The 111,929-nt window shown below is 60.8% G+C and carries 100 protein-coding genes, 3 pseudogenes and 1 riboswitch; of the genes and pseudogenes, 54 read left to right on the top strand and 49 right to left on the bottom strand.

Going from position 1 to position 111,929, the window contains the following annotated elements; all coding sequences use genetic code 11:
* The first annotated feature begins 142 nt into the window (after positions 1-142).
* The gene (locus B3397_RS08800) at positions 143-451 is read left to right on the top strand and encodes a hypothetical protein (RefSeq protein WP_296249151.1); all 309 of its coding nucleotides are present in this window, start codon (positions 143-145) and stop codon (positions 449-451) included.
* Between the two features lie 161 nt (positions 452-612).
* On the opposite strand, the gene B3397_RS08795 is transcribed toward B3397_RS08800, so the two are convergent.
* A complete protein-coding gene (locus B3397_RS08795; protein ID WP_296249150.1) occupies positions 613-1,206 on the bottom strand; it encodes a LysE family translocator in 594 nt (197 codons plus the stop codon).
* 92 nt (positions 1,207-1,298) lie between these two features.
* Here B3397_RS08795 and B3397_RS08790 point away from each other — a divergent pair, with 92 nt between their 5' ends.
* The gene (locus B3397_RS08790; RefSeq protein ID WP_296249148.1) at positions 1,299-2,165 is read left to right on the top strand and encodes a LysR family transcriptional regulator; all 867 of its coding nucleotides are present in this window, start codon (positions 1,299-1,301) and stop codon (positions 2,163-2,165) included.
* A 185-nt stretch (positions 2,166-2,350) separates the two neighbouring features.
* Here the strand turns inward: B3397_RS08790 and B3397_RS08785 are convergent, their stop codons facing one another.
* The 4 genes from B3397_RS08785 to B3397_RS08770 form a co-directional block, all read right to left on the bottom strand.
* The gene (locus B3397_RS08785) at positions 2,351-2,905 is read right to left on the bottom strand and encodes a GNAT family N-acetyltransferase (RefSeq protein ID WP_296249147.1); all 555 of its coding nucleotides are present in this window, start codon (positions 2,903-2,905) and stop codon (positions 2,351-2,353) included.
* Between the two features lie 117 nt (positions 2,906-3,022).
* Complete coding sequence (locus B3397_RS08780; RefSeq protein ID WP_296249145.1) at positions 3,023-3,751, bottom strand: SDR family oxidoreductase; 729 nt, start codon at positions 3,749-3,751, stop codon at positions 3,023-3,025.
* Between the two features lie 112 nt (positions 3,752-3,863).
* On the bottom strand, positions 3,864-4,349 hold the full coding sequence (locus B3397_RS08775; RefSeq protein WP_296249142.1) for a nuclear transport factor 2 family protein: 486 nt from the start codon (positions 4,347-4,349) through the stop codon (positions 3,864-3,866).
* 131 nt (positions 4,350-4,480) lie between these two features.
* Complete coding sequence (locus tag B3397_RS08770) at positions 4,481-5,221, bottom strand: SDR family NAD(P)-dependent oxidoreductase (protein ID WP_296249140.1); 741 nt, start codon at positions 5,219-5,221, stop codon at positions 4,481-4,483.
* 173 nt (positions 5,222-5,394) lie between these two features.
* Here B3397_RS08770 and B3397_RS08765 point away from each other — a divergent pair, with 173 nt between their 5' ends.
* Positions 5,395-5,994: a TetR/AcrR family transcriptional regulator gene (locus tag B3397_RS08765; RefSeq protein WP_296249137.1), complete on the top strand. Its 600-nt coding sequence runs from the start codon at positions 5,395-5,397 to the stop codon at positions 5,992-5,994.
* Between the two features lie 35 nt (positions 5,995-6,029).
* On the opposite strand, the gene B3397_RS08760 is transcribed toward B3397_RS08765, so the two are convergent.
* Positions 6,030-6,779 (bottom strand): SDR family NAD(P)-dependent oxidoreductase, encoded by a 750-nt coding sequence (locus B3397_RS08760; RefSeq protein WP_296249135.1) that lies wholly within the window; start codon positions 6,777-6,779, stop codon positions 6,030-6,032.
* A 149-nt stretch (positions 6,780-6,928) separates the two neighbouring features.
* Between B3397_RS08760 and B3397_RS08755 the strand changes: the two genes are divergently transcribed.
* Positions 6,929-7,840 (top strand): LysR family transcriptional regulator, encoded by a 912-nt coding sequence (locus B3397_RS08755; protein WP_296249132.1) that lies wholly within the window; start codon positions 6,929-6,931, stop codon positions 7,838-7,840.
* A gap of 49 nt (positions 7,841-7,889) precedes the next feature.
* Here B3397_RS08755 and B3397_RS08750 read toward each other — a convergent pair whose 3' ends face one another.
* Positions 7,890-8,639: an SDR family NAD(P)-dependent oxidoreductase gene (locus B3397_RS08750; protein WP_296249131.1), complete on the bottom strand. Its 750-nt coding sequence runs from the start codon at positions 8,637-8,639 to the stop codon at positions 7,890-7,892.
* A 199-nt stretch (positions 8,640-8,838) separates the two neighbouring features.
* Between B3397_RS08750 and B3397_RS08745 the strand changes: the two genes are divergently transcribed.
* A complete protein-coding gene (locus B3397_RS08745) occupies positions 8,839-9,732 on the top strand; it encodes an AraC family transcriptional regulator (RefSeq protein WP_296249129.1) in 894 nt (297 codons plus the stop codon).
* Positions 9,733-9,758: 26 nt separating this feature from the next.
* Here the strand turns inward: B3397_RS08745 and B3397_RS08740 are convergent, their stop codons facing one another.
* Positions 9,759-10,157, bottom strand: a complete 399-nt coding sequence (locus B3397_RS08740; protein ID WP_296249126.1) for a VOC family protein — start codon at positions 10,155-10,157, stop codon at positions 9,759-9,761.
* 146 nt (positions 10,158-10,303) lie between these two features.
* Here B3397_RS08740 and B3397_RS08735 point away from each other — a divergent pair, with 146 nt between their 5' ends.
* Complete coding sequence (locus tag B3397_RS08735) at positions 10,304-11,188, top strand: AraC family transcriptional regulator (RefSeq protein ID WP_296249123.1); 885 nt, start codon at positions 10,304-10,306, stop codon at positions 11,186-11,188.
* A gap of 81 nt (positions 11,189-11,269) precedes the next feature.
* On the opposite strand, the gene B3397_RS08730 is transcribed toward B3397_RS08735, so the two are convergent.
* Positions 11,270-11,677, bottom strand: coding sequence for a winged helix-turn-helix transcriptional regulator (locus B3397_RS08730; RefSeq protein WP_296249121.1), 408 nt, complete (start codon positions 11,675-11,677; stop codon positions 11,270-11,272).
* Between the two features lie 144 nt (positions 11,678-11,821).
* Here B3397_RS08730 and B3397_RS08725 point away from each other — a divergent pair, with 144 nt between their 5' ends.
* The 4 genes from B3397_RS08725 to B3397_RS08710 all read left to right on the top strand — a co-directional run bounded on the left by B3397_RS08725 (position 11,822) and on the right by B3397_RS08710 (position 16,551).
* The gene (locus tag B3397_RS08725; protein WP_296249120.1) at positions 11,822-12,589 is read left to right on the top strand and encodes an SDR family oxidoreductase; all 768 of its coding nucleotides are present in this window, start codon (positions 11,822-11,824) and stop codon (positions 12,587-12,589) included.
* A gap of 117 nt (positions 12,590-12,706) precedes the next feature.
* Positions 12,707-13,603: a LysR family transcriptional regulator gene (locus B3397_RS08720; RefSeq protein WP_296249119.1), complete on the top strand. Its 897-nt coding sequence runs from the start codon at positions 12,707-12,709 to the stop codon at positions 13,601-13,603.
* A gap of 236 nt (positions 13,604-13,839) precedes the next feature.
* On the top strand, positions 13,840-14,466 hold the full coding sequence (locus tag B3397_RS08715) for a glutathione S-transferase (protein WP_296249116.1): 627 nt from the start codon (positions 13,840-13,842) through the stop codon (positions 14,464-14,466).
* A 27-nt stretch (positions 14,467-14,493) separates the two neighbouring features.
* Positions 14,494-16,551, top strand: coding sequence for a pyridoxamine 5'-phosphate oxidase family protein (locus B3397_RS08710; RefSeq protein WP_296249114.1), 2,058 nt, complete (start codon positions 14,494-14,496; stop codon positions 16,549-16,551).
* Between the two features lie 12 nt (positions 16,552-16,563).
* Here B3397_RS08710 and B3397_RS08705 read toward each other — a convergent pair whose 3' ends face one another.
* A complete protein-coding gene (locus tag B3397_RS08705) occupies positions 16,564-18,519 on the bottom strand; it encodes an alkyl/aryl-sulfatase (protein WP_296249112.1) in 1,956 nt (651 codons plus the stop codon).
* A 537-nt stretch (positions 18,520-19,056) separates the two neighbouring features.
* On the opposite strand from B3397_RS08705, the gene B3397_RS08700 reads away from it, so the two are divergent.
* From B3397_RS08700 to B3397_RS08680, 5 genes are all read left to right on the top strand, one after another.
* Positions 19,057-19,848, top strand: a complete 792-nt coding sequence (locus B3397_RS08700) for a hypothetical protein (protein ID WP_296249110.1) — start codon at positions 19,057-19,059, stop codon at positions 19,846-19,848.
* Between the two features lie 10 nt (positions 19,849-19,858).
* On the top strand, positions 19,859-21,316 hold the full coding sequence (locus tag B3397_RS08695; RefSeq protein WP_296249107.1) for a DUF1254 domain-containing protein: 1,458 nt from the start codon (positions 19,859-19,861) through the stop codon (positions 21,314-21,316).
* 82 nt (positions 21,317-21,398) lie between these two features.
* Complete coding sequence (locus B3397_RS08690) at positions 21,399-22,304, top strand: transporter (RefSeq protein ID WP_414704364.1); 906 nt, start codon at positions 21,399-21,401, stop codon at positions 22,302-22,304.
* A 36-nt stretch (positions 22,305-22,340) separates the two neighbouring features.
* Entirely contained in the window at positions 22,341-23,015 is a 675-nt protein-coding gene (locus tag B3397_RS08685) for a DUF3313 domain-containing protein (RefSeq protein WP_296249105.1), read from the top strand.
* A gap of 96 nt (positions 23,016-23,111) precedes the next feature.
* Positions 23,112-24,116 carry a 2-hydroxyacid dehydrogenase gene (locus B3397_RS08680; protein ID WP_296249103.1) on the top strand — a complete coding sequence of 335 codons (1,005 nt, stop codon included), beginning with the start codon at positions 23,112-23,114 and terminating at the stop codon, positions 24,114-24,116.
* Positions 24,117-24,133: 17 nt separating this feature from the next.
* Here B3397_RS08680 and B3397_RS08675 read toward each other — a convergent pair whose 3' ends face one another.
* Positions 24,134-24,649, bottom strand: a complete 516-nt coding sequence (locus B3397_RS08675; RefSeq protein WP_296249101.1) for an SRPBCC domain-containing protein — start codon at positions 24,647-24,649, stop codon at positions 24,134-24,136.
* Positions 24,650-24,733: 84 nt separating this feature from the next.
* Here B3397_RS08675 and B3397_RS08670 point away from each other — a divergent pair, with 84 nt between their 5' ends.
* A complete protein-coding gene (locus tag B3397_RS08670; protein WP_296249099.1) occupies positions 24,734-25,642 on the top strand; it encodes a LysR family transcriptional regulator in 909 nt (302 codons plus the stop codon).
* A 139-nt stretch (positions 25,643-25,781) separates the two neighbouring features.
* Here B3397_RS08670 and B3397_RS08665 read toward each other — a convergent pair whose 3' ends face one another.
* From B3397_RS08665 to B3397_RS08625, 9 genes are read right to left on the bottom strand one after another with little or no spacing between them, the layout of a single operon-like run.
* Complete coding sequence (locus B3397_RS08665) at positions 25,782-26,498, bottom strand: SDR family NAD(P)-dependent oxidoreductase (protein ID WP_296249096.1); 717 nt, start codon at positions 26,496-26,498, stop codon at positions 25,782-25,784.
* A complete protein-coding gene (locus B3397_RS08660; protein ID WP_296249094.1) occupies positions 26,495-27,883 on the bottom strand; it encodes an MmgE/PrpD family protein in 1,389 nt (462 codons plus the stop codon). Before B3397_RS08660 ends, B3397_RS08665 begins: the two co-directional genes overlap by 4 nt.
* Positions 27,837-29,165: an LLM class flavin-dependent oxidoreductase gene (locus B3397_RS08655; RefSeq protein WP_296249093.1), complete on the bottom strand. Its 1,329-nt coding sequence runs from the start codon at positions 29,163-29,165 to the stop codon at positions 27,837-27,839. The genes B3397_RS08660 and B3397_RS08655 overlap by 47 nt, the downstream gene beginning before the upstream one ends.
* 9 nt (positions 29,166-29,174) lie before the next feature.
* On the bottom strand, positions 29,175-30,329 hold the full coding sequence (locus B3397_RS08650; protein WP_296249091.1) for an acyl-CoA dehydrogenase family protein: 1,155 nt from the start codon (positions 30,327-30,329) through the stop codon (positions 29,175-29,177).
* A gap of 29 nt (positions 30,330-30,358) precedes the next feature.
* The gene (locus B3397_RS08645) at positions 30,359-31,339 is read right to left on the bottom strand and encodes an ABC transporter substrate-binding protein (RefSeq protein ID WP_296249090.1); all 981 of its coding nucleotides are present in this window, start codon (positions 31,337-31,339) and stop codon (positions 30,359-30,361) included.
* Positions 31,340-31,373: 34 nt separating this feature from the next.
* On the bottom strand, positions 31,374-32,462 hold the full coding sequence (locus B3397_RS08640) for an ABC transporter substrate-binding protein (RefSeq protein ID WP_296249088.1): 1,089 nt from the start codon (positions 32,460-32,462) through the stop codon (positions 31,374-31,376).
* The gene (locus B3397_RS08635; protein ID WP_296249086.1) at positions 32,462-33,541 is read right to left on the bottom strand and encodes an ABC transporter ATP-binding protein; all 1,080 of its coding nucleotides are present in this window, start codon (positions 33,539-33,541) and stop codon (positions 32,462-32,464) included. The genes B3397_RS08640 and B3397_RS08635 overlap by 1 nt, the downstream gene beginning before the upstream one ends.
* Before the next feature lie 2 nt (positions 33,542-33,543).
* Positions 33,544-35,274 carry an ABC transporter permease gene (locus tag B3397_RS08630; protein ID WP_296249084.1) on the bottom strand — a complete coding sequence of 577 codons (1,731 nt, stop codon included), beginning with the start codon at positions 35,272-35,274 and terminating at the stop codon, positions 33,544-33,546.
* Positions 35,275-35,315: 41 nt separating this feature from the next.
* Positions 35,316-36,602 carry an OprD family porin gene (locus B3397_RS08625; RefSeq protein WP_296249156.1) on the bottom strand — a complete coding sequence of 429 codons (1,287 nt, stop codon included), beginning with the start codon at positions 36,600-36,602 and terminating at the stop codon, positions 35,316-35,318.
* Between the two features lie 294 nt (positions 36,603-36,896).
* On the opposite strand from B3397_RS08625, the gene B3397_RS08620 reads away from it, so the two are divergent.
* Complete coding sequence (locus tag B3397_RS08620) at positions 36,897-37,586, top strand: GntR family transcriptional regulator (protein ID WP_296249082.1); 690 nt, start codon at positions 36,897-36,899, stop codon at positions 37,584-37,586.
* The gene (locus tag B3397_RS08615) at positions 37,583-38,947 is read left to right on the top strand and encodes an MFS transporter (protein WP_296249080.1); all 1,365 of its coding nucleotides are present in this window, start codon (positions 37,583-37,585) and stop codon (positions 38,945-38,947) included. The genes B3397_RS08620 and B3397_RS08615 overlap by 4 nt, the downstream gene beginning before the upstream one ends.
* A 121-nt stretch (positions 38,948-39,068) precedes the next feature.
* On the opposite strand, the gene B3397_RS08610 is transcribed toward B3397_RS08615, so the two are convergent.
* The 3 genes from B3397_RS08610 to B3397_RS08600 are packed head-to-tail and all read right to left on the bottom strand — an operon-like array spanning position 39,069 to position 42,073.
* On the bottom strand, positions 39,069-39,707 hold the full coding sequence (locus tag B3397_RS08610) for an RraA family protein (protein WP_296249078.1): 639 nt from the start codon (positions 39,705-39,707) through the stop codon (positions 39,069-39,071).
* 34 nt (positions 39,708-39,741) lie between these two features.
* Complete coding sequence (locus tag B3397_RS08605) at positions 39,742-40,716, bottom strand: hydroxyacid dehydrogenase (RefSeq protein ID WP_296249077.1); 975 nt, start codon at positions 40,714-40,716, stop codon at positions 39,742-39,744.
* Positions 40,717-40,726: 10 nt separating this feature from the next.
* A complete protein-coding gene (locus tag B3397_RS08600; RefSeq protein WP_296249075.1) occupies positions 40,727-42,073 on the bottom strand; it encodes an MFS transporter in 1,347 nt (448 codons plus the stop codon).
* A 232-nt stretch (positions 42,074-42,305) separates the two neighbouring features.
* On the opposite strand from B3397_RS08600, the gene B3397_RS08595 reads away from it, so the two are divergent.
* The 3 genes from B3397_RS08595 (at position 42,306) to B3397_RS08585 (ending at position 45,533) form a co-directional block, all read left to right on the top strand.
* Positions 42,306-43,760 (top strand): IclR family transcriptional regulator domain-containing protein, encoded by a 1,455-nt coding sequence (locus B3397_RS08595; protein WP_296249072.1) that lies wholly within the window; start codon positions 42,306-42,308, stop codon positions 43,758-43,760.
* Positions 43,761-43,859: 99 nt separating this feature from the next.
* Positions 43,860-44,936, top strand: a complete 1,077-nt coding sequence (locus tag B3397_RS08590; protein WP_296249071.1) for an aldo/keto reductase — start codon at positions 43,860-43,862, stop codon at positions 44,934-44,936.
* A 138-nt stretch (positions 44,937-45,074) separates the two neighbouring features.
* The gene (locus tag B3397_RS08585; RefSeq protein ID WP_296249068.1) at positions 45,075-45,533 is read left to right on the top strand and encodes an Hsp20 family protein; all 459 of its coding nucleotides are present in this window, start codon (positions 45,075-45,077) and stop codon (positions 45,531-45,533) included.
* 72 nt (positions 45,534-45,605) lie between these two features.
* Here the strand turns inward: B3397_RS08585 and B3397_RS08580 are convergent, their stop codons facing one another.
* Positions 45,606-47,129, bottom strand: coding sequence for a nucleobase:cation symporter-2 family protein (locus tag B3397_RS08580; protein WP_296249066.1), 1,524 nt, complete (start codon positions 47,127-47,129; stop codon positions 45,606-45,608).
* Between the two features lie 300 nt (positions 47,130-47,429).
* Between B3397_RS08580 and B3397_RS08575 the strand changes: the two genes are divergently transcribed.
* Positions 47,430-48,656 (top strand): MFS transporter, encoded by a 1,227-nt coding sequence (locus B3397_RS08575; protein WP_296249064.1) that lies wholly within the window; start codon positions 47,430-47,432, stop codon positions 48,654-48,656.
* A 359-nt stretch (positions 48,657-49,015) separates the two neighbouring features.
* Here B3397_RS08575 and B3397_RS08570 read toward each other — a convergent pair whose 3' ends face one another.
* Positions 49,016-49,900 (bottom strand): pyridoxal-phosphate dependent enzyme, encoded by an 885-nt coding sequence (locus B3397_RS08570; RefSeq protein ID WP_296249062.1) that lies wholly within the window; start codon positions 49,898-49,900, stop codon positions 49,016-49,018.
* 17 nt (positions 49,901-49,917) lie between these two features.
* The gene (locus tag B3397_RS08565) at positions 49,918-51,114 is read right to left on the bottom strand and encodes an MFS transporter (RefSeq protein WP_296249061.1); all 1,197 of its coding nucleotides are present in this window, start codon (positions 51,112-51,114) and stop codon (positions 49,918-49,920) included.
* A gap of 473 nt (positions 51,115-51,587) precedes the next feature.
* Here B3397_RS08565 and B3397_RS22540 point away from each other — a divergent pair.
* From B3397_RS22540 to B3397_RS08520, 10 genes and pseudogenes are all read left to right on the top strand, one after another.
* A pseudogene (locus tag B3397_RS22540) lies at positions 51,588-52,349 on the top strand (MCP four helix bundle domain-containing protein); the annotation flags it as partial.
* The gene (locus B3397_RS22535) at positions 52,344-53,207 is read left to right on the top strand and encodes a methyl-accepting chemotaxis protein (protein WP_414704363.1); all 864 of its coding nucleotides are present in this window, start codon (positions 52,344-52,346) and stop codon (positions 53,205-53,207) included. The pseudogene B3397_RS22540 and the gene B3397_RS22535, both read left to right, overlap by 6 nt.
* Positions 53,208-53,296: 89 nt before the next feature.
* Entirely contained in the window at positions 53,297-53,770 is a 474-nt protein-coding gene (locus B3397_RS08555; protein ID WP_296249057.1) for a MarR family winged helix-turn-helix transcriptional regulator, read from the top strand.
* A 154-nt stretch (positions 53,771-53,924) separates the two neighbouring features.
* Positions 53,925-54,344, top strand: coding sequence for an organic hydroperoxide resistance protein (locus B3397_RS08550; RefSeq protein ID WP_296249055.1), 420 nt, complete (start codon positions 53,925-53,927; stop codon positions 54,342-54,344).
* Positions 54,345-54,451: 107 nt separating this feature from the next.
* A riboswitch (cobalamin riboswitch) is annotated at positions 54,452-54,643 on the top strand.
* 137 nt (positions 54,644-54,780) lie between these two features.
* The gene (locus B3397_RS08545) at positions 54,781-55,794 is read left to right on the top strand and encodes an ABC transporter substrate-binding protein (RefSeq protein WP_296249054.1); all 1,014 of its coding nucleotides are present in this window, start codon (positions 54,781-54,783) and stop codon (positions 55,792-55,794) included.
* A gap of 101 nt (positions 55,795-55,895) precedes the next feature.
* Complete coding sequence (locus B3397_RS08540; RefSeq protein ID WP_296249053.1) at positions 55,896-56,336, top strand: pseudoazurin; 441 nt, start codon at positions 55,896-55,898, stop codon at positions 56,334-56,336.
* Positions 56,333-57,676 (top strand): OprD family porin, encoded by a 1,344-nt coding sequence (locus B3397_RS08535; protein WP_296249051.1) that lies wholly within the window; start codon positions 56,333-56,335, stop codon positions 57,674-57,676. Before B3397_RS08540 ends, B3397_RS08535 begins: the two co-directional genes overlap by 4 nt.
* A 258-nt stretch (positions 57,677-57,934) precedes the next feature.
* Entirely contained in the window at positions 57,935-59,071 is a 1,137-nt protein-coding gene (locus B3397_RS08530; protein WP_296249049.1) for an acyltransferase family protein, read from the top strand.
* A gap of 150 nt (positions 59,072-59,221) precedes the next feature.
* Entirely contained in the window at positions 59,222-59,662 is a 441-nt protein-coding gene (tspO, locus tag B3397_RS08525) for a tryptophan-rich sensory protein TspO (RefSeq protein ID WP_296249047.1), read from the top strand.
* Positions 59,662-60,651, top strand: a complete 990-nt coding sequence (locus B3397_RS08520) for an alpha/beta hydrolase fold domain-containing protein (RefSeq protein ID WP_296249045.1) — start codon at positions 59,662-59,664, stop codon at positions 60,649-60,651. Before tspO ends, B3397_RS08520 begins: the two co-directional genes overlap by 1 nt.
* A 61-nt stretch (positions 60,652-60,712) precedes the next feature.
* Here the strand turns inward: B3397_RS08520 and B3397_RS08515 are convergent, their stop codons facing one another.
* Entirely contained in the window at positions 60,713-61,396 is a 684-nt protein-coding gene (locus tag B3397_RS08515) for a tRNA (adenine(22)-N(1))-methyltransferase (RefSeq protein WP_296249043.1), read from the bottom strand.
* 252 nt (positions 61,397-61,648) lie between these two features.
* Here B3397_RS08515 and B3397_RS08510 point away from each other — a divergent pair, with 252 nt between their 5' ends.
* The 4 genes from B3397_RS08510 to B3397_RS08495 all read left to right on the top strand — a co-directional run bounded on the left by B3397_RS08510 (position 61,649) and on the right by B3397_RS08495 (position 66,089).
* A complete protein-coding gene (locus B3397_RS08510; RefSeq protein ID WP_296249041.1) occupies positions 61,649-63,076 on the top strand; it encodes an amino acid permease in 1,428 nt (475 codons plus the stop codon).
* A gap of 145 nt (positions 63,077-63,221) precedes the next feature.
* A complete protein-coding gene (locus tag B3397_RS08505) occupies positions 63,222-63,758 on the top strand; it encodes a 2,4'-dihydroxyacetophenone dioxygenase family protein (protein WP_296249039.1) in 537 nt (178 codons plus the stop codon).
* Positions 63,759-63,843: 85 nt separating this feature from the next.
* Entirely contained in the window at positions 63,844-64,749 is a 906-nt protein-coding gene (locus tag B3397_RS08500) for a LysR family transcriptional regulator (protein WP_296249038.1), read from the top strand.
* 74 nt (positions 64,750-64,823) lie between these two features.
* Positions 64,824-66,089, top strand: a complete 1,266-nt coding sequence (locus B3397_RS08495) for an aspartate aminotransferase family protein (protein WP_296249036.1) — start codon at positions 64,824-64,826, stop codon at positions 66,087-66,089.
* Positions 66,090-66,092: 3 nt separating this feature from the next.
* On the opposite strand, the gene B3397_RS08490 is transcribed toward B3397_RS08495, so the two are convergent.
* Complete coding sequence (locus B3397_RS08490; protein ID WP_296249034.1) at positions 66,093-67,511, bottom strand: FAD-binding oxidoreductase; 1,419 nt, start codon at positions 67,509-67,511, stop codon at positions 66,093-66,095.
* Between the two features lie 165 nt (positions 67,512-67,676).
* Here B3397_RS08490 and B3397_RS08485 point away from each other — a divergent pair, with 165 nt between their 5' ends.
* From B3397_RS08485 to B3397_RS08470, 4 genes are read left to right on the top strand one after another with little or no spacing between them, the layout of a single operon-like run.
* A complete protein-coding gene (locus B3397_RS08485; protein ID WP_296249032.1) occupies positions 67,677-68,738 on the top strand; it encodes an extracellular solute-binding protein in 1,062 nt (353 codons plus the stop codon).
* 20 nt (positions 68,739-68,758) lie between these two features.
* Complete coding sequence (locus B3397_RS08480) at positions 68,759-69,853, top strand: ABC transporter ATP-binding protein (protein WP_296249031.1); 1,095 nt, start codon at positions 68,759-68,761, stop codon at positions 69,851-69,853.
* Entirely contained in the window at positions 69,850-71,658 is a 1,809-nt protein-coding gene (locus B3397_RS08475; RefSeq protein WP_296249029.1) for an ABC transporter permease subunit, read from the top strand. Before B3397_RS08480 ends, B3397_RS08475 begins: the two co-directional genes overlap by 4 nt.
* Before the next feature lie 24 nt (positions 71,659-71,682).
* Positions 71,683-72,597: a dihydrodipicolinate synthase family protein gene (locus tag B3397_RS08470; protein ID WP_296249026.1), complete on the top strand. Its 915-nt coding sequence runs from the start codon at positions 71,683-71,685 to the stop codon at positions 72,595-72,597.
* A gap of 11 nt (positions 72,598-72,608) precedes the next feature.
* Here B3397_RS08470 and B3397_RS08465 read toward each other — a convergent pair whose 3' ends face one another.
* On the bottom strand, positions 72,609-73,226 hold the full coding sequence (locus tag B3397_RS08465; RefSeq protein ID WP_296249025.1) for a helix-turn-helix domain-containing protein: 618 nt from the start codon (positions 73,224-73,226) through the stop codon (positions 72,609-72,611).
* Positions 73,227-73,376: 150 nt separating this feature from the next.
* Here B3397_RS08465 and B3397_RS08460 point away from each other — a divergent pair, with 150 nt between their 5' ends.
* The 4 genes from B3397_RS08460 to B3397_RS08445 all read left to right on the top strand — a co-directional run bounded on the left by B3397_RS08460 (position 73,377) and on the right by B3397_RS08445 (position 78,525).
* Positions 73,377-74,522 carry an alpha-hydroxy acid oxidase gene (locus B3397_RS08460; RefSeq protein ID WP_296249024.1) on the top strand — a complete coding sequence of 382 codons (1,146 nt, stop codon included), beginning with the start codon at positions 73,377-73,379 and terminating at the stop codon, positions 74,520-74,522.
* Between the two features lie 119 nt (positions 74,523-74,641).
* Positions 74,642-75,421 carry a substrate-binding periplasmic protein gene (locus B3397_RS08455; protein ID WP_296249022.1) on the top strand — a complete coding sequence of 260 codons (780 nt, stop codon included), beginning with the start codon at positions 74,642-74,644 and terminating at the stop codon, positions 75,419-75,421.
* Between the two features lie 108 nt (positions 75,422-75,529).
* Positions 75,530-76,708, top strand: coding sequence for an MFS transporter (locus B3397_RS08450; RefSeq protein WP_296249019.1), 1,179 nt, complete (start codon positions 75,530-75,532; stop codon positions 76,706-76,708).
* Between the two features lie 89 nt (positions 76,709-76,797).
* On the top strand, positions 76,798-78,525 hold the full coding sequence (locus B3397_RS08445) for a PAS domain-containing hybrid sensor histidine kinase/response regulator (RefSeq protein WP_296249017.1): 1,728 nt from the start codon (positions 76,798-76,800) through the stop codon (positions 78,523-78,525).
* Between the two features lie 9 nt (positions 78,526-78,534).
* Here B3397_RS08445 and B3397_RS08440 read toward each other — a convergent pair whose 3' ends face one another.
* Positions 78,535-79,122: a glutathione S-transferase family protein gene (locus B3397_RS08440; protein ID WP_296249015.1), complete on the bottom strand. Its 588-nt coding sequence runs from the start codon at positions 79,120-79,122 to the stop codon at positions 78,535-78,537.
* Positions 79,122-79,550, bottom strand: coding sequence for a VOC family protein (locus tag B3397_RS08435; RefSeq protein WP_296249012.1), 429 nt, complete (start codon positions 79,548-79,550; stop codon positions 79,122-79,124). The genes B3397_RS08440 and B3397_RS08435 overlap by 1 nt, the downstream gene beginning before the upstream one ends.
* A gap of 117 nt (positions 79,551-79,667) precedes the next feature.
* On the opposite strand from B3397_RS08435, the gene B3397_RS08430 reads away from it, so the two are divergent.
* Positions 79,668-80,567: a LysR family transcriptional regulator gene (locus B3397_RS08430; protein ID WP_296249009.1), complete on the top strand. Its 900-nt coding sequence runs from the start codon at positions 79,668-79,670 to the stop codon at positions 80,565-80,567.
* Positions 80,568-80,569: 2 nt separating this feature from the next.
* On the opposite strand, the gene B3397_RS08425 is transcribed toward B3397_RS08430, so the two are convergent.
* The 11 genes from B3397_RS08425 to B3397_RS08375 all read right to left on the bottom strand — a co-directional run bounded on the left by B3397_RS08425 (position 80,570) and on the right by B3397_RS08375 (position 94,863).
* Positions 80,570-80,959: an NUDIX hydrolase gene (locus B3397_RS08425; RefSeq protein WP_296249006.1), complete on the bottom strand. Its 390-nt coding sequence runs from the start codon at positions 80,957-80,959 to the stop codon at positions 80,570-80,572.
* Positions 80,960-81,303: 344 nt separating this feature from the next.
* Positions 81,304-82,254 carry a D-isomer specific 2-hydroxyacid dehydrogenase family protein gene (locus tag B3397_RS08420; RefSeq protein ID WP_296249004.1) on the bottom strand — a complete coding sequence of 317 codons (951 nt, stop codon included), beginning with the start codon at positions 82,252-82,254 and terminating at the stop codon, positions 81,304-81,306.
* Between the two features lie 76 nt (positions 82,255-82,330).
* Positions 82,331-83,965: a dipeptide ABC transporter ATP-binding protein gene (locus B3397_RS08415; RefSeq protein WP_296249002.1), complete on the bottom strand. Its 1,635-nt coding sequence runs from the start codon at positions 83,963-83,965 to the stop codon at positions 82,331-82,333.
* Positions 83,962-84,837 (bottom strand): ABC transporter permease, encoded by an 876-nt coding sequence (locus B3397_RS08410; protein ID WP_296249000.1) that lies wholly within the window; start codon positions 84,835-84,837, stop codon positions 83,962-83,964. The genes B3397_RS08415 and B3397_RS08410 overlap by 4 nt, the downstream gene beginning before the upstream one ends.
* On the bottom strand, positions 84,834-85,853 hold the full coding sequence (locus B3397_RS08405; protein WP_296248998.1) for an ABC transporter permease: 1,020 nt from the start codon (positions 85,851-85,853) through the stop codon (positions 84,834-84,836). The genes B3397_RS08410 and B3397_RS08405 overlap by 4 nt, the downstream gene beginning before the upstream one ends.
* Before the next feature lie 40 nt (positions 85,854-85,893).
* A complete protein-coding gene (locus B3397_RS08400; protein ID WP_296248996.1) occupies positions 85,894-87,498 on the bottom strand; it encodes an ABC transporter substrate-binding protein in 1,605 nt (534 codons plus the stop codon).
* Positions 87,495-88,841: an LLM class flavin-dependent oxidoreductase gene (locus B3397_RS08395; RefSeq protein WP_296248995.1), complete on the bottom strand. Its 1,347-nt coding sequence runs from the start codon at positions 88,839-88,841 to the stop codon at positions 87,495-87,497. Before B3397_RS08395 ends, B3397_RS08400 begins: the two co-directional genes overlap by 4 nt.
* Before the next feature lie 12 nt (positions 88,842-88,853).
* Positions 88,854-91,277, bottom strand: coding sequence for a TonB-dependent receptor plug domain-containing protein (locus B3397_RS08390; protein ID WP_296248992.1), 2,424 nt, complete (start codon positions 91,275-91,277; stop codon positions 88,854-88,856).
* Between the two features lie 6 nt (positions 91,278-91,283).
* Entirely contained in the window at positions 91,284-92,243 is a 960-nt protein-coding gene (locus tag B3397_RS08385) for an ABC transporter substrate-binding protein (protein WP_296248990.1), read from the bottom strand.
* A gap of 4 nt (positions 92,244-92,247) precedes the next feature.
* Positions 92,248-93,078 carry a class II aldolase/adducin family protein gene (locus tag B3397_RS08380; RefSeq protein WP_296248988.1) on the bottom strand — a complete coding sequence of 277 codons (831 nt, stop codon included), beginning with the start codon at positions 93,076-93,078 and terminating at the stop codon, positions 92,248-92,250.
* Positions 93,079-93,492: 414 nt separating this feature from the next.
* Positions 93,493-94,863 carry a PLP-dependent aminotransferase family protein gene (locus B3397_RS08375; protein ID WP_296248986.1) on the bottom strand — a complete coding sequence of 457 codons (1,371 nt, stop codon included), beginning with the start codon at positions 94,861-94,863 and terminating at the stop codon, positions 93,493-93,495.
* Between the two features lie 133 nt (positions 94,864-94,996).
* Between B3397_RS08375 and B3397_RS08370 the strand changes: the two genes are divergently transcribed.
* From B3397_RS08370 to B3397_RS08355, 4 genes are all read left to right on the top strand, one after another.
* Complete coding sequence (locus B3397_RS08370) at positions 94,997-96,283, top strand: hydroxymethylglutaryl-CoA reductase, degradative (RefSeq protein WP_296248985.1); 1,287 nt, start codon at positions 94,997-94,999, stop codon at positions 96,281-96,283.
* Positions 96,283-97,197 (top strand): hydroxymethylglutaryl-CoA lyase, encoded by a 915-nt coding sequence (locus tag B3397_RS08365; protein WP_296248983.1) that lies wholly within the window; start codon positions 96,283-96,285, stop codon positions 97,195-97,197. The genes B3397_RS08370 and B3397_RS08365 overlap by 1 nt, the downstream gene beginning before the upstream one ends.
* 63 nt (positions 97,198-97,260) lie before the next feature.
* Entirely contained in the window at positions 97,261-97,728 is a 468-nt protein-coding gene (locus B3397_RS08360) for a hypothetical protein (RefSeq protein ID WP_296248982.1), read from the top strand.
* Positions 97,725-99,113, top strand: coding sequence for a tripartite tricarboxylate transporter permease (locus B3397_RS08355; RefSeq protein WP_296248980.1), 1,389 nt, complete (start codon positions 97,725-97,727; stop codon positions 99,111-99,113). The genes B3397_RS08360 and B3397_RS08355 overlap by 4 nt, the downstream gene beginning before the upstream one ends.
* 233 nt (positions 99,114-99,346) lie before the next feature.
* Here the strand turns inward: B3397_RS08355 and B3397_RS08350 are convergent, their stop codons facing one another.
* Positions 99,347-101,542, bottom strand: a complete 2,196-nt coding sequence (locus B3397_RS08350) for an OsmC domain/YcaO domain-containing protein (RefSeq protein WP_296248977.1) — start codon at positions 101,540-101,542, stop codon at positions 99,347-99,349.
* A gap of 222 nt (positions 101,543-101,764) precedes the next feature.
* Here B3397_RS08350 and B3397_RS08345 point away from each other — a divergent pair.
* From B3397_RS08345 to B3397_RS08330, 4 genes and pseudogenes are all read left to right on the top strand, one after another.
* Positions 101,765-101,929, top strand: a pseudogene (locus B3397_RS08345) (short-chain dehydrogenase/reductase); the annotation flags it as partial.
* Between the two features lie 92 nt (positions 101,930-102,021).
* A pseudogene (locus tag B3397_RS08340) lies at positions 102,022-103,461 on the top strand (MFS transporter).
* Positions 103,462-103,512: 51 nt separating this feature from the next.
* A complete protein-coding gene (locus B3397_RS08335) occupies positions 103,513-104,244 on the top strand; it encodes a carbon-nitrogen hydrolase family protein (RefSeq protein ID WP_296248975.1) in 732 nt (243 codons plus the stop codon).
* Between the two features lie 139 nt (positions 104,245-104,383).
* Positions 104,384-105,004 (top strand): LysE family translocator, encoded by a 621-nt coding sequence (locus tag B3397_RS08330; protein ID WP_296249153.1) that lies wholly within the window; start codon positions 104,384-104,386, stop codon positions 105,002-105,004.
* Positions 105,005-105,138: 134 nt separating this feature from the next.
* Here the strand turns inward: B3397_RS08330 and B3397_RS08325 are convergent, their stop codons facing one another.
* The 3 genes from B3397_RS08325 to B3397_RS08315 all read right to left on the bottom strand — a co-directional run bounded on the left by B3397_RS08325 (position 105,139) and on the right by B3397_RS08315 (position 107,551).
* Complete coding sequence (locus B3397_RS08325; protein WP_296248973.1) at positions 105,139-105,465, bottom strand: AzlD domain-containing protein; 327 nt, start codon at positions 105,463-105,465, stop codon at positions 105,139-105,141.
* Positions 105,462-106,202, bottom strand: a complete 741-nt coding sequence (locus tag B3397_RS08320) for an AzlC family ABC transporter permease (RefSeq protein ID WP_296248971.1) — start codon at positions 106,200-106,202, stop codon at positions 105,462-105,464. Before B3397_RS08320 ends, B3397_RS08325 begins: the two co-directional genes overlap by 4 nt.
* A 278-nt stretch (positions 106,203-106,480) precedes the next feature.
* Positions 106,481-107,551 (bottom strand): isocitrate/isopropylmalate dehydrogenase family protein, encoded by a 1,071-nt coding sequence (locus B3397_RS08315; protein ID WP_296248969.1) that lies wholly within the window; start codon positions 107,549-107,551, stop codon positions 106,481-106,483.
* Positions 107,552-107,782: 231 nt separating this feature from the next.
* On the opposite strand from B3397_RS08315, the gene B3397_RS08310 reads away from it, so the two are divergent.
* Positions 107,783-108,442, top strand: a complete 660-nt coding sequence (locus tag B3397_RS08310; RefSeq protein WP_296248966.1) for an aspartate/glutamate racemase family protein — start codon at positions 107,783-107,785, stop codon at positions 108,440-108,442.
* A 13-nt stretch (positions 108,443-108,455) separates the two neighbouring features.
* Here B3397_RS08310 and B3397_RS08305 read toward each other — a convergent pair whose 3' ends face one another.
* From B3397_RS08305 to phbB, 3 genes are all read right to left on the bottom strand, one after another.
* Complete coding sequence (locus tag B3397_RS08305) at positions 108,456-109,430, bottom strand: GntR family transcriptional regulator (protein WP_296248964.1); 975 nt, start codon at positions 109,428-109,430, stop codon at positions 108,456-108,458.
* Between the two features lie 114 nt (positions 109,431-109,544).
* On the bottom strand, positions 109,545-110,876 hold the full coding sequence (locus B3397_RS08300; RefSeq protein WP_296248961.1) for a CitMHS family transporter: 1,332 nt from the start codon (positions 110,874-110,876) through the stop codon (positions 109,545-109,547).
* A 117-nt stretch (positions 110,877-110,993) separates the two neighbouring features.
* Positions 110,994-111,737 carry an acetoacetyl-CoA reductase gene (phbB, locus tag B3397_RS08295; protein ID WP_296248960.1) on the bottom strand — a complete coding sequence of 248 codons (744 nt, stop codon included), beginning with the start codon at positions 111,735-111,737 and terminating at the stop codon, positions 110,994-110,996.
* Positions 111,738-111,929: the final 192 nt, after the last annotated feature.

Here is a 111,929-nt window from a genome sequence, read left to right as displayed (position 1 = left end):
ATATAGCGCACGCCATGCTAAACGTCCAGTCAGCACATCAACGTCGAAATAACGACGAACTTACCCATACATACATCACTTCACGTATCGTAGCAGAGGCGAGTTTGAGGCCATGCCAATCAAGAAGAAGTAGGAGACAATGATGAAAAGCAACGAGTTACCAACAGAAATGTCTTGCGAGGTCGACCTTACGCTGACCTATGGTATTGCCCCTGGTCTCGGCCGTCAGGCAAGGTACTCGGCCCAGCCGATTATGATCTGTCGAGAACTAGCCAAAAAAACGAGCGTCCAGGTGGCTAACTTAGGTGTGGATTTGCTGAAATCACCTGCTATCAGTCATGCGCGAATTATTCTACCAGACGGAACATTGCTGTCTGGAGCTGTAACCAAAGTCAGCCCCTGCGGCACCTACTTTGAGGTGATTGAGAATAAGGGTGTGAATCGCCCCTAGTTTCGTAGACGCCATCAAGCTTCAAGGAAGGGTTGCTGACTTTGCGTAACTGTCCGCTTTTGGCCGCTTGCGGCCAGCCATGGAGGGTAGCAAACAACCAAACCTGGGCAGTTGAGTTAAAGAAACGAATCTGTGCTCTTCTCTCGCTCCCAGCCTAATTTTCACAGCCACAGCGGCACAATCGAAGCGATTAGCAGAGCCCCCAGAAACCTATTCAACAGTCGCCACTGACGTTCGGTTTTCAGTACACCCGCCAGTAATACCCCGGCCACGCACCAGAGCGCGAGCGAGGCCATCGACAACACGGCGAATACGAGGCCGAGCAATACAGCCAGGCTTTCTGCGCCTTGGGTTATTGATGCAAATGAGGCAGCGGCACTCAGGGTCATCGCCCAGGCCTTCGGGTTCTGCCAGAGCAAGGCGACCCCAGCGATAAACCGCGATGGTTTCTGCGTTACGGCCGCTTTGCCGGGCTGGCCGCGCAGCGCGATCTGCATGGCAAGCCAGAACAGATAGAGCGAGCCCAGCAGCTTCATAGCCAGTTGCAGCTCCGGCACCGCTAGAATAAGCCCGCCCAGGCCAAACGCAGCCGCAACAGCCATGCTGGCCAGGCCAAACGAGATACCGGACAACAACGGCAACGAGCGCCACCAACCGAAGTTGGCGCCAGAAGCGGTTGCCAAGGTCGTGGCACCGCCGGGACTGATGGTGGCGACCAGCACAAAAAGAAGAAGCGGCAGAAAGGTGTCGAGCATGCTGAAGATTTCCTTGGGCGAGATCGACTAGATAGCCAATCTGCCGCTAGCATGGAAACTAATATTCATCATGCTCAAGATTACAGACCCTAATGGCTAGAGCTTTACGCACCTTCGATCTGGTATTGCTGCGCACCTTTGTCATCGTTGCCGAACACCGCAGCATGACCGCCGCCGCCAACGCTCTGCACCTCACCCAGGGCGCCGTCAGCCAGCAGATTCGCAAGCTGGAAGAACTGCTGGGCGAGCCACTATTCATTCGCCAGCGGCCCGGCATCCGGCTATCGCCACTGGGCGAGCGGCTGATCGCCAAGGCGCGCCAGATGCTTGCACTCAACGACCAGCTTTGGACGCAGCTGCACGGCAATCCTGTGCAAGGCATCGTGCGCCTCGGCGTGCCCTATGACCTGGCCGGCGCTTGGATAACGCCGGCGCTCAGAGCGTTTACGGCCACCTATCCGCAGGTCGAACTGTCAATGAAATGCGGCGCTTCGCCCGAGCTAATACAAGCCACTGCCAACGGTGAACTGGATGTGGCAATTGCTGAAGAAGTGGTCGAGCAAGCAAGCGGCGAGTGCCTGTCCATCGAGCGCCTGGTCTGGGCCGGTGCCGAGGGCGGCGCGGCGTATCTGAAGTCGCCGTTGCCCGTCTCGATGGTCGCCGAGACATGCGTATTTCGCTCGCCCGTTCTTGCCGCGTTGCAGGCTCTGGACCGGCCCTGGAACACTCTGTTCGAAAACGGCAGCCTGGAAGCCACAATCACGATGGTCCGCAGCGACCTTGCGGTGTCCGTCTGGTTGCAGTCCACCCTGCCCAGCGGCCTCGACATCCTGCCACCAGACGCCACGCTACCCCAACTAGCCCCGATAGCAATTACGTTGCATCGCGCCAAGGCATCGCAAAGTGCCGCGAGTGAGGAGCTGATTCGGCATATTCGAGCGCATCGTGCGGGAGCTTGATGCGTAGGAGAGCTCATGCGATTGGTAGCGGGTTTATTTTCCAGCCTGAATGTTCGTTGTTGGCCGATTGCTGTACTTCGGATGATGATGTAACGACAACGTCCGCGATGATTCGAATGCCGCCGATCCCCATCATCTGAATCCACTTCCACAAGCGGTCATTGGATGTCGCTGCCCATTTCACATCAGGCCGTATTCTGTCTGGCCAGCCATTCGCTGCGAGTAATCTCCCAAACTTCCAGTTCCATGGGACCGGACACGAAGTGCCCGTCCCGCGTTCCTATCAGGCGCATGCCTTCATGTTGGGATACTTTGCGCGAGGCATGGTTGGCAACGGCTTTGGGTACATGCATGACTGGGCGCGACAATGTTTCAAACCAGTAGGAGTTGATGATTTCGCAGGCTTCGCGCATGTAGCCATTGCCCTGATACTGCGGGGCGAGCCAGAAGCCTCTGTGGTTGCCAGGCTGGTCATACAGGCTGATGCTGCCGATGATGTGCTCAGGCTGCAGTCGCGTGCGAATCATCCAATGCCACTCCCGTCCCGCAGCCATGGCAGGTAAGGCGACATCCCGTACGTAAGCCAAGCCGCCGTCCTCGGGATAGGGCCAGGGGACGCGTTTATCCAGATAGCGCACAACCTCCCAATGGGGGAAAAGCCGCTGCACCGCCTCTGCATCAGTCAATTGCAGCGGGGTGAGGATCAGGCGGGAAGTAAAGAGTGTGGGCTGGCATTCCATTGCATGCGTCCTATGCAAGTGTTGTCCGGGGTGACGGCACTCTGTCAGACCATAAGCCAGGTGTCGACTGGTTGGTTCTAGCAAAACATCGTACAAGTCAGGCCGGACTCCAAGTGACTACCAAGGTTGCCGACCATGACTTCCAAAGAACCCACCGGTAGGTCCATCCGAACCCAGCAGCGCCATCTTCAGCGCTGTTGCCGCCCCTTCCTCAGGCGTCAATACGCCCGAGTTGCCATTGAGATCGGTCCGCACATGCCCCGGCTCGACAGCGTTCACTTTGATTCCGAGCGGCTCCAGCTCTTTCGCAAACGAGACTGTCACGGCATTCAGCGCAACCTTTGACGAGGTGTAGTCGAGAAAGTTGACGGTCGAATAGATCGATGTTGGATCGGTTATCAACGCCAGCGAACCGACGCCGCTGCTCATCATCACGATCCGGCCCTGGTCGGCTTTTTTCAGCAAGGGCAGGAAGGCTTGGGTGACGCGCACCGGGCCAAACAGATTGACCTCGTAAACAGCTTTCATGTCCTGCATTCGCACCTCACTCGGTGCCTTGCTCATGTCAATCGCGATGCCGGCGTTGTTGATCAGAACGTCAAGTGCCGCTACTTGCTCGGACAGCATCGCCGCCGCTCGATACACACTGTCTTCGTCAGCCACATCGAGTTCCAGCAGGCTTGCATCGAGCCCGTCATCACGCAATTGGGCGACGGCCTGCTCGCCGCGGCTGCTATCGCGAGCGCCGATCCAGACGAAGAATCCGGCCTCGGCAAGTCCTTTGGCAATCGCCAGTCCGATGCCTTTGTTTGCGCCGGTGACGAGCGCTTGTCGTTTGATAGTCATCGTGGAAATCCTCGGAATTCGAAGGTGCTCTTTCTTTTGAGCTGGGAACGTGAAAGATCCGTGCCCCATCCCCCGTTCGGGTGGCGAGCCGGGGATGGGACTTGGCGTCTTGTCAGGCGATTTGCGCTACGGCATCGCTTTGCGCACCTTTGACGTGGTGGCTCAGGTCTCCAGCAAAACGCAAGGTCACTTCACGCCGCGTGAACCGCCATTCCCCATCCTGCAGTTCGAACTGGTCGAGGTATTTGCCGGCGCAAATAGGCTGCAAGGGGAAGCCGTCAAGCTGTTGATGCACCGTGTAGTAGCTTTCCGAACGGGCGTTATCGCCTGAAGGGGCGACATCAATCAGCACGTTAGTGATCGAATGCCACGTGCGCGGCGTACCATCGGCATGTGTCTGAAGGCCAGCTTCGAAGAAACCCAACAGCCCCTCTACCGACGAGGCCTCGTTGCCCAGCACATGAATGACCGCATGCTGAAGCACCTCGGCCACACCCGTGAAATCTCCACTATCAAGACGGTGGATGTAGGTGGCGTGAAGGCGGTGAATGGCACTCTCGGCGGCAAGGCGTGTGAGTATGTCTGGTGAGGGAGTCATGGCGTTCTCCTGGGCCTGGGCCCACAAATGAATGGTGTACAGCGGTGGCCATACGTTTGATGCGCTCGGCAGGCGACCTTGGCGGCAATCCAATAGGGCGTCGGACGGAGGAGGAGCAGCGACACAGCGATCTAGGACTGCGAGGCTCCGCCATCTGCGAACAGCTCGACACCGTTGATATAGCTGGCGGCGTCACTGGCCAGGAAAGCCACGGCAGCGCCAATCTCATGGGCTTGGCCGATACGCCCGATGGTGCTTTTCTCACCCAAGGACTCGATCACCGCTTCAGCGTGTTCCGCGAGCATACGGCGCAGTGACGAGGTATCCACGGGGCCCGGGCTCAAGAGGTTGATGCGCACCCCGCTGCCTTTGATATCGAGCGTCCAGCTTCTGACCAGCGTGCGCAGTGCCGCTTTGGTTGCGCCGTAAACACTCAATCCTGGGCCGGGGTCGATGGAAGCAGTAGAGCCAATGATGACAATGCTGCCGCCCTTGCCCATGTGCGGCAGCGCGCCCTGAACGGTGAAGGTCACGCCCTTTACGTTAGTGCTGAACACGCGGTCGAAATAGGCTTCGGTGATGCTGCCAAGCGGAGCGATCTCGCCCATACCGGCATTGGCAACGAGCACATCGATTCGGCCATGGCGGGTCTTGATTGCGTCAAACAGCGCAGCGAGATCGGCTATCACCGATACGTCCGCGACCACCGCGCTGGCCCGGTCTCCCAGCTTCGCCAGGGCCTCGTCCAGTTGTTCCTGGCGACGCCCGGTAATCACCACCGTGGCGCCCTGCCCCGCCAGCTCCTGGGCGATGGCAAGGCCTAATCCCGAGGATCCTCCGGTGACGAGAGCGACTTTGTCTTGAAACTGCATGCTGATGCTCCTGTGAGTACTGGTAGGGATGAATTTATATAGCGAACACTACATAGCTCTGATGAGCAGCGCAATACATTTAGTGATTGCTATATAAATCATTCATGCGGCACCGTGCAGTTGCCCTGCCATATAGCGGTCGCTACAATCATGACCCCACCATCGAGATCACCATGAACGACAAAATTCGCCAACGCCGCCCTGCTTTCGACAGAGAGGCTGGGGTCGCCATCGCTCAGGCCATGTTCCACCAGCGCGGCTTCGATGCCGTTAGCCTCACGGATCTGGTCGAAGCCATGGATATCAAGCCGCCCAGCTTCTACGCTGCGTATGGCAGCAAGGCTGAGTTGTTCGAGAAGGCCATGCTGCGCTATGCCAGCGAGAATGCGTTGCCGTTGGACAAGCTGCTCGCTCCGAATCGACCTGTACCTGAAGCCCTCGCCGCCCTGCTCGTCGCGGCGGCCAAGCAGTATGCAAAGGACAGCATTCTGCGAGGCTGCATGATCACTGAGGGTACGCGTGCGGACGACGAGGCGGCCCGCCAGATGGCTCAGGCTCTGGCGGACGGGGGCGTGAAGGTGATTCGGGATTATCTTGATCGAACATTGCCTGAAAAAGCCCAGTGCCTGACCGACTACCTTTCGATTACCCTGCGCGGGCTATCGTCCGCAGCGTGTAACGGCATGCCGCGCAAACGGCTGATCGAGGCCGCGCAGACGGCGGGCCGGTTCATTGCGCATGAGCTGGGGAAAGAGCAGCAAACGACCCGTTAGCGCATACGCCCGTCACCTAGCTCCACATTCCGAACTCAGCTGTTCTGTCCACCATCCACATTCAGCGTTGCTCCCGTGATGTAAGCGGCATCCGGGCCCACCAAGAACGCTACGGCTGCGGCGACTTCTTCGGGCTGGCCATATCGACCCAAAGCCGTCATCTGCTTGACCATCGACGCCATGTCACTGGTCTCAGGGTTCAGCTCGGTATTGATGGGACCGGGCTGGATGGTATTGACGGTGATATGACGCGGCCCCAGATCTCGAGCCCAAGCCCGGCCATATGCGGCAACTGCGGCTTTGCTGGCTGCGTAGCCGCCAATGCCGGGAAACGGCGCGCGGATGGCGAACATGGTGCCGATTGACACGATACGGCCGCCGTCTGTGAGCAAAGGCACGGCTGCGCGTACTGCTGCGACGACACCGCCGATATTGATGGCTTGCTGGCGATCCAGCTCGGCGATGTCCGCCTGGGGATCGCCGATAACGCCCGTTACGAAGACGCCTGCGTTGTTGACCAAAATGTCCAGCCGACCGAAGTGCTCGTGTGCTTTGCGGACAAACGAAGCGACTGCATCGCTATCCGCCTGATCGGCCGCAACCGCCAACACCTTCACGCCTAGGGCTTCAATCTCGCTGGCCACCGCCTTCGCACGCTCTGGCGAGCTGGCGTAGCTGAAAGCGATATCGGCTCCCTCCGCTGCCAGGCGCCTTGCAATAGCGGCACCGATGCCGCGTGATGCGCCGGTAATCAGCGCCACTTTACCTCTCAAAAACTGAGTCATGGGGTGTCCTTTATGAAACGTGAGCGCTGCGGGTCGCAGGCCAGAGCAATCACAGTAAGCGCCATCTCCGGCGGGATAAACTGACCAAAGAGGTATATAAAATCCCTGAACGGGTGATAATCGATGGCTCTCATCGCTGCGGATTTCCCATGGACTATTTTCTGGCCGTAAAAGCGTTCAATCGCATCGTGGAGACAGGAAGCTTCGTCAAGGCAGCCACGCAGCTCGACCTGCACCCCAACGTTGTGACCAAACTGGTCCAAAGCCTGGAATCGCACTTGCGGGTCAGGCTGCTTAACCGAACGACCCGCCGCGTGACGTTGACCCGCGAAGGCGATTTTTACTATGAACGGATGAACCGGGTACTCGACCAATGGCTGGAGGTCGAGTCGGAAATCGCCCTCACCCACGCCAATCCCAAAGGCCGTATACGGGTAGACATGGGCACGACCATTGCCACGCACCTGGTGATACCGGCCCTCGCAGCCTTCAACGCCCGCTACCCCAACATCCAGATCGAAATAGGTGCCAGCGACCGTACCGCAGACCTGGCAAGCGAAAACATCGACTGTGTCATTCGCGGCGGTGATCTTCGCGACTTCTCCCTGATCGCCCGTCGCTTGGGAAGCGTGGAATTCGTCACCTGTGCGACCCCTGCCTATCTCGCTGCGCGCGAACCGCTTTGCCATCCCTCGCAGTTGGAGAACACTCACCCGGTGGTGCGGTACGCATTCCCTTCCTCCGGCAAACACAACCGGGTCGAACTCGTGCGAGGTGACGAGCAGATAGTGATCGAAGGCAACTATGTGGTGGCCGTCAACGACAGCAACGGCTACCTGGCTGCCGGGCTAGCAGGGTTGGGCGTGCTCCATACGTTGCGCTTCATGGTGCAGCCTCATCTGGAATCAGGCGAACTGGTTCCCGTGCTGGAGGACTGGTCGGCGCGCGCCAACACCCTCTCGGTGGTGTACATGCCCAATCGGCATCTGAGCGTGCGAGTCCGAGCATTTGTCGATTGGCTGGTCGAATACTTTGCGACGCACCCGCACGTGATCGCTTGAATGACATCGGCAATACGTGACCCCACGTGTTGCCCTCTTATTACAACGGTCAATAGCCAACCCCACGCACGCCGCCCGAAGCGCGAATGGACTCTCCGGTGATCCAATGTGAATCCTCGGAGGCGAGGAAGACCGCCAGCGCAGCGATATCTTCTGGCTCACCAAAGCGCCCTAGCGGCGTTCCCGCCAGCAGCTTCTCGCCCAACTCTCCGGCAAAGTTGCCGTGAGTACCTGGTGTATTGGTATGCCCTGGCAAGATGGAATTGACTCGGATGCCCCGTACGCCCAGCTCTCGCGCCAAAGCAAAGGTCAAGGTATCGACAGCGCCCTTTGTGGCCGAGTACACGCTGGAGGCCAGGTAGGGGTCGGTGCTGAGGATGGAGCTGATATTGATGATGCTACCCTTGGCACCCAGCAGTTTGACCGCCTCGCGCACTGCAAGCAGGTAGCCCAGCACGTTGAGGTTGAACTGTTTATGGAAGGCCTCTTCGGTGAGGTCATCGATCATCTGGAACACCGCCACGCCCGCGTTGTTGACCAGGATATCCAGGGTTCCATGCTCAGCCTTTACGGTAGCGAACAGGCGCACGACATCGGCGCCGATACTCATGTCGGCCTGTAAGGCATAGGCGCTGCCTCCCAGCTCGATGATGTGTGCAACTACCGCGTCAGCCTCGATATGGCTGGATGCGTAATTGACGATTACTGTCGCGCCTTGCGCCCCAAGTGCCTTGGCAATGCCAGCGCCGATACCCTTGGAGGCGCCGGTGACTACCGCGATTTTTCCTTCGAGTTTCATATTCGATTTTCTCTGAGTGAGGGTTCTACTGAAGGCTCGTCGCCACCGGCCTCTGGCCGAAACGCAACGAGCCGCGTGCCCCAGTATTCGCCCCCTGCTGCTCCAGCGTGTGCCGATTTCTCGCACATTCCTGCCTATTCTTCTCACATGGCTTGCGCTGCCCCGGTAACAGGGCCATCGTCTCGCCATGGACAACGCGATGGCCGAACTGCGCAGCATCGTGATGCGCGCACACGACAAATGGACCGATACGGGATTGCCTCGCGTGCAAATGGTCCGCGCCGAGGCCTGCGCCGACCAGGTCTATCAGCCCATGCTGCATCTGGTGCTTCAGGGGCAAAAGACGCTGTCCATAGGGGATGCCGTGTCTCGATACATGGCGGGCAGCTATTTTCTGGTCCCCGTGGATGTACCTGCGACGGGTCAGATTCACAGTGCAGCCACTGACCAACCTTACCTTGCTGTGAGCCTCACCCTGGACCCCGTGGTGATCTCGACGCTGTTGTTTGAAGACCCCAGCACCGCCAAGCTCTCCAGCGGCTCCTGCTTTGAACCTGTGCAGGCACCGGCCGAGATGATCGATGCCTGGTTGCGGATGATGAGATTGATGGATCGCCCCCATGAGGCTGCGGTTCTGGGCCCCATGGTCGAGCGCGAGATCCTGTTCCGCGCATTGCAGGGTCCACTGGGCGGGGTGCTGCGAGACGTTGCGCGTCCGGAGGGTCGACTGGCGCAAATTCGACGGGCGACCCAGTGGATCCGCGAACACTACACCGAGCCGTTTCGCGTAGAGCCTCTGGCGATGATGGCGGATATGAGCGTGGCGGCCTTCTACCGCCATTTCAAGTCGGTGACCGCCATGACGCCCATCCAATACCAGAAGCGCCTGCGTTTGCTGAGGGCGCGCTGGCTGCTGCTGTTCGACACGCGAGATGCCACCTCGATTGCCTACACCGTGGGCTACGAGAGCGCCTCGCAATTCAGCCGCGAATACGCACGACTGTTCGGTCTGCCGCCGGCGCGCGACGCGGCGAGATTCAAACTGCCGCCCGCCATCGACGCAAAACCCGTACAACGAAGCTTCGGGCGGTGAAACCGGTCAAATCAGCAGCGTGCTCATTAACCGTGCTGCCAGTTCTTGAAGACGAATTCCAGGCTGTACCCGTCCGGGTCCAGCACATTGGCGGCGTAGTAATCGGGGTCGTAGTGCAAACGCGCGCCAGGTGCGCTGTTGTCACTACCGCCATTGGCTAGCGCCGCAGCATAGGCGGCTTCAACCTCGGCCTTGCTGCGTGCAACGAACCCCACATGCAGCGCCCGCGCTTCGACAACGCCCTTACGCAACCAGAAGAACATCCGCCCATTGGCGCCAAACCCTTTCAAGTCAGGATGCCCGGGTGGGCCATCCTTGCCGTCGTAGTCCAATCGTGCGGTGATGCCTAACGGCGCGAGCGCCGCTTCATAGAAAGCTATAGAGCGTGCAATGTCGCTGACCGACAGGAAAATATGATCCAGCATGGGTGACCCCCCTCAGATGATGTAGCCGCCAGGAGCCTTCACAGTAAGGGACTGGGGCTTCATGGGCGCGACGGTTCCTACTGCGAACCTGCCTGTTTCTGCTTTTTGCTTGCGCTGGGGGCCAAAGCCACGTCAGCATGCTCGGCATGAACAGCCAACTGAATGAACTGCGCAGCCTCGCCGCCAAGGCCGAAAACCGTCGCACCGAGACGGGCATCCCTCGTGTGGCGATGGTCCAGGGCAAGATCCCGGAGCACATGCTCGCCGCGGTCTACGACCCGATGATCAACCTGATTTTACAGGGCAGTAAAACCATGACGGTGGGCGACCGTACGTTGCAGTACGACCCAGCGACCTATTTCGTCATGTCCATCGAGCTGCCAGCCGTGGGCGCTGTCCACCCTGCCGCCACAGGGGAGCCATACCTGGCGGTCAGCTTGACGCTCGATCCCATGGTGCTGTCGACACTGCTGGCGGACCTGCCCAAACCTGCCGAGCGTCACGACAAGGATGCAGGCTTTTCAGTCGCCGCCACCACACCCGAATTGATGGACGCCTGGGTGCGGATGCTGCGCTTGATGGGCAAGCCAGATGACATCGCAGCACTCGCCCCTGCTTATGAGCGCGAAATTCTGTTCCGGGTTTTGCAAGGCCCCCATGGCTGGATGCTGCGAGAAATCGCTGCTCCCGACACCGCCATGGCCAGGGTCAACCAGGCGATACAATGGATTCGTCGTGACTACGCCGAACCCATCAGGATCGAGAGCCTGGCGCAGAAAGCAGCCATGAGCGTCTCGGCGTTTCATCGCCACTTCAAGGCAGTCACCACCCTGAGCCCCTTGCAATATCAGAAGCGTGTGCGCCTGCTGCAAGCGCGTATGCTGATGATCGCCAGTGCCAAAAGCGTCACCTCGGCGGCATTTGAGGTTGGCTATGAAAGCGCTACCCAATTCAGCCGGGATTACGCACGGGTGTTCGGATTACCCCCGGCCAGGGATGCAGGGAGAATTCTGGCAGCGACAAAACGCTAGGATCGGCTGAGAATCCACCTGACCGAAAGAGACACCCAAAATCTGGCCATCCCCCCGCCCTGACCGCAAATCACAATACGCTCACTCCTCACCAAGACGCGCCTGGTAAGCCTGCCGGGCCGCCTCGATGCTTTGCCGATGTCGCTCTGCCCATAACCACACGCCGCAGAACGCCTCCCCCAGGCTCATACCCATCTCCGTCAGGCGGTATTCCACTTTTGGCGGCACCTGGGGGTACACCGTTCGCACCAGCAAGCCATCGGCCTCCATCTGGCGCACCGTCTTGGTCAGCATTTTCTGGCTGACGCCGCCGACCTTGGCCGTCAGTTGGGTGAACCGCAGGCAGCCGTGTTCAGCCAGGGCCTCGATCACCAGCATGGTCCACTTGTCAGCAATGCGGCCGATGATCTCGCGTACCAGCTCGTCCAGTTCGGGGTCCCGTGCATCGCCGCCATGGGGCCATTGCGGAGGGCGTGTGGTGGGTTGCATCGGGTCGCTCATTTGCCATGGTTTCCGCTTGGTAAGTACAGCACTTTCAGGCGCCTACTTCCGTAACGCCCCTATCGGTCCTATGGTAGGGCAAGTCGCCCCGTACGGGGTACGTCATCGTTGGGATCACACGGGAGACACGCAATGGAAACCACAGGCAATACGATCCTGGTCACCGGCGGCGGCAGCGGCATCGGCCGCGCGCTCGCCGAAGCCTTTCTCGGCTTGGGTAATCAAGTCATCATCGCCGGGCGTCGCGAGTCGGTCCTCAAGCAGGTGGTGGACGCCAATCCGGGCATGGCCTACGCCGTACTCGATACCAGTGACGCCGACGATTCGAAACGAGTCGCCGAGCGATTGATCGTCGACTACCCGAAGCTCAATGTAGTCATCCATAGTGCTGGCATCATGCGCGGAGAATCCCTTCAATCGGGCGCCACGGAACTGGAGGTCACCGTCGCCACCAATCTGGTCGGCCCCATCCGTCTGGATGGCCTGCTGGTGCCGCATTTCCTCAAGCAGCCGCATGCAGCCGTGGTGACGGTTTCATCCGGCCTGGCCTTCGTGCCCCTTGCCTTGACCCCAAGCTATTGCGCTACCAAGGCCGCCGTGCACTCCTACAGCCAGTCGCTGCGCTACCAACTGAAAGACACCGCCATCAAGGTCCATGAACTGGTACCGCCCTACGTCCAGACCGAACTGATGGGCGATCGTCAACTCAACGATCCCCACGCCATGCCGCTGCGGGATTTCATCGAGGAAGTCATGAACATCTTCCAGAACTCACCTGACGCTGAAGAGATCCTGGTCGAGCGGGTCAAGCCGCTGCGCTTCGCCGAAGCCAACGGCGGGTATGCCGAGTTCGTCAGGCACTTCAACGACCAGATGGTCGCAGCGCGAGTCGGCGAGTAGGCCAGATCAAACCCTAACCAATACCCACAATCCCAACTAGGCTATCTGCAATCGCTAAGTGGACAGCGGCGAAATACATTGGGCGAACTGGCGGTGAGCATGGATAGGTTTCAGGAAATGAAGGTGCTGCTGGCCGTCGCTCAGGCGCAGAGCTTTGCAGGCGGCGCCAGGCTGATGAGGATGTCGCCGCCCAGTATCACCCGTGTGATAGCGGGTCTTGAGAAGCGCTTGGGCGTCTTGCTGCTCGCACGCAGCACCCGAAGTGTACGGTTGACCGAAGCTGGACGGCGCTATGTAGAGGACTGCAAGCGCATCCTGCTCGAAGTCGAGGCGGCTGAGGAGCTCGCCAGCGGAAGCGGTATGCGAGCTCGCGGAGACCTGACAGTGACCGCATCGGTCATGTTTGGCGAACAGTACCTGATACCTCTGATCACCGAGTATCTGGCGGTCCATCCCGAGGTGACAGTAAACACACTGCTGGTGGATCGCCTGGTGAACCTGGTGGACGAAGGCGTCGATGTCGCCGTACGGATAGGTGAGTTACCCGATACCAGCCTGCGGGCCGTAAAGGTCGGACAGGTCTCTATGGTCGTATGTGCTGCGCCGTCGTTGCTCGATCGCGTCGGCAGGCCTGTGCAACCTGCGGATGTCATGAAACTCCCCATCGTGATGTCGTCGGCCAGTGCCCTGCTCACTGACTGGCGCTTCACCGTCGGCAACAAGACCCTGACGCTACACCCCTCGCCGCGGATGGTCGTCAACTCCAATCATGCGTCGATCAAGGCCGCGTCAATGGGCTGGGGTCTGACTCGGGCATTCTCCTATCAGGTGGCCGACTCGGTCGCGAAAGGTGAGTTGGAAATCCTGCTCAAGGACTATCAGACACCTGTGCTGCCGGTGCATATCCTGTATCAGAGCGGCGAGCGGATATCGGCCAAGGTACGTACTTTCGTTGATTATTGTTCCGCGCGACTCGCGGCGGATTCGGCGCTACGAGCTTTCCCGGTGATATAGGCGTGGGCCGCCGCTGTGAGGCCCGGACATGCCAGCCAGTGGCGCGGCGCGATGGCCTCGACGGCGGTGTGTCGCCGATGACTGTCCACATTCAGGAAAACGAAATTATGTATTGCACGGCGCGGTGATTCTACCCGGCTGCGGATGAGCGCACTATCGCTCCACCAACGTAATAACCGCCACCGGGGTTTGCAGCTGCGTTGTTTCCCATGCCCAAACAACAAGGAGCCTGCACCATGGCAAATCCCATCAAGCTGTATCGCCACCCTCTTTCCGGCCACTCCCACCGCGTCGAGCTGCTGCTGTCGCTGTTGGAGCTGCCCACCGAACTGGTGTTCGTCGACCTGGCCAAGGGTGACCACAAGAAAGCCGCGTACCTGGCTATCAACGCCTTTGGTCAAGTGCCGGTCATTGACGACAATGGCACGCTGATCAGTGATTCCAATGCCATCCTGGTCTACCTCGCCAAGACATACGGCAGTGGTAGCTGGCAGCTACCGGACCCCATCACTGAAGCGCGCGTTCAGCGCTGGTTGTCGGTGGCGGCCGGCCAGGTTGCCTACGGTCCTGCCGCCGCAAGGCTGATCACGGTATTTGGCGCCGCATTGAATGCCGAGGAAGTCATCGCCCGTGCGCATACCCTGCTAAAGGTGATGGAGACCGAACTCAGCGACAGCCCATTCCTGATCGGAAGCGAGCCTAGCATCGCCGATGTGGCCAACTACAGTTACATCGCCCACGCACCCGAGGGCAACGTATCGCTGGCGCCGTATCCAAATGTGCGGGCCTGGCTGCAACGTGTGGAGGCACTGCCTGGATTTGTGCCCATGCAGCGCACTGCCGTGGGTTTGCAAGCCAACTGAGACCTGTATCGCCCAGGAGCGCCCGCCATGGATCATCTGCCCAAGCACCGTATCTCCCCCTGGCATGCTGGCGAGAAGTTACTTCAGCAGAAGGTCTACGCCTCGGATCGTATGGAAGTGATCGGGCAGAAGGTCATTCGCGACTACATGCCCGATCAGCACCGGGAGTTCTATTCCCAGCTGCCGTTCATGGTGGTGGGCGCGGTGGATAACCACGGTCGGCCTTGGGCTACCTTGCTTGAAGGAACGGAGGGGTTCGTCACCTCTGCCGACCCGCGGCACTTGCTGCTTGCCGTGCAACCCGACCCGCACGACCCTGCCGCGTCAGGCCTGCAGGCAGGCAATGCTATCGGTATGCTGGGCATCGAGCTGCATACTCGTCGGCGCAATCGCGTCAATGGCGTCATCCAGCGCGCTTCAGCGCAAGGGCTTGGAGTATCGGTCGAACATTCCTACGGCAACTGCCCCAAATACATCCAGGAGCGCGCCTATACACGGGTGGCCGAGACCAGCGTCCAGCGGGCACCCCGCCAGGATTGCAATGGCCTGGACGATTACACCAGCGCTCTGATCAGCGCAGCCGACACGTTGTTCATCGCCAGCTACGTCGATCATGATGCCCACCACCGATCGGTGGACGTATCCCATCGCGGCGGACGTGCCGGTTTCGTCAAGGTCGACGGCAATCGGCTGACCATTCCCGACTACGCCGGCAACCTGTTCTTCAACACGCTGGGAAACCTGCAAACCAACCCCGTCGCCGGGTTGCTCTTCATCGACTTCGCGACCGGCGACATGCTGCAACTGAGCGGACGTACCGAGCTGCTGCTGGACAGCCCCATGATCAAAGCCTTTGAAGGGGCCGAGCGCCTCTTCACCGTCGAGGTCGAACACGTGGTGCTGCGCCCGGCCGCCCTGGCCATTCGTTGGCAATTCCACGACTACGCGGCCACCAGCCTGGCGACCGGCACCTGGAAGGAAGCCGAGGAGCGCATGCGGCAGCTCGAACAGCGTAGGCAATGGCAGCAATGGCGAGTCACGCGAGTACAACAGGAAAGCCGCGATATCCGCTCGTTTTATCTCGAACCACAGGACAGTGTCGTGGTGCCATTTGCCCCAGGCCAGCACCTGCCCCTGCGCATCGCGGTCAGTAATGACGAGCTTCTGGTCAGAACCTACAGCATCTCCAGCGCACCTTCCGACGGGCATATCCGCATCAGCGTGAAATTGCAGGGCGGTGCCTCGCAGCACTTGCACGAGAATGTGCAGGTGGGAGATATGCTGGAGGTGCGGCCACCCGTGGGCAGCTTTACCCTGGTCGACGACAACCTGCGACCGGTGGTGTTGATCGGTGCGGGTGTGGGCATCACCCCGATGATCTCGATGGTCCGGGAGCTGGTGGCGCAAAACCGGCAACACCGCACTATGCGCACCATCCATCTATTTCAGAGCGCCCGATCCTTGGCAGATCTGCCCTTTCAGCTGGAACTGACGCAACTGGTTCAGCACTCGGACGCCATGCTGCACATCCACCGCGTCCTCAGCAATCCCAGTGCCGAGGCGCAGCTTGACCGTGACTACCAGGTGGCAGGCCGGCTGACCTTCGCCCAGGTCAAGGCGCGACTGTCGCTGGATGACTACGATTTCTACCTGTGCGGCCCGGGCGGTTTTCTCCAGGACATGTACGACGGCCTGCGTGAGCTGAACATTCCAGATCAGCGCATCCACGCCGAGGCATTCGGCCCGTCGGCGCTGCGCCGGTCGCAAGCCGAACCACCAGCAACGTTGGCACAGCCACCGGCGGCGACGGCGCCGGTGCCCGTGTATTTCTCGGCGTCCGCCACCGAGGCGCGCTGGAAGCTCGACAGCGGCAGCTTGCTGGAACTGGCGGAAAGCCGCGGTCTTTCCCCCGAGTTCAGCTGCCGGGGTGGCTCGTGCGGAACCTGCGCCGTGCGGCTCATCAGCGGCGCCGTGCACTACACCAACCCACCGGCGCAATTGCCGGACGGCAACAATGTGCTGATCTGCTGCGCTGTACCCGCAGTGGTCGAAGGCGCTCAACAGCCTCTGGTGCTTGATCTTTAGCAAGAACGGGTTTCAGGGGGTCACAATGTCGAACATGGTCGGGAACGTATCGAGTAATGCCAGCAACTCACTGACCTTGCCGGCGTCGCCTTCGACCTTGGCTTTACCCGCATTGACTTCCTGGTCCAGCGTCAATCCACCCATCATGAGGCCAGCAAAGCCAAGCTTGTCCACAGTCAGCGTGGCATCAGGTTTGTCGAAAACCTTGTCGGCGCTGTAAATCACCACACCGTTGCGCAACTCAAGCGCATAGTTCACACCGTCCGGCTGCTTCCAGTTCAGCTGCAGGTGCTTGCCGATGGCTTTGGGGCCGTTGATGCGAACGCCCAGATAGTCGAGCAGCAGATCGGGACTCATGGCCGCCACCATGTCGGCACTGGAGGTGCTGATGCCGGGTACTTTCGGCACGCCATTGCGCAGCTCGTACGCGCCCATCAGGTATTCGTTGCGCCAGGTTGGGTTCTCGGTCTGGTAACCCAGTTGCTCGAACGCATCGGCTTGCAGATTGCGCGCCTCCTGATTGCCCGGATCAGCGAATACGACATGCTTGAGCACTTCTGCGGCCCAGCGATAATCGCCCTGGGCTATCGAGGTTCTTGCTTTGGTGAGGATCGCGTCCGCGCCGCCCATGAACTCGACGTATTTTTTGCCTGCCTCTGCCGGAGGCAACGGGTGCAGGTTGGCGGGATTGCTGTCGTACCAGCCCAGATAGCGTTGGTAAATGGCCTTGGCATCGTGGTTGACCGAGCCGTAGTACCCACGGTTATGCCACTGTTTGCCGGTGCTGTCGGGCAGTTGCAGTTGCTCGGCGATCTCGGTCATGGTGAAGCCTTTGTTCGCCAGGTTCAGAGACTGGTCGTGGATGTACTTGAACATGTCCCGTTGATCGGCAATGAAATTGACGATGCGCTGTTGCCCCCACATCGGCCAGTGGTGCTGGGCGATGACGATCTCGACCTTATCGCCATGGGTGTTGATCGCCTGATTCAGAGTCTTCCACCAATTCGCTGCGTTGCGCACCTGCGCGCCGCGCAGGGTGTAGAGGTTATGCAGCGTATGGGTGGCATCTTCAGCGGTGTTCAGCAGCTTGAACTGCGGGAACCAGATGAGCATTTCCGACGGCGCTTCGGTGCCCGGCGCCATCTGGAATTCCAGATCGACACCGTCGATGTTGCGTGTCTCACCGGTTTTGGTGATGGTGTCGGTGGGCGGGATCAGAGTGAAAGTGCCGAATGAGGTGGTCTTGCCCAAGCCAGCGTCGAGTTGGCCGCGAGCGCTGCGGGGCAGTAATGCGCCGTACTGGTAGAGCGTGCGACGACTCATGGCATTACCGGCCAGCACGTTCTCGCTCACGGCCTCTTCCAGGAAACCTTCCGGCGCGATGACCTTGACCTTGCCAGACTTCACGTCTTCTTCGCTGACCACCCCTTTCACGCCGCCGTAATGGTCCGCATGGCTGTGGGTATAGATCACCGCCACCACCGGTTTCTTCGGTCGGTTCTTGTAGTAAAGATCGAGGCCGGCCTTGGCCACCTCGGTGGTCACCAGCGGGTCGATCACAATCAGGCCGTTGTCCGTTTCGATGATGGTCATGTTGGACAGATCGAAACCACGAATCTGATAAACCCTGTCCGTGACCTTGAACAAGCCATTGTTCATGTTCAGTTCGGCGATGCGCCACAGGCTTGGGTTGACCGTATCGGGGGCCTCTCCCTTGATGAAGTCGTAACTGGTCAGATCCCAGGAGGTCTCGCCTTTGGCGTCCTTGATCGTCATCGGCACCAGAGTCTCGATGAAACCTTTTTTGGCATCTTCGAAATCCTGTTTATCGGCGAACGGCAACTCCTTGAGCACCGCAGCGTTGGCCTGGCGGGTTTGCTCACTCGCTTCTTTGGGCTCGACCTGAGCCAATGCAAGACCACTGTTCAGGCCTATCGCCAAGGCCAATAACGGATAACTTAACTTCATTGAAAACACTCCTGTGTCATGCAGTGAGTTACATGTTTGCTCGGCGAGGTCTACTCAATTGGCAAGGCGTTGCAATGATATTGCGCTCGTCCCGAGTCGGACGGTTCATCGACAGCAAACGATCTTGGTCAATGCCGTTTCTTCGAAGGACGTTCGTCTGCCTTGAATGGGCTTGAGTGCATGCATGCGACGTCCTTGTGCAGCCAAGAGGGGTGTATAGGCCGGAAACGGCAATAGGGAGCATAGCCTTGAAGCGAATGTTTGCTATCGATACTAGATATTTTTTTGGAAGCAAATGGACGAGCTACGCAGCATCCGAATAGTGGCCAATGAGTATTACCAGAGTATTTCGGGAAACTCGCCAGCTTTTAGGTTTATAAGCACGGATTGATTTATAACGCTTTCATGGGTGGACAAAAGTCCCATATCAAATGTTGTTTTTGCTCTGGCGGTTTCCACAGCCTCTGCTAGTTTTCAATGGCCCATGAGGATTTGCAAGCGGGCTCCATGCTTGGGTTGATAATTAGGGACAACATCATGAGCAGGCTACACTTTGGTAGAGCGGTCCTTATGACAGCTCTTGCTCCGCTAGCGTTGTGCGCCAATGCGGACAACGCCGACACCGCCAACAAAAGTAACAACCCGTTGAATCTGGCACCGGGGGCCAACCTGCAGGATTACTACACCCCGAAGCTTTATGACACCAACGTGCATACCAACGATGCGTTGCTACGAGGAACACTCCCCGTCGCCCCTGGGGACTTCATCGGTGTACCTCAAATCCTTCGTGCAACACTCCCGATCAGTACCCGTCCCGATCCACACGGCGGCTACAGTACCGGCATCGGCGATCTCAACCTTTTCGACATATTCCTGCTCAAGACCGAGGGCGTTCAGCTCGGGATCGGGCCGCAGATAACGGCGCCCACTGCTGCTCAGGATGAACTGGGTACCGGTAAATGGCAGGCGGGGCTTGCAGCCGTTGCAATCGATTCTTCACCCCGGGGGTTGTTGGGCGGACTGGTGCAATACCAGAGCTCGTTTGCCGGCGACAGTGATCGTCAGCATGTTGAAACCGCGACCTTCCAACCCTTCATCATTCACAACCTTCCCAAGGGGTGGTACCTGCGCTCGACCGGGACCTGGACCTTCGACCTGAAAAATGACACCCACTACATCCCGATTGGACTTGGGGTGGGCAAGGCATGGAAATCCGGAACCAATATTCTTAACGCATTCGTTGAACCTCAGTGGACAGTCGAGCGCAAAGGCGATGGTTTGCCGCAGTTCACAGTGTTTGCAGGTATCAACGTCACCTTTGGTAAATAGGTAGCTTTGTATGGATCATTTTGTTCGCTTGGCTGGCCGCACACTTCTTACCCTGGCCGTCAGTTGCGGCCTGGCCGCCCAGGCTCAGACGCTGGACACCCGTATTGGGCCAGTGGCAATGGAGGGAGAACTTCCGGCCCATGAGTCCATCGCCAAACTCTACTCGGAGCTGGATTTCCAGCAAGCCACCCAGAGCTATCTCTGGGCATTGCCGCTGGTTTCCTACGCACAGTGGCAAGGGGAGTTTCAAACCAAACTGGGCGCCAAGAGTGGCGACCTGATGGTGCTGACCAGTTACGAGGACAAATTGGGCGTCATCACAGCCAATGCGACGACGCCCTACATTCTCGGATTCGTGGATCTGAACGAAACGGGCCCGCTGGTGATTGAACTGCCACCGGGACCTACCGCCGGAGGCGTCGGCGATTTCTGGCAGCGTGCAATCATCGACATGGGCGAAACTGGGCCTGATAAAGGGAAAGGTGGAAAGTATCTGGTGTTGCCACCCGGTGCCCAGCCCCCCGCCGATGCCGACAAGTATTACATCGCCCATTCGGAAACCATGAATGTGCTGGTGGGGTTCCGTGTACTCGATCCTGACCCTGCCAAAGGCAAGGCCTTGGTTGAGCAGTTCAAAATGTACCCGTACAGCAATCGCACGGAGCCGAGCAAAACCAAGCTGCTTTCTCCGGGTGGTAAAGCCTGGTCGGGCACGCAACCTCGTGGCATGGCGTACTGGGAGCGTCTGCACCAGATCATCCAGAAAGAGCCGGTGAATGAACGAGACCGCTTCTACATGGCCATGCTGGCGAGTCTGGGAATAGAGAAGGACAAGCCATTCCAGCCGACACCCGCACAGAAAAAGGCGCTGGAAGAAGGCGCGCAGATGGGCGAGCTGATCGCGAAGGCCAACACCTTTGCCAAGCGGTTCCCTGGCGCCCAGTTCTGGCCAGATCGCCAGTGGGACACAGTGCTGAACATTGCCGAGCCTTCACAGCGAGTGGCGTTCTACGATCAGCTTTGGGAACGCAGTGCCTGGTTTTATGAGGCTGTGACCAACACCAAGGGCATGGTTTCAAAAACGCCTGGTCTGGGCCAGACCTATCTGGGTGCCTACACGGACAAGGACGGAAAGTGGCTCGATGGCGGCAGAAGCTATCGCTTGCATGTAGGGGCTAATCCGCCCGCCAAGCAGTTCTGGTCGATGACCGTCTATGACACCGACACCCGCTGCTTGATCGACAATCCCCAACGAAAAGCGGACCTGTCGTCCCGTCAGGACCTGAAGAAAAATCCGGACGGTTCGGTGGATCTGTATTTCGGCCCTGAGGCGCCCGAAGGATTCGAGAAGAACTGGGTTCAAACCGTGCCTGGCAAGCACTGGTTCAGTTACTTCCGCCTGTATGCACCGACCGAAGCCTATTTCGACAAGAGCTGGAAGCTTGATGACATCACGCCCGTGAACTGAACAGGAGATGGCGGTTAGCCCACCGAGAACAGCGATGAGTGACGATTACTACCCGTGGGCCACCGCGATAAGGAGCGACAGGATGCTCGGATTTCAAAGATTAACCATTCTCGGGGCGACGTCCCTGGCATTCACGCCCATGCTGGCGCTTGCTGACAATGCCAGGGACTGGCAGAACCTGCCGACTGATCTCAACATGGTGTTCGGGTATTACAACCGTATCGATACCAACACGCCGATCGACACGTCCCTGCCCATTGACGGGCTTTCGCTGAACGCAAATCTCTACATTGCGCGTTATGCCCGCTCTTTCGCTATCGATGGGCGCAACAGTGCTATCCAGATCTTGCAGCCATACGCTGATATCTCCGCGTCTTTCGATAACGCGCGGTTCTTCGATGGCACCAAACACAATGGCGGAATGGCCGATACGCAAGTAGTGCTGGTGCACAACCTATTCGGGGGCCCGGCACTGACCAAGGAAGAATTCGCGAACTGGACGCCTGAGACCTTTATGACAGGCGCACTCTGGGTCACGGCACCAACGGGCGACTACGACAAGGACCGAGTCATCAACATTGGGTCAAACCGCTGGGCCTTCAAACCGGAGATCGCCTTTGGCACGCCTATCGGCCCGACCTGGCTTGAACTGAACGGTTACGTCTCGCTCTACGGGGACAACGACGACTACCAAGGTAACCGAACACTCGAGCAGAAGCCTTTGTACGGCGTTGAAGGACACTTCAGTTACACCTTCAACCGTGCACTCTGGGCTTCTCTTGATGCCACTTACAATCGGGGTGGCGAAACCAGGATTGACGGGGATTGGCAAGACAACAAACAGGAGAACGCGCTACTGGGAGCCAGCATGGGCTTCATGCTGTCACCGCAGTTCGGTGGGCTCATCGCCTATTCCGACACAGTGTCTGAACGTACCGGCTCTGCTGACGTGAATACCTGGACGCTCCGACTCCAATACGCCTGGTAGGCCATCGAGGCCAACCGCATCTGACGAGATATCATTATGAGAACGCTGACGTTCAAAACGCTCTTGTGTTCCGCCATTCTGGGGGTGGGTGGTTGCGCCAGTACGCAGGTCGACCCCAGTCACTACTCTGGATTTCTCAAGGATTACAGTCGCCTCAAGGCTGATGAAAGCGTGAGCGGCGCGCCAGTGATGCGCTGGATCGATCCGGACATCAAGCTGGATAAATACACGCAGGTGTACATCGAACCCAGTCAGCTCTATCCCAAACCCCAACCTACAGCGGTGATCTCAGCACAAACCCTGCAGTCGATCACGCGCTACTACGACACGGCCCTCAAACGCGAACTGGGTAAAAACATGCGCTTGGCGGAGGGTCCCGGCGCCAACACCATCACCGTTCGACCTGCCATCACCGCTGTATCGACCAGCACCGAGCGCCTGAAGGCCTATGAGGTGATTCCGGTCGCGTTGGTGGCCGCCGCCGTAAATACAGCAGCCGGCGGGCGAGACCAAAGCGTCGAGATCGCCACCGAATCTGCATTCCTGGACGCGGCCACGAACGAGGTGCTCGCTCAGGTGGTTCGCAAAGGTAGCGGTAAATCTCTGGAGAACGACAAGGCGCAACTGACACTCTATGACGTCAAGCCAGTACTCGACGGTTGGGCAAGCGACATGCGCCTGACTTACGAGAAATTCAAAACGGGTAAGTAGCGGACCTGTAAACCGGGTGACTTGAGCCAGCAGTAAGGATCGATAGATCATGAGAGCAGCGGGCGAACAATCTGCCAATACACCACCGGAGGTACCATGAAGATCGCCCTCTTCAGCGCTCAGCCCTACGATCGAAGGTTTTTCGAAGAAGTCCTGCATCGAGACCATTCCGATAAAGATTGGGCGATCACCTACTTCGCCGACCGCCTCGACGCCGACACTGTTGCGCTGGCACAGGGCTTCGATGCCATCTGTGTATTCGTCAACGATCAGCTGGACGCCAAGGTTCTGCGGACGCTGAAGCAGTATGGCGTGGAGGCGGTGCTGCTGCGATGTGCCGGATTCAACAATGTCGATCTGACCGCCGTGCAGGCGCTGGGGCTGCACGTATCCCGCGTGCCCGCTTATTCCCCTGAGGCGGTGGCCGAACATACGTTGGCTTTGGTGATGACGCTGAATCGGCATACCCACCGGGCCTACAACCGGGTGCGTGAAGGAAACTTCATGCTCGATGGGTTGTTAGGGTTCAACCTCCATGGCAAGACGGTGGGGATTATCGGTACGGGGCAGATCGGCCTTGCCACTGCTCGGATATTTAAGGGCTTTGGCTGCCGAGTATTGGCGCATGATCCTGTCGAAACGCCGGACTTCATGAAGCTTGGGCACTATGCTCGCCTGGATCAGCTACTTGGCGAATCGGACATCGTCAGTCTGCATTGCCCGCTGAAGGATGCAACCTATCGCCTGATCTCAGCTGAAACGTTAACCCGAATGAAACCGGGGGCCCTGCTCGTGAACACGTCACGTGGCGCGCTGATCGACACCCGATCAGTCATCGACGCCCTGAAATCCGGCCACCTTGGCGCACTGGCCATCGACGTCTACGAGCAGGAAAGCTCGTTGTTCTTTCAGGACCACTCCAATGCCTATATTGACGATGAAATTTTCCTGCGCCTGACCACTTTCCCGAATGTCATCGTGACGGGGCACCAAGGATTTTTCACTCAGGAGGCGCTGGAGCAGATAGCCAGTACCACATTGCATAACCTGAGTTGCTACGTACAAGGTGCTGTGTGCGAGAACATCTGTTCGAAGGTCTAGCAACCCATCCCGTGTTGTCAGCGACGCTCGCTGGCCTGCCGTGCCGCGCCGACCATCCCATCTAGCCAATCCTGGTGACCGTTGATCATCGGGTTGGGCTTGGCCCTTGCCAGGTCTTGAGCGGGTAAGCCCTTTTGAGTTTCCTGCGTGAGGATCCGAACGCGACCGTCTGATAAGTCCTCGATCAGCCAAGCATGATGTACGTCTATACGAGTCTCGCCTTCGCCTGCCCAACCGTGCCAAGCCACCCGACCAGGCTGACCATCCATAGGTTGAACATACTCGGTACATTTCGCTTCTACCGGGAAACCAAAGGTTTCGAAGTAGAACCGCGCACCTACTTCCAATTGCGGCCCTTGAGCATTGTGAAAGCGGATGTTGGCTGAGTTGGCATAGTACGTGGGCCAGAGCGTCGCTGTGCTCAGCAGTGGCCAGATATCGGCAGCATTCATGCCCGCTACAATCATTTCGTTAGAGACAAAGTTTTCGGTGAAGCCCGGAAGAAAACCCTCGGGCCAAAAAATCTCGTTCATGCCAGGCACTCTGCTTGATGGAATCACCCTATAGTCCGTGCTAACTTGAAATAACGCCAATCGTCATATTTTATTTTGAGCATCATGAAATCTGATATCAGGAACCTCGACTTCAATCTGCTCAAGGCATTGGATGCGCTCCTCGACGAACGCAGCGTCACCCGCGCGGCCGAACGGTTACACCTCACTCAACCTGCCGTCAGCGGGATGCTCACTCGCCTGCGTGAAAGCTTTGGCGACCCGCTGTTTGTAAGAGCACAGCGAGGCATGGTGCCAACATTGAGAGGGGTGGAACTAGCGGGCCCGGTCAAGCAACTGCTGGGTGACATCGAACAAATGCTGCAGCCTCAAGCATTTGACCCAGCCACGGCGAGTATGACCACCACTATTGCCTCAACCGACTATGCCTTGAAAGCCATAGTAGTGCCTTTCTTGAGTGCACTAAGAGTAGTGGCACCAAATATCCGGGTTGCCGTGAAACCGATCGACACTCTGCAACTGACGACCCAGTTCGAGCGGGGGGAAGTCGATCTCGCACTACTGACGCCTGAAAGCACAGGGGCAATGCTGCACTCGGAAGCGTTATTCAACGAACGCTATGTTTGTGTGATGCGCACAGATCACCCTGACGCGACAGGCGAGGCTTTGACCTTGGATCGTTTTTGCACCTTGGATCACGTCCTCGTTTCACCCTCAGGCGGAGCGTTCCAGGGCGTGACTGATCAGGCCCTCGCTCAAGTCGACAGGTCGCGGCGAGTGATGGTCTCGGTGACAAGCTTTCTGGTGCTTCCGGAAATTTTGCAGGCCAGCGATCTTATCGCCGTAGTACCGCACCGGCTGGCGAAGAACATTACCGGCCTAGCGATAACTGACCCGCCTCTCGAGATTTCCGGATTCAGCAAGACCGTAGCCTGGCATGAACGCACGCACCATGATCCTGCCCAACGATGGTTGAGAACGTTGCTGATAGACACGTGCAGAACACTCGACTAGGTACGCTAGTGTGGGCGCCGCTCGGCGAAGGCGACTTAAGCAAGCAGTAAGGATCCATGCATCATGAGAGCAGCGGGCGAACAATGTTCCAATACACCACCGGAGGTACCATGAAGGTCGCCCTCTGCAGCGCCCAGCCCTACGATTTAGCTCGCCCGCCATCAACCGGCAAACATATGCCCGTTACATGCATGGCCCCCGGGCCGAGCAGGAAAGTGACAGCGTGAGCAACATCTTCAGGTGTTCCTGCGTGCCCCAGCGCAGAGCGGGCGTTTGCTACCCCAGCTTTCATCAGTTCAAGCCTGGGCGACTTGATGGGGCCCGGGGCCAACGCATTGACGCGAATCCCATGCTCGCCGTATTCAGTAGCCAGGCCCTGGGCCAGTAAATTCAATGCCGAATTGGCACATGCGCCGGGTAAATGCCGAGGGGGAGGAACGGTGCCGCCGCGACCACTGATGAACACGATGCTGCCGCCCTTCTGACTGATCATCGTCGGGATCACAGCCCGCGCAGCTCTGATTGAACCCATCAGTTTGGTGTCTAGTACCTCGCTCCAGTCCTTATCTTGTAGCGTCAGGAAGTCGCCGAAACGCGGGGTCGTGGTACAGGTCACCAGGCCGTCAATCCGGCCGTGCTTCAATACAATTGCCTGGGCTGCCGCCTCGACCGCCTGTGTGTCGGTCACATCCAGGCTCAGGCGTTGCACCCGTGAGCGACTGATCGGCAAGGTGTCCACGTTCCGCCCACTCACGATCACCTGAGCACCCAGCCCATGCAGACGCTCGCAGACAGCCCGCCCTAATGCACCTGAGGCGCCGGTAACCCAAATGACCTGCCGAGCCAGATCTTTCATACATCGCTCCAAAGCGTCTCAATGGTGGGCAAATCCTCCAGCCTTTCCAGCGAGGCGATGAATCGAGCCAAACGCGCCTGTTCAATACTGGGTTCAGCAAGTGCCGCACATGCGCGGGCCTTGGCTCGCCATTGCTCGGCAGACAGCGGCGATTCGGGCGATCCAGGCAGGGCGCGACAGATCTGCTCGTATACCTGACCTGTTTTCAGCGTCACGCGGATGCTCGCCGGCGCCAACTCATGGCGATTTTCGACGTCAATTTGCAAGTGAATGCGCGGGATCATGGCCTTTATCTGGTCATCCAGAAGTCGATCGGGTTGCAAGTCGTTCAAACTGATGGGGCCGCGTAAAAGCACGCTAGCAAGGTGATAACGCAGGTTGAATTGAGCAACCACCTGCAGATCACCTTGAACAGTGAAGTCGCCGCCTACCAACCGATGCATGAACGGCGAAATGATCCCCACAACCTGCTCTACCTGGTCCGCGCTGAATCCGACCCGCGCTCGGAGATCAAGCAGCGCTTGAATCCCCGCATGGCTGCATGCACACACCGGAAAGCCCTTGACGGCAGTATCGAGCAATTGCCAGTCGTGCCCCCAGCCCGCCAGCACGTTCTGATCGTCGCCGGGCTGGTACAAGGCCCGCATGCCGAACTTGCCTTCCAGCGCTTGACCTGGCCCGGTTGCCCCGGCCTCGGCCAGCAATGCAGCGAACACACCACTGCGAGCTGCCAGGGCTGGTTGCAACCGTTTGGTCAGGGTTTGCTCGATATTGGCCTGCTGCGTGCCAGCAGCCTGTGACGCCGCAAGCCCCAGCGCGTGAGTCAGACGAGGAACATCGAGCCCCATCAGCAAACCGCTGGCCAGTGCTGCACCGATAGGTCCGTAGATGGACGTACCCGACCACCCTTTGGATATACCCGTTGCGCAGCGCGCCAAGCGGCTGACCGTTTCGCTTGCAATGACGTACGCCCTGATCAGCTCTCGCGGCGAGCACTCGTATTGCTCGGCCATGGCCCAAGCCGCTGGCAGCGTGACCAGATCCGCATGTACGGCACCGTTGAGGCTATCGTAGTCAAGCGCTGCGGCATGCAGAGTGTTGAAGAACGTAGCGTCCATGGCCGACCAGGTTTGCTGCCGGTCGGCAAACCACACCCGACTCTGCCCGGATGACGGCGCTACCGCGCGCCCCATGGCGACGCTGGTCGCCTGACTCCTGCCCGCGGCGGCAACGATCAAGGTATCGGCTATCAGTCGCTTGGCCTTGTCGAGCACTGGCGTCGGGATGTCACCATAGGCAAGCGCTGATGCCGCGAGGGCGATTTGCCGGGTGATCGTATCAGCGGGCATGTTGATTGCTCGGTCGCGCCAGCCCCAGATGCTCACGCAGCGTACTGCCCTGGTAGTGAGTGCGGAACAGTCCGCGGCGTTGCAGTTCAGGTACCACCCGCTCAGTGAAATCACTCAGCCCCAGCGGTAACTCCGCGGGCATGATATTGAAACCATCGGCAGCCCCTTCCAGCAGCCATCGTTCCATCACATCAGCCACCTGTTCAGCGGTGCCGACAATGGTCAGGTGCCCCCGTGCGCCCACCACTCGCTGGTAGAGCTGGCGGATGGTCAGGTTATCCCGACGCGCCATATCGATCAGCAGTTGACGGCGGCTTTTCGGGCCGTTGGCTTCCGATAGCTCGGGTAATGGTCCGTCCAGATCGTAGCCACTCAGATCCACTTCGCCCAAGGTCGTCGCAAGGGTCGCCAGACCTACCTCCGGCAGTACCTGATCCTGCAACGCCTGAAACTTTGCTTCGGCCTCAGCCTGGGTCGCGGCAACCACCGGTAACAGACCCGGCATGATCAAGAGCTGATCAGGATCACGTCCCGCCTGGGCGGCCAAGGCCTTCATGTCGGCATAGAAATGCTGAGCGGCTTCGAGGGTCTGTTGTGCGGTAAAAATGACGTCAGCGGTCGCTGCACCGAGCCGTTTGCCTGTGTCTGACGAGCCCGCCTGGACCAGCACCGGGTGTCCCTGGGGTGGACGTGCCAGGGTCATCGGCCCTTTCACCGAAAAATGCTCGCCCTGGTGATTCAATACATGAAGCCTGGCAGGGTCGAAGAACTGCCCTGCCTGTTTGTCGTCAACGAATGCATCGTCCTCCCAGGTATCCCACAAGCCTTTGACCACGGTGAGGAATTCCTCGGCACGAGCATAGCGGTCACCATGCACGGCATGCTGGTCGCGACTGAAGTTGAGGGCTTCTGCCTCGTTGTTGGAGGTGACCAGGTTCCAGCCCGCACGACCCTGACTGATGTGGTCCAGTGAAGCGAAATGACGCGCCAGTGTGTAAGGCTCGTTGTAGGTGGTGGTGGCGGTCCCGATCAACCCGATACGTTGGGTAACCATGGCGAGCGCGGACAGCGCAGTGACCGGGTCCCAATGAATCGAGCGCGCCGTGTGTTGCAGCGCATTGATGTCGTTGGCGCCCCGCATGGCATAGGAGTCCTGAATGAACAACAGATCGAACAGTGCGGATTCGGCGAGCTGGGCCAGTTCAACCTGGTGGCGAAAGTCTCGGCCCGCATCCGCTGCGGCCTGAGGGGCGCGCCAACCAGCAATGTGGTGACCGGTTTCCTGAAGAAACAACCCCAAACGCAATTGACGGCGCATGATGTCTCCTCAACGCTGCAGCGTGGAATCGAAGGTGGCGCCTAACTGCGCCTGCCCGATGATTTGCGCCGTGCGGTCATGGCCGGCATGCACCACGAAGGTCTCGATGTTGCGCGCAGTGCGTCCCAGCGGATGTTCTTCGAATTGAGCGGTGGCGCCCGCCGAATACAGCACACTTTGCAGCGTGTTGAAGGCGGTGCGTGCAGCCGTGGATTTGGCACTCATGGAGCGCAGCTCGGCCTGAACCACATCGGCACTGCGCCAGCCTTGCACGGCACTGTCGAACATCGCTGCAGCGGCATCCATCTGCATTTTCACCTCACCGACCCGCAATTGGGTGTAAGGGTCGTTACCCTTGTTGCGACCACGCTGATAGTCCAGATACCAATCGAACAGACCCTCGGTGGTGCCCAGGTAATTGGCGGCAAAGCCCAGGTGGAAACGACCCTGCCAGCGTTGGCGGGCAAAGGCACCTGGCTCGCCGAGCAGATGGCTGTCCGGCACGAAGACATTGTTCAGGTGCATGATCGGGCTGCGCGCGCCACGCATACCGTGGGGCTGATACCACGCATCGTCCCAGGAGACGCCCGGCATGTCAGGGGTGATCAGCATCATTTGCAGGTTATCCAGATACCCCTCAACGCCGTCCAGCGCCACGGAAGTGATGATCAGGTCTGCAATCGTGCCGTTGGTGACGAAATTCTTCACTCCATTGACCAGCCAGCCGCCGTCGACCCGGGTCGCACGGGTTTTCATCTCATACATATTGATCCGGCCCGGCTCGCTGCCCACTGCCGAGAAGATGCTGAATTTTTCCAGCGCCGGTTTGACGAACAGTTCGATCTGCTCGGGCGTACCCACCGCCTCCAGCTGCCACAGCGCATGGTTATGCAACTGGAAACAATGCCCGGTGGCGCTGTCGGCACGGCAAATAGTGCGCAGCATGTTCAGAAACAGCTCAGGCTGCGTCCCTTTGAGACTGCCATCCGGGCCACCCAGGGCCGCCGAGTGCGTGACATGCAACAGGCCCTTGGCATGCAGAGCCTGGAGGCTGGCTTTGGGCGCGATGCCTTCGCGGTCGGCACGAGCGCCCTCTTCGCGAATCTCTTCAGCCAGCGCGAGGATCTGCGGCACGGCATCGCGCAATTGCAGGTGTTCAGACATGGGTGTCTCCAGAAATGAAAGGGCGCGCATCAACTGCGCAAAACCGAGGCGTGGAAAAGCTGCTCAACCGCGACAGGTTCAGGCAGCAGCAGTTGGTCGACCAGGTAATCGATGAACCACTCAAGGTTGTCGCGGTTGGCCTGTAATCCGGCGGGGAACAATCGATCGCCAAAATCCCGCTGGCTTTGCTCCCAGGCCAGTCGTCCCAGCGGCATGCTGGTATAGGCGTAGTCTTCGTAGATCTGCCGGGTCTTGGCCTGGGCATCGTCCCAGGCGTGCATCAGGTAGGCCGGCAGTTGCGGGAAGCGTCGCGCAACGTCATCGCGAATGACCAGCAGGTGCATGGCGGGAAAGCACCGGCGCTGCTGAAAGTAATCCAGGCATTCACGACGCTGATCGGCGAACAGGTTACGTACCCCGCCCTGCCCGTCCAGGATCGCTCGGGGAGGCTTGGGATCAATGAAGGCGTCGACTTCACCGGACAGCAGCAACTCTGCGCCGCTGGTGCCTTGAGGCATTCGGTTCAAGCGCAGGCGTGAGTCGCTCAGCGCGACCTGCTCGGCGTCCTGAACCACCCAGTCGATGTCTTGCCAGTCGACACCATGGCGGGTTTTCAGATCGCCTTTGGCCAACACCGACAGGCTCACCTGCCAGCCACGGATAGCGATACGCCGACCCCGTAAATCAGCAGGCGTCTGGATGCCGGAGCGCGTATTCACATAAATATGATTGGCACTGAACAGGCGCCTGGGAAATACCGGCACGGCGGTGAAGGCCGCGCCCTGCGCCTTGGCCAGAATATAAGAGGCCAGTGACACCTCGGCGATGTCGAACTCGCGGTCACGCAGCATGCGCCCATGACGATCACCGCCATCACGGCCCGGCGGGCTCATGCCGACATCCAGTGCCTTTAGATGAAAACCTTCCGATGTGGGCAGCCAGCCAAGAAAGAACGGCAAGTGCCGATCGAAGTTGGCCAGCGCAATGCTCAATTCGGTGGACTGGCTCATGCCGCCGCCTGCGAGGCAATGCTCAATTGCGCATTCATTGCAGCGCCTTCTGGGCCAGTTCCGTGGCCTGTTGGGCCTTGCCGGCGTTGGCTTCGGAGTTGAAGGTCAGGCCTTTCTCGAACGCCTCCGCCGTCAACGCACTTACCGGCAAGCCTGGAGCAACATCGGTGCGCCGTGAGTTGACGAAACCCCGCTTGGCCCAATCCGCCTGAGCAGGTTGCGACAGGAACCAGTTGACGAACACCTTTGCAGCATTGGGGTGAGGCGGCTTGTGCAACAAGGCAATTGCGCCCCAACCCGGTGTCCAGGCCGTTTGCTCAGGTGGGGTTTTCAGCGCCTCGACCGATTGGGCCAGTCCTTGCTCCTTGAGGCTGGCGATCTCGGAAGGGCTGAGCCCGGAAGTGATGGGATAGGCGCCCTGCGCAACCCAGTCAGCCAGCTGACGATTGGTTGCGGCAATCACCGGCTGTTGCTGGGTAAGAAACTGCTGAGCTTTTTCCGTACCCAGGGTAGTCTGCAGCAACGTGATCAGGTGGCCGCTGCCCCGGGTGCGCGGGTCGAGAATGGCGATCTTGCCTTTCCACTTCGGATCAAGCAGATCGTCCAGGGTTTTGAGTTCGGATTCCGGAACGGCAGTGCGGTCGATGTTGACGTTGTTCTGCTTGCCAGCCTGGAAGGCGTAGATGTACTTCTGCTGGTTGTCGAGAAAGCCTGCCGCGAAGCCACCCAGCCAATGCTCGTTTGCAAGGACTTCGGGTTTGACGATCAATGGCCGGATCGGGTCGTACCAGCCATCAGGCAACTGCTGGGTGAAGGTCGAACCACTGAAGCCCAGTACGGTGACGTCCCACAGGTATCGATTCACCCGCCGCTCATTGCGGATACGCGCTTCGAACTCGGGCGAGGTTACGCCGGTGTATTGCAGCTGGATTTTCGGGTAAGCGGCCTGAAACTGCTCGATAGCCTGGCGATAAGGCTGGATGACCGGGCCAAGCAGGGTCAACTTGCCCTCTTTTTCCGCCGCGGCCACCACCTGATTCCAGTCTTCGGCGTGGCTGACGCTGATATGCGACAGGGCAAGAATGGCGCTGCCCAGTACCCATGTACGGCTGATCGATTTCATCAAGATGACACCTGAGTGGCCAGCAGGCTGGCGTGTGGATTGGAGGAGAAAAAGACGTCGACCCAGGTCCCGGGCGCGCTGCAATGGTTACGTGGCTGATACGCCATGAGCTGCTGACCGTCTTCGAGCTGGACGTGGGTCTCGTAGCGATCACCGGCGAAAATGCTGTGAGTGACCTGGGCACGCACCTCATCGCCTGGGCGTGAACCCGCAGGTTTTAGTGCCACGGCGTCGGGGCGTACCCACAAGGTCACAGGTGAGTCCACCGCCTGTACGAGCGGCTGCGCCAGATCGACCACGGCGTTGGCAAGCCTGGCTCGATTGCCACCGTCCAGCAGCCGACCCTGAAGTTGCGTACCTCTGCCGACGAATTGCTGAACGAACGATGTGGCCGGCTGGTCATGGATCTGTTCGGCGCTGCCGATCTGTTCGACGCGACCAGCACGTAGCACCGCGATGCGGTCGGATAGTGCAAAGGCATCGTCTTGATCGTGGGTGACCAACACGACCGTCAGACCCAGACGTTTCTGCAGATCCTTGAGTTCGTGGCGCAGTTGCTTGCGCAACCCGATATCCAGGTTGCTGAAGGGTTCATCGAGCAGCAACAGCGCGGGGTCGCCGACCAGTGCGCGCGCCATCGCCACGCGCTGTTGCTGCCCGCCACTGAGCTGGTGGGTTGCGCGCTGGTCATAGCCGCCCAGCCCCACGGTCTCGAGTATGCCCAGCACTCTTTCGCGGATCTGTGCCTTGGGTACTTTCTGGTTGCGCAGCGGATAGGCAACGTTGTCGAAAACGCTCAGATGCGGCCACACCGCATAGCTCTGGAACACCAGGCCTACCCCCCGCTTCTGCGGCACCAAGAAGGTACCAGCGGCAGTGTCGACCCATGGCTGGCCGTGAAAATACAGCCCTCCCTCATCCGGGCTTTCCAGGCCGGCGAGGATTCGCAACAAGGTGGTCTTGCCGCAGCCGCTGGCGCCCAGCAGCGTAAAAATCTCGCCCTGACGGATATCCAGCGACAGATCGTCGAGGACTCGATTGCCTTCGAAGGATTTAACGATATGACGAATTTCCAGCATGATCAGACCTGTCTGGTTTCGGGGCGATAGCCCAGGCGGCGAGCGATGAGTGCGGCGCAGATGGCGATCAGCGCGATGATCACGCCAATCACTGCAGAGGCCTCGTTACGGCCCTCGGCGATGTATTCCAGTTGCAGCATCGACAGCGGTCGGTTGTCACTGCTGACCAGCAGTGCCAGGTGGCTGATGTCCCGCGCAGCCGTGACGAACGCCATCACCGCAACCACTACGATGGAACGGGCACACAGCGGAATGACGATGGTCAGCACGGATTTCCAGGGCGGTGCGCCACTGACCCACGCGGCCTCTTCGAGCTCGCGATTGATCTGCAACAATTGGCTGCGAATCAACTGCACGCCCAAGGTGACCGACGCCAGGCCAACGGTAATCACCAGGCTGAGGGTGGAGCCGTATAGCCAGTCAATGCCGCTGTGCAGAATCAGCCAGAGCATCGCCAGGGAGGCCAGTACGCCGGGAATGCTGAACGGAATCCAGGCGGCGAACTCAAGCAGGGCCCGCCCGGCACGCCGGGAACGCACGATGGTGTAGGCCACCACCAGGCTCAGGGTTGCCGCGAAGGCCGCGCTACCCGAAGCGATGGTGAGGGTATTGATGACCGAATCCGTGAAGCTCGGGTCACCCACCACACTTCGCCAATGCTCAAGCGTCCAGACCTCATCCAGGTTGAAAAACCCGAATCGGCGCATCAGGCTGCTGGTGACCAGAAACGCCAGCGGCACCACGGTCAGCAACAACGCGAACAGCCCCACCAGCAGGCCGAGCGGCCAGCGCCATCTACCCAGGTTCATGACCGCGGTCTTGGCCTGGCCGGAGACGGTCACGTGATGACCTTGGCGAGTGCTTCTGCGTGAAGCGATAGCCAGTAGCCCCATGATCGCGACGATCAGAATGCCCAAGGCAAAGGCGCTGGCGAAATTGATCGGGTCGTAGCGAGTCATGTCGTAGATCAGGGTGCTGTAGACATCAATACGCTTGGGAGCACCCAGCACCAGTTCGATTTCAAACGATTCCAGGCCACGTATCACACCCATGATTGCCGTGACGATCAGCGCCGGTTTCAGAAGTGGCAAGGTCACTCTGCACAGCGCTTTGAAGCGGCTGTCGCCAGCCACGAGTGCGGCTTCTTCATAGCGCGCATCCATGCTTTTGAATGCGGGCGTGAGCATCATGACCTTGGCCGAAACAGTGGTGGTCGCCAGATGGGCGAATACGATCCCGCCCCAGCTGTAGATATCCAGCGGCGCCTGGCTCAGACCGAAAGCCTGCATCAGCCAGCGATTGAGCAGCCCGTTATTAGGGTCCAGCAGCAGCGTCCAGCCCTGCACCACGGCTAGCGCCGGCAGAAAGAACGATACCCAGAATGCGAACTCCAGCCAGCCGCGACCTGGCAAGTCGGTACGACCCAATAGCCAGGCCAGGCCGATGCTGACCGGCATGGCAATCAGCTGGCTGGTCAGCGTCAGGCCCAGCGTATTGCCCAGTGCAGTCAGGATTCTCGGCTCATTGAAAAGCGCCTGCCAACCTTGCAGTGTGAAGCCCTGCGTTCCCTCGATCTGGCTTTCGAAACTGCCCTGTATCACGGCCAGCAAAGGCAGTAGCGTCAGCGCCAGGAAACCCACCAGCAACACGCCATACAGCACACCCTCGAGCGTCAGGTATCGTGTCTGACGGGATGATGTTTGCCGCAATGCGACGGGTTTGGTGATTGACATCGGGAGCTCTCGCTGAAGGCGGGTGATAAGGGCTGAGACGGTCAGAGCAGGGCCAGGGTGTAGCTGACGATCACCCGACTTTCGTCAACGTCCCGGGTACCGCTCAACGCCGAGCGGAACGAACCATTGCGCCAGATCAGATTGACCCCTTTGAACGAACCCGTTTGCACCGTGTACTCGAGTGAGGTGCCGCGATACCACTCGTGGGCGGCTCCCGAGGCGGTGGCAATGTCGGTGCCTTTGAGGTAGTCGGCCGACAGTTTCAACCCCGGCAATCCGGCGCTGGCAAAGTCGTAGCCATAGGTCGCAATCAAAGTCCGCTCGCCAGCATGCTGAAAGGTATTGAGGCTGCGGTCGGTGGTGAGATAGGCGCGGACGCCATCACCCATGGTCATGAATGGCGTATCGCTGCTTCCCGTCAGGCGCTGATAACCCAGCCCCAGCGAATGTCCCGCCAGCGAATAGGTGAACACGGCGCTCCAGGCCCGATTGTCCACTTCGCCAGAGTTGCCATAGCCGTTACTGACGTAGCCCTGCGACCGTCCGGCCTGGCTCGCATTCTTGCCTGTAGAGTCGCTGATGAACCCCCGGATATCGGTCTTCAGCGCTCCCACTGGCAGCTGGGCGCGATGGGTCAGGCCAACGAAATGCTGGACGTAGAAATCCTCCAGTTTTCCGTAGTAATACTGGGCCGTGAGATCTTTGGAGACAGCGTAATCGGCGCCGGCGAACAGGAAACTGTTCACGAACTGGCCGGTGCGGGCGTTGTTGGCGCCCAGGATCGAAAGACCCTGATTGTCGGTAGAGTTTCGCCCTTTGGCTTGGGTGAGCTTGCCCGCCGTCAATGTGAGCTTATCTATCTCACGAGAGGTTATCTGCCCGCCTTCATAAGTTTGCGGCAGCATGCGGCCATCGTTGTAGGTCACCACCGGCAGCGTAGGGCGAAGTGTCCCCAGCCTGAGCTCGGTGCGACTGACACGCGCCTTGACAGTGGGTCCCAGGCTGGAAAATTCGTTTACCGCTCGACCGTCATCGCCCGTAGGAAATACCTGACCGCCTCGGTTGCTGCTGGTGGGGTTGTAGTGGGTACCTTTGCCTGAATCCAGATGAACACCCAACAGGCCCAATGCATCGATACCAAAACCGATGGTCCCCTCGGTGAACCCTGACCGGTAATCGAGAATGAAGCCTTGTCCCCATTCGGATTGCCGCGAGGGTGCGGCTGCCCCGCTACGGTTGTCGCGGTCGATGTAGAAGTTACGCAGCTCTAGCGTAGCTTTGCTGTCAGCCAGAAAACCGGCAGCATGAAGCGGTGCATTGACACCCATGACGGCGGCTCCGGAAAAAATCGCCGCAGGTAAATACTTGCTCAACGGATAACTCCAACTTCCTGGTGGGTAGTTGACCTGAGCGTTCCGTTGTCGAATTAGCCAATTAGGTCTCGTGCCATAAGCGGCAGGAGGAGACTCTAGATAAAATTAATTTTTTTATGAAATGTTAATTTATTCTGAGCATATGCTTTTTTTGCAGGAGCCTGCGTTGGGGCTTTGAGGCAAAATGTGCGGCAATACACCGCTCTTCAAGGCGGCCCATCGCGGCGAACCAGACACGGACAGCTGAGCATGACCATTACCAAATCCCCTCTCGGGGTCATCGAAACCGTGTATCAACACCTGCGTGTGAGACTGGTGACAGGTCAGCTGAAACCGGGTGAAAAGCTGAAAATCAGTCTGATGAGCGATGAAATGCACGTCAGTACTGGCGTGGTACGCGAGGCCCTGACGCGGCTGAGTGCCGAGAATCTGGTAGTCGCTACACCCCAACGTGGTTTCAGAGTGGCGCCGATGTCTGCGTCCGAACTGCTCGACCTGACCCATGTACGCATCGACATCGAAGGGCTGTGCATTCGACGTTCGCTAACGCTCGGTGACGTTGAATGGGAGTCTGCCGTGGTCGGTGCCTATCATCGCCTGATGCACACGCCCGCCCGTGACGGTCATCGCCAGGCCCTACCCTCAACGGCCTGGTACAGCGCGCACAATCATTTTCATGACACCATCATTTCTGCCTGTGACAGCCCTTGGCTGCTCAAGCTACGCGGACAACTGCACGTTCAGGGCGAACGCTATCGCCTGATCGCTGCGTCCATGATTCATCATGATGAGCGCGATCTCGACGACGAGCATAGGCACCTGCTCGATGCCGTGACCCGTCGTGATATCGAACTCACGATCGAGCTTATCGGTGCCCACTTCCTACAGACCGCCAAGGGCTTGATCGAGCGTGGTGCAGACATCTGGCTCGCACGTTGAGCCTTGATCGAAGTCAACGGCGCTGGGCTTTTTCGGCACTGATACTGGCTACGGTCATTGCCGTTCTGGACATGAGCGCCATCAACCTGGCCCTGCCGACCATCGCCGATAGCCTTGGGCTGGGTATCGGCGATGTGTTGTGGCTGAGCAAAGCAAACCTGCTGGCTTGTTCAATTGCCATTCTGCCCTGCGCTGCTGTGGGGGACGTACTTGGCCATCGCCGAGTCTTTTACGCCGGTTTGCTGACGTTTGCCCTGACTGCTACCGGCTGCGCCCTCAGTAGCGAACTCTGGGAGATGATTGTTCTGCGTGCAATTCAGGGCTGCGCCAGTGCCGCCATCATGTGCAGCTCGCTAGTGCTGCTACGAGAAATTTTCCCGGCAAAGCTGTTGGGGTCGGCACTGGGCTTCAATGCTCTGTTCGTTGCCGTGGCGACGACAACGGGCCCAGCCATCAGCGGGTTGATTCTGACGTTCCTTTCATGGCGCTGGCTGTTTGCCCTGAGTCCGCTTCTTGCTCTGTCTGCGCTGTGGCTCGGCTGGGTGTATCTACCAGAAAAGCGGTCCATCGGCAGTCGCTTCGACGGGGTGGGTGCCTTGCTGCTCATCGGCACCGCGAGCGTGCTACTGAAATGGTATTTGAGTCCCGAAAGCACTTGGCTAGGCGTCCCCGGACTGTTATTGGCCAGTATTTTCATCTGGCATCAGCATCGGACCCATTCACCGATATTGCCCCTGAGCCTGTTCTCCAATCTGCGCTTGGACTACGCCCTTATGGCGTCGGTCATCGCTTTTATCGGGCAAAGCTGCGCCTTCATCGCCCTCCCACTGGCATTCCAGCAAGAACTGGGATTCAGCCCGATGGCCGCAGCGGGATTGTTCGTCGCGTGGCCACTTGCGACAGCCCTCATCGGGCCATGCGCCGGCAAATGGGCAGACCGAGGGAGTCCTCGCGCTGTGGCCTGTGCAGGTATCTCAATATTGGCCTTGGGCCTGGCAGCGCTTGCCAGCCTTCCTGCCAACGCCCAACCCATTGACATCATATGGCGCACCGCCCTGTGCGGGATCGGCTTTGGCTTGTTTCAGTCTCCTAACAACCGGGAAATCCTCACCAATGCCATCGCGCAACATTCTGCACGCACGGCCGCGCTGCTCAGTGCTGCGCGACTCATTGGCCAGGCACTTGGGGCGGTGATGGTAGGGATTGCGCTAAGCCAGGGGCAAACAAGTCGACTTACCCCTATCCCGCAATTACTTTGGTACGCGTGCGCTTTGCAATTGGGGTCACTGCTGGTCGGTGCACTGATGTGGTTTGCCTGCAGCAAACAAAGCAGAAGTACCAGATCCAGTATTTCGCGCTGAAGCAGGTTCGGCGCCGGGAATTCAGAGATATGCATCCCTGATAGGCAGTCCGACCTTGCCGAGCACCAGCCTGCTCTGTGGCGCTGGTGCTCCGGCGGCCGCACCAGATTCCCCATAAATATTACAAAGCAGTCGCCCGCACCCGCTCACGAAAATCGTTCTCGATGTCATCCTGCAACTTCAGCTTCTTGGCCAACGTTGGGAGGATGTCACGGCGGATAACCACAATGCCGTCGCGATCACCCAGGATCGCGTCACCCGCATAGCAGACGACGTGGCCGCAGGCCACAGGCGCACCGACTTGACCTGGACCGTACTTGGACGGGCCGGCTGGGTTGACCGCACGGGCATAGATGGGCAGACCCATGATGTCGAGCTCCTCGACGTCCCGGACAGCTCCATCGATAACAACAGCAGCGACTTTACGCGCCAGACAGACTTCGCCTAACAGGTCGCCGAATACGGCACGATTGGTTTCCCCATTGCCGTTGATGACCAGGACGTCCCCGGGCTGAGCGTCATCCAAAGCTCTATGGATCGCCAGGTTATCGCCCTCTCTTGTCAGAAGTGGAAGCACCGTGCCAAAGAACGACGTCTTGCCAGCCACATGGCGGATGGACGATGCCATCATGCCCATTCGTTGGAGCACATCGCCAATGAGCGCGACTGGATAGTTCGAAATCTCCTCGATCAAGTGCAGGGGGGCACGTTCCCAGTTGTCGCTCACGACAATGCTTTCATCGGATACGCTGATAAACATGATGACCTCGATACCTATCAATAAATGAAGCGACTCAATGGACGGCTTTCGGGATGGGCCTGTTGACTGGGTGATCAGGTGCAGCCCCTGACAGCACTGCCGCAATGGCGCGAACGGCGCTCATGCCAACGCGCAGTAACGACTCGTTCGTTTGCCCCGCTACATGGGGGGTCACAATCAAGTTCGGCAGATCGGCGACGGGGAAGGTGTTGTGCTTGAACGGGGAAATCATGTCGTGGTTTTCGGCATCCAGCACATCAATCCCGGCCCCGCCAAGTTGACCGGACTTCAGCGCCTCGGCAACTGCGGATTCGTCCATCACCCCGCCCCGGCTGGTGTTGATCAGGATCGCGCCCTCCTTCATCTTTGCAATTTCCTGCTTGCCGATAAGGTTGCGAGTGCTGGACAAAAGAGGCACATGCAGACTGAGCACATCCGAGTTGGCCAGGAGCGTATCGAGATCGACAATGCGCTCGTCATCACTGGAATCATAGGCGGGGTCCGTGGCGATAACCGTCATTCCAAATGCCTCGGCCACAGGCGCCACGTGGCGGCCGATATCACCGAAACCGACAAGACCCAGTGTCCTGCCCTGCAGTTCTATACCGGTCAGAGAAAGCCTGTCGGCGGCCCAAATGCTGTTGCGGGTCTGATCGGACGTGAGCAGAATCTTGCGACTGATGGCCAGTAGCAACGCGAACACGTGCTCCACAACGCTTCTTCTGTTTTCCCCCGGTGTATTGGTCACCCACACACCAAGCTCCTCTGCTGCCCTGAAGTCGACGTTGTCGTAGCCTGCACCGTGTCGAGCGACGATTCGCAGCTTTGGCGAAGCGGCAATCATCTCTGCGGACAGGTGTCCCCCACGGAGAAATACGGCGTCTACCTGGTTCTGGATTTCCTGGTAGGGAACGGCGTTCGACCCGTATCCCAAACGAACATCGCCCAAGTGGGAAAGCGCTTTCAAGACATCTTCGTGGATCGCACTTGTAACGTAGATAAGCGGCATGACCGTCACCTTATGAGAATTGATGTGTATGGGTGTCGTCTGAGGTCGGTGCGTTTTTGCGTACAGTCGATATGACGATCAGGCCGATGATGCCGGCGACACAAAGTATGTCAGCAGGCGTGAATTGGTCACCGGTCGCACCGATCAGCCAAGTCGCCAGATAAGGCCCTAGACCGCCACCCACGACGGCGCCAACGCTATGACCAAATGCAACCCCGGTGTGGCGCACATCCGTCGGGAAGAATTCGGGCATTACGGAGTAGGTGCCGGCCTGGCACAGGGCGTAGGGAATCATGCCGAGCGCCAGACCTGCACAGGCGAGGTTTACCGACCCTTGCTGCATCAGCCAGAACGATGGGATCGAGAGGATGGCGTAGGCCACGTAAGACATCTTGAGCAGCGATCTACCGCCGCGATAAGAGCCCAATTGGCCTGCCGCCGGGATCAGGAACGCTGCGAGGATCACGGCGATCAGCACGATAGTGGAGGCCTGCCCCTTGGAATAACCAAGGATGGAGCTGAAGTACGCTGCGATGAATACGGTACCGATATAAGTCCCTACGTTCTGCACCAAAGCGATCAACATCACTTTGATCAACGGCCGCAGATAATTGCGAATGAGGTCTGAAAAAGGTTGCTGTCTTTTAGCGCTGGCGTCCTGTTTCTTCGACTCGAACTCTGGGCTGTCTTCAATGCTCAGACGCATCCACAAGCCGATGATGCCCAACGGCAACGCCAGGAGAAACGGTATGCGCCAGCCCCATTCCAACATCTGGGGATCGGTCAATGTCGCGGCAGCCAGGCCCGCGATCGCGGCTGCAAGGCCTTTGCCAAACTGTGCGATGGAGGGCAGAAACGAGATGTACAAGGCACGCCGACGGGGAGGTGCCCACTCACGGATATAACTGGCGGCACCGCCGATCTCCCCGCCTGCCGAGAAGCCCTGAAGCATGCGCAGCACCACCAGCAGAATGGGCGCCCAAACACCTATCTGGGCATAGCCAGGCAACAGACCGATCAGTGTTGCCGCAGCTCCCATCAACGTGATGCTGGCAATCAAGCTTGTCCGCCGGCCAACCCTATCGCCTAGCCAGCCGAAGGCGATGGCGCCGAGCGGACGGACCAGGAAGGCGGAGCCAAACACCAGAAAGGTATTGAGCAAGCCGGTGGTGGGGTTATCCGACGGAAAAAAAACCATTGCCAGCGTGGCCGCCACGTAACCGTAGACGCTGAAGTCGTAGTACTCGACAAACGTCCCGAATACGGCCGCCCTCGTGGCTTTCTTTGCTTTTCTGGCCTGCTCTGATTGCTCGACCGGCAAGGCGGTTGCGCCTGCTACAGCGTTGTTATTGTTCATGGGCACTCCGGGGTTGTTGGACCATGCCATTTCAAAAAATGGGACATCGTCCTACTCTTGTTTTTCCTAGCATCCATAACCTTTCATGGGTTGTCAACAGGGCCGCGATTTGCGGTTCGGTGGCGCATCCGGTCACAATAGGGGCCCACATTCGGTTCGAATCGAAATGGCAGACGTAGACCCCCTTCCCCCTCCAGTACTGGCCGACGCTCGGACATCGACGCACACACGGTTGATTGAGGTACTGGACGCACTCGTTCGACGTAACCGTGCCGAGCCTTGGGGTGTGCGGGAACTTGCATCCGAACTCGGGGAGAGCCGCTCAACCGTCAATCGCATTCTGCTGGCTCTTGTCGAGCGAGAACTTGCTGTGGAAGTCGGCACCGGGAAATATCAACTTGGGCCACGATTGTGCGTGCTAACCCACTCGCTGATCGGGTCAGGTTCATGGCTCGCGTCAAGCGCTGTAGCACTCGGCCAACTAGCCGAAACATCCAATGCCACTGCACTTATCTCGATAAGCTGCCCTCGCAGCCAGGGCTATTTCGTCGCCGCTTGCGAGCAGCCGAAATCCTCCTTGATGTTCAGACCTGAGTTCGGCGTGATGTACCCGCTGAGCTTCGGAGACCTGGGTCGAGCCTTCAAGAAGCACTGCGCCGAACATTGGGACACAGCGGTCGAAGACCCGGTATCGGATAAGTCGGTTTACCTGTCGGAAGTTGAGTTTCCACAACCGTTTTCAGTATCGACTACCGTGTTGGGAAATGGCCTGTTGATTGCCGTCTCGCTACATTCGGTACATGGGCGAACCGCTACGCCTACAGAGAAGCTCGACCGCGAGGTCAATGAGCTCACTGATACCCTGGCCAAGCAGGTGGCAGCCAGTTTGCGGGCGCCCAATCCGCGCTATTCTTGCAATGTCATAGAAGACCACAAATCCACTACGACGCGCCTGGAAAGGCTCCTCTTGCTGGCCTGCAGTTCACCTGATGGCCTGCCGATAACTTCGGATCTGAACGATCAGCTGCTCTGTAATATGGCGACCGGAAAGCGACTCATGGAGTCGGGCGCGTACACGGAAATCGTAAATTCTGTTGAGGGCACTTTGTTTCCTGGACCCAAGCTCTATCAATGGGCGACGAGGATTGGGCGTTGCGAAAATATCGTCTGTCTGGCTCGGTCGACGGTACAGGATCTGGTTCAGGAGACAGGGGAAACCATCGCTATCCTTTCCTATGATGCCAACACGAAGCGGGCCGAGTTCGTAGAAGTGATACAGGGTTGGCGGCCAATCCAATATCAATTGGCCGTGCGAACTGAAGTTCCTCTTTACGCCGGCGCGGCGGGAAAGGCGGTTCTCGCCTACTGCGACGCGGAGACCGTGAAGTGCATCGATCTGGTCAAACTGACCGATACCACTATCACCTCCCGAGCCGCCCTGGCCGATGAGCTAAAGCGCATACACGAGCGCGGTTGGGCGACAGGCAGCGGCGAACGCGTACCAGGGGCTTTTGGTTTGGCTGTGCCGTTTTTCGTGGATGGCGTGATCAAAGGCTCCATTTCAGCCACCATCCCTCAATACCGCAAAGATGACCGCGACCTGCCAGGTCTCACTCAGCGCATGCTGGAGGCCAGCGCAAAAATTGGTCGATTGCTTTCATTGGGGTTGAATGCCCGCGAAAGGTGAATCAAGCAGAACGCACTGACACCCGCACCGAAATCAATTCAAACTTCTCGTACTTCTGCCTTTCAGACACACACGTTCTATGTGATCTGGGAGAGCAATATGCACTATCGACAGCTAGGTGATTCCGGCCTGCTTGTATCCGAAATCGTGCTGGGTACCGTTCCATTCGGGGGCCGTGCCGAGTTTGCCAAATGCGGGGCGGTGGATGTCCCAACCGCCAAGCGGATGTTCGACATCGCCTTCGAGGCCGGGGTCAACATGATCGACACCGCCGACCTTTACTCTCACGGCCTGGCAGAGGAAGTGGTGGGTCAGGCGTTGGGGGAAAAGCGCAACGACATCCTCCTGGCCTCCAAAGGTCGCAGTCCGGTCGACGACAATCCGAACAACTCAGGGTCGTCGCGCTACCACTTGATTCGCGCTTGCGAGGCGAGCCTCAAACGCCTTCGCACCGACCATCTGGATCTGTACCAGCTTCATAACTGGGATGGTCTGACACCCATCGAGGAAACGCTCGAAGCCCTGACTCACCTGGTCAACTCGGGAAAGATTCGCTACTTCGGTACCAGCAATTTCACCGGTTGGCAGATGATGAAGACGCTCGGCAAAGCCGAGCTCAACGGCTTCATCAAACCCATCACTCAGCAGATCTACTACACCCCCGAGTCGCGGGAAGCCGAGTATGAGTTGCTACCTCTCGCATTGGATCAATCGGTGGGTACGCTGGTGTGGGCGCCGCTGGGCGAAGGCCTGCTGACGGGTACGACCCGTCGAGGGCAGAAGCCGTCCGAAGGACACCGTCAAGGTACCGATTGGCCGGAGCCCTACGTGCATGATCAGGAGCGCGCGCTGGACATCATCGAAACGCTGGCGGCCGTAGGCGAAGAACACGGCGTCTCGGTGGCACGGGTTTGCCTGGCTTGGCTCAAGGATCGCCCGGGCATCACTTCGCTGATCGTCGGTGCGCGGACTGAAGAGCACCTTCGTGACAATCTGGCCGCAGTGGATCTGAAGCTGACGTCGGAACAAACTTCGCGCATCGAAGCCATCACCCGCCGGCAGCCGCTGTATCCGTACTGGCATCGATTCACCGCAGGCATAGACCGCTTCGATGTGGCCGAACAGCCGTTCCTGGCTGAACACCAGAAGACGATGGACGCGCGCAAGGACAAGTAGAGCGTTGCGCATCGATTTCTAAAAAAAATTTTCCTTGCGCCTCTTGAAAGCTTTTTCTCCGTTCATACATTCGGATTACGCGGTGCCGAAATCGGGCCGCGTTTCAAATCACTTGGAGAAACCTCAGGAGATTTCGCAATGGCTACTACCCTTTCACTGGCTCCCCTGTTCCGCCAGTCCGTAGGCTTTGATCGTTTCAACGACCTGTTCGAATCGGCGCTCCGTAGCGAGGCCGGGAATGCCTATCCCCCTCATAACGTCGAGAAGCACGGTGATAACGAATACCGCATTGTTATCGCCGCCGCTGGATTGGCCGAGGAGGACATGGATATTCAAGTCGAGAAAGGCGTTCTGACTGTCGCCGGTGGCAAGCGTGAAACTGATGGCGGCGTCACCTACCTGCACCAGGGCATCGCCCAACGGGCATTCCGGTTGTCGTTCCGTTTGGCAGATCACATCGAGGTGCAGGGCGCTTCACTCAAGAGCGGGTTGCTTAGCATCGACTTGCTGCGAGTGGTGCCGGAGGAGGCCAAACCTCGGCGCATCAGCATAGGTGGGGCTGACAAGCCTGACCTGAAGGCGGTAAACGCGCAGTAACCTGTGAAAAGGCGCTCTTCGGAGCGCCTTTTTTTTACACTCGATACCGCCCTGATCTCGCCGCGGCGTCTCTCAGGAATGCTCGGAAGCCGCAGTCATCGCCCCAGGTTGCCCGCTGGCCTGCAGCGCGCCAGGCTTGCCTACCAGCGGAATCTCCTGGTGCTCCTTGTTATACAGCTTACCCCCACTGAAATAGTCCCCATCCCGCAACGCTGCGACATCGCGATACTGCAAGCTACGTTCGGTGCCGGCAACGAACACCGACTGCTGGTCGGAGTTGCCGGCCGTGAAGTGGTTGTAAGCCAGGTTGAGAAAGATCGCCATGATGGCTGACGAGCTGATACCGGAGTGAAAAATGGTGGCGAACCAGGTCGGGAAATGATCGTAGAAGTTCGGCGCAGCAATCGGAATCATGCCGAAGCCGATCGAGGTGGCGACGATGATCAGGTTCATGTTGTTGCGGTAGTCGACCTTCGACAGGGTACGAATACCGCTGGCGGCTACGGTGCCGAACAGTACGATACCGGCGCCGCCCAGTACTGAAGTGGGGACCGCGGCGATGACACGGCCCATCACCAGCAGCAGGCCGAGGATCACCAGAAACACCCCGCCGGTGGCCACCACGTAGCGGCTTTTAACCCCGGTCACGGCCACCAGACCGACGTTCTGGGCGAAGGCGCTCTGGGTGAACGAACCGAAGATGGGTGCCAGCAGGCTGGACAGCATGTCGGCGCGCAGGCCGTTGCCCAGTCTCTTGGCGTCCACCTTGGTGTCGATGATTTCTCCCACGGCAAGAATATCGGCCGAGGTTTCCACCAATGTCACGATGACCACGATGCACATGGAAATGATCGCCGCGACGTGGAAGGTCGGCACCCCGAAGTGGAAGGGGCTCGGCAGGCCGAAGATCGGCCCTTCGCTGACCGTGGAGAAGTCAGCCATGCCCAGCAGCGTGGCGATCCCGGTGCCGATCACCATGGCCAGAAGAATGGACAGGCGCGAAACGGTAGCGCTGCCGACCTTGCTCAACACCAGCACCAATATCAGGGTAAGTGCAGCCAGGCCAATGTTGCCCATGCTGCCGAAGTCTTCGGCATGGCTGTTGCCGCCCATGGCCCACCGTGCTGCTACCGGCATCAACGTCAGGCCAATGGTGGTAATGACGATGCCGGTGACCAGCGGTGGGAAAAACCGGGTAATGCGCGAGAACACCGGAGTGATCAGCAGCCCGATCAGTGAGGCGGCCATGACGGCACCGAGAATCGATGCGACACCTCCGCCCTCCTGACTTCCGACGATCGCCACCATGGTCGCGACCCCGGAAAACGACACCCCCTGCACCAGCGGCAGCTGGCAGCCGAAGAACGGTACACCCAGTGTTTGCAGCAGCGTTGCCAGCCCACCGGCAAACAGCGATGCGGCCACCAGCAGCCCGATCTCTGCGGGCGAAAGTCCCGCCGCCTGGCCGATGATCAACGGCACCGCGACGATGCCTCCGTACATGGTCAGCACATGCTGAAGCCCGTATGCCATGTTGGCGAACAGGCCGAGGTTTTCGTCTTCGGGACGGACAGCAGCGGTTGGGGACATTGTCATGGTGGTGGTACCCAGTTTTTTTGTTGTCAGGTACTGTATTCAGTATTGCCTCAATGTGTCCATTGTTTTGTATACAATCTATCATACCGAGACCGCGGGGCAAGCCGCAGTCTCGGCATGACGACCGATTTTCGGAAGGAAGCAGCCTGGGACTTTAGTGCGACTCATCGATAGCACTGATGATGACTATCAAACCGGCCGGCTCTACGTTTGCCACAATCGCCCCCTATAATCGCCGCACTTTCTCCCCGCTCTCCCCTCGCCTGCCTTCAGGCGATATCCCCTATGGAATTCAGCACCATGCCAAATCCCAGCCAGGCCTCCCAGAGCCTTCCCGAACATAGTCAGCAAAGTGTCAAACAGCAGTGGCTGGCCATTCTTTCAGTCGCGGTGGGTGCCTTCGCCCTGGTGACCAGCGAGTTTCTGCCGGTAGGTGTGCTCAACGACGTGGCCAGTGACTTGGGCATCAGCGCCGGCCACGCCGGTTTGATGGTGACCCTGCCCGGCATCATGGCTGCCCTTGCGGCCCCCCTGCTCTCAGTGGCGATTGGCGGCATGGACCGTCGCTATCTGCTGATCGGCCTGACACTGATCATGATCATCGCCAACTCGGTAGTGGCCTATGCCAGCGACTTCAGTTTGCTGCTGTTCGGGCGCGTACTGTTGGGCATCAGTATCGGTGGCTTCTGGGCGACGGCAATTGCCCTCAGCGGGCGACTGGCGCCCCGGGGCGTCGGAGTCGCCCAGGCCACTTCGATCATTATGGTGGGTGTGACCCTGGCTACCGTGCTGGGCGTGCCAGTGGGCACCTGGCTCAGTGGTTTGATGGGCTGGCGCATGACGTTTCTGGTCACCGCGCTGGTGGGCATCCCGGTGCTGTTGGCGCAGATCTTTCTGCTGCCGCGCCTGACCCCGGACAAGGCCATCCGCATCAGCGACCTGCCGGCCCTGTTCATCAATCCACAGGCTCGAGTGGGCTTGATCGCGGTGTTGCTGATAGGACTGGCGCACTTTGCCGCTTACACCTATGTCGCGCCTTTCTTCAAGCAAAGCTCAGGCTTCGACGGGCCGACCATTGGCTCGCTGTTGCTGCTTTACGGGGTAGCCGGGGTGATCGGTAATGTGTTCGCCGGTTTCGCTGCCAACCGCAGCGTACGTCACACGCTGCTGCTGGTTGCATTGCTGATCGGCACCAGCACCGCCCTGTTCCCCTACTTCGCAACCGGCATGACCGGCGCCGCCATGCTGATCGCGCTCTGGGGCTTTGCCTTCGGTGCCTTCCCCGCCTGCGCCAGCATCTGGATGTTCGTGGTGGCGCCCAAGGACGTGGAGCGCGGCATGCCCCTGTTCGTGGCGTTGTTCCAGGTGATCATCGCCTTGGGCTCGTTCTTCGGCGGAATGATCGTCGACCAACTGGGCAGCGCGGTGCTGTTGAGTCTGGCCACAGCGTTGGTGGGCTGCGGTTTTGCTACGGTGCTGGTGTTGGGGCGTAGTGTCAGCAATGGGCTGGTAGCCCAGCCCGGTTGATCGCGCACTCCCACCCTGGAGCGCTTCACCACGCTACCCGATCGCGTATGGCGTCCTAAAGGACGGAGTGGCCGTGCACTGACTGTGCACCCGAACCTGCCCAGAAGCTAAGAGGTTGCCGCCGCCGCTGGTCCATATGGCGGTACCGGCATCCTCGCCGTTCTGACTGATCGCGCCGCCCCCATTTGGCAAGAATTCCTATCGCTTAGTAGCACCTCAGAAACAGATGGCACGTACCTATGGATACCTGGTGCATGGCAGATACACGCGGCAGTCGTGTTGACTAACTTGGCGTGCCACATCACGTTCTCGCCTCGGCACTAGCGCGTGGTCTAACGCCTATAGTCCATCAGTTCTTACTAAGCTGGATCGCGAGGTGCGGACGTCATATCTGAATACCAATGCCCACTGTCATATGAGATGCACGCAACGACAGTGTCACCTGGGTCAATCTCGCAATGTAAGCTACGAGCCACTGCTAAGCATCCCGCCGAACTGTTGCCGATGTAAATCCCTAGTTGACCATATGCCCATCGCTGGGCATCGACCATCTCTTTGATCGTCACCTTGTGAACGCGATGTACCAATCCCCAATCTAGGAATGGCGGCGCAACACCTACCGCTATTCCTTCAAATCGATGGTCGCTAAACTGACCCGAACGGGTATCACACTGCGCGGGTTCTATCAGATGAGCCTCTACCTTGAAACCACCGTCGCACAACCCCCTACACACTCCTGTGAAGCTGGCTCCTGTGCCAGCGCAACCGACGAACACCACGTTCACAGCCTTGCTGACAGCCCTGATTTGATCCGCAAATTCTCTTCCTGTGTCCATCTGATGAGCTTCAACACCCAAGGCATTGCTGAACTGATCGGTATAGAAATATTTTTTATCACAGCGGGTTCGGCTATCAAGGAAGTATTCCACCACCTTTGCAGGCGATGCCCCCTCCGCTAGCATGTCTTGGCCGATGAGATTTGCGCCGAGACCGGCAAGCAGCTCCCTCTTCCTTGCGCTATAGCTTAGGCCTACTGCCAAATCCACCTGTATCCCATAACGCTGACATACCGCCAATAGACCAAAGCCGAAATTTCCTCCGGTTTTTTCAATTATTGTTGTCCGGCCAGGCACAATGCCGCCCGACTCTATGGCTAATTCTATTATGTGGCGGGCAGCTCTATATTTATGACTTCCTCCAGGATTGTTCATCTCAAGTTTAATGACAAGTCCTGGACGGATCATAAGGCTTTGCCTAAGTGTCATTGGTCTACCTCCGCGAATCTTGCATTCCGCCGTATGGAGACCAGAAAATACCCAATCAGGCCCAACGCCAGAATCGCTACCCCAGCGTTGGTACCGCTCCACCCTAGCCAGACAAGCAGCATGCCTGGAAGAAAAGCCCCAGCAGTCGCCAGCACCGCGATAACCAAGTCATTGATGCCTTGAATTTTCATGGCATCTTTATGGTCGCCAAGCCGCTGGGCAAGCAGCGCGCCTCCCGCTACATAGGTAAAGTTCCACCCCAACCCCAGAACGACCAACGCAATCCAGATTGAAGATTCTGATAGGTGAAGAAGATTTATAAGTGCAGACAATGACAGTAGCCCAAGCCCAAGCACTATCAGGATATTGATGCCCATACGGGAAATAAGGTATCCCGTGACAAAGGAGGGCGCGAACATAGCGAATACGTGCCATTGGATTACAGTTCCAATGGTCTGAAAATGCGTATGCATAGCGGCCATCTGTAAAGAGGCCTGGATCATGAGCAAATTCATAAGACCATACCCCATCGCGGCAATAACGATAGGTGGCGCCAAGTCACGGCTGGATCTCGTTCGAAGAAGCTCAGGTGTTGCACGATCGCCTACATGCTTTATCTCAGCGACCGGCGTCATCTGGTTCACAGCGGCGGATACGATCGCCAGTGGCACAAAAAAGCCGTAGCAGAGAGCAAAGTCGCTAAAGCCGCCAGCGGATCGAAGCGAAGTCGCCACCAGGGGGCCAATGAAAGCCGCCACTACCCCACCGGCCACGACAAGGGAAATGGCTTTTGCCTTTAAAGCGTCTCCGACCCCATCGGTTGCGGCAAATCGATTGAAGTTCGCGAAGGCAATGTAGCTTCCCAGCGCAGCGTGAGATATCAGAAGCCAATTAAAGCTTCCCGTTTGCAAGGCATGAAAGCCGGTTACTCCAGATAATGCCAGTGATAGATTGCCCATGTGAAAGCCAGCGCGCCGGCCGTAGAGACTCATAAATTTCGATGCCGGATAGGTTGCTATCATCAGCGAGAGAAACTGCATGCCGTAGGGCAACGTTGACCATTGCGGGGATGGCGCAAGTTGGGCGCCTATTACCGCCACCATCGTTACCGACATGACGGCAGCCGTGAGATTGATAGACTGAGCCAAAAAATACAGATAGGTCTTCAGTGGAAGTTTTTCAGAGATCATCATTTAGTCCCTTTTTATAGGTTTATACGGCTTCCCTAATCGCACCAACACCTGCACTACTCAGCTAGGCGGGCTTCAAACGTGATGCGCCTTACCACAGGTCTGTATCTGCTAGCGGTACCTGACGTCGTGCCAGCACCACACCCATTAGATGAGCTTCACAAAGGCTCAGAGGTCGTGCAGCTTGCACGGCCTTGGCTTGCAGGGAAATTCGGAATTGTTTCTTGATACGAGGATGCGTCTGCGGTGCGGCCCAGCGACGAATCAGACCCGCTGCGCGAGTGATGTCAGTTAGCCACTTTTTTTACTGGCATGGCTGAACCTTCCTATTATTTGCACCTCCAACCAGCACAACCCCTGTACAGAAATTGATTTCTAGTACACCTCCAGCAGCCCCTGATGCCATGGACAGATGCCAGCCACACGGCAGAATTTCTCGGTGCTGCGAAAGCTGAGACGCCTTCGGGCACGCCCACATGCTAAGAAAGCTCAAGATCCCTGCTCGTACCCTCCTCTGTTTCGCCATGATGATCTCGATGCTGGCAGGCCTCGGGCTTTTCTGTCTGGCGCAGATGAGCGAGATTCGTCACACGCTGGAAGAGATGGAGACCCGCTCCATTCAGGGCATCAACCTGAGCAACGAGCTGGGCTTGAACATCTCTCGGCTGCGTATCACGGCCTATCAGGTGCACACGTTCACCACCCAGGCTGACCACGCCAAGGCGGCGGAAACCATTGCTGCACTCAAGGCTGTGGTGGACAAGAACCTGGCGGACTACCGCGCCAGTGCGGACACCTCTGCCAAGCGTGAAGCGCTGAGCACATTGTCGCGGGCGTACGAGTCCTACAAGGAAGGCGTGGCCGTCGAGTTGAAGCAAATGGAAAGCGGGCGGACTGAAGATGCCGCCGCGCAGTTGCGGGCCATGGGCGCCTTTGGCACCACCATCAACGAACAGACCGAGCTGCTCAACCGTCTAGAACGCGAGCAGGCTCATACGGCGGCCATTGCAGCAGCGCAGACCAGCGACCAGGCCCGGCTCATCACCCTGATTGCCATCGGCCTGGCGGTCGCGGCCTCGGTGCTGTTGAGCTGGCGCTTCAGCTTGAGCATCAACAAACCCCTGAGCACCGCACTGGCGACCTCCAAACGTATTGCCGGCAATGATTTGTCTGGCGACATCGACAGCTCCGGTACGGATGAACCCGCGCAGCTGTTGCAGTCGTTGAGCCTGATGCAGGCGAACCTGCGCAATACGATCAGTGAGATTTCCCAGTCCACCGAACAGTTGTCCAGCGCCGCCGAGGAAATGAGCCAGGTCATGGCGCAAAGCACCGAGGGGCTGTTGCTGCAGAATCGCGAAATCGACCAGGCCGCGGCTGCGTTCAACCAGATGAGCGCGGCCATCGAGGAAGTAGCCCGCAACGCTGTCTCCACGTCCAATGAATCCAAAGCGTCCTCGCACACCGCTCAGCAAGGCCAGAGCGAACTGAGCCAGACCATCACTTCCCTCAACACCATGGTGACCCGCGTGAACACCACGTCGGGCCGGGTGCAGAGTCTGGCTGCGCAGACGGTGGAGATCAGCAAGGTGCTGGATGTCATTCGTGCCGTGGCCGAGCAAACCAACCTGCTGGCCCTGAACGCTGCCATCGAAGCGGCGCGAGCCGGTGAAGCCGGTCGCGGCTTTGCTGTGGTGGCCGATGAAGTGCGGGCCCTGGCCCATCGGACCCGCGAATCGACCCGGGAAATCGAGTCGCTTATCGGCACCGTGCAGCTGTCGACTCAGGAAACCGTGGACGCGATGCAGTCGAGCGCCGAGCAAACCACTGAAACCCTGGATCGCGCCAACCGTACCGATCACGCCCTGCACCTGATCACTGCAGCCGTGGAAGTCATCAACGAACGCAATGTGGTCATCGCCACGGCCGCGGAGCAGCAGGCTCAAGTTGCGCGCGAAGTGGATGGCAACCTCATGCGCATCCGCGATCTGTCCCACCAGACATCTCGCGGTGCCGAGCAGACCAGCGCCGCGAGCCACGATTTGTCACGCCTGGCCACGCAGTTGAAAACAATGACCAGCCGCTTCAAGGTGTGATTGACAGCACCGATCGGGAACCGGGCAATTATATTGCGCGCTAAAGATACGAGCGCTAAATTACCCGCTTTCCCGATGCAGGACCGCCCATGAACGCCGACGACAACTCCCCTTCTGCCCCAACCGGTCAATGCGCCGATCTGCTCCTGCAAAACCAACTGTGTTACTCCCTGTACTCCACGTCACTGATGATGACCAAGGTGTACAAGCCCCTGCTGCTGGATCTGAACCTCACCTACCCGCAATACCTGACCATGCTGGTGCTGTGGGAAACGGACGGTTTGACCGTAAGCGATATCAGTGCGCGTATGCTGACCGATCCGGGTTCCATGACGCCGCTGCTCAAGCGTCTCGAAGCAGAGGGGCTGATCCATCGTACACGCGGCAAGGAAGACGAGCGGGTGGTCCGGCTGTACCTGAGTGAACAAGGAAAGGCGCTGTATGACAGGGCGAAACGCATCCCGGCATGCGTGCTCGCCGCCAGTGGTCTGAATCAGGAGCAACTGCGGGACATGCAGAAGAGCCTTTTGAAGCTGAGGGCGCAGTTGCACGACGGCCTTTGACCTATCAGATTGAGAATCAGGTTCGACAAACAGCGAAAAAAGACTTGCGCGCTAAATATTAGCGGAGTAGATTTAGCTCCATCTGATTAGCGAACCAAACATTGGCGCGCTTACAGAAACTCATTTCAGTCAGTCCGACAGTTCAGGAGCAAGCATGCAAACTCTCTATACCGCAGTCGCAACCGCTACCGGTGGCCGTGATGGCCGTGCTGTTTCCAGCGACAAGATTCTCGACGTCAAACTGGCCACTCCCAAGGAACTGGGCGGCGCCGGTGGTGAAGCCACCAACCCGGAGCAGCTGTTTGCCGCGGGTTACTCGGCCTGCTTCATCGGTGCATTGAAGTTCGTGGCTGGCCAGACCAAGCGCAGCATCCCGGCGGACGTGTCCGTAACCGCTCACGTAGGCATTGGCCAGATCCCAGGCGGCTTCGGTCTGGACATCGACCTGAACGTCAACCTGCCCGGCCTTGAGCAGGCCGATGCGCAAGCGTTGGTGGACGCAGCGCACCAGGTCTGTCCGTACTCCAACGCCACTCGCGGCAATGTCGACGTGCGACTGCACGTGACCGTTTAACTCATCACGCACGCGAAACGAACCCGGCCCAAGGCCGGGTTTTTCGTTTGGATATCGATGCTCAGTGCGATACGCCGCATTGGATGGTTTTAACCGGTGCAGCAATCGTCTACCATGCCGCCGCCGGTTTCCAAATGGGATTAATAGGGAATCCGAGATGCCTTGCGGCATCAAACGGAACTGCCCCCGCAACTGTAGATGCCGAGCCTGCTCCTGAACTGCCACTGGGATACACCCGGGAAGGCTGGAGCCGGCGAAGACGCATCAGTCAGGAGACCTGCCGGCCAAGCAAACATCACTAACCGGCGGGGTGTCCGGGAAGGACATCCTGACTGCGCCCAGCCAATGGGCTTGTAGCGCTATGGCGCTGCGCTCGTCGATGTAATTCCAGACCGTACACCTGCGCTTTGTGCACGGTTCAAATGGAGATTGCATCATGTGGTTGACCCGTCTTGTCCCTCTCGCCCTTGCCTTGGGCTTGTCCCCGCTGGTGCAGGCCGCGCCCACCCAATACCCGCTCACCGTGCAGAACTGCGGGAGTGCGTTGACCTTTGAGCATGCCCCCGATCGAGCGGTCACCATCGGCCAATCGGGCACTGAAATGCTCTACGCGCTGGGCTTGGGTGACAAGCTTGTGGGTACCTCGCTGTGGTTCAACGACGTACTGCCCAAGTTCAAGGCGCAGGACGACAAGGTCAAGCGGTTGGCCAACAATGATCCCAGCTTCGAGTCGGTGATTGGCATGCGGCCCGAACTGGTGGCGGTGCAGTTCGAGTGGATGATCGGTGCGCAAGGCGTGGTAGGCACCCGAGAACAGTTCCATGAGCTCAACATTCCCACTTACCTGATGCCTTCCGATTGCGAGGGCAAAGACAACATGGTCGGCGCCGACGGTACGCGCCTTCAGCCCTTCCAGGTCGACAGCCTGTACAAAAGCATTAGCCAGCTGGCGGAAATCTTCGATGTTCAGGCTCGGGGTGAACAACTCAACGCCGAACTGAAGTCGACCTTGGTCAAGGCCACCACCACGCTGAAGAACAAGGGCGCGAAGCAGACCAGCGCACTGTTCTGGTTCTCCAGTGCGGACCTCGGAATCGAGCCTTACGTGGCTGGGCGCAAGGGCATTCCAGACTTCATGCTGCAGACGTTGGGTGTGCGCAATGTGGTGGAGTCCGATGAGGAATGGCCGACCGTAGGGTGGGAAACCATCGCCAAGGCCAACCCGACGTTCCTGGTCATTGCCCGCATGGATCGTCGCCGCTTCCCGGCTGACGACTATCTGAAAAAACTCGAATACCTGCGCAGCGACCCGGTGACCCGCAACATGGACGCGGTGAAGAACAACCGCATCATCATTCTCGACGCCCATGCCATGCAGGCCAGCCTGCGTATGTTCGACGGCATCGAAACATTGGCAAACGCGATCAACAGCTACCCGCTGCCTGAATGACCGCGTCCTCGATTTGGCGCCGGCCCGACCTTTCCTCGCGCTGGCCTACACCAGCGAACACTCGCCCCGTGTGTCGCACCCGATTGTATGGATACCCGAACATGCGTTTGTTATTCCCGCTACTGCTGTTTTGTGCGGCCCTGCTCTGCACCTCGGCGCAAGCCGAAATCCACGAAGTGAAAATGCTCAACCGCGGCGCCGGCGGCGCCATGGTGTACGAGCCGGACTACCTGAGCATCGCACCGGGTGATACGGTCAGATTCATCCCTTCGCAAAGCGGTCACAACGCTGCATCACTACCGGCCCTATGGCCCGCCGGCGCACCCCCCTTCATGGGCAAGATCAACCAGCAGATAGAGCAGACCTTCGACACCCCTGGACTCTACGGTATCCAATGCCTCCCCCACCTGGCGATGGGCATGGTGATGCTGATCCAGGTCGGCGCCTCCAACGGTTCGACGCCAGTAATGCCAACGGCTTTGCCGGAACGCGCCATCCAACGCCTTGATGCCATTGTGCAACGTGAAGAGAGTTTGAAATGACTGCCCTGCCCCTGCGCTGCGCCTTGCTCGCCACCTTCGCCAGCCCCCTGGCGCTGGCCGACTCCGCTCAATCCCAGGCCAACGGTTTTGTCGAAGACAGCACCTGGAGCCTGCTCAACCGCACGGTTTACGACAACCGCGAGTACCGCAACGGCGCCAGCAACAGCGGTGCCCGCAATGCCTACAAACCACGAGCCGAACGTAATGGTTATGCCGAGGAATGGGGCTACGGCTTGATGGGCACGCTGCAATCAGGGTTTACCCAAGGCCTGATCGGTGTGGGAGTGGATGCCCATGGCTACTTCGGCGCTCAACTGGACAGCGGCGGCGGTCGCGCGGGCAAGGCCCGTTTGCTGGGGCTGGACAACGAGGGCCATACCAAGAGCGAATTCAGCCGTGGCGGCGCGGCCCTGAAGCTGCGGCTGTCGTCGACCGTGCTTTCGATCGGCGAACAGCGGGTGAAGACGCCAGTGTTCAGCTCGTCCGACAGCCGCCTGCTGCCGGAAACCGCGACAGGCGTGTTCCTCAACAGCAACGAGTTCGACAAGGTCAGGCTGGTTGCCGGCCACTTCACCGAGAGCACGGACCGCAACGCCAGCAGCCACGACCAAGGCTTCGTGGTGAACTACTCCAATGCCGTAAAAGGCGATGCGTTCGACCTGGCCGGCGTGGTGTACACACCGGGCAAGCATTTGACCACCAGCCTCTACACCTCGCGTTACCAGGACACCTGGAATCAGCACTACCTGGGCGGGACCTTCGTCGAGGCACTGGATGACAACCGTTCGATCACCCTGAACCTCAACCTGTATCGCACCACCGACCAGGGCAAGGCGCTTTCGGGCCGAATCGACAACACCACCTGGAGCCTGATGTCCACCTACGCCCAGGGCTCGCACAGCTTCAGCCTGGGCTACCAGAAAGTGGATGGCGATACGCCGTTCGACTACGTCACCCGCGGTGCGATCTTCATCGGTAACGCCGTGCAGATGTCCGATTTCAACGCACCCAACGAGCAATCCTGGCAAGCCCGTTACGACCTGGCCATGGCCCAGTGGGGCCTGCCGGGGCTGGTGCTGAGCGCTGCCTACATACGCGGCAGCCAGATCGACGGCAGCGGCGTCGATCCGCGCGGCGGTTATGCGTACCTGGGCTATGGCAAGGGCGGCAGGCATTGGGAGCGGGATCTGGAAGCTCGCTATGTAGTGCAAGGGGGTGCCGCCAAGGGCACCACTATTTCGCTGCGGCACAACCTCCATCGCGGTAACACCGCCCAGGCGGAGCTGGATGGGGAGCAGGTGCGCGTTGCTGTGGAGTATCCGATTACGGGGCGGTTTTGACAGGCGGGGGGGATCAGTGTGGATGGTCCCCTCCCCCCCATTGGCCTCCACCGAGAGCCTGGCTATACTCGACACGTCTCCCCCCAAACCGCCCTTCTCCCCGGCGCTGTTCACCACAGCCCTGGCGGTAGCTTTTCTGCCTGATTGCCAACTGCCCTCCCAGCCCAATCCAGCCCCTATACCCGCAATAGGGCTGCACTGATTCCCCACCGTCTCCGCATCTCGAAGATCACCGAGGCTGACGCCGCAGGAGCTCACATGAAACGATTCCACGCGCTGGACAGCTTCAGAGGCCTGTGTGCCATGTCGGTCGCGGTCTATCACGTGCACATCTACCAAAGCTTCGGAGAGCTGGCGTTCTTTCGCAGCGCCCACTATCTGGTGGGGTTCTTCTTCGTGCTCAGTGGCTTCGTGATGATGCATACCTATGCCCAACGCCTCGCCTCGGGTCAGCAATTCAAGACATTTGTGATCAGCCGAACCTTCAGGCTCTACCCCCTGCATGTGGTCATGCTGGTGATCGCCATAGCGCTGGAAGTGGCCAAATTCCTGGCTGAACAACGCGGCATGGCGTTCGGCAAGCCGAGCTTCACCGGGCAGCGTGCGCCGGAGGAGATACTGCCCAATCTGCTGCTGGTGCAAGCCTGGTGGCCGACGTTCGACCCGATGTCGTTCAACTATCCGGCCTGGAGCATCAGCGTCGAATACTGGATTTACCTGATCTTCGCCCTCTTGATGCTGACGTTCCAGCGCCAGGCGGGCTGGCTCTTCGCGGCCCTGGCCGGGGCTGCCCTGCTGGCTACCACGCTCGGCTATCCGGGCTTGACCCCCATGGTATGGCTGGGCCTGTCGTGCTTCTTTGCCGGTGCCGTGACCTATCGCCTGTATACCGCCTTGCGTGAGGTGGCCCTGGCGTCCGGGGCCTTCACCGTGCTCGAAGTGACCAGTGTGGCCGTGGTAGCCCTGGCCATGGTGACCCCCATGGCGCACCAGGAAACCGTCCTGACCCTGCTGTTCTGTTTGTCGGTATTGGTGTTTGCCTTTGATGGCGGGATGATCTCTGGGCTAATGCGCCGGCGACCTTTCGAACTGCTGGGCCAACTGTCGTACTCCATTTACATGACCCACGCCGTGGTCTTGTTTCTGGTTACCGTGATACTGACTCAAGCGGGCAAGGCGCTGGGAATCGCGCTGGTCAGTTTTCCAGGGGACGGCAGCGTGGCCTATGTGACCCTGCACCGTGGATGGGCCGATAATCTCCTGCTGCTGGGAATCCTCGTTGTGATCGTGGCGGTGTCGGCCATCAGCTATCGGCTGATCGAGCTCAAGGGTATCGAAGTCGGCCGCTATCTCGGCAAGCGTGGCACCGCTGCCCCCGTGACCACCCAAGGTTGATTGCAAACCCATCATCGAGCCCGCCCCGTGCGGGCTTTTTTTCGGCAGAACAAAAGGTGCGGGCAAACTTTTCCCGCTGCCAGACGTCCTCTCTAGGAAGGCCGACAAAGCCTGTTCATCCAATCGAACCACCCGCGCCAAGGAATGCTGATGACCTTTCTGATTTTCCTCCTCGCCTGCGCCGCCGCCGCCAGCACTGGCATCATTTTCAAGCCTGGCGCCTGGTACGAATCCCTCGTCAAACCTCGCTTTACCCCGCCCAACTGGGCCTTCCCGGTGGCGTGGACGATCATCTATCTGCTGCTGGCCTGGGCCGGCTACCGCCTGACCCTGATACCCGAAAGCCAGACGGTACTAGCGCTCTGGTCAGCGCAGATTGCGCTGAACACCCTGTGGACCCCGGTGTTCTTCGGCGCCCATAGAATTGTCGCCGGCATGGTCATCATCAGCCTGCTGTGGATCGTTGCCGCCACCATGGTGGTCTTGGCCATGCGCCTGGATGTGATCACCGGCTTGATCCTGTTTCCCTATGTGGTGTGGCTGTGTATTGCTGCCGCTCTGAACTTCTCTATTCTGCGCAACAACCGCTGATGGAGCCTGGCGAACGCAATATCGCGTCGACCTGGCCCGTGACCGAAGGGGATTTGGCCCAGGTACAGGCCTTCAACAGAAAGCTGGCGCGGCTGCCGCGGTTCCGAATCCGTAACCGCATCACCCCGCTGCTCATCCAGACTTTGCTGCGCGCCGGGCAAATCGGCGGCCCGGACGTGTTGCGCAAACACGAGCTGAGCGCTGAGCGAAAACTGGTCGGCGGCGGGGGCCTGCAAGTGCCCGTGCGCATCATCCGACCCAAAGGCCCGGCCAAAGGTATCGTGCTGGATATTCATGGTGGCGGCTGGGTGATCGGCAATGCGCAGATGAATGACGACCTCAACGTCGGCATCGTCAATGCCTGCGACGTGATTGTGGTCTCGGTGGACTATCGCCTGGCGGTAACCACCCCTGTTCAAGGGTTGATGCAGGACTGCCTGTGTGCGGCACGCTGGTTGTTGAGCGAGCAGAGCGGCGAGTTTGCCGACTTGCCGGTTGTGCTCGTGGGTGAGTCGGCAGGCGGGCATCTTGCCGCCGCTACGCTGCTGGCCCTCAAGCAAACGCCTGCCCTGCTGCATCGGGTGCGTGGCGCGTTGTTGTATTACGGGGTTTACGACCTGACCGGCACCCCGAGCGTTCGCGCCGCCGGCCCGGATACACTGGTGCTGCACGGGCCCGGCATGGCAGATGCACTGCGTTTGCTCACTCCGCAGCTGGATGACCTGCAACGCCAACAGGCGCCGCTGTCACCGCTGTACGGTGATTTTACAGACATGCCCCCAGCGCTGATGTTCGTCGGTGAACTGGATCCGCTGCAGGACGATACCCTGCTTCTGGCCGAGCGGTGGACGAAGTCGAGCGATGTTGAGGTGCATTGGGTGCCAGCGTCTCCTCATGGGTTCATTCATTTCCCTACCAGGGTGGCGGACAGTGTGCTGGCTTACAGTTGGGACTGGATCAATGCGCGGGTTGAGGGAGGGGGTGGGTGAACAATGGGGGGGATGGGGGATGAGGGGATAGAGGGGGTTTCGGACGCGGCTTACGCCGCTGCTACAGGGTAGGGTTTAGGAGTTGTTTGATCCATTCGGCTTGTTGGGCGATTCGGGCGGTCTTATTGTGCGGCAGGCCTTGGAGGGCCTTGTGCTTGAGCGTGAGCAGGCGCTGCCACTTGGCCAGGAATGCTGGACTGCGCGCCTGCATCTGCAGGGGTCCGAAATACAGTTCTTGTTCGGTGTAGGTCACCGGGCCAGTTCGTTCGGCGACGATGATCTCGTAGTAGAACCGGTTCTCCTGCAGCAACGCCTCGGCAAGGATGCGATAGCCGTTCTCCATCAGCCACCGCCGCAATGGCTGCTCGCCACCGTTGGGCTGCAGGATCAACCGCTCGCGGCCGCTCAAACGGGCCTGGCCGCTGGCCAGAATGTCGCGGATCGTCTCGCCGCCCATGCCGCACAGGCTGATTGCGTCAATGGCGTCCCCGGGCTCTATCGCCGCCAGGCCATCGGCCAGGCGCACGCTGAGCTTCTCTTGCAGTCCATTCTCGCCCACCGTGCGCTGGGCGGCGTGCCACGGCGTCAGCGCAACCTCGCCAATCACCCCTCCGCTGATCGCACCGCGCAGCAACAGCGCGGCCGGCAGATAGCCGTGATCCGAACCGATATCGGCCAGGCGCGCCCCTTGGGGCACATGGGCTGCGACCTGTTCCAGGCGCATCGACAATGTCTGTTGGTTCACCGCCGCCTCACTTGACTGCAAACACCCGGCACCCACGTCCGGATCGGGGGGGCGATTGTGTCGAGCGAGGCTGTGGATTTCAACCGCCAATGCCGGCAACGGTCAATCAGCGCTCAGCGACCTATGACCAGCCGTCACACCCCCTATGACGGCGCGGCCCCTAATCCCCTCTTGCGTCAACGCTTAAGCTTGTCTGCAAGGCCGCGCCGATGGCCTATCACAACAACAAGCGCTCAACCGAGGTGCAAGCTGATGCAGGGTGTCCAAGACAAGACCAACGACCAGTTGGGGAGCGGCTTGAAAGGCCGACAGGTGACGATGATCTCCATCGGCGGGGTGATCGGTGCCGGGTTGTTCGTAGGTTCGAGCAATGCCATTGCGGCGGCCGGCCCAGCGGTGCTGGTGTCGTACCTGATGGCGGCGGCCATCGTGGTGTTGGTGATGCAGATGCTGGGCGAGATGGCCACGGCGCGTCCCGATACCGGCTCGTTTTCTTCCTATGCCGACCAGGCCATCGGACGCTGGGCGGGCTTTTCCATCGGCTGGCTGTACTGGTGGTTCTACGTACTGGTGATCGCCATCGAGGCCATCGTGGCCGGCAACATTCTGGGTGACTGGCTGGGGCTGCCCCACTGGAGCGCAGCTTTCGCCATCACCCTGGTGCTGGTGTTCTGCAACAGCCTGAGCGTCGGTTCGTTCGGTACGCTGGAATACTGGTTGTCGCTGTTCAAAGTGGTGTCGATCGTCGGTTTCATCGTGCTTGGCGTACTGGCCATTCTTGGCCTGCTGCCGGGCTCCGCCACCAGCGGCATCAGCAACCTGTGGGCCAACGGCGGCTTCGCTCCCAATGGCAATGTCGCGATCATCGCCGCCCTGCTCACCGCCATGTTCAGCTTCCAGGGCAGCGAAGTGGTGACCATCGCGGCCGCCGAATCCAAAGACCCCAAGGCCAATATCAAGAAAGCCATCCGTGCCGTGGTATGGCGTCTGGGCCTTTTCTACCTGGGCTCGATGTTTGTAGTGGTGTGCCTGATTCCGTGGAACGCGCCCGGTCTGTCCCAAGGTTCCTACCAGGCCGTGCTGACGGCCATGAATATCCCCTGGGCGCCGGGCATCATGAGCATCGTGGTGCTGGTGGCCGTGACCAGTTGCCTGAACTCGGCGATCTACACCGCTTCACGCATGGCCTATTCGTTGGCGCGCCGCGGCGACGCACCTAAATCGGTCTCGCGGACCACCGCTCAGGGCGTCCCCCTGTTGGCCGTCTCCCTCACCGCGTTCGCGGCCCTGGCCGCGCTGGCCGCCAATTACCTGCTGCCAGCCAGGGTGTTCCAGTTCCTGCTGGCCACCAGCGGCGCCTTGGCCCTGCTGATGTACCTGGTGATCGCCGTGACGCAGCTGTGCATGCGTCGCAAGCTGGTGGCCATGGGCAAACGCCTTGAAGTGCGGATGTGGCTGTTCCCCTACCTCACGGTGCTGACCATCGTATTCATCCTGGCCGTGTTCGTGATCATGGCGGCATTCCCCGGCCAGCGCGCCGAACTGATGTCGACCCTGGGCCTCACCGCTGTGCTGGTGTGCATAGGGGTCTGGCTACAGAAAAGCCAGCCGGCACTGTCGGCGCAACGCAGCGCCATGACCCGGAATGAAGCATCGGTACCGCCACCTGCCCACCCTTGAGCAGCGCGCCGGGCATCCGCTGTGCCTGCCCGTCAAAGCGAGTGTGCCCGCGGACGCCTTTTTCCCGCCACGCTCGCTCTCTAACCTAGCTGCAACCCGGCCAAGCAAAGCGCCGGAGCCCGCAATGACTGACCGTGGAGTCCCCATGACCGTAGCCTCGAAACCCGACGAACTCGCCATTCCCTATCAACTGCCGCAAGTCCCGTTCATGTCTCCCGACATGGTCCATGCGGGGGTATTGGACACCTGGCTGGAAGATGATCCGCTGTGGGTACCGGTGACCCAGTCGGTGTCGTTCAAACCCCTGTTGCTGAGCGTCTCCGGCGGCTACTACATCAACCTGCTGCGCGTACGCCAAAGCGGCGTGCTGTCCCGCCATCGGCATACCGGCGGCGTGCATGCGCTGGTTCTCAAAGGCCGCTGGTTCTATCTGGAACACGACTGGATCGCCGAGCAAGGCTCCTTCGCCTTCGAGCCCCCGGGAGAGACCCATACGCTGTTCGTGCCCGAAGACGTGGAAGAGATGATCACCTGGTTTCATGTGCAGGGTGGCTATACCTACGTCGACCCCCAAGGCGTGGCCGTGGGTTACGAGGATGTGTTCACCAAGCTGGAGGCCGCACGGGCGCACTACAAGAGCCTCGGGCTGCCGGATGATTACATCGAGCAGTTCATCCGCTGAGCATTCGGCCGCCCGCCGCCGAGCGGGCTGGTTGCCACGCCCAGCCCGGGCTGCCAGTCTTCTGCTCAGTCATGGGAGGCAGGAAATGGATCATTACTCACAGTTGCTGGCGTTTCTATGGGCCACCGAGCACGGCAATTTTTCCGCTGCGGCACGTGCCTACGACATGACCCCGTCGGCCATCAGCAAGCTGATCAGTAGGCTGGAAGATCGCCTGCAGGTGCGCTTGTTCCAGCGCGGCACCCGCAGCCTGACGCTGACCGACGAAGGCTCGGCCTACCTGGTCAGCGCCCGCGCCGTGATCAATGCCATGGCCGAAGCCGACTCGCTGGCCGAAGCCTTCCCAACGCGGGTCAGCGGCATGCTGCGCATCCACACCATGACCACCTTCGCCAAGCACCAGATCATTCCCTGGCTGCCGGAATTCATGGCGGCCTACCCAGGGCTGACGGTGGATATTCAGGTGGGGGCGCAGTTCAACGACCAGTTCGACCAGGGCCTGGACATGGCCATCCACAGCGGCGTGCTGCCGGACTCGACGCGCATCGCCCGCAAGATAGGCCAGAGCCGCTGGATCATCTGCGCTTCTCCCGACTATCTGGCCCGCCACGGAACACCTGAGCATCCTGCGCAACTGCTGGAGCACACCTGCTTCACGTTCGGCTTCAGCAGCGCGTGGAATACCTGGAGCTTCCTCATCGACGGCCAGAGCATCACCGTGCCGGTAGTGCCCAAGGCAACGTTTGCCCAGGGCGACCTGCAGCGCGACCTGGCCCTGGAGGGCGCGGGGATCGTACGCCTGGCCGAGTTTCATATCGGTCAGGACATCCGCGAGGGACGCCTGGTGCCACTGCTCGAACAATACGCCCACGACCCGGACGAACCGATCTACATGATCTACGCCAACCGCAAGCATCTGAGTCCGCGGATTCGAGTGTTCCGCGATTTTCTCGAACACAAGCTGGCGAGCCGTCCCTGGAACACCCGTTGAAGGTCACCCCAGCGGCGGCATAAACGACTTCATGGGCCCGACGGGCCTTCAAAGAACACGATACCGAGGCTTTCATGCACAACCTGATCGGCGATGTTTCCAGTGCCGCCCGAATTCTCCCCGACCTGGACGGCGAAACCCTGTTCATTCGCAACGGCAAGGGGGCCTACCTGTGGGATGTCCAGGGCCGTCGCTACATCGACACTGCCCTGGGGTTTGGCGCCGTGCTGTTGGGACACGCCAACGAACGTGTCAATGCTCAGGTCGCCATTGCCCTGGGCGATTCGGCAGCACCCTCCTGGGCCCATGCCCGCGAACACGCTGCCGCCTCGGCACTGGCTGCGCACACCGGCGCGCTGAGCAAGGTCATCTTTACCAACTCCGGCAGCGAAGCCGTACACCTGGCCTGCCGCGCCGCCCGTGCCTACACCGGACGCGGCAAGATCGCCAAGATGGCCGCCGGCTTCGACGGCTGGTTCGATGACGTCAGCTTCGGCAATGTCAACTCGAGCCAAGCGTGCTTCAGCGACCAGCAGCGCCCCTCCACCCCACGCACCACTTTGCTGCGCTTTAACGACTTCGACGACGTGCAACGCCTGTTCGACGAAGACCCTGACATCGCTGCGGTGATCCTTGAACCCATGCTGGCCAATGCCGGCTGCATCATGCCGGCGCCGGGCTATCTCGAGCACGTGCAAAAAGTGGCCCGCGCCCATGGCGCACTGCTGATCAGTGATGAAGTACTGATGGGCTTCCGGCAGAGCGCAGGGTTGGCCAGCCATCAGGCTGGGCTGGATCCGGACATCGCCAGCGTCGGCAAAGCCATCGGCAATGGTGTGCCGGTGTCGGCCATCGTCGGCAAGGCGCACATTCTCGCCGGTTTCGAGGAGGGCCGTGTGCAGCGCGGCGGGACCTTCAGCGGCAACCCCATGGCCTGCGCGGCGGTGATGAGCACGCTGGACCTGCTGGACAACGCCGACTACGTCCAGCTCATCGCCCGTGGCGAGCGTCTGCGTGAGGCGATCGTGGATATCTTCCGCGCTGAAGGCATCACGGTCAGTACCAGTGGCTATGGCAACGTTTTCTCCCTCTGGCCGTCGCCTCAGCCGCCAGCGAACTACGCCCAGGCCCTGGCGTTTGCCAATGCCGAGTTCAGCACGGCACTGCACCTGGCGCTGCGCCAGGCCGGCCTGCTGGTGATGCCATCGGTGTTCGGCCGTCTGTACCTGTCGTTCGAGCACAGCGATGGCGTGGTGCTGGAAATGACGGCCGCGTTCAAGGTGGCCGCGGCGAAACTGACAGCGCGCTTTGCTGCGGGCCGTCCTGCGCCGGCAGCCTAGCCCCTAGTCCATCACTTTGCCGGGATTGAGCCGCCCTTCTGGGTCCAGAGCGGCCTTGACCCGGCGCATCAGGTCAATCTGCGTCTGGCCTTTGCTGTGCACCAGGCGCGCTTTGTTGCTTTGGCCGATGCCATGCTCCGCGCTGATGGCTCCGCCCAGCGCCAAGGTTTCCTCATCGACGATTCGATTGATGCGCACAGCGGCCTGTTTCAGGGCATCACCCGGGTACGCGGCCGGATCGAGCATATGGATCACATGCAGGTTGCCGTCGCCGATATGCCCGACGACCAGCATCTGACCATCGGCGAACTCCTCGGCCAAGCGCTTTTCCACACTGCGCACGAACACCGCCTGGCCACTCAGGGGCACCGCCGTGTCGTGGGTGACTCCGTAGCCAGCTCGCTTGTTCGCCTCCGACACGCTATGACGAACACTCCACATCGCCTCCTGCTGGGCGTTGGATGACGCCAATACCGCGTCCTCGATCACTCCATCTTCCAGCGCCTGCCCAAGCAACTGCTCCAGGGCCTCGCGCAGGCTGTAGCTGTCCAGGGTTTCAGTAACCTCGATGATCAGCGCCCACGGCGGCACTGCCGCCATCGGCCAGGTAGGGCCCTGCATGTGCGTCAGCACGGTCTGCACCTGGGCGCGGTTGATCAACTCGCAGGACAGCAAACGGTCGCCCAGTTGTTTGCGCAGGCCGATCAACAGGGTCAGCGCCGACTCGACCTCCTGGAACGCCACCATCGCCGACTCTCGCTGACGCGGCGCCGGGAATACTTTCAAGGAGGCGGCCGTGACGATGCCGAGCGTGCCCTCGGCACCGATGAACAAGTGCTTGAGGTCGTAGCCGGTGGTGTTCTTGCGCAGCGGGGTCAGCCAATTGCACAGCGTGCCATCGGCCAATACCACTTCCAGCCCCAGCACCAGATCGCGCATCGGACCGTAGCGCAGCACCGCCGTGCCACCGGCGTTGGTGGAGATATTGCCACCGATCTGGCAACTGCCTTCGGCCCCCAGGCTCATGGGGAAGAAATAGCCGTGCTCGCGGGCAAGTTCCTGAATCCGCTGTAGCACCGCACCGGCCTCTACCACTATGCAACCGTCCACCTCGTTGAATTCGCGCACCCGATTCAAGCGGCCCAGCCACAGCACCAATGCAGTGCCCGAGGCATCGGGAGTGGCCGCACCACACAGGCCCGTGTTGCCGCCCTGGGGCACCACCGGCACGCCGTGCTCGGCGCACAGTCGCATCAGCGCCATCACCTCCGACGTGCTGGCCGGGCGCGCCACCGCGCAGGCAAGCCCTTGGTAGCGATCCCGCCAGTCATTGACGAAGCCCTGCAGATCCTCGGCTTCGGTCAGCAGGTTGGCAGGACCGACGATGGCCCGTGCCGCTTCTATGAACGCATTGCTTGGCATGACAGCTCCTCGAAATTCCCATGGCCCAGGCTGACGGCATTGTGGCCCAGCGCTTGCATTCCACAAAAATAACTCTTGCATCCACTAAAAGGCAAGATTATTACTATACGAGAATTTTTATAGGGCAAGATCGGAATGTCTGACACGAGCAAAGGGTCCGAAAGCATGGGAAGTTCACGCCGATCGTTCCTCAAGACAGTGGGTGTGGCCGGTGTCGGTATCGCCGCAGCGCCCTACTTCATCGGCTCCGCGCGGGCCGAAAGCAAGCGCATCATGATTCGCGATCCGGGCGGCAACTGGACCCAGGGCTTCAAGGAGACGTTCTTCGACCCCTTCTTCAAAGAGACCGGCATCGAAGTGGTCGGCATCACGTCGGCCGCCGAGCCCACCGCCGAAATCCGCAGCATGGTCGAAACCGGCAATTACACCTGGGACATCGGCGGCTCCATGAGCCTGTCGAGTATCAACCAACTGGCGGCCGCCGGGCTGATCGAGGCGCACAAGCTCGACGACCACCCGGTCATCAAGACCATTCCAGCGCAATACCGTACCCCCTATGCCATCGGCTCGGACATCTACTCCACGGCCATCGGCTACAACACCGAGAAGGTCAAGAAGGTCCCCAACTCGTGGAAGGAGTTCTGGGACGCGGAGCAATTTCCAGGCCGTCGTGGTTTACGCAAATACCCCTTCGACAGTGTCGAGCAAGCCCTGATGGCCGACGGTGTAGCGCCCGATGCCGTGTACCCCTGTGACCTGGACCGCGCCTTCGCTTCACTGGACAAGATCCGCCCCGAAATTGCCGCATGGTGGACCTCCGGTGCCCAGGCCACGCAGATGTTCAGCAGCGGCGAAGTGGACATGATGCCGACCTGGGCCAGCCGTATCCTGGCTGCGCGGGACGCCGGGGCGCCGGTGGCGATCTCCTGGAACCAGCACATCTGGGGTGTCGATGTGTGGGCGATTCTCAAGGGCACGCCGAAGGCCGACCTGTGTCGCCAGTTCATCGCCTTTGCCTGCGACGCCAAGCGTCAGGCCAAGTTGACCGAGTACGTCATGAACGGTCCGACCCAGCCTGAGGCGTTCCAGTACATCCCCGCCGACCGCGCCCGCGACCTGGCCACCCACCCGGACAACATCAAGCTGGGTATCGGCATCGACAACGACTACTGGGCCGAGAACAAGAGCGAAGCCCTGGACCAGTTCAATGAATGGATTCTGGGCTGACCGCGCTGAGGAATGACGTTATGGCAACAACGATCAAATTGCGGGTCGATGGCGTGCACAAGCGCTTTGGCTCTTTCGTCGCACTCAAGGAAACCAGCCTGGAGCTGCGTCAGGGCGAGTTCCTTACCCTGTTGGGTCCTTCGGGATCGGGCAAGACCACCCTGTTGATGATGGTTGCCGGACTCATGGAACCGGACGGTGGCAACTTGTGGATAGATGGTCAACTGGCCACCTATGCGCCGCCTTACGAGCGGGACATCGGCATGGTGTTCCAGAGCTATGCCCTGTTTCCGCACCTGACCATTGCCGAGAACATTGCCTTCCCGCTGCGCATGCGTCGGCATCCTTCGGCACAGATCGACAAGCAGGTCAGGGACGTTCTGGAGCTGGTGCAACTGCCCCATGTCGCCCAGCGCTATCCGCGCGAGCTTTCGGGTGGCCAGCAGCAGCGCATTGCCCTGGCACGTTGCATCGTCTACCAGCCCAGCATCATTCTGATGGACGAACCTCTGGGCGCTCTGGACAAGAAGCTGCGCGACCAACTGCAGCTGGAAATCAAACGCCTGCACAAGCAGCTGGGCACGACCATTCTGTACGTCACCCACGATCAGGAAGAAACCCTGACCATGTCGGATCGGGTCTGCCTGATGAACCATGGCCATATCGAGCAGATTGGTACGCCCAATGATCTGTACTTCCGGCCCCGCACCGTGTTCGCCGCCGACTTCCTGGGCGAATCGAACATCCTGTCCGGCCAGGCGGTCAGTCAGGGCGAGGCCCTGGTGACCATCAGCAGTGCAGAATTGGGCGGTTCCTTGCACGCGGTCGGCGCTCATAGCGGCCCGCTGAACTGGATGGTGCGGCCCGAGCGCATGCGCCTGGCCAGTGCACCGGAACCTGGCCTGAACTCGATACAGGGGGTGTTGACCGAGGTGATCTTCACCGGCGGCGTCACGCGGTCGTTGATCACCACTGCCGGCGGTGCAACCTTGATGGTGGCCGGGCTGACCTTCGAGCAGGGCCTGACCAGTCAGCCCGGCCAGGCCGTGTGGGTGGTCTGGCATCCCTCGGATACGGTGCTGCTGCCCGCCACGCCGACCCAGGAGGCCGCATGACTCAGGCCACCCTGGAAGTGGGGCTGGCCCAGGCATCCATGCGCCGACCCTTTCGCCTCAAACCGTGGATGATGGTCCTGCCCGCAGTGCTGTTTCTGATGCTGCTGATGGTGTACCCGGTCGCCGAGTTTCTGGGCCTGAGCATTGTCCGTAAGGGCGAGTTGTCGCTGTACAACTACGACCGCCTGCTGTCGCGGGATATCTACTGGCGAGTGCTGGTCATCACCCTGCAGTGCGCCGGCTGGACCACCCTCTTTGCCGTATTGTTCGGCTACCCCGTGGCCTATCTGATCGCCACCACTCAGAACAAGACGCGTGCCCGGCTGATGTTCTGGCTGATGCTGCCGTTCTGGACCAGCTTTCTGGTACGCACCTTCGCCTGGATCGTGCTGTTGGGGCGCAACGGGCTGTTCAACCAATGGCTGCAAGCAGTGGGCCTGACCGACGCGCCCGCTGAGTTGCTGTACAACTTCAGCGCGGTGATGATCGGCATGCTGCATGCCCTGATGCCCCTGTGCGTGATCACCATGCTCTCGGTGCTGGACAACATCGACGCGAACCTGTCACGTGCATCGATGACCCTGGGCGCACCACCCGGTAGCACCTTCTGGCGCATCTACTTTCCGTTGTCGATGCCTGGCGTGGCAGCCGGGGGCCTGCTGGTATTCATTACCGCCCTGGGCTTTTTCATCACCCCCGCCCTGCTCGGCAGCCCACGGGACATCATGCTGCCGCAGTTGATCATCCAGCAGGTGCAGGAGATGTTGAACTGGGAGTTCGCCGGGGCCTTGTCGGTCCTGCTGCTGGTGGCTGTGCTGGTGGTGTTTCTGGTGTACGACCGCGTCTTCGGCATGTCGACCCTGGCCGGTGGTGCACATACCCCAAGCAAAGCCGGCGGCTCGCGCCTGCTGTCCCGCGTTGGCAATGTCATTCTGGCGGCGCTGGGCCGGGCAAGCGACCTGCTGATCAGGCTGCTGTCACCGTTGGCAGGAACATCACCCACCCGTCGGCGTCGGCCTGTGGGCCGCTGGTGCCTGTGGCTGGTGGTGCTGGTCATTCTGTTTTTCCTGGTGGCCCCGGCCTTCGTCATGGTGCCCATCTCCTTCACTGAAACCTCGGTGCTGGATTGGCCGCCCAAGGGCTTCAGCTGGCAGTGGTACGAAGCCTATCTGGAGTCGCCGGCGTGGGTTGCTGCCACCTTGCGCTCGGTGCAGGTCGCCTTGCTCACCGCGCTGCTGTCGATGCTGATCGGTACGCCCGCAGCCTTCGGCCTGATGCGCGGGCTCAAGCGTGGCAATGCCCTGGTGCTGGCGTTCCTGCTATCGCCGCTGATCCTGCCTCGCATCGTGATCGCCGTGGCGCTGTTCTATCTGTTTTCCAAACTGGCGTTGATTGGCAGCGTCACCGGGTTGGTACTGGGCCACACCATTCTGGCTGTGCCCTATGTGGTGGTCAGCGTGATGGCGGTGCTGAAGAACTACGACCAGCGCTACGACAACGCTGCCTGGAGCCTGGGCGCCAACCGCTGGCGCGCGCTGCGCTACGTGACCCTGCCCCTGCTGCGCGGCGGCTTGCTCGCCGCCTTCCTGTTCGCCTTCGTGACCTCGTTCGACGAGCTGACCCTGTCGCTGTTCGTCAGTGGTGGCATGCAAGCCACACTGCCCAAGCAGATGTGGGACAGCGCGATCCTACAGGTCAACCCGCTGCTCTCCGCCGTCTCCACCTTGCTGCTGGCATTGATCGCTGTAGTGCTGTTGCTGGCGAACCGGTTGAGCAGCCGCGACAGCCAACGTCAGCTCAAATGACTTCTCATGAATAGGAACGCCGTTATGTCAGTCCCTCTCTTGCATGGCATCCTGCCGCCCTTCCCCACGCCGGTCACGGCTGACGGCGCGGTGGACGACACTGCCCTGCGCAAGCTGTTGCACAACCTGATTGCCGCCGGCGTACAGGGGCTGGTGCCCATTGGTGGCACGGGTGAGTACACCGCCCTTTCACCCCAGGCCCGTGAGCGGGTGGTGGCAATCACCGTGGAAGTTGCCGATGGCCGCATTCCGGTGATTGCCGGCATGGTCTCGCCAGGGTTTGCCGAATCGGTCTGCGCCGGCAAGGCGTTCAAGGCGGCCGGTGCAGATGGCTTGCTGGCAGTGACGCCGTTCTACGTCTCGCCCACCCAAAGCGGTATTCGTGAGTATTTCCGGGCGTATCGCGATGCGGTGGACATGCCGATCCTGTTCTATGACGTGCCCTATCGGACGCGAATCGTCACCGAGGCCCAGACCATCGCCGACATGGAAGCCGATGGCTCGATTTTCGGCATGAAAGCCTGCAATACCGATATGGCCCACTTCAATGAAGTCATGACGCTGACCACTTCGGACTTTCAGATGCTGTCGGGTGAAGACCTGCTCTATCCCGCTCATGCGGCACTCGGTGCGCGGGGCGGAATCCTGGCTTCATCGCCGCTGCTGCCGGATTACTGGCTGCGGCTGTACGAGATTTTCCGCACTGGCCAGTTCGATGAAGGCATTGCCGGGCAGCGCCGGCTGTTGCCGCTGTTGGGCGCCTTGTTCGCCGAGGCCAACCCTGGGCCGTTGAAAGCGGCGATGAAGATGATCGATCAGGACTGCGGCGATGTGCTGTCGCCGTTGCAGGCGCCCGGTGAACTGACCGTGGAGCGCCTGCGGTTGGCTATGGACGACCTGCGCACCAGCGGTGTGTTGCCTGCCGCTCAAGCCCTGTAACGCGGCTTCACTCAGTCGACGTAGACCCACAGCACCACGGCTTCATCGACACCTTCGCTGGTCCACTTGTGACCGGCGCGGGCGTCGTAATACAAGCTATCGCCAGGCTCCAACCGGAGCGGTGCGTAGAGTTGCGAATGAATCACCAGACAGCCGGACAACACATACACGAACAGCTCGCCCGCATGGCTGGGCCATTCGCTGTACTCATCGGGATGCTTGGCCACGACTCGAGATTTCATCGGCAGCATGCGTTTGTGTTTCAGGTCGGCCGCCAGCCAGGTGTTCTGGCATGTCGTGGTCGCCACCTGAAGCCCATGCGCGTGGCGGTTCAAACTCCGCCGCCCGACCGCAAACGGCCGCTCGTTATCAGACAGCAGGTTGACCACCTCGATGCCAAAGCCCTTGGCGATCTTGCTCAGGCTGCTGAGCGTGGGCGATAACTCGTTGCGCTCGATCTTGGACAACGCAGACAGCGACAGACCGGTGAATTTCGCCGTCTGGGTCAAGGTCCATTTGCGCTCGTGGCGCAGCGAGCGGACCCGAGCGCCAATGTCGATGGGCGCCTCGTCATCGGCGATTTCGGTGAAATCGGCCTCGGGTCGGTCCAGTGCGAGTTGGAAGTCCATAGCAGTCCTTGATCAGAAATAGCGTGCAGCTTTATAGGTTTGTACGTTGCGGCAAAGCAGTCAACCCGCGGATTCTCTCATCCAGAGTTAATTCTCGTATAGTGATAGATATAGCCTTTAGTCTAATTAAAGTGCACAAGGACAGAAGCGGTGATCGACGCGTTGAATTTTGCAGACTTGCGCCGCAGTGCAAGGCGCACCCTGCCCCGCGCCATTTTCGAGTACATCGATCGTGGCACCGAAGACGAAAGCGGCATGGCGCATAACCGCCGTGCTTTCGAACAGAAGCGGATCGCCCCGCGCATTCTGCAGGGTGCGAGCCCCCGCAGCACCTCCACCCAGCTGTTCGGCAAGACGCTGCAGATCCCGATCGTGGTCGCCCCCACGGCCTGCGCAGGGCTGGTCTGGTACAAAGGCGAAATCGCCCTGGCCAAGGCGGCGGCGCAAGCCGGCATTGCGTTCTGCGCCGCCACCGAAGCCATTACCTGTGTCGAGGAAATCGCCGCCAACAGCCGCGCCAACCTGTGGTTCCAGCTGTATCTCTGGGAGCACCAGGCAATGTCCGAGGCACTGGTGGAGCGCGCACGACAGTCTGGGGCTGAAACACTGGTGCTGACCGTGGACACCCCCGTCTACGCCAATCGGGAATACAACGTGCGCAATGGCATGGGCATGCCGTTCAAATACTCGGTACGCAATACCCTGGACGTGATGTGCCATCCCCACTGGCTGGCCAAGGTGCTGGGCCGTTACATGATCAATGGCGGTGCACCCAGCTTCGCCAACTATCCCCAGGCCTATCGGCAGACCATCCTGGGTGGCGGAAGCAAGCAACGCCTGGAGCATACGCCGCAGCTGACCTGGGCACATGTGGCCAGGCTGCGGGAAATCTGGAAGGGCAACCTCGTGCTCAAAGGTATCGTGCGCGCCGATGATGCGCTGCGGGCCATCGACCATGGTGTGGATGGCGTGGTGGTGTCCAACCATGGCGCGCGCAATCTGGACAGCGCTGTAGCACCGATCGACGCACTGCCCGCCATCGTCGAGGCCGCCGCCGGCCGGCTGACCGTCCTCATGGACAGCAATATCCAGCGCGGCAGTGACATCTTCAAGGCGTTGGCCCTGGGTGCCCAGGCCGTCATGGTCGGCAGGGCATTTCTCTACGGCACGGCCATGGGCGGTGAAGCCGGAGCCTTGCACACGGCCCGGATGCTGCGCCGGGAACTCGACCTGACCATGGGTAACAGCGGCGCGCGCAACATCGTGGACATCGATGGGGGGCTGATGGCGCCGTAGATTTGCGAACGCCGTGGCAGCGCACCTGCCTGCCATGGCTACAAGCACTCCCGAGCAATAGCGACTATGCTTCCCGCTCCCGGAGGTAGCATGTCACTGAATCACATCAGAGTACCGTCATGGGTCGCTTGACCCCCTCGCGCCATCGCTCGCACAGGCTGCCACTTGCGCTGCTGTGGGCAGTGGTGCCTGCCATCTGGCTCAGTACGGCTGGGGCGGCGCCGTCGCGCACCCTGGATCTGTTTCTACCCGATGCCCCTCCCCTGAGCATGCAAGGCCAGCCCGGCCAACGGGGCATTGTCGGCGAAGCCACCGTGAAGGCTGCCGCCATGGCCGGTTACGACCTGCACCTCATCACCCTGCCCTGGCCCCGAGCGCAGCGAACGGTGGAGCACGGTCAGGACCAACTGATCATCCCGTTGTCGCGCACGCTGGACCGGGAAGCGAAATACACCTGGATCGCGCCCATCATGTCCATGGACCGGGCGTTCTTCAGCCTGGAAAACCGCGTGGAAACCTTCGCCCAGGCACGCAAGACCTACCACCGCATCGCAGTCGGCATGGGCAGTGCCCAGGAGCGCAAGTTGCGCGACGAGGGCTTCAGCGATGAGCAGATCTACCCACTGAAGATCGGCGAGAACCCGGCGCAGATGCTGTTGTTGGGGCGGGTGGACGCCTGGTTCAACGGCGTACCGGAATCACGCTACATCTGGCGTGAAGTGTCGGACCGGCCCTTGCTGATGAGCCCGGTGCTGATGACCTCCGACCTGTACCTGGCGTGCTCCAGGGACTGCGCCGAGCCGATCGTCAAGCGGCTGCGCGAGGCCGTGGCCACCTTGCGCAAGGATGGCACGCTCAAGCGGCTGATGGATGTCTATGCGCAGGATGCAGGCCCCTAGCGGCGAGCGTTGCCCAAACGCGGCGTTCGGTCGCTATGCCCATTGGATATTTGACCATCTGTTCAACAATCCCTAGGGTATGGGCCTTTGCTTTTGCCCGAGACACCTATGACCACCCGTTCCGCACTTCCCCCGGCCGTCTATCTGCTGGGCCTGACCATCTTTTCCCTGGTGACCGCCGAATTCATGGTGGCGGGGATGATGCCGGCCCTGGTCGACAGCTTTTCCGTCAGCCTGGCTCAGGTCGGCAACCTGATCGCGTTCTATGCCTTGGGCATGGCCCTGGGTGGGCCACCCGTGACGATTCTGCTGCTGTCGCGCGGCATCGACAACACCCGTGCCCTGGTGGCGCTGTTGGCCGTGTATGTGGCCGCGAGCGCGCTGGGCGCCGCAGCGCCGAGCTATGAAGTGCTGGTGCTGGCGCGCATCGTCATGGGTGTCTCCAGCGCCGTGTGCATCGGCTTGTGCATGACCCTGTGCGCAGGCCTGGTCGCGCCTCAGGAGCGGGGTCGCGCAATCTCCGTGGTGCTGGCCGGTCTGATGCTGTCCCCGGTGATTGGCGTGCCCATGACCGCCTTCGTGCAGCAGCATTTCGGCTGGCGTGCCAGCGCCTGGCTGGTGGCGGCACTGGCCCTGGTGTGTACGGTGCTGGCGGCCAGTCGCCTGCCGCGGGGTGAACCGGGGGCGCAGCCAAGCTTGCGTCAACAGTGGCTGACCCTGGCCAGTCCGAGCCTGTGGGGAGCCTACTTGACCAGCGGGTTGATCATCGGGTCGACCTTTGCCGCGTTCAGCTATTGCACACCGATTCTGATTCAGGAAGTCGGCCTGGCGCCGAGCCAGGTCGCTCCGCTGCTGGCGCTGTACGGCGTCGCCAACGTGGTCGGCAATATCGTGGTGGGCCGCTTCGCCGACAGCCACACCTTCGCAGCACTGCGCTGGGGCTTGGCGTTGCTGGTGCTGGCGTTGGCCGGCTTTGCCCTGGCCGGCGATCTACGCTGGCTGAGCCTGACCTGCTTCATCACCGTAGGCCTGACCGGTGTGGCGCTGAACCCGGCAATGGTTGCCCGTGTGATGAAAGCCGCCGAGCCCTCGGCGCTGGTCAACGCCCTGCATACTTCGGTGATCACCGCAGGTCTGGCCCTGGGAAGTTGGGCAGGCGGTGCGGTCATCGACGCCGGTTACGGCCTGCGGGCGCCGCTGTGGGTGGGTGCGGGAATGGCGCTGCTGGGCTTGCTCAGCGTGGCCTGGCCACGGGGTGGACGGCAGGAAGTGCAGAGCTGCGCCTAGAGGGTGGTCTGGCGGACCCGCCACCACCGGTTCCGCCCAGTTATGTGATAATCCCGCCCCCGCTCCCCTTTTCAGCAAGAGAACCGCGCATGGCCTATCGGGCACCCCAGGACATGGCCCTCGACCTGGCGCTGCGCGCGCTGCTCGAGAGCCAGGTCAACGATGGCCACTACGCCAGTTTCGAAGACGCCCAACACGCCGCGCTGCGGGTCATTCAGGCCCGCGAAGGCAGTGCCCGGGACGTGACCGTCGAGCAGCGAGACGAGACCGCGCTGCATGACTCCATGGACTTCGCCCGCCTGGCGCTGTCGGCGGTGAGCGGGGTCGGTGTCTGGACCTATGAAGTGTCCAACGACTGCTTCTATTGCGACGCCGGTATCAGCGAACTGTACGGCATCGACCCTTTGCAGGCCGCCGCGGGCATCAAGCGCAGCGGCTTTCTGGCCAACGTCCACCCCGACGACCTGCTGGCCCTGCGCAGGACCATGGCCGGCGGCCTGGTAAACAGCGGCGATCTGGAGCTCGAGTACCGCATCGTCCACCCGGACGGCTCGGTGCGCTGGGTGCTGTCGCGTGGTCATACCTACTTCAATACAGCGGGCGAACCTGTCCGACGCACCGGTGTAGGCCTGGACATGACAGCCCAGCGCCTGCTCGAGCAGCAACTGCGGCAAAGCCTGAAAATGGAAGCGGTGGGGCAACTGACCGGGGGCCTGGCCCACGACTTCAACAACCTGCTGACGGGCATCATGGGCAGTCTGGAGATGCTCAGGCTGCGCATAGACCAGCGTCGTATCGGCGACATCGATCGCTACCTCGACGCGGCACTGGGGGCCTCCCGCCGAGCGGCAGCCCTGACCCACCGATTGCTGGCGTTCTCTCGTCGCCAGACCCTCGAGCCCCGGGCCACGGAAGTCCAGGAACTGGTGCTGGGCATGCTCGAGCTGATTCGCAGCACGGTGGGACCCTCGGTGCAGGTCAGCGTCGACAGCGAGCCCGACCTGTGGCTGACCCAGGTCGATCCCAACCAGCTGGAAAACGCCCTGCTCAACCTGTGCATCAACGCCCGCGACGCCATGCCGCTGGGTGGCGTCCTGACCATCCACGCAGCCAATTGCACCCTGGCGCCCCTGGAAGCGGCCGAGAACGAGCTACCCGCTGGCGACTACCTGACGCTGAGCGTGCACGACACCGGCAGTGGCATGAGCAGCGAGGTGATCGCCCACGCCTTCGACCCGTTCTTTACCACCAAGCCCATGGGCGAAGGCACTGGGCTGGGCCTGTCGATGATCTACGGGTTCGTGCGTCAGTCCGGTGGCAGTGTGCGCGTGCAATCCCGGATCGGTGTCGGCACCCGCATGACCCTCTTTCTTCCGCGGGCCACGGTTATGGCCAGCGTCGCCGAAGCCGGCGAGAGTTCGACACTGCCCGCCCTCACCAGTCGCAATGAGCAGGTGCTGGTGATCGATGACGAGCCCACCGTGCGCATGCTGGTGACCGAGGTACTGGAAGATCTCGGCTACACCACGCTGCAGGCCACTGACGGCGCCGGTGGCCTGGCGATTCTGCAATCGGATCGGCGTATCGATCTGCTGGTCACCGATGTCGGCCTGCCTGGCGGCATCAATGGCCGCCAGGTAGCCGATGCCGGACGCAGCCTGCGACCCGGCTTGAAGGTGCTGTTCATCACCGGCTATGTGCAAGACGCCAAGGCCTGGGAGGATCAGCTCGAGTCCGGGATGCACCTGCTGACCAAGCCGTTCGCCATGGCCGCGCTCGCCGGCCGAATAGAGCAGCTGCTGAGCGGGCCAGGCTAGGTCCGCACTTCAGGGCTTGGCCAGGTAGCCCGGCAACTTCTGCAGGCGTTCGATCCAGCGCCCGACATGCACGTAAGGCTGCAGGTCCACGTCGCCCTCCGGCGCCAGCACCACATAGGGATACACCGCACAGTCGGCAATGGTGGGCCGCCCCATCGCCAGCCAGTCGTTGTGCGCCAGGTGTTGGTCGAGGAGCGTCAGCGTCAGCTTCGACTTGTCCAGCGCGCCTGCGTGGTCCAACGGGTAGCCAAACTTGCGGACCAGCCGTGCGGCATTGACGCTGTGCTGCACTTCGTTGGCCGCAAACGACAGCCACTGCACCACGTGCGCCTGGCCCTCGGGGTGCGCCGGCCACCACGCCAGACCGCCATATTGGCCGGCCAGATAAACCAGAATGGCCTGGGAATCGCGCAGCACCACCGGGCCATCTTCCAGCACCGGCACCTGCTGCAACGGGTTGAGATCGCTCAGCGGTGGCCGCTTGTGCGCACCGCTGGCAAGGTCTACGGGTATCAGTTCCAGGTCGATGTTGGCCAATGCCGCGAATAGCCTGACCTTGTAGCAGTTGCCAGAAACATCCAGGTCATACAGTTTCATCATGCCTCTCCATCGATGAGTTGATTGAATTCAAGCACGTTGCCGTCCGGGTCACGGATGAACAAGGCAACGCGTCTGGGGCCAATCGGGTGCGGCCCTTCGGTGATCGTGATGCCCTGCTCGCCCAGCCAGTGCTGCAAGGCCTGCAGGTCATCGACGATGAACGCCGGGTGGGTCATGCCGGGCAGCTTGATGGGTGCGTCCAGCAACGCATTGTGCGCACTGGGCACGCGCACGCCATTGAAGATCAGGTTGATGCGCACGCCATCTGCGCTGAGCATTTCGTTGGCCTCATAACGCGGGAAACGCGCGGTTTCCTGAAAGCCGAGGGCCTGGTAAAAAGCCATGGCGCGGCTTTGGTCGCTGACGCGGATTCCGATATGGTCGTAGGCCAGAATTCGCGATGGATTGGGTAAGTGTGGGCTCATGGCAATATAACCTCCGGTTGACCTGTGTGTTCCCAGTCTCGCCCAGCAGGCCCCTCTGACCTATGGTGCGAAGCTGACAATACCTATGCACTCACCGCACTAATCGAAAGGACGGCAATGGACAGGCTCAAGGCAATGGCCAACTTCGTTCGCATCGTCGACAGCGGCAGCCTGAGCGCTGCTGCCGACAGCACAGGGCAGTCGGTGGCCTCCCTGGTACGGTCGCTGGCGGCTTTGGAGCACTACCTGGGCGTGCGGTTGCTGAACCGCAGCACGCGGCGCATGGCGCTCACCGACGAGGGCGAGCAGTACCTCAACTGGAGCCGGCGCATGCTGGCGGACTTCGATGACATGGAGCAGCGTCTGGACGCCCGGGACGGCGTGCTGCGGGGGCTGCTGCGCATGACCGCGCCGGTGGAATTCGGCCAGCGCTTCGTTGCGCCGCTGGTCAACGCGTTTCTGCGCGAGCATGCCGAAATTACCCTGGACGTGATGTTCATCGACCACGTCGTGCCGTTGCTCGACGAACGCCTGGACCTGGCCCTGCGCATTGGCCACCTGCCTGACTCCACGCTGGTCGCGCGCCCGGTAGGCGTGACCCGCCTGATCACCTGTGCCAGCCCTGACTATCTGCGCCGTGCACCGGCCTTGCCGAACCCGGCGGCGTTGCCGGCGCACGCCTGTATCGCCGTGGCCGCGCAGGGCCGCCAGTGGTATTACCGACACGGCGATCATGAATCAGCCCAGGACATCAGCCCCCGGTTGGTGTGCAACCAGATCCGCGCGGCCAGCCTGGCTTGCGTCGAGGGTGTGGGCATCACCCGACTGATGCATTACCAGGTCGCCGAGGAATTGGCAGACGGTCGTTTGGTGCGGGTGCTGCAAGCCTTCGAGCCCGCTGATCTGCCGATCCAGTGGGTTTACCCCCACGCCTTGCAGCTTTCACCGCGGGTCAAGGCGTTCGTGGAGTGGATGGGTCCACGGTTGCAGCAACTGACGCCAGACCCGAGCAGGTAGGCTCAAACGGCCGACTCGGCGAGCCAACGCTTGAGCAAGGCTTTCACCGACCGATTGACGTTGCGCTTGCTCAACTCCTTCACGGTGAACCAGCGGCAGTCGGCAATTTCATTGCACGGACGAGGCTCGCGCTGCAGCGACACCGAGCTTTCGAACAGGTAGTGGATCACGTTGCTTTCCTGGTACTCGGAAATGTAGAAAAGATGGCCGAGGGTCATCCCGGTTTCTTCCGACATTTCCCGAAAAGCGGCCTGCATGGGCGTTTCGGCCTGCTCGACGCGGCCGCCGGGCAGATTCCACTTTGCCTTGCGTTTACGCACGAAAAGGATGCGTCCCTCACGACGAAAGATGATCGTCGCCCGGCGCTTGGCGGGTTTGTTGGCGGTGCCCATAGAACTTCAGTGGCCTGTCACATAAATGTCACAATACTGAAGCAGGGAGTGTGCCGGGGGTCACAGTTGGGTTGAGGTGTCGGACGAAAGGCTGAATCTTTGGGGGGTTCTAGATGAGTCGGCGGTGAATGGTCCCCTCACCCCAGCCCTCTCCCTGAGGGAGAGGGAGCCGTACGGTGGTGTTGCGGCTATCGGCGGTCCGCTTTTAGCTCCCTCTCCCTCAGGGAGAGGGGGCCGTGCGGCGGTGTTGCGGCTATCGCGGTCTGCTATTAGCTCCCTCTCCCTCAGGGAGAGGGCTGGGGTGAGGGGACCATTCACCACGGTTCCCCCAGCCAACCCCACCCTCAATACCCCCGCTCGAAATCCACCACATCCCCCAAAGCCTCGCCCTGATGATGGCGCAACAGATTGCGCACAAAATGCTCGACGATGTTATGCCAGATCACCCCACTGGCGGGTGACACATGGGGCGACAGGCGCACTTTGGGGTGGCGATAGAACGGATGATCCGCAGGGGTCGGTTCCACCGCCGTCACGTCCAGGGTGGCCCTGCTCAACCGGCCTTCATCCAACGCTTCAACCAGCGCCGCCTCGTCGATCAGGCTGCCACGGGCAATGTTCACCAGATGCAAACCCGGCTTGGCATGGGCCAGCAATGCCTGGTCCACCAGATGGCGGGTGGAGCGCGTCGCGGGGGCAGCCAGTACCACGTGATCGGATGCCGCAAACAGGCCTGGCAGGCTGTCAGCGCGTTCAACCCCTGGCACATCGAAGGGTTTGCCGGAGTGGTTCACGGCAATCACCTTGACCCCCAGAGCCTGGGCACGGATCGCCAGGTCCTTGCCGATGGCACCGAAACCGACGATGCCCAGCGTGCTTCCACTCAGCTGTTGCAGGGGAAAGCGCTGCCACTGCTCGGCGCTGTCGATCCACACCTCGGGGAACTGCTTGGCCTGCGCCAGAATCGCGGCCAAGGCAAATTCCGCCACTGCCACCGACGCGGTGCCGCGCGCCGATGAGACAGGCAGGCTGTCGAACAGCCACGCGGGATAACCGTCGATGCCCGAGGAGGTCAGCTGTACCCATTTGAGGTTGAACGGCCAGCCAGCCGGTTTCTCTGGCAATGCCTGAGTGAGAAAATGACCGAAGAAAGGTCGGGTGAGCAGGATCGTCGCCTCAGGCGGGACATTGGGGGCGCCCTGCCCGATCGGGATGATGGTGTATTCGGGCAGGCGTTGACGCAACAGTGCGTTGATCTCTTCGTCGTGTTGGCTGGCAATGACGGTAGCGGACATGGGGGGTTCCTGTTGGAGACTTGTCGAGTTGTTTGAGCGTTTCAGGAAAGCGGATGATGTGTAGTGAATGGTCGCCTCATCCCGCCTCCCGCTGATCCAGATACAGCCGCCCGGGCACGTCCGCCAGCAGCTGTGCGGTATAGGCCGAGGCCGGGGTTTCGAACACCCGAGCGCAGGCGCCCTGCTCCACCACGCGGCCATCGCGCATGACCACCACCTGATCGCAGATCTGCCGCACCACGGCCAGGTCATGGGAAATGAACAGATAACTGTGCCCCAGCCGCTGCTGCAGCTCGGCCAGCAACCTGAGAATCTGGGCCTGCACCGAGGCATCCAGCGCCGACAGCGCTTCGTCCAGCACCAGCAGCTCGGGCTGCAATGCCAACGCCCGCGCGATCGCCACCCGCTGGCGCTGGCCGCCGGACAGCTCGCCGGGGCGCCTGCGCAGATAATGCGCAGGCAGTTCCACCTGCTCCAACAGCTGACCTGCACGCTCGGTCCGCCAAACGCGATCACCCACGGAAAAGGTCCGTAATGGCTCGCAGATGATCTGCTCCAGCGTCCAGCGTGGGTCCAGAGAGGCATAAGGGTTCTGATAGACGATCTGGATACGTCGGCGCAGCGGCTGCCACTGCCGGGGCGAAAGGCCGGCGATGTTCTGACCGTCGAACAGCACCTCGCCGCTGTCAGGGCGCTCCAGACCTAGAATCAACCGCGCGGTAGTGGATTTGCCGGAACCCGACTCACCCACCAAGCCAGTGGTGCCGTGACGCAGCACATCGAACGACACCGCCTCCACCGCTGCCCGCCCGGGGTTGCGCCAACTGGAAAAGTCCTTGCGCAGCGAACGCACCTGCAACAGTGGCGCCGCCTGCGCCACCTGATCGAATCGGCGCGATTGCAGCGGCGGTCGGGCCACGGCCAACGTCGGTGCGGCAGCCAGTAGCTGGCGGGTATAAGCATGGCCTGGATGCTGGAAAATCTGCCGGGCCGGGCCGCTTTCGACGATCTGCCCGTGTTGCATCACGATCAGGCGATCGGCACGGTCCAGCGCCACGCCCAGGTCATGGGTAATCAACAGCACCGCCGTACCCCGCTCCCGTGCCAAGCGCTGCAAACGATCCAGCACCTGACGCTGAACGCCGACGTCCAGAGCGCTGGTGGGCTCATCGGCGATGATCAGCGGTGGGTCGTTGGCCAGTGCGATGGCAATCAGCACACGCTGGCGCATGCCGCCCGACAACTGGTGCGGGTAGCTGCGCGCGACCCGTGTGATGTCAGCCAGACCGACCTGCTCCAGCAACACCAGCGCCCGTGCGCGGGCTTCGCGGCGGCCCATGCCGTGCACGGTCATGGCTTCCTCGAGCTGACGGTCGATCCGTTTGACCGGGTCCAGGGACAGACCAGGATCTTGAGGCACGAAACCGACCTGGCGACCTCGCAGGTGACGCCAGCTGCGTTCACCCAGCCCCACCAGCTCTTCGCCCGCCAGACGCAGGCTGCCCGCTTCGATCGAGGCGTTCTCAGCCAGCAATCCCACCAAGGCCCCGGCGGTGGTGGATTTGCCGGAACCCGATTCGCCCACCACGGCGACAATCTCCCCTGGATGAATGGCAAAGCTCACCTGGTCGATGCCCGCCACCGACCCCTGCTCGGTGTGATAGACGATACGCAGGCCCTCGACCTGCAAGATCGCGGTTGACGTGTTCATCGCGGTGCTCCCGATACGTCCTGGATGGCGCGGGCCAACTGATTCGCCGCGAGTACCACGGCGGCCAGCACCAAACCCGGCAGGCTGGTGTACCACCAGGCGGCGACCATGTAGTTGCGCCCCTCGGAGATCAGCAGGCCCCACTCCGGCTGCGGCGGCGGTGCGCCGAAGCCGAGAAAGCTCAACGCCGACACCGATAGCACGGCCGAGCCAAATTCCAGGGCCGCCAGCGCCAGCACCGGGCCGGCCGCGTGGGCCACGATGTGCCGGGTGATGATCGCCCACGGCCCCACTCCCGACACGCGCGCCGCCTCGACAAACAGACTGGTGCGCCAGCGCAGCACTTCGCCCCTGACCAGACGGGCGAAAGTCGCCACAGAGGACAAGCCCACGGCCAGCGCGATATTCAGCGTGCCAAAGCCGAGCACGGTGATGATGGCCATGGCCAGCAGCAGTGAAGGTATGGCCATCAGCACCTCCACTACACGCATGGACACCGCGTCCAGCGCCCCGCCGAAATACCCGGCCACCACGCCGATGACAATGCCCACCAGCAAGGCAATCAGCACCGCCAGCGCCGTGGCCTGCAACGATAGCGCCGCGCCATGCACCGCTCGGCTGTACAGGTCGCGCCCCAGGTGGTCGGTGCCGAACCAGTGTTGGCCACTCGGCGCCTGCAATGCCTGGGCAGGCTGACCGAGCAAAGGGTCGTAATGGCTGAACAGTCCAGGCCATACCGCCCAGGCCAAAGCCAACGCCAGCACGGCAATGCCCAAGGGCAGCAAGGGGCGCTTGTGCAGCAGGCGCACGGCCGACTGTGCCCACAACAGTGCCACGGTTGTCGACGGCAAGGTATTGGCAGACAGGCTCATCGCTGGCCTCCACTGACCGCTTGACCCATACGCGGGTCAAGCAAGGGATAGAGAAGGTCGACCAGCAGGTTGACCGCAATGAACAGGGCCGCGGCCAACAGCACCACGCCCTGGACCATGGGGATGTCCTGGCTGCCGACCGCCGCTTGCGCCAGACGCCCGACGCCCTCGCGGGAGAACACCGTTTCGGTCACCACGGAGCCGGCCAGCAGGTTGCCGACCACCACCCCGGACAGGCTCAGCACGGGCACGGCGGCGTTGTGCAGCAAATGCACGAACAGCAGGCGTCGCCCACTCAAACCCTTGGCCCGCAGCGCCTGGGCGAACGGTTGTCGGCTCACGCCAGCCAGCGAACGCAGCAGCACCTGGGCAATGATCGCCGCCGTCGGGATGGCCAGGGTCAGCGCTGGCAGCACCAGCGAAGCGAAGCCCCGATTGCCCATGGCAGGGAACCAGTGCAGGTTGAACGAGAAGGCTTGCAGCAGCAGTAGCCCGACCCAGAAGGTGGGCAACGACACCGACAAGGCCGGTAGCCCCAGCAGCCCATCCCTGAGCCAGCGCCAGCGCGCCAGGTTGGCCGCCAGCGCCAGGCCGATGCCGCCCAGCAACGCCAGCACCAGCGCCAGGGCGGTCAGTTGAGCGGTGGCCGGCAAGGCTTGCGCCAGCGCGCTCGCCACCGGCTCACCGCTCTGGATCGACTGGCCGAAATCCAGTTGCAGCGCCCGCCACAGGGCGATGCCGTACTGCACCGGCAGCGGCTGGTCCAGGTGATATTCAGCACGCAACGCCTGGATCTGGGCCTGATCGGCCGCCGACGGCTCGCCGTTCTGGTTGAGCATGATGCTCACCGGATCGCTGGGCAGCGCGTACAGAATCACGAAGGACACCGTGAAGGCGGCCCATAGCACCAGTGCGCTCTGCCACAGCCGGTGCAGCCCTGTCACCAGCCCCTGTCGCCAGCGCAGGGTGGGGCGCAACGCGGTGGGGGCGCTGGCCAGCGTTGAAAGATCGGTCATGTGCACGCTCCATTGGGTTCACCGGCTTGCCGTCGCACTGTCACGGCGTTGCCAGCCATGTATCGAAGAACTGCAGGCGCGATGACGCTTCGTAGTGCAAGCCATGCACCTGCTTGCCGTGGGCAATCACCGTGGCCAGCTCCACCAGCGGAATGGCATGGCCCTGCTCGATCAACGCGCGGCTGACTTCATCCACCCGCTGCTGTCGCACTGCCGGGTCCAGAGTCGCGGCGCTGGCTTCGAGCAGGTGGTCCAGCCCATCGGCCTTGCGCTTGCCGTAATTGCGCCCCGTCACGTGGAACAGCGTGCGCAGCACATCGGGATCGGCTCGGGTCAGGTTGTAGAAGTACAAGCTGATGTCACCGCTGGCCTGCAGCGCCGCCACCTGGCTGATGGTGGTGCGGTTGAGGACCAGCTCCACGCCGACCGCCTTGAGCTGCTGCTGCACCAACTCCAGGATCGGCGTGTTCTGCCAGTAATCCACCCGCAGGCTCAGCCGCTCGCCGTCCTTCTGGCGGATGCCATCGGCGCCGGCCTGCCAGCCCGCTTCGTCGAGCAGGCGTTGCGCACTGGGGCGGTCGTAGGCCAGCAGGTCGGAGAGGTCCTTGTAATACGGCGTACTGCTGGCCAGCAGTGCGGTGGCCGGTGCCTGATAGCGCGAAATGATGCTGCGCAGTTGCTCGCGGTCGATGGCCTTGATCAACGCCTGGCGCACCCGCACGTCGCGGTACACCGGCCGCGTCAGATCGGGCGTCAGGTTGAAGACCACCCCTGGGTTGGCCCTCCAGAGCACCGGCAGCCCCTGGGATTCGAGGGTCTTTTCGTTCTGCGCCACCACCCCGGTGTCGACATCGATCTGCCCGGACAGCAGGCTACCCAGACGCACGCCGGACTCCGGCACGATCAGAAACTCGATCCCGTCCAGCCAGGCCTTGCCGGTATGAGCCGCCAGTGACGAACCCCAGGCATAGTCGTCGCGGCGCGACAGGCTGACCTTCTGGTTGTGCACGAAGCCATCGAGCTTGAACGGGCCGCTGCCGATCAGTTGCCCCTGGCAACGATCGGCCGGACTCCTGGCCAGCGTCGCCTCGGCCAACAACCCCAGGCTCATGGTTGATGTAGCTTGCAGGAACTGGGCATTCGGCTGCTCGAACTCCACCACCACGGTCGAAGCATCAGGCGTGGCTATGTTCTTGAGCCCGGCCAGGTAGGTCGCCCCCAGAATCGAGCGCGCACCCAGCGCCAGAATCTGTTCGAAGTTCGCTTTCACCGCCAGGGCATCGACCGGTGTGCCATCGCTGAAGCTGACACCGTCTCGCAAGTGAAAGGTAAACCGCCGCGACTCGCCGTCGACCTCCCAGCGACTGGCCAGCCACGGTACGATCTCGCCGCTTTGGGGGTCTTGATCGGTCAGCGAATCGACCAGTTGGCGGCCCACGTTCAAGGCCGTGTTGTTGCCGGCCTGGTGTGGATCGATGCAGTTGGGGTCGCCGTCCAGCGCTACCTTGAGCACACCTCCGGCCGCTGGAGTCGCAGCCGCGGCCTGCCTGGCGGGCGCGGACGACTCGCCGCACCCGGCCAGCAACAACAGCGCCAGGGTCAGCGCTGCCGGTTTGGAAACCGAAATGTTCAACGACAGATTCATGCGGCGCTTCCAGCAGCGTTGCGGTTGGCGATATAGGGCAAGCCCAGGTTCTCGCGCAGCGTCGCGCCCTGGTATTCACTGCGAAACAGCCCGCGGCGTTGCAGCTCAGGCACCACCCCGGTGGCGAACGCTTCGATGCCCTCATGCAAACCGGAAAACATCACGTTGAAGCCATCGGCGGCGTCGGCCTCGAACCAGGCTTGCAGGTCGTCGGCGATGCTTTCAGGGGTACCGATCAGAATCCGGTGCCCGCCGGCAGTGAGCTTGTTGAACAGCTCACGCACGGTGGGTCGCTCGCGGCGAATCAGCTCGAAAACCAGCTTCTGCCGGCTCTTGTGGGTGTTGGTGTCGAACTGCTCGGGCGGCAGTGGCACCACCTCATCGAACGGCAATTCGGACAGGTCGAAACCCAGGCTGGCGAAGCGCGAGATGCTGCGCAGGAACGTCTTGGGCTCCAGCAGTTCCTGCAACTGGTCGTAGCGTGCCTGGGCCTCGGCGTGAGTCTTGCCGACCACCGGCGAGACCCCCGGCAGAATCTTCAGGTGCTGCGGATCACGGCCGAATTTCGCCGCCTGGTCCTTGATCTGGCGATAGAACGCCTGACCCTGTTCCAGAGTGTGCTGCGCCGTGAAGATCAGCTCACCTGCCCGCGCCGCCAGGGCGCGACCGGAATCCGATGAACCGGCCTGGGCAATCACCGGATAGCCCTGCAGCGGACGCGGTGCATTCAACGGGCCGCGCACCTGGAAGTGTTTGCCGTGATGGTTGAGCACGTGCAGCTTGCTGGTATCCAGAAAGCGCCCGCTGGCCTTGTCCTGAACGAAAGCGCCGTCCTCGTAGCTGTCCCACAGCCCAGTGACCACGTCATAGAATTCCTCCGCGCGCTCGTAGCGGTCGGCATGCAGGACATGGGCGTCGAGATTGAAGTTCTCGCCGCCGCCCAGGGAAGTCACCAGGTTCCAGCCCACACGACCGCCGCTGAGGTGGTCGATGTTGGCCAGCTTGCGGGCAATGTTGTAAGGGTCGTTATAGGTGGTGCTGGCGGTGCCGATCAGACCGATGTGCCGGGTCACCACGGCCAGTGCCGGCATCAGCACCAGCGGGTCCCAGCGGACACTGTTGGGGCCGCGCGCCAGTACCTCGAGGTCAGCGTCGACGTTCACCGTGTCGTTGAAGAACACCGCATGAAAACGCGCGGCCTCCAGGGTCTGCGCCACCCATTGGAAGTGCCCGAAGTCGCTGAACGAGTCGGGGGCGGCGCTGGCGTGGCGCCAGCTGGAGCCCATGATTCCGGCGCTGGGAATGAACGCGCCAAGCAGCAGTTGTTTGGTGGAAGTGCTCATGCAAGCTCCTGATCAGAAGTCGTAGCTCAGGCGGGTGTACCAGAAGCCGCCGTAGGGATTGAACGGCGAGACACCACCGAATTTCGGAAAGCCGTTGACGTCGCCCGCCGGGTAGCCGCTGTTGTCGGCGCGCACGTCGAACAGGTTGTTGGCACCCACGGCCACACCCAACTGGTCGGTGATCGAATAGGCGACTTCCAGGTCGGTGATCCACTTGGCGCCAAAGGTGGAGTCGAAGTCGGGATTCACATCCCGGGCGATGACCTTGTCGTAGCGGGTGACGCCCAGGTTGATGTCGAAGCGATCGATCTTCCATTGGCCGCTGAGAATCAGCTTGGTCTTGGGCTCCGACACCGTCAGGTAGCCCTGGGCGACCCGGTCGAACAGTTGCAGGCCGCTGCCAGCCAGCGCTGCCGGAGTGGACTTGATGCTGTCCAGTTCGGTCTTGTTGTAGTTGAACGCCACGCCGTACTTGACCGAGCCGTAGCGGCCATAGTCGACCTTGTAGTCGGTGACCAGATCCACACCGCGGGTGGTGGTGTCGGCGGCGTTGGTGAAGTACTTGACCCGGTAGCCTGGCTTGTAGCCCTGCTGCTGGAGGATCTGGTTGACGCCGTTGCCGTAGAGGAAGCCCGTCAGAGCGATGCGGTCCTTGATCTCGATCTGGTAGGCATCCAGGCTCACGTTGGCTTGGGGCAAGGGCTTCCAGGTGATGCCCAGGCTGATGTTGCGCGATTTTTCCGGTTCCAGGTCTTCGGCGCCCAAGGCCCGTGCCAGGGGCGTATCCACCCGTGCGGTCTTGGCTTCGACGAACTGCGCCACGCCATTGACCAGGGTGTACTGGTTGGAGGTCTGGGCATACGCGGACTGCGACAGCGACGGCGCGCGGAAGCCATTGCTCAGGGTGCCGCGCACGGCGAACTCCGGGGTGAAGTCATAGCGCGCCGAGAACTTGCCGCTGGCGGTATTGCCAGCGCTGTCGTCGTATTTTTCGAAACGCCCGGCCAGGCCCAGGTACAGCTTTTCGGTGGGGTTCAAGCCCAGGTCCAGGTACGTCGCATAGCTGTTGCGGCTGACCTGGGTAGCATCCTCGGGGGTCAGGGTGATTGCGCCTTGAGCGCCCACGGCGGCGGGCTGACCGGCCAGCGGCCCGCTGGGGTAGACATAGCCGCCGTTGATCCAGGCGGCGACATCCTCGGACTCGGTCTTGTAGCGCTCGTGACGGTGCTCGGCGCCCCACGACACTTGCAGCGGTTTGGCCAGGCCGACGTCGAAGGCGCGGGTCAGGTCGAGGTTGTTGGTCCATTGGTCGAAGGTGTTGGTGTAGCTGTCGAAGGACGTCGGGCTGGAGGGGCCGAGCGACGCGTTGAGGCTTTCGTCGGAGCCGGCCAGAGACTTGGCGCGGCCGAACGTCGAACTCAGGTCCCAGTTCCACTCGCCGATCAGGCCCTTGGCACCTGCGGCAGCCTGAAAGTCGGTCTCGTCGAGGGTGTAGAAAGGGGCCGTGCCATCGGGGTAAATCTCGGGAATGATATTGGTCGAGTTCGGCCGCCGATAGTTCTGCCCGCCCCGGGCGTCCCGCTCGCTGTAGGTGGTGAACGAATACAGCGTCAGGTCGTCCTGCAGCGGCAATTCGGCGTTGTACGAGAGGTTGTAGCCCTTGATCTTCGGCAAGCCATTGCGCTGCACCTGGCGATCGGCGCCGGCTTCGCGAGCGTCACCGGGGAAATACAGGTTGCCGGTGGAGTCCCGCGAGCGCACCGCCGTCTGCTGCGACTTGGCATCCAGGGAGATGTTGAGAAAGCCGTCGTTGGGCAGGGCAAAACCGGAGTTTACCGCCGTACGGATCGTGCCGCCGTCACCGTCCTCGTAGTACTCACCGTACTGGGTGCTGGCCGACCCACCGTTGTCGCTCTGCTTGAGGATGATGTTGATCACCCCGGCAATGGCGTCCGAGCCGTACTGCGCCGAAGCGCCGTCACGCAGCACCTCGACGTGATCGATGGCACTGACCGGAATCAGATCCAGGTCCACGGGGTTGGTGCCGTAGGCAGACGAGGAGTCGAGGTTGATCACCGAGCTGTTGTGGCGCCGTTTGCCGTTGACCAGCACCAATACGTTGGAACCGTTCAGGCCACGCAGGCTATAGGGTCGGGCGATGCTGTCGTTGGATGAGCCGGAAGGCCGCTGATTGAACGACGGCAGGGCTTTCTCCAGAGCACCACGCAGGCTGGCCGAGCCCGTGCGCTCCAGTTGCGCACCGCTGACCACGTCGATCGGGGCCGGGCTGCTGGTCACGGTGCGCGCCTCACTGCCGCGCGAGCCGGTCACCACCACGGTGTCCAGGGTGTCTGCGGCCTGGGCCGGCAACAGCGTGAAGCCGGCCAACAGCAGAGGTGCCAAGGCCAGGGGCGAATAAAGAGAGGGGCGAGTCATGACAAGTCAGGCTTCCAGAAAGGGTTTGAAATCGTCGCGCCACAGCGGTCGTATATCGACGCGCTGGCGGATCAGACGGTTGTCGAAAAAGGTGTCTGCGACCTGTTGGGCAGAGGCAATCGCCGGCTCGCTGATGGGCTCGAGGCTCACCGGCCGGCCGCGCTCGCGGAACTGACGCAGGTACAGCTCGGCGCTGATCCCGGTCTGCTGGGCAATGTGCTCGGCCCAGGCTTCGGGGTGCTGGGCAACCCAGGCCCAGGTGGCGCGCTCGCGGCGCAGGAAGTCGGCGATCTGCGCCCGCTTGTCCGGGTCTTCCAACGCACCGCAGCGGGCGGCGATCAGTGTGTTGCCAACGAAGGGGCTGTCGTTTTCCAGGCGCACGCCTTGTTGCTGGGTGGCTTGAAGCGCACTGATGCCCCCGGCAACCAAGGCGTCCACATGGCCACTGCGAAAGGCGATCAACGCCTCCTGCATGGGCATGGGTACCGGGCGTATGTCCTTGAGGCTCAGGCCGTGGCGATTGAGCAGGTCGATGAGGTAGTACTGGGTGTTGGTGCCGCGCACAAAACTCACGCTGCGGCCCTTGAGATCGGCCACGTGCGCAATACCGCTGTCGCTGCCCACTACCAGGCCCAGATCCTGGCGACTGCCAGGCAGCACCGCGACCACCGCCAGGGGCACCTGGGCGATGGAGGCGAAAATGGGCGGTACTTCGCTCATCTGGGTGTAATCGAGGCTGCCGCTGCTCAAGGCTTCGAGCACGATATTGCCACCGGCGATGTTCACCCACTCCACCGGGTACGGTGTATCGGCCTGCCCGGCCATGGCCATGAACGAGGCAGCCGAGCCCTTGTAGCGCCATACGCGCAAGGGCCCGGAAGTCTCGGCCAGGGCGGGGCGCAGCAGGCAGCCCGCCGCCAGGGCAGCGCTGCCGGCGAGCAGTCGACGTCGAGTCAGCACGGCCATCGGCTCAGCCCACCAGGTCGGGTTGCTGGGCGACGATCTCGTCCCATAACGGCTGGAAGTTCAGCCAGGCGAACAGCTCGTTGCGGGCCCGACCTTGAGCAGTCAAAGGCTCGACCCGCGGCACCACCGGCGCGCCAGCGGCGCGGGCCAACAAATGCGAGCGGGCCACGTCTTCGGCAAGAATGAAGCGCCAGGCCGCACTCTCGACGCTTTCACCCACGGTCCACACACCATGGTTTTGCCAGAACAGCAGATTGTTGCCGGCAAAGCTGTCGACGAAGGCGGCCGTCACCCTGTCGCGGTCGTTATCAAGGCTGCCGTCGGCAGCGCGCAGGTCGTGGCGACGGAATATCGCCTGATCCTCGATGAAGGCCCCGGCCTCCGCCGTAATGGGTTCGAACAGTTGACCCAGGGCCGACCAGGTGCGGCCGTAGAAACCGTGCAGATGGGCAATGCCCACCACCTCGGGACGGGCCTGCTGGATGCCGTCGTGCAGCTCCAGGGCGCTGACATTTAGCAAGCCCTCCCCCTCCACCACTTGACCCTGGCGATTGACCCGCAACAGCTGCGAAGCGGTGATCTGCGAAAACGGCACGCCCAGCGGATTGATCCAGTAGTGCTCCGGTTCGAGCGGGTCGCGAGCGGTGAAATGCCCGGCCACGCCGACCTCAAACCCATAGCGGGCAAACAAGCGGTAGGAGGCGGCCAGGCGCTGCTTGCGGTGCAAGCGTTCCTGCAGCGGATCGCGCTGGCGCGGCACCGCTTCAAGTTGCAGACGATTGTTGTCGTGGGGCAGGTTCAGCAGGCTGTTGGAATACGGTTGTGTGTGGCTCATGCCGGTTACTCAAGGCTGTTGCTCGCGCTGGCGAGCGAAATTCAGAGCGAACGCGTGCGCTGCGCGGGATGCAGGGCTCAGGATCGGAAGGTCGGTAGCGAACAGCGGCGCTGCAGGAGCAGGCGCTATGGGGAAAGGATCAGGTGGTCATGTTCTGGAGCCCTCGCATGGGGTGAAGCAACAGCTCTCCTCCACCGTGCGAGGGGTCGGGTTGAGCGCGGTCCGACGGTTCAGCCGGAACGACAGTGAAGTGCATTGTTTTGGTGCCGTGGGTAGAACATAAACGCAGGACGAATGGCTGTGAAATTCTTTTATGGAATAAACTAATATTAATCTCCGTAATCAAGCCGATACCTGTTCATCACGGAACGACATAAAAAGCCGAGCGATGGCAACCCTTCTGAAAACTCTCTCTCAGCGCTTGAGTTCGGCCTTGAGCAGTGGATCATTCAGGTAAGCCACATTGAGCCGGGTCCAGGGATTGATGCGCGACTGTTCGGGAGAAAAGATGTGCCCTGGTGCAATCATGAAGCCCTTGGGCAGCAACTGCCGCGTCAGCTCCCTGGCATCGGCGATGTGCCCGAACCGGGCCCACAGGTACAGACTCTGCTCGGGCCGACAGAACACTTCAGCGCCGATGTCGTCGAGCATGTGCAGCCCTGCCTCGGTCGCTGCTTTGAGCCGTTCCTGCAGGCGGATCAAATGCCGCAGGAAATGCCCCTCCGTCAAAACCACGTCCACCGTGCGTTCGCAGAATTCCGAGGAGCTGGTGTGCAGCAACATCTTCAAGTCGCCCAACTCATCGACGACCTCCTTGCTGCCGGCGATGAAGCCCACCCGCAAGGCCGCGGAAACCGACTTGGAGAAGCTGCCGACATACAGTGATCGTTTAAGTTGATCCAGTGCCGACACTTTGATCGCCGTGGCCGGCTTGAAGTCGGCCAGGGCATCGTCGTCCACCAGGATGAAGTCATGCTGCTCGGCCAGTTGCACCAGGCGATGGGCCTTGGCCGGAGACAGGTCGGAACCGGTTGGGTTGTGCCCCACCGACTGAATGAAGAACAGCTTGGGCCGGTGCAGACGCAGGTGCTGCTCGAGCACGTCCATGTCCGGGCCGTCCGCCAGGCGCGGCACCGAGAGCATGCGCGCGCCCTGCAATTGCAGCTTGCCGAACAAGGGGTAGTAACCCGGGTCCTCCACCAGCACCGAATCGCCCTGTGCGATGAATCGACGGATGATCAGATCCAGCGCGTGGTTGGCGCCATGGGTGGTGACGATCTGCCGGGGGTTGGCGGTGATCGAATAACTCGCCAGCTTCTGTGCCAGATGCTGCCGCAAACCGGCGTTGCCCAACCGATTGCCATACCTGAACAAGGTGGTCACGCCGGTGCGCATGATCTGCCGGGTGAACTTGTCCAGACGCACATCCATCAGCCATTCCACGGGGGGAAAGCCTTCGCCGAGGGGCGAGTGACCCGGCTCGCGCACGAACTGCTGGCGCATCAGCCAGATGGTATCCATGGCGCGGGCGTAGGGCAGCGGTTCTTCAGGTTCGGTGTGGTTGGGGGCGCCCTGCCTGACGAAGAACCCCTGACCATGACGGGCCTCCACCAGACCCTGGGATGCCAGCGATTCGTAGGCCGTGATCACGGTGTTTTTCGAGTGGCCCATCAGGCGCATGCATTCGCGCAGCGAGGGCAAGCGATCGCCAACGCGGTAGGTGCCGTCGGCAATCTGCCGCGCGAGCGCCGCCGCCAGTTGCTGGGCCAATGTCAGTCGCGCCATGGGGGTCATCCGGCAAAAGGAACACAAAGGGTACAGCTTGGGTACTGTCCAGCCAAACTGTACCTTCTTTCAGCGCTCGCGGCGGTCTAGGGTGGCGGTCATTCAAAAACAATAATCGCTACAGGACCCCGACATGAGTATCGACTCCCGCCTCCCCGCCTTTCGTAGCCTATCGCCCGCCGCACGCCTGGACCATTTGCAGGCACTGCTGCAACTCCCCGAAGCGGATGTCGCATTGCTGCGTGATCCTGGCGCCCTGCCCCTGGACATCGCCGACGGCATGATCGAAAACGTCATCGGCACCTTCGAACTACCCTATGCCGTGGCCAGCAACTTTCAAATCAATGGCCGCGACGTGATTGTGCCTTTGGTGGTGGAAGAGCCTTCGGTGGTGGCGGCGGCGTCGTTCATGGCCAAGCTGGCCCGCGAGGCCGGCGGCTTTCAGACGTCCAGTTCGTTGCCGCTGATGCGTGCTCAGGTCCAGATCGTCGAGATCCAGGACCCGTTCAATGCGCGCATGAGCCTGCTGCGGCGCAAGGATGAAATCATCGAACTGGCCAACCGCAAGGACCAGTTGCTCAACAGCCTGGGCGGCGGTTGCCGGGATATCGAGGTGCATACCTTCGCGCAAAGCCCGCGCGGCCCGATGCTGGTGGCGCACCTGATCGTCGACGTGCGCGACGCCATGGGCGCCAACACCGTCAACACCATGGCCGAGGCGGTGGCACCGCTGCTGGAAGAAATCACCGGTGGCAAGGTACGCCTGCGCATTCTCTCCAACCTGGCGGACCTGCGCCTGGCCCGCGCACAGATCCGTATCGCCCCCGAGCTGCTGACCACCTCGGCGTTCAAGGGCGAGGACGTCATCGAAGGCATTCTCGATGCCTACAATTTTGCCGTCATCGACCCCTACCGCGCCGCGACCCACAACAAAGGCATCATGAACGGTATCGATCCGTTGATCGTTGCGACTGGCAATGACTGGCGGGCCGTGGAAGCCGGTGCTCACGCCTACGCCTGCCGCAACGGCCATTACGGTTCGCTCACCACCTGGGAGAAAGACAGTCAGGGCCATCTGGTCGGTAGCCTGGAAATGCCCATGCCGGTGGGGCTGGTGGGCGGTGCTACCAAGACGCACCCGCTGGCGCAGTTGTCGCTGCGCATTCTGGGGGTGAGCAGCGCGCAGGAGCTGGCCGAGATCGCCGTGGCGGTCGGCCTGGCACAGAATCTGGGCGCGCTCAGAGCCTTGTCCACCGAAGGCATTCAACGAGGACATATGGCCCTGCACGCGCGCAACATAGCCCTGTCCGCCGGCGCCAAGGGAGACGAAATCAGCTGGGTGGTGCAGCAGATGGTCGAAGCCCGGGATGTGCGTACCGACAAGGCCACCGAGTTGCTCAACGCCAAGCGGGCGCAGTAATGGCCAGCAGTGATGCCGTGCGGCTGGTCGAGGTGGGCGGAAGGGACGGTTTGCAGAATGAGCGGCAGATGGTGCCGGCCAGTGTGCGCGTGCAGTTGCTCGAACAACTGGCTGGCGCAGGGTTGCGCACCCTGGAAGCCGGTGCCTTCGTGTCGCCGCGCTGGGTACCGCAAATGAGCGGCTCGGATGAGGTGTTCAGGGCTCTGCCGACGCTGCCGGACGTGACCTGGACAGCCTTGGTACCCAATCTCAAGGGGCTGGAAGCGGCGCTGGCGGTGGGCTGCAGGGAGGTGGCAGTGTTTGCTGCGGCGTCCGAGGCGTTCTCGCAAAGGAACATCAACTGCTCGATCGCCGAAAGCCTGGTGCGTTTCCAGGACGTCATGGTGGCGGCCCGTGCGGCCGGCGTCCGGGTCCGCGGCTACGTCTCTTGCGCCATGGGCTGCCCATTTACCGGCCCTGTTGCCCCTCAGGCCGTCGCCAGGGTGAGCGCGTCGCTCTACGACCTGGGCTGCTACGAGATCAGCCTGGGCGACACCCTCGGCACCGGTACGCCAGCAGCGACCAAAGCGTTGTTGCACGCCTGCAGCGCTGTGGTGCCGGTGACGGCGCTGGCCGGTCATTTCCATGACACCTACGGCATGGCCATCGCCAATATCTGCATGGCGCTGGAAGCCGGTGTACGGGTTTTCGACAGCTCCGTGGCGGGTTTGGGTGGCTGCCCCTATTCTCCGGGGGCGACGGGTAACGTAGCCACTGAGGATGTCGTGTATCTGCTCGATGGCCTGGGCCTGGCACACGGCGTTGATCTTGAGGCCGTGATTGCCGCGGGAACGTTCATCAATCAGCAACTGGGGCGTGAGACGGCGTCCAGGGTCGCCAGGGCCGTGGTCGCCAAACGTCTGCGCGAGACCTGAGCCAGGCGGCATCTCTTCACCGTCATAACAATAAAAAGCTCGCAAGAGCCGTGGGAGAATTTCTTGAAACCCGATCTCTACGAAGTGTGGGGTGACACTGTCAACGGTCGTCACCTGGTCTACGCCATCGGCATCGGCGCAGTGGTCAGCCTGGGAGCGTTCTTCGTCGCGCAATACCTGCTGGTGGGGTGGGTCGCCAACGCCCAGATGGCCCGTGCCTACGCCATGCTGGTGGGTATCGTCGGCTGCCTGGCCGGTGGCGCCATCAGTGCCAGACTGTTCAAGCCCAAGCGCCATGTGGTCGAGCACCAGGCCGACCCAGCCTGGCGCGCGCAGGTGCTGTTGGAACTGCAACGTGAGTTCGGTGACCTGGGCAAGCTCTCCGACCTGCCGCCCGCGACCATCGCCGAGCTCAAGGAAATGGACCTCTACACGCTGTTCGCCGACTACGAGAAGAACGGCGCGGCTGGTGTACCGGCGCAGACGGCTGACACCCACTCCGGAATGGCCACGCAGGGAGGTCGTCCATGATGGAGCCTCTTGTGGAGCAGATCCTGATCGCCCTGGCCATGGGCGCCCTTGGCGCGGTGATCTTCGCCGGTATCGGCTTGATCTCCGGCAGCGATGAAACCACCACCCTCGCCCCACTGACGTTGCTGGTCGTGCTGCTGGGGGTGCCCGCACCGGGCGTGCTGACATTCTTCCTGGCCGGCGCCGTCGCCAAGCACATGACCCACGCCGTACCCACCGCGCTGCTGGGCATTCCCGGCGACACGCTGGCCACGCCGCTGATGCGCGAGGCAAATTTCCTGCGCAACCTGGGCGTGCCCCATGTGGCGTTGCGCAAGATGATCTCGGGGGCCGTGATTGCCGCGCTGATCGCGGTGCCCATGGCGGTGCTGTTCGCCATGATGCTGGCGCCGTTTGGCGACACCATCAAGCGCGGCGCACCGTGGGTGTTCCTGGCGGCGGCGATTGCCATCGCCTGGTTCTCCAAGGGTCGCCTGGCCGCGGTATTGGCGTTGATTCCATTCGTCATGATCATCGTCGGTCTGCAGACCGTGACGGCGCAGTACGGGGTGAAACTCAGCGTCAGCTACTTCCTGGGCATCGCCATCGGGCCACTGATCGCCGCGTTGTTTTCGATGCTCGCCCCCGCCGAACGGGAAACCATGCGCCGCGAGCAGGTGCGGACCTTCTCGCTGTCGCCGGACGTGAAAAGCTGGGGCGGCTACTTTCCCAGCCCGCTGAAGGTGCTGGACAGCAAGCAGACCCTGTGGACCGGTATCACCGCGGTGATCTCCAGTGCGACGTTCGTGTTCAGCCCGGTGGCCATGACCGTGATCATGGGCGAGCTGGTAGGGTCGCGGGTCAAGCATGTCTATCACCGCTTGACCACCGTGATCACCGCGCGCAACGGCGTGACCGAAGCGACCTACATCGCCGAGGCGTTGATTCCGCTGATCGCGTTCGGCTTGCCGCTCAGCCCGGTGGCCGCAGGCCCCGCAGCGCCGCTGTTCAACGCGCCACCGCGGTTCAGCGTCGATGCGGCCACCGGCCAGGTCAACAATCTGCATTCACTGCTCAGCACCTGGGAGTTCTTTGGCTACAGCATGCTGGCGGTGATCGTGGCGATCCTGATTGCCTACCCCTTCACCATGAACTATGCCCACCGCGCAGCCTCCTACGTCTCACGCAGGATCAGCCATGAAGCGGTGATTTCCACCTTCGTCGGTTTGATTCTGGTGATCGGCATCTGGGAAGGCGGCGGGCTGGGGCTGTTGGTGATCGTTACCGTAGGGCTGCTGGGCGGCTTCCTGTCACGCTTTCTGGGCTTCAACATCGGCGTGCAGTTCATGGGCTATTACACCGCCGTATTGACCGTGCCGGCACTGGTGGCCCTGTTGGGCAAGTAACGGGGCCGCCCTGACAATACAAAAGGATCAACCATTCGCATCAATGAGCCGCGGCGTTTTCAAAGACGCCTTCGCGGCTTCACGCCGCTCCTACAGAGACCCCGCCCCCCTGTAGGAGCGGCGTAAAAGCCGCGAAGACGCCCGCCACCACACCACCACCCTCACCCCCTCCCCCCTGTAGGAGCGGCGTAAAAGCCGCGAAGACGCCCTCATCCCCACCGCAATCCCCAAACCTAACCCTTCACATTGGCCCGCGCGCTGTGCAGCTTCTTGTAACTGTCGATCAACCGCAGGTGACGGTCCAGCCCTTCGAGCTTCATGCTGGTTGGCGTCAGGCCATGGAAACGCACGCTGCCGTCCATCGACCCCAGCACTGCGTCCATGCGCTGATCGCCGAACATGCGCCGGAAGTTGACTTCATAGTCTTCCAGTTCAAGGTCCTCGTCCAGCTCAACCTCCAGCACCACATTCAACGCCTGATAGAACAGACCGCGGTCCACCGTGTTGTCGTTGAACTGCAGGAAGGCTTCGACCAACTCCTTGGCCTCCTCGAAACGCTGCAAGGCCACGTAGATCAACAGCTTCAATTCCAGAATGGTCAGCTGCCCCCACGCGGTATTGTCGTCGAATTCGATGCCGATCAACGTCTTGATATCGGTGTAGTCGTCCAGCTCCGACTCTTCCAGACGCGCCGCCAGCGCCTCCAGCCCGGCCTCGTCCAGGCTGTGCAGGTTGAGGATGTCCTCACGGAAAAACAGTGCCTTGTTGGTGTTGTCCCAGATCAGGTCCTCGATCGGGTAGATCTCCGAATAGCCCGGCACCAGGATGCGGCAGGCCGGTGCGCCGAGGTGCTCGTACATCGCCATGTAAGCTTCCTTGCCCATGCCTTCGAGAATACCGAACAGCGTGGCAGCTTCCGCGGCGTTGGCGTCTTCGCCTTCGGCAGAGAAATCCCACTCGACGAATTCGAAGTCGGCATTGGCGCTGAAGAAGCGCCAGGAAACCACACCGCTGGAGTCGATGAAGTGCTCGACGAAGTTGTTCGGCTCGGTGACCGCATGGCCCATGAAGGTCGGTTGCGGCAGATCGTTCAGACCCTCGAAACTGCGGCCTTGCAGCAGTTCGGTGAGGCTACGCTCCAGCGCCACCTCAAAGCTTGGGTGAGCGCCGAATGAAGCGAACACGCCACCGGTGCGCGGATTCATCAAGGTCACGCACATCACCGGGAATTCGCCGCCCAGGGATGCGTCCTTGACCAGCACCGGGAAGCCCTGCTCTTCCAGCCCCTGGATACCGGCAACGATGCCGGGGTACTTGGCCAGCACTTCGCGGGGCACGTCGGGCAGGGCCATTTCGCCTTCGAGGATCTCGCGCTTGACCGCTCGCTCGAAGATCTCCGACAGGCATTGCACCTGTGCTTCGGCCAGGGTGTTACCGGCGCTCATGCCGTTGCTCAGGTACAGGTTCTCGATCAGATTGGACGGAAAATACACCGTTTCGCCGTCCGACTGGCGCACGTAAGGCAGTGAGCAGATACCCCGCTCGATGTTGCCCGAGTTGGTATCGTACAGATGGGACCCGCGTAGATCGGAATCGCGGTTGTAGATTTTCAGGCAGTACGGATCGAGGATTTCACTGGGCAGTGCATCTTTGGGCCCCGGCTGAAACCAGCGCTCGTCGGGGTAGTGCACGAACTCGGCATTGGCGATGTCCTCGCCCCAGAACTGGTCGTTGTAGAAGAAATTGCAGTTCAAACGCTCGATGAACTCGCCCAGGGCCGAAGCCAGGGCGCTTTCCTTGCTCGAGCCCTTGCCGTTGGTGAAGCACATGGGCGAATGAGCATCGCGGATGTGCAGCGACCAAACGTTGGGCACGATGTTGCGCCACGAGGCTATCTCTATCTTCATGCCCAGGCCGGCGAGAATCCCGGACATATTGGCGATGGTCTGCTCCAGCGGCAGGTCCTTGCCCACCACATAGGTGCTGCCCTGGGGGTTGGTGTCCAGCATCAGCAGCGCCTGGGCATCGGCATCGAGGTTGTCCACTTCCTCGATCACGAACTCGGGGCCGGCCTGCACCACCTTCTTCACCGTGCAGCGGTCGATGGAGCGCAGGATGCCCTGACGGTCCTTGTCCGAGAGATCGGCTGGCAGCTCGACCTGGATCTTGAAGATCTGGTTGTAGCGGTTTTCCGGATCGACGATGTTGTTCTGCGACAGGCGAATGTTATCGGTGGGAATGTTGCGCGTCTGGCAGTACAGCTTCACGAAGTAGGCGGCGCACAGCGCCGACGAAGCCAGGAAGTAGTCGAACGGACCGGGCGCCGAGCCGTCGCCCTTGTAACGGATCGGTTGATCGGCCACCACCGTGAAATCATCGAACTTGGCCTCCAGGCGCAGGTTGTCGAGGAAGTTGACTTTGATTTCCATGGGGCGATCACCGTGATAACGAGCAAAACGAAATAGGCCGGCATTATCCGGGTTTTTCGTCTGGGCGTCTTGGCCGATCTGTCCGAAGGGGCAAGCCGAATCATGACCCCGGTGCTTGCAAATGGGCTGATAGAAATAGGCAATGCACCGAGATCACCCGGCATAGGTCAGCGTGTGCCGACTGGCTACCCTATTTGCACACTCACCTGAACGGAGCTGACCATGAACCACTGTAAAACCTTGTTCATCACGGGCGTCAGTAGCGGCTTGGGCCTGGCGCTGGCCGTGGAGGCGCTTGCCCAGGAGCATCGCGTCATCGGCACGGTGCGCAGCGACACCGCGTTGCAGGCGTTCGCGGCGCGGTGCACGGATCGTGCTCACGGTCTGGCAAGGCGTCTTTGAGGGTAGCCGGCGCCAGCACCGTTCGATATGGTGGCGAACCCGCTGTGGTGCGGGCCTGATCCCGAGGAACGGAACGCATGGAGTTGTTTGCAGACAAGCCGGCCGACGATGGCGTTCCAGGTGCCGAGAGGCGTCTGGCCACTGTAGCGGTGATGGCCGCTACCGCCATGGCCGTGCTCGATGGGACAGTGGTGAACGTCGCGCTGCCTTCCATTGCCGAGTCGCTGAAGGTCTCGGCTGCCGACACTATCTGGGTCGCCAATGGATATCTGCTGGCAGCGGCGATGACGTTGGTCACGTTCTCCGCGCTGGCATCGCGCATCGGGTTTCGCCGGTTGTTCGTCAGTGGTGTGATCGTGTTCGCCCTGGCCTCGCTGGGCTGCGTGCTATCAACTTCATTGGACATGCTGGTAGGCATGCGTGTGCTGCAAGGCATCGGCGGCGCGGCCACCTTGAGTATTGGTCCGGCGATCTATCGCACGGTATTCCCCACCCGCCTGCTGGGGCGAATACTGGGTTTGAACGCCTTGCTGGTGGCGGCCAGCACGGCCATCGGCCCCACATTGGGCGGGATTCTGCTGTCGGTGGCCAGTTGGCCTTGGCTATTTGCGATCAATATCCCGCTGGGTATCCTGGCGGCCGTACTGGCCTCGCGCGCCATACCGCACAACCCCTTGCCCACCACGGAGCCCTTCGATCTGGCAGGTGCCTTTCTTTCGGCCGTCACCATGGGCGCGGCGATTCTGGCCACGGATGCGTTTGCGAAACTGAGCGGCGGTTCGGTGCTCGAGGGTATGCTGATTGCCGGGGCGTTCGGGGTACTCATGGTCGTCGCCGGTGCCGCCTTCGTCTGGCGTCAGCGTCGAGCGCCAGCGCCGCTGCTGCCGCTGGACCTCTTTCACTCGCCGCGTTTTTCCCTGGCAGCACTGACCTCGCTGGTGGCCTTTGTCGGCCAGGGCATCACCATTATTTCCTTGCCGTTTCTGTTCCAGAATGCGTACGGGTACAGCGTATTCACCGCGGCATTGTTGTTCACCGCCTGGCCGATCGGCATCGTTCTGGCGGCCCCCTAGGCAGGACGCCTGGCCGACCGCTATCCGCCCGCCCTGCTATCGACCCTGGGGCTGGGCCTGTTCACTCTCGGCCTGCTATTGCTGGCATTGCTGCCTGCCCAGGCAAGCATTGCGAACATTGTCTGGCGAGAGTTTCTGTGCGGTGTCGGTTTCGGCCTGTTCCAGAGCCCCAACAACCGCGAGATGCTTGCCAACGTTTCTCGAGAGCGCAGCGGCAATGCCTCCGGTGTGCTGGCGATCATGCGGACCTTCGGCCAATGCTTCGGCGCGGCGTTGGTGGCCATCGTGCTGTCAGCCTATGCCAGCCATACCGGCGGCCCGACCGATGCTACCCTGACCATCACGCAGGATGTGCAAGCCATGCACGTTGCCATTGCCATGGCGGCGGTCGCAGCCGGGCTGGCGGGATGCGTGAGTTTCTTCAGGTTACGCAAGGAGCACTGAAGCACGCTCGCTGGCAACGCCAATCTCATCACTCTGCGACACGGACTGCCCATGAAACTCATCGCCGCGCAAATCGCCTCGATCCCTGGCAACATCCAGGACAACCTGGCCAAGCACGTTCGGGTCATTCATCAAGCCGCCGGCCTGGGCGGGAGTGGGATTTTTTTCCCGGAGCTTTCACTCAGTGGCTATCAGCCTGCCCTGGCGGGTGCACTGGCAATGCACGCCAGCGATCCACGCCTGGATGAATTCCAGGGGCTGAGCGATCGCTATCGGATGCTGATAGCCATAGGCCTGCCGATCAAGGCCCGGCAGGGGATCGAGATTGGGATGGTGGTATTCCAGCCGGGTGTGATGCGCACAACCTATTGCAAACAGCACCTGCATGCCGATGAAACGCCCTTTTTCATCCCCGCCAGCGGCCAGCAAGTGTTCGATGTCGCGGGCCACATGGTGGCCCCTGCCATTTGCTACGAGTCACTGCAAACGGTTCACGCCCAGGAAGCCGCTGCCATGGGGGCGCAGATCTACTTCACCAGTGTGGCGAAGTCCGAGCGGGGTGTGGCGGCGGCTTGTGCGCACTATCCGCTGATCGCCAGGCAGCATGGGTTCACGGTGCTAATGGCCAATTGCGTGGGGCCGGCCGATGACTATGTGGGCGCTGGACAATCGGCGGTGTGGAATACCGATGGCGAGTTGGCAGGGCGTATCGATTCGAGCATGGAAGGGTTGGTGGTTTACGACCCAGGCAGCGGGGAAGTTGCGGTGCATGGTCTTGGTTGAAGTACGCCGCAGCTCACCGCTACAGCGGAAAGTGATGGTGGAGGACTCAAGCCCGTAGCGCATTCCCAAGGCGGCTCTCCACCGCCTACCCAACTCGCGCTATTCTGTCGAACGTTCACCCTTGGCCGAGACCACCGCCATGTCCATTGCCGACACCCTCCTTGCCTTCGCGCTCGCCGCCACCCTGCTGACCATCACCCCAGGCCTGGATACCGCTCTGGTGCTGCGCACCGCCGCGGTGGAAGGCAAGCACCAGGCGCTGCGCGCAGCTCTGGGCATCAGTGCTGGCTGCCTGCTCTGGGGGGCCGCTGTCGCCTTCGGCCTGGGCGCCCTGATAGCAGTGTCCGAACTGGCCTATACCGTGCTGAAGTATTGCGGCGCCGCCTATCTCGCCTGGCTGGGACTCAATATGGTGATGCGTCCGCGAACATCGATGGGCGCATCGGCAGCCAATGGCCGACCTGTCGCCAACTGGTTTGTGAAGGGCATGCTGGGCAATCTCCTAAACCCCAAGATCGGCATTTTCTACGTGTCCTTCCTGCCCCAGTTCATCCCCCAAGGTGATGCGATGATCGCCTGGACGTTTGCCTTGGTAGGCATCCATGTAGCGATTGGCTTTGCCTGGTCGCTGGCCCTTATCGCTGCCACCCGGCCGCTGGCAGGTGTGCTGAGGAAAGCGAAAGTGGTCCAATGGATGGACCGCACCACGGGGATGATCTTCGTCCTGTTCGCCGCCCGCCTCGCATTGAGCAAGCGCTAGGTTCCCTGCCGACGCCTTCGCGGCAGACGGACATCAGCGCCTGGACCGACGCCTTCGCGGCTGTACGCCGCTCCTACAGGCCCCCCACCCGCACTCCATTCCCCTGTAGGAGCGGCGTAAAGCCGCGAAGGCGGTCATGCCGTCAACGCTTTCATCCCCCATAACACCGCCATCCCCACCACCAGGGTCAGCACCGTGCTGCGGGTTTTCCAGGCCACCCAGGCGGCCAGAATGGCGGCAGGAATCTGCGGGTTGTCCAGCGCGAAAGCGCCCTGCCCGTTCGGGTACACCACGGCGGGCAACACCAGCGCTGCCAACACACTGGCCGGTACATAGCGCAAGGCGCGGCTGAGCAGCTCCGGCATGCGCCACCGGCCATGCAGTTCGATGAAGGACAGTCGCATGGCGAACGTACCTATACCCACAGCCACGCATAATCCCCACAACGCCAGATCGCTCATGGCGACTGCTCTCCTGTGTCCTGGGCCGCTGCGTTCTCAACGGAGCGGTCGCGCAGGGTTTCGATCACCAGACCCGCCGTCACCCCTCCCACGCTGGCAATGACCAGGCCAAGGTTGTAGGGCATGTTCGCTGCCAGCACCGCGAGCGCCCCACCCACGACAGCTGCGCCCAATGTCGCGGCTCCGCGAATGTTCGGTACCAGCAGCGCCAGGAACGACAAGGGAATGGCAAAACCCAGCGACCAGCTTTCAGGAATGCTGGCACCCAGCGACACCCCCGCCAGTACCGACAGCTGCCATACCAGCCACATGCCAAAGGCAGTGCCCGCATAGTAATGATGGGCATACCGCCCCAACTCACCGCTGACGAACTTCAGCGTACACAGCGCATAGGCTTGGTCCGACAGCATGTACGCCATTGGCCATGTCCAGCGTCGGGGTAAAGCGTGCAGATAAGGCGCCAGCGAGGCGCTGTACATGATGAAGCGCAGATTGATGATCAAAGCCGTGGCGACGATGGCCACTGGCACCACACCAATCTGCATCAGTTGCAGGGCAACCATCTGCGCCGAGCCCGAAAAGAACAGCAGCGTCATGCCCATGGAGGTTGTCGGCGACAGGCCCATTTCCACGGCCATCACACCGGTGACCAGGCCAAAGGGGATCACGCCGGGAGTCAAGGGAAGGAGTGCACGAATCCCCTGCAGGAAAGCTTCCCTTGCACTTCGGTACGGCATTGGTGTTCCTTATCGTTCGTGCACGCGTCGCGTTGGATGGCGGGGGTAGTGTAGGGCCCAGTGTGCGGGAGATGAAACGACTTTTTGTAGGGGGAAACGACGCGCTCAGGTAATGACCAGAGGCGCGATGGCGGTACTTACGCCGTCACGGCGCAAACCTCGCTCCCCTCAGGTCTGGTTGGCAACTGCGCAAGTCGCGGGGGCGCATGCGGGTTCCTGTGGGAGCGGGCTCTGCCCGCGATGGCGTCAGCACCTTCAGGCGGGCTTGCAGCCCCGGATCAACGGCTGATCACCGCGGCGACGGCTTCGCCGAAAGCCTTGCAGCCCAATGTGCCGCCCAGATCCAGGGTGCGTGTTGTCGGATCTTCCAGCACACGGTCCACGGCGCGATCCATCTCGGCAGCCGCAGCCGTCAAGGACGGCTGTTGATGGTGCTCCCCCATCCACTGCAACAGCATCGCAACCGAGAGCATCATCGACACCGGATTGGCCTTGTCCTGGCCCGCGATATCCGGGGCCGAGCCATGCTGGGCCTGGGCAGCGCAGTGCTCGTCGCTGGCCATGATCGACCCCGCCAGGCCCAGGCTCCCGGACAACTCACTGGCCAGATCGCTGAGGATGTCACCGTAGAAATTGGTCGCGACCAACACGTCGAAGCGCTCGGGATTACGCACCAGATGCGCCGTGGACGCATCCACCAGCAGGTCATCGAGCTGCACCTCGGGGAATTCACCGGCCACTGCGCGCACCGCCTCAAGGAACAGGCCGTCGGTCATGTGGAAGCTGTTGGCCTTGTGGATGGCCGTGACTTTCTTGCCACGCTTCATCGCCAGCTCGAACGCCCGCCGCGCAATGCGCTCGCTGCAGTGGCGGGTGATCTTGCGGGTCGACAAGGCCATGTCCGGCGTGGGCATGACCTCTCCCCAGCCCTTGGCCATGTTGCGATCGGGGTAAAAGCCCTCGGTGGCTTCACGCATGATTACCAGGTCCATGCGCTTGCCCTCCTTCATGTTCGAGACCAGAAACGGACGAGTGCGCGCGGGACGTACGTTGGCATACAGGTCCAAACCGATACGGAAGCCCGCCGACACGTTGCGTCCGCCTTTCTCGGGGACAGGGTAGTCGGCGTGGGACTGGGTACCGAGAATGATGCCATCGTAGGTACGGGCCTTGGCCAGGGTCTCGTCGCGCAAGGTGGTGCCGTGCTTTTGGAGGCTGACAAACCCGACATCGTCGTAGTCGAACGTCAGGCCCAGGCTGAACCTGGTGTTGACCGCGTCCAATACGCTCATCGATGCGCCGATGATTTCAGGGCCGATGCCATCGCCGGGCAGAACCAGAATACGCATTGTTATTTCCTCGCTCACGTAGGTAAACGGCCAAGGGAAATGGCCTTTTATGTTTCTTGTATTGCCAAAATACAATTTAACGACAGGATGCACTCGCTAATCACGCCAGGACAGGGGCTATGCTCAGCTACGAATCACTCTCGGCATATTGCATTTTATTGCCTCTATGTACAATTTATGCAACCGTTGTTTTCAGCACGACAGCGCTTTATTCATCAAGGAGCAAATCTCATGGCGGCCAAACGAATCTTCCTGATTCATGCCACTCCCCTGTCCATGGCGCCTATTGCGGACGCCTTTCGGCGCCTGTGGCCGGAACCGCAACTGCTCAATCTGCTGGACGACTCGCTGTCAAAGGACATGGCGGCAAGTGGCGCACTGACGGCTGAGCTCAAGGAGCGCTTTTTAGCCCTCACGCATTACGCTGAAGGGGCTGGGGCCGATGCGATACTGTTCACTTGCTCTGCCTTCGGTGAGGCCATCGATGCCTGCAAGAAGGCGGTGACCATTCCAGTGCTCAAGCCCAATGAGGCCATGATCGACGAAGCCGTGGCCAGCGCGGCCCATATCACCTTGCTGGCCACGTTCGAGCCGTCCATTGGGTCCATGCTCGAAGAGTTTCGCCAGGCCGCCAGCCACGCAGGCAAAGCGGTGCGGGTGAAGCCCATCCATGTGCCAGGCGCGATCGAAGCACTGGGCCAAGGCGATCAGGCGCAACACGACCACGCCATCGCCGAGGCGGCTCGCACCGTCCAGCACAGTGAAGTGATCTGTTTCTCGCAGTTCTCGATGACCACGGCGGCTGCAGGGGCGCAAACGGCCCGGGGTTTGCCGGTGCTGACGACTCCCGACAGCGCAGTGAAGCGGCTTCGGGCACTGCTGGAGGGCTAACGCCCAGCGTGCTTCAGGCGGATGGCGTGGCCTCGTCTCGCGCTCGTTTCAGCGCTTCGTCCTGGGCGTCCTTCTCGGTTTTCTGCCGGCCTACGATGTCCAGATGGTGCCGCAGGAAACCGGCGGCGGCTTCGCACTTGCCGCTTTCGATCAAATCCAGCAACTGGATATGCTCGGCACACTGGGTCAACAGACGTGGACGATCCAGGTTGGCCTTGTAGGCCATGAAGCGACGCAGCTGGTTCTGCCGACGAATCGCTTCGAGGAAAAACGCATTACCGGAACACCGCACGATCAGCTCATGCAACTGTGCACCGATGTGAAAAAGCTGGGAGCGTGACAGCTTGAAGATGTCGCCATCGAGCAATTGCTGCTGCAGCGCACGTGCCTTGGCAAAGGCTGCCTTGTCGACCTTGTAGCCAGGCTCGAGCAGGGCTGCGGGCTCGATGGCCATGCGAAAGCGATAGCTCTGGATATGCGCCTTGGAGTCATGCAGAAAGGAGTTGATCTCCCAGCCCTGGCCCGGCTTGCGCTCGATCATCGCCTCATTGGCCAGGCGGTTGAGGACCTTCATCAGCTGGCCGCGAGGCACGTCGTAGCGGCGTAGCAGCTCGGCTTCGAAAAACGTGGTGGGAATGTCGCCACTCAGCACATCGTCGACCACACGCAGATAAAAGTCTTCGAAAGGATCGACTTCCAGGGGCAGCTTGGCGGTTTCGATGGACTTGGCGTCGCACGTCAGGAAGTAGCCACGATTCTGCTCTTTGCGGGCGATACCCAGTTGTTCCAGCAAAGCGAAGCAGCGCCGGATGGGTGACCGTGACACCCCCAGCTCCTTGGCAAACGCTTCCTCGCGCAGCGGCTCCCCGCTGCGCATGGAACGTGCGCGGGCCATGTCGATGATCTTGGGCGCCAACTGCTCGGCCAGATCGGACTTGATTCGAGGCCTGCTCTTGCCTTCGGAAGGGGCTACGCCAATTGAGTTCATGCTGGCTCGTGAAGATTGAGGACGGTGCGCACTATTGAGCGTCGACGCCTGGACATCGACGCGATCAAAATACCACAGCTCCTATCCTGGGGCATCCCGCACCACGCAGCCGACTCAGCTCGCCGGAAACATCGAGAAGGCACCGGTGACCGCCATGCCTCCCATGATCAGAAAGCTCAAGGCGAACGCCCACTTCATGGTGTACTTCTGGTGGTCACTGAACTCCACACCCGCCAAACCACACAGCAGGTACGTAGACGCCACCAATGGGCTGAGCAGGTGCACCGGCGAACCTATCAACGAAGCGCGACCGATCTCGGCGTGACTGATGCCATAGGCCTCCGCAGCCTTGGCCAGTACGGGCAACACACCATAGTAGAAGGCATCGTTGGACATGAAGAAGGTCCCCGGGATGCTTGCCAGTGCCGTGATCGGGGCCATGTATGGCCCCCAGGACTCCGGCAACAGGGCCAGAAAGCTGGCGGACATGGCGTTGACCATCCCGGTACCCGAGAGAATGCCGGCCAGAATGCCCGCTGCCAGAAAGATCGCGATCTGATTCAAGGCAGTGGGGGCGTGAGCGGCAATACGGCGACGCTGGTCGGCCATATGCGGATAGTTGATCACCAGCCCCACCGAGAACGCCACCATGAACAGGATCGCGATGGGCAGCCATTCCATGACCAAGCCCACCATCAGCGAGACGGTGAGCACAGCGTTGAGCCAGAACATCTTGGGCCGGCGCAGATCGGCGTCTTCCTGGGACATCGCGGGCAATCCGGTCACGTCATCGTCGAAGGCACTTACCTGGCCCTCGCCCGGCAACGCCAGCTTGCCCAAGCGGGAACGCTCGCGGATACCAATGTAGTAGGCCAGACACATTACACCCACGAACCCGATGATCATCGACGGGATGATGGGCTGGAACAGATCGGCGGTTTCTACCTGCAGCGAGGCCGCGGCGCGTGCCAGGGGACCGCCCCAAGGCAGCAGGTTGGTCACGCTGGCGGCCAAGATGATCACGCACGTCATGGCCAGCAGATTCAGGCGCAGCCGTTTGAACAGCGGCAACATCGCCGTCACGGTGATCATGTAGGTAGTAGAGCCGTCGCCGTCCAGCGACACCATCCCGGCCAGCAAGGTAGTGAAAACCACCGCCTTGACCGGATCGCCCTTGATGATCTTGAGGAACGCGCGAATGACGGGATCGAACAGGCCGGTGTCGAACATCATGCCGAAGTAGAGAATCGCGAACATGACCATGATGGCTGTGGGCGCGACCTTTTTCAGGCCGTCGATCATCATGGTGCCCATCTCGGGCCCAAAGCCACCGATCAAAGCGAAGATGATCGGAACGATGGTCAACGCCACCAATGGAGACAGGCGCTTGGTCATGATAAGCGCCATGAAGGTTACGATCATGCCGTAACCAAGAATTGACAGCATATGTATTTCCTCGGCTAGAAGTACACTTGTTTTTATGATGAGCCCTTGTAGGCGCTTCGAGTACTGCAGACACGCTCAACCCGGCGGCGAAGCATGCCGCAATCGGGTGCAGGTGGATCAACTCATGTGCAGGCCGCCATTGACCGAGAAATCGGCACCGTTGGCGTAGCTGGATTCATCAGAGGCTACCCAGGCGATCATGGCAGCGATTTCTTCCGGGGTACCCAAGCGTCGGGTCGGTACTTCCTGGACCAGTTTGTCCATGACATCCACGGTGGTCACGGACTTGAGTTTGGGGGTGGCGACATAACCAGGCGACACGGTATTGACCGTCACACCGCGTGAGCCTACTTCCTTGGCCAACGCCCTGGTAAAGCCGCGGATAGCCGATTTGGCCGTTGAGTAGTTCACTTGGCCGACCTGCCCGAGCTGAGCATTGACCGAGGAAATATTGATCACCCTCCCCCAGCCACGCTTGACCATGCCGTCAATGACCTGCTTGGTGACGTTGAACAGGGAGTTGAGGTTGGTATCGATCACCGTCTGCCAATCGCCCGGCTGCATATCGCGGAATACGACATTGCGAGCAGTACCGGCGTTATTGATCAGGACGTCGATTGGGCCGACGTCCTTGGTGATTTTCTTGAAAGCCAGTTGGCAGGACGCCCAATCCGCCACGTTGCCCTCGGATGCAACGAATTCGAAGCCCTGGGTCTTCTGCTCGGCCAGCCAGGCGGCCTTGTGTGGCGAATCCGGGCCACAGCCTACCACCACCACGAAGCCATCTCGGGCCAGGCGTTGACATACAGCGGTTCCCAGCCCGCCCATACCGGCGGTGACGTAAGCGATGCGCTTGCTCATCGATTGCACTCCATTTGTGTTTTTGTAAGGAGTTGATGTGAAGCCTTGATGGCCGTGTCGCACACTTAACGCCAGATTGGATTGTTTTGCAAGCACACAGCATACAATCGTAGCAGCGGCGTAAGCCGCGTCCGCTCTCCTACCACCCAATCCGCTCTCCACCACCCAAAAAACGCCCACAAAAACAAAACC

Source organism: Pseudomonas sp. UBA4194 (assembly GCF_002379585.1).
Taxonomy (GTDB): Bacteria; Pseudomonadota; Gammaproteobacteria; order Pseudomonadales; family Pseudomonadaceae; genus Aquipseudomonas.
The sequence above is the reverse complement of the archived record's forward strand: the minus strand, read 5'-3'. Positions and strand labels throughout refer to the sequence as shown.

Excerpts from the sequence above, each read along its gene's own strand:
- B3397_RS08435 (WP_296249012.1), bottom strand. The coding sequence starts at position 79,550 with ATGAGCCCACACTTACCCAATCCATCGCGAATTCTGGCCTACGACCAT.
- B3397_RS08465 (WP_296249025.1), bottom strand. The coding sequence starts at position 73,226 with ATGGACTTCCAACTCGCACTGGACCGACCCGAGGCCGATTTCACCGAA.
- B3397_RS08705 (WP_296249112.1), bottom strand. The coding sequence starts at position 18,519 with ATGAAGTTAAGTTATCCGTTATTGGCCTTGGCGATAGGCCTGAACAGT.
- B3397_RS08550 (WP_296249055.1), top strand. The coding sequence starts at position 53,925 with ATGCAAACTCTCTATACCGCAGTCGCAACCGCTACCGGTGGCCGTGAT.
- B3397_RS08530 (WP_296249049.1), top strand. The coding sequence starts at position 57,935 with ATGAAACGATTCCACGCGCTGGACAGCTTCAGAGGCCTGTGTGCCATG.
- B3397_RS08650 (WP_296249091.1), bottom strand. The coding sequence starts at position 30,329 with ATGTCTGAACACCTGCAATTGCGCGATGCCGTGCCGCAGATCCTCGCG.
- B3397_RS08540 (WP_296249053.1), top strand. The coding sequence starts at position 55,896 with ATGCGTTTGTTATTCCCGCTACTGCTGTTTTGTGCGGCCCTGCTCTGC.
- B3397_RS08735 (WP_296249123.1), top strand. The coding sequence starts at position 10,304 with ATGAACAGCCAACTGAATGAACTGCGCAGCCTCGCCGCCAAGGCCGAA.
- B3397_RS08305 (WP_296248964.1), bottom strand. The coding sequence starts at position 109,430 with ATGAACTCAATTGGCGTAGCCCCTTCCGAAGGCAAGAGCAGGCCTCGA.
- B3397_RS08795 (WP_296249150.1), bottom strand. The coding sequence starts at position 1,206 with ATGCTCGACACCTTTCTGCCGCTTCTTCTTTTTGTGCTGGTCGCCACC.
- B3397_RS08490 (WP_296249034.1), bottom strand. The coding sequence starts at position 67,511 with ATGCCAAGCAATGCGTTCATAGAAGCGGCACGGGCCATCGTCGGTCCT.
- B3397_RS08370 (WP_296248985.1), top strand. The coding sequence starts at position 94,997 with ATGAGTATCGACTCCCGCCTCCCCGCCTTTCGTAGCCTATCGCCCGCC.
- B3397_RS08400 (WP_296248996.1), bottom strand. The coding sequence starts at position 87,498 with ATGAATCTGTCGTTGAACATTTCGGTTTCCAAACCGGCAGCGCTGACC.
- B3397_RS08405 (WP_296248998.1), bottom strand. The coding sequence starts at position 85,853 with ATGACCGATCTTTCAACGCTGGCCAGCGCCCCCACCGCGTTGCGCCCC.
- B3397_RS08725 (WP_296249120.1), top strand. The coding sequence starts at position 11,822 with ATGGAAACCACAGGCAATACGATCCTGGTCACCGGCGGCGGCAGCGGC.
- B3397_RS08665 (WP_296249096.1), bottom strand. The coding sequence starts at position 26,498 with ATGAAAGATCTGGCTCGGCAGGTCATTTGGGTTACCGGCGCCTCAGGT.
- B3397_RS08565 (WP_296249061.1), bottom strand. The coding sequence starts at position 51,114 with ATGATGATCTCTGAAAAACTTCCACTGAAGACCTATCTGTATTTTTTG.
- B3397_RS08750 (WP_296249131.1), bottom strand. The coding sequence starts at position 8,639 with ATGAAACTCGAAGGAAAAATCGCGGTAGTCACCGGCGCCTCCAAGGGT.
- B3397_RS08755 (WP_296249132.1), top strand. The coding sequence starts at position 6,929 with ATGGACTATTTTCTGGCCGTAAAAGCGTTCAATCGCATCGTGGAGACA.
- B3397_RS08670 (WP_296249099.1), top strand. The coding sequence starts at position 24,734 with ATGAAATCTGATATCAGGAACCTCGACTTCAATCTGCTCAAGGCATTG.
- B3397_RS08790 (WP_296249148.1), top strand. The coding sequence starts at position 1,299 with ATGGCTAGAGCTTTACGCACCTTCGATCTGGTATTGCTGCGCACCTTT.
- B3397_RS08475 (WP_296249029.1), top strand. The coding sequence starts at position 69,850 with ATGACTCAGGCCACCCTGGAAGTGGGGCTGGCCCAGGCATCCATGCGC.
- B3397_RS08695 (WP_296249107.1), top strand. The coding sequence starts at position 19,859 with ATGGATCATTTTGTTCGCTTGGCTGGCCGCACACTTCTTACCCTGGCC.
- B3397_RS08480 (WP_296249031.1), top strand. The coding sequence starts at position 68,759 with ATGGCAACAACGATCAAATTGCGGGTCGATGGCGTGCACAAGCGCTTT.
- B3397_RS08505 (WP_296249039.1), top strand. The coding sequence starts at position 63,222 with ATGACCGTAGCCTCGAAACCCGACGAACTCGCCATTCCCTATCAACTG.
- B3397_RS08485 (WP_296249032.1), top strand. The coding sequence starts at position 67,677 with ATGGGAAGTTCACGCCGATCGTTCCTCAAGACAGTGGGTGTGGCCGGT.
- B3397_RS08320 (WP_296248971.1), bottom strand. The coding sequence starts at position 106,202 with ATGCCGTACCGAAGTGCAAGGGAAGCTTTCCTGCAGGGGATTCGTGCA.
- B3397_RS08605 (WP_296249077.1), bottom strand. The coding sequence starts at position 40,716 with ATGCCGCTTATCTACGTTACAAGTGCGATCCACGAAGATGTCTTGAAA.
- B3397_RS08570 (WP_296249062.1), bottom strand. The coding sequence starts at position 49,900 with ATGATCCGTCCAGGACTTGTCATTAAACTTGAGATGAACAATCCTGGA.
- B3397_RS08430 (WP_296249009.1), top strand. The coding sequence starts at position 79,668 with ATGGACAGGCTCAAGGCAATGGCCAACTTCGTTCGCATCGTCGACAGC.
- B3397_RS08800 (WP_296249151.1), top strand. The coding sequence starts at position 143 with ATGAAAAGCAACGAGTTACCAACAGAAATGTCTTGCGAGGTCGACCTT.
- B3397_RS08440 (WP_296249015.1), bottom strand. The coding sequence starts at position 79,122 with ATGAAACTGTATGACCTGGATGTTTCTGGCAACTGCTACAAGGTCAGG.
- B3397_RS08700 (WP_296249110.1), top strand. The coding sequence starts at position 19,057 with ATGAGCAGGCTACACTTTGGTAGAGCGGTCCTTATGACAGCTCTTGCT.
- B3397_RS08310 (WP_296248966.1), top strand. The coding sequence starts at position 107,783 with ATGGCGGCCAAACGAATCTTCCTGATTCATGCCACTCCCCTGTCCATG.
- B3397_RS08390 (WP_296248992.1), bottom strand. The coding sequence starts at position 91,277 with ATGACTCGCCCCTCTCTTTATTCGCCCCTGGCCTTGGCACCTCTGCTG.
- B3397_RS08780 (WP_296249145.1), bottom strand. The coding sequence starts at position 3,751 with ATGACTATCAAACGACAAGCGCTCGTCACCGGCGCAAACAAAGGCATC.
- B3397_RS08715 (WP_296249116.1), top strand. The coding sequence starts at position 13,840 with ATGGCAAATCCCATCAAGCTGTATCGCCACCCTCTTTCCGGCCACTCC.
- B3397_RS08785 (WP_296249147.1), bottom strand. The coding sequence starts at position 2,905 with ATGGAATGCCAGCCCACACTCTTTACTTCCCGCCTGATCCTCACCCCG.
- B3397_RS08365 (WP_296248983.1), top strand. The coding sequence starts at position 96,283 with ATGGCCAGCAGTGATGCCGTGCGGCTGGTCGAGGTGGGCGGAAGGGAC.
- B3397_RS22535 (WP_414704363.1), top strand. The coding sequence starts at position 52,344 with ATGCAGGCGAACCTGCGCAATACGATCAGTGAGATTTCCCAGTCCACC.
- B3397_RS08760 (WP_296249135.1), bottom strand. The coding sequence starts at position 6,779 with ATGACTCAGTTTTTGAGAGGTAAAGTGGCGCTGATTACCGGCGCATCA.
- phbB (WP_296248960.1), bottom strand. The coding sequence starts at position 111,737 with ATGAGCAAGCGCATCGCTTACGTCACCGCCGGTATGGGCGGGCTGGGA.
- B3397_RS08425 (WP_296249006.1), bottom strand. The coding sequence starts at position 80,959 with ATGGGCACCGCCAACAAACCCGCCAAGCGCCGGGCGACGATCATCTTT.
- B3397_RS08300 (WP_296248961.1), bottom strand. The coding sequence starts at position 110,876 with ATGCTGTCAATTCTTGGTTACGGCATGATCGTAACCTTCATGGCGCTT.
- B3397_RS08355 (WP_296248980.1), top strand. The coding sequence starts at position 97,725 with ATGATGGAGCCTCTTGTGGAGCAGATCCTGATCGCCCTGGCCATGGGC.
- B3397_RS08315 (WP_296248969.1), bottom strand. The coding sequence starts at position 107,551 with ATGCGTATTCTGGTTCTGCCCGGCGATGGCATCGGCCCTGAAATCATC.
- B3397_RS08500 (WP_296249038.1), top strand. The coding sequence starts at position 63,844 with ATGGATCATTACTCACAGTTGCTGGCGTTTCTATGGGCCACCGAGCAC.
- B3397_RS08590 (WP_296249071.1), top strand. The coding sequence starts at position 43,860 with ATGCACTATCGACAGCTAGGTGATTCCGGCCTGCTTGTATCCGAAATC.
- B3397_RS08620 (WP_296249082.1), top strand. The coding sequence starts at position 36,897 with ATGACCATTACCAAATCCCCTCTCGGGGTCATCGAAACCGTGTATCAA.
- B3397_RS08610 (WP_296249078.1), bottom strand. The coding sequence starts at position 39,707 with ATGTTTATCAGCGTATCCGATGAAAGCATTGTCGTGAGCGACAACTGG.
- B3397_RS08600 (WP_296249075.1), bottom strand. The coding sequence starts at position 42,073 with ATGAACAATAACAACGCTGTAGCAGGCGCAACCGCCTTGCCGGTCGAG.
- B3397_RS08520 (WP_296249045.1), top strand. The coding sequence starts at position 59,662 with ATGGAGCCTGGCGAACGCAATATCGCGTCGACCTGGCCCGTGACCGAA.
- B3397_RS08770 (WP_296249140.1), bottom strand. The coding sequence starts at position 5,221 with ATGCAGTTTCAAGACAAAGTCGCTCTCGTCACCGGAGGATCCTCGGGA.
- B3397_RS08640 (WP_296249088.1), bottom strand. The coding sequence starts at position 32,462 with ATGAAATCGATCAGCCGTACATGGGTACTGGGCAGCGCCATTCTTGCC.
- B3397_RS08380 (WP_296248988.1), bottom strand. The coding sequence starts at position 93,078 with ATGAGCCACACACAACCGTATTCCAACAGCCTGCTGAACCTGCCCCAC.
- B3397_RS08555 (WP_296249057.1), top strand. The coding sequence starts at position 53,297 with ATGAACGCCGACGACAACTCCCCTTCTGCCCCAACCGGTCAATGCGCC.
- B3397_RS08645 (WP_296249090.1), bottom strand. The coding sequence starts at position 31,339 with ATGAGCCAGTCCACCGAATTGAGCATTGCGCTGGCCAACTTCGATCGG.
- B3397_RS08675 (WP_296249101.1), bottom strand. The coding sequence starts at position 24,649 with ATGAACGAGATTTTTTGGCCCGAGGGTTTTCTTCCGGGCTTCACCGAA.
- B3397_RS08775 (WP_296249142.1), bottom strand. The coding sequence starts at position 4,349 with ATGACTCCCTCACCAGACATACTCACACGCCTTGCCGCCGAGAGTGCC.
- B3397_RS08575 (WP_296249064.1), top strand. The coding sequence starts at position 47,430 with ATGCCAAATCCCAGCCAGGCCTCCCAGAGCCTTCCCGAACATAGTCAG.
- B3397_RS08330 (WP_296249153.1), top strand. The coding sequence starts at position 104,384 with ATGTCCATTGCCGACACCCTCCTTGCCTTCGCGCTCGCCGCCACCCTG.
- B3397_RS08655 (WP_296249093.1), bottom strand. The coding sequence starts at position 29,165 with ATGCGCCGTCAATTGCGTTTGGGGTTGTTTCTTCAGGAAACCGGTCAC.
- B3397_RS08470 (WP_296249026.1), top strand. The coding sequence starts at position 71,683 with ATGTCAGTCCCTCTCTTGCATGGCATCCTGCCGCCCTTCCCCACGCCG.
- B3397_RS08710 (WP_296249114.1), top strand. The coding sequence starts at position 14,494 with ATGGATCATCTGCCCAAGCACCGTATCTCCCCCTGGCATGCTGGCGAG.
- B3397_RS08420 (WP_296249004.1), bottom strand. The coding sequence starts at position 82,254 with ATGTCCGCTACCGTCATTGCCAGCCAACACGACGAAGAGATCAACGCA.
- B3397_RS08720 (WP_296249119.1), top strand. The coding sequence starts at position 12,707 with ATGAAGGTGCTGCTGGCCGTCGCTCAGGCGCAGAGCTTTGCAGGCGGC.
- B3397_RS08410 (WP_296249000.1), bottom strand. The coding sequence starts at position 84,837 with ATGAGCCTGTCTGCCAATACCTTGCCGTCGACAACCGTGGCACTGTTG.
- B3397_RS08685 (WP_296249105.1), top strand. The coding sequence starts at position 22,341 with ATGAGAACGCTGACGTTCAAAACGCTCTTGTGTTCCGCCATTCTGGGG.
- B3397_RS08765 (WP_296249137.1), top strand. The coding sequence starts at position 5,395 with ATGAACGACAAAATTCGCCAACGCCGCCCTGCTTTCGACAGAGAGGCT.
- B3397_RS08635 (WP_296249086.1), bottom strand. The coding sequence starts at position 33,541 with ATGCTGGAAATTCGTCATATCGTTAAATCCTTCGAAGGCAATCGAGTC.
- B3397_RS08350 (WP_296248977.1), bottom strand. The coding sequence starts at position 101,542 with ATGGAAATCAAAGTCAACTTCCTCGACAACCTGCGCCTGGAGGCCAAG.
- B3397_RS08385 (WP_296248990.1), bottom strand. The coding sequence starts at position 92,243 with ATGGCCGTGCTGACTCGACGTCGACTGCTCGCCGGCAGCGCTGCCCTG.
- B3397_RS08690 (WP_414704364.1), top strand. The coding sequence starts at position 21,399 with ATGCTCGGATTTCAAAGATTAACCATTCTCGGGGCGACGTCCCTGGCA.
- B3397_RS08535 (WP_296249051.1), top strand. The coding sequence starts at position 56,333 with ATGACTGCCCTGCCCCTGCGCTGCGCCTTGCTCGCCACCTTCGCCAGC.
- B3397_RS08545 (WP_296249054.1), top strand. The coding sequence starts at position 54,781 with ATGTGGTTGACCCGTCTTGTCCCTCTCGCCCTTGCCTTGGGCTTGTCC.
- B3397_RS08495 (WP_296249036.1), top strand. The coding sequence starts at position 64,824 with ATGCACAACCTGATCGGCGATGTTTCCAGTGCCGCCCGAATTCTCCCC.
- B3397_RS08745 (WP_296249129.1), top strand. The coding sequence starts at position 8,839 with ATGGCCGAACTGCGCAGCATCGTGATGCGCGCACACGACAAATGGACC.
- B3397_RS08450 (WP_296249019.1), top strand. The coding sequence starts at position 75,530 with ATGACCACCCGTTCCGCACTTCCCCCGGCCGTCTATCTGCTGGGCCTG.
- B3397_RS08415 (WP_296249002.1), bottom strand. The coding sequence starts at position 83,965 with ATGAACACGTCAACCGCGATCTTGCAGGTCGAGGGCCTGCGTATCGTC.
- B3397_RS08730 (WP_296249121.1), bottom strand. The coding sequence starts at position 11,677 with ATGCAACCCACCACACGCCCTCCGCAATGGCCCCATGGCGGCGATGCA.
- B3397_RS08740 (WP_296249126.1), bottom strand. The coding sequence starts at position 10,157 with ATGCTGGATCATATTTTCCTGTCGGTCAGCGACATTGCACGCTCTATA.
- tspO (WP_296249047.1), top strand. The coding sequence starts at position 59,222 with ATGACCTTTCTGATTTTCCTCCTCGCCTGCGCCGCCGCCGCCAGCACT.
- B3397_RS08625 (WP_296249156.1), bottom strand. The coding sequence starts at position 36,602 with ATGGGTGTCAATGCACCGCTTCATGCTGCCGGTTTTCTGGCTGACAGC.
- B3397_RS08510 (WP_296249041.1), top strand. The coding sequence starts at position 61,649 with ATGCAGGGTGTCCAAGACAAGACCAACGACCAGTTGGGGAGCGGCTTG.
- B3397_RS08580 (WP_296249066.1), bottom strand. The coding sequence starts at position 47,129 with ATGACAATGTCCCCAACCGCTGCTGTCCGTCCCGAAGACGAAAACCTC.
- B3397_RS08375 (WP_296248986.1), bottom strand. The coding sequence starts at position 94,863 with ATGGCGCGACTGACATTGGCCCAGCAACTGGCGGCGGCGCTCGCGCGG.
- B3397_RS08445 (WP_296249017.1), top strand. The coding sequence starts at position 76,798 with ATGGCCTATCGGGCACCCCAGGACATGGCCCTCGACCTGGCGCTGCGC.
- B3397_RS08395 (WP_296248995.1), bottom strand. The coding sequence starts at position 88,841 with ATGAGCACTTCCACCAAACAACTGCTGCTTGGCGCGTTCATTCCCAGC.
- B3397_RS08680 (WP_296249103.1), top strand. The coding sequence starts at position 23,112 with ATGAAGATCGCCCTCTTCAGCGCTCAGCCCTACGATCGAAGGTTTTTC.
- B3397_RS08630 (WP_296249084.1), bottom strand. The coding sequence starts at position 35,274 with ATGTCAATCACCAAACCCGTCGCATTGCGGCAAACATCATCCCGTCAG.
- B3397_RS08585 (WP_296249068.1), top strand. The coding sequence starts at position 45,075 with ATGGCTACTACCCTTTCACTGGCTCCCCTGTTCCGCCAGTCCGTAGGC.
- B3397_RS08325 (WP_296248973.1), bottom strand. The coding sequence starts at position 105,465 with ATGAGCGATCTGGCGTTGTGGGGATTATGCGTGGCTGTGGGTATAGGT.
- B3397_RS08455 (WP_296249022.1), top strand. The coding sequence starts at position 74,642 with ATGGGTCGCTTGACCCCCTCGCGCCATCGCTCGCACAGGCTGCCACTT.
- B3397_RS08335 (WP_296248975.1), top strand. The coding sequence starts at position 103,513 with ATGAAACTCATCGCCGCGCAAATCGCCTCGATCCCTGGCAACATCCAG.